General features: G+C 45.5%; 88 protein-coding genes, 7 pseudogenes and 1 other annotated feature (2 of these 96 only partly in view). Of the genes and pseudogenes, 52 read left to right on the top strand and 43 right to left on the bottom strand.

What is annotated here, in order from left to right:
* The 4 genes from KZE55_RS08780 to trpX form a co-directional block, all read right to left on the bottom strand.
* On the bottom strand, positions 1–1357 hold the 5' portion of the coding sequence (locus tag KZE55_RS08780) for a C69 family dipeptidase (RefSeq protein ID WP_222258168.1). 41 nt of this gene lie to the left of the window's left edge; the window shows 1357 of its 1398 coding nt (coding positions 1–1357); the start codon lies at positions 1355–1357; the stop codon falls past the left edge of the window.
* Between the two features lie 81 nt (positions 1358–1438).
* A complete protein-coding gene (locus KZE55_RS08775) occupies positions 1439–2203 on the bottom strand; it encodes an ABC transporter ATP-binding protein (protein ID WP_222258167.1) in 765 nt (254 codons plus the stop codon).
* Positions 2196–3095: an ABC transporter permease gene (locus KZE55_RS08770; protein ID WP_222258166.1), complete on the bottom strand. Its 900-nt coding sequence runs from the start codon at positions 3093–3095 to the stop codon at positions 2196–2198. Before KZE55_RS08770 ends, KZE55_RS08775 begins: the two co-directional genes overlap by 8 nt.
* Positions 3092–4081 carry a tryptophan ABC transporter substrate-binding protein gene (gene trpX / locus KZE55_RS08765; protein ID WP_222259993.1) on the bottom strand — a complete coding sequence of 330 codons (990 nt, stop codon included), beginning with the start codon at positions 4079–4081 and terminating at the stop codon, positions 3092–3094. Before trpX ends, KZE55_RS08770 begins: the two co-directional genes overlap by 4 nt.
* A gap of 390 nt (positions 4082–4471) precedes the next feature.
* On the opposite strand from trpX, the gene KZE55_RS08760 reads away from it, so the two are divergent.
* From KZE55_RS08760 to KZE55_RS08750, 3 genes are all read left to right on the top strand, one after another.
* On the top strand, positions 4472–6016 hold the full coding sequence (locus tag KZE55_RS08760; protein WP_222258165.1) for an ABC-F family ATP-binding cassette domain-containing protein: 1545 nt from the start codon (positions 4472–4474) through the stop codon (positions 6014–6016).
* Between the two features lie 10 nt (positions 6017–6026).
* A complete protein-coding gene (locus KZE55_RS08755; RefSeq protein ID WP_222258164.1) occupies positions 6027–6809 on the top strand; it encodes a putative ABC transporter permease in 783 nt (260 codons plus the stop codon).
* A gap of 109 nt (positions 6810–6918) precedes the next feature.
* Entirely contained in the window at positions 6919–7518 is a 600-nt protein-coding gene (locus KZE55_RS08750) for a glycoside hydrolase family 73 protein (protein WP_222258163.1), read from the top strand.
* 74 nt (positions 7519–7592) lie between these two features.
* Here the strand turns inward: KZE55_RS08750 and brnQ are convergent.
* Positions 7593–8971: pseudogene (gene brnQ / locus KZE55_RS08745) on the bottom strand (branched-chain amino acid transport system II carrier protein).
* Positions 8972–9053: 82 nt separating this feature from the next.
* Positions 9054–9290 (bottom strand) — a binding site (T-box leader).
* Positions 9291–9361: 71 nt separating this feature from the next.
* The gene (locus KZE55_RS08740) at positions 9362–10606 is read right to left on the bottom strand and encodes a DUF2325 domain-containing protein (protein WP_222258162.1); all 1245 of its coding nucleotides are present in this window, start codon (positions 10604–10606) and stop codon (positions 9362–9364) included.
* Between the two features lie 134 nt (positions 10607–10740).
* Here KZE55_RS08740 and KZE55_RS08735 point away from each other — a divergent pair, with 134 nt between their 5' ends.
* Both KZE55_RS08735 and ltrA (KZE55_RS08730) read left to right on the top strand, forming a co-directional pair.
* Positions 10741–11820 (top strand): DHHA1 domain-containing protein, encoded by a 1080-nt coding sequence (locus KZE55_RS08735; protein WP_222258161.1) that lies wholly within the window; start codon positions 10741–10743, stop codon positions 11818–11820.
* A 495-nt stretch (positions 11821–12315) separates the two neighbouring features.
* A complete protein-coding gene (gene ltrA / locus KZE55_RS08730) occupies positions 12316–13695 on the top strand; it encodes a group II intron reverse transcriptase/maturase (RefSeq protein WP_181578162.1) in 1380 nt (459 codons plus the stop codon).
* A 101-nt stretch (positions 13696–13796) separates the two neighbouring features.
* Here the strand turns inward: ltrA (KZE55_RS08730) and KZE55_RS08725 are convergent, their stop codons facing one another.
* From KZE55_RS08725 to KZE55_RS08700, 6 genes are all read right to left on the bottom strand, one after another.
* The gene (locus tag KZE55_RS08725) at positions 13797–14432 is read right to left on the bottom strand and encodes a DUF421 domain-containing protein (protein ID WP_222258160.1); all 636 of its coding nucleotides are present in this window, start codon (positions 14430–14432) and stop codon (positions 13797–13799) included.
* Positions 14433–14444: 12 nt separating this feature from the next.
* Positions 14445–14888 (bottom strand): DUF3290 family protein, encoded by a 444-nt coding sequence (locus KZE55_RS08720; protein WP_222258159.1) that lies wholly within the window; start codon positions 14886–14888, stop codon positions 14445–14447.
* Between the two features lie 74 nt (positions 14889–14962).
* Entirely contained in the window at positions 14963–15607 is a 645-nt protein-coding gene (locus KZE55_RS08715) for an HAD family hydrolase (RefSeq protein WP_222258158.1), read from the bottom strand.
* Between the two features lie 25 nt (positions 15608–15632).
* Positions 15633–18269 (bottom strand): HAD-IC family P-type ATPase, encoded by a 2637-nt coding sequence (locus KZE55_RS08710; protein ID WP_222258157.1) that lies wholly within the window; start codon positions 18267–18269, stop codon positions 15633–15635.
* Between the two features lie 272 nt (positions 18270–18541).
* Positions 18542–19453 (bottom strand): proline-specific peptidase family protein, encoded by a 912-nt coding sequence (locus tag KZE55_RS08705; RefSeq protein WP_222258156.1) that lies wholly within the window; start codon positions 19451–19453, stop codon positions 18542–18544.
* 68 nt (positions 19454–19521) lie between these two features.
* Positions 19522–21921, bottom strand: a complete 2400-nt coding sequence (locus KZE55_RS08700; RefSeq protein WP_222258155.1) for a Xaa-Pro dipeptidyl-peptidase — start codon at positions 21919–21921, stop codon at positions 19522–19524.
* A gap of 148 nt (positions 21922–22069) precedes the next feature.
* Between KZE55_RS08700 and KZE55_RS08695 the strand changes: the two are divergent.
* From KZE55_RS08695 to KZE55_RS08680, 4 genes and pseudogenes are all read left to right on the top strand, one after another.
* A pseudogene (locus KZE55_RS08695) lies at positions 22070–23157 on the top strand (ABC transporter ATP-binding protein).
* Positions 23157–23966, top strand: coding sequence for an ABC transporter permease (locus KZE55_RS08690; RefSeq protein ID WP_222258154.1), 810 nt, complete (start codon positions 23157–23159; stop codon positions 23964–23966). Before KZE55_RS08695 ends, KZE55_RS08690 begins: the two are co-directional and overlap by 1 nt.
* Positions 23963–24781: an ABC transporter permease gene (locus KZE55_RS08685; protein ID WP_222258153.1), complete on the top strand. Its 819-nt coding sequence runs from the start codon at positions 23963–23965 to the stop codon at positions 24779–24781. Before KZE55_RS08690 ends, KZE55_RS08685 begins: the two co-directional genes overlap by 4 nt.
* On the top strand, positions 24778–25851 hold the full coding sequence (locus KZE55_RS08680) for an ABC transporter substrate-binding protein (protein ID WP_222258152.1): 1074 nt from the start codon (positions 24778–24780) through the stop codon (positions 25849–25851). The genes KZE55_RS08685 and KZE55_RS08680 overlap by 4 nt, the downstream gene beginning before the upstream one ends.
* Positions 25852–26037: 186 nt before the next feature.
* Here KZE55_RS08680 and KZE55_RS08675 read toward each other — a convergent pair whose 3' ends face one another.
* The gene (locus tag KZE55_RS08675; protein WP_222258151.1) at positions 26038–27345 is read right to left on the bottom strand and encodes an MFS transporter; all 1308 of its coding nucleotides are present in this window, start codon (positions 27343–27345) and stop codon (positions 26038–26040) included.
* Positions 27346–27472: 127 nt separating this feature from the next.
* The gene (locus KZE55_RS08670; protein ID WP_222258150.1) at positions 27473–28864 is read right to left on the bottom strand and encodes an APC family permease; all 1392 of its coding nucleotides are present in this window, start codon (positions 28862–28864) and stop codon (positions 27473–27475) included.
* Between the two features lie 115 nt (positions 28865–28979).
* Here KZE55_RS08670 and KZE55_RS08665 point away from each other — a divergent pair, with 115 nt between their 5' ends.
* The 5 genes from KZE55_RS08665 (at position 28980) to KZE55_RS08645 (ending at position 31829) form a co-directional block, all read left to right on the top strand.
* The gene (locus KZE55_RS08665) at positions 28980–29402 is read left to right on the top strand and encodes a bis(5'-nucleosyl)-tetraphosphatase (protein ID WP_047770280.1); all 423 of its coding nucleotides are present in this window, start codon (positions 28980–28982) and stop codon (positions 29400–29402) included.
* Positions 29395–29961: a guanylate kinase gene (locus tag KZE55_RS08660; protein WP_222258149.1), complete on the top strand. Its 567-nt coding sequence runs from the start codon at positions 29395–29397 to the stop codon at positions 29959–29961. Before KZE55_RS08665 ends, KZE55_RS08660 begins: the two co-directional genes overlap by 8 nt.
* A gap of 48 nt (positions 29962–30009) precedes the next feature.
* Positions 30010–30447, top strand: coding sequence for a Fur family transcriptional regulator (locus KZE55_RS08655; protein WP_222258148.1), 438 nt, complete (start codon positions 30010–30012; stop codon positions 30445–30447).
* A 75-nt stretch (positions 30448–30522) separates the two neighbouring features.
* Complete coding sequence (locus KZE55_RS08650; RefSeq protein WP_222258147.1) at positions 30523–30978, top strand: hypothetical protein; 456 nt, start codon at positions 30523–30525, stop codon at positions 30976–30978.
* A 17-nt stretch (positions 30979–30995) separates the two neighbouring features.
* Entirely contained in the window at positions 30996–31829 is an 834-nt protein-coding gene (locus tag KZE55_RS08645; RefSeq protein WP_222258146.1) for a DUF6681 family protein, read from the top strand.
* On the opposite strand, the gene KZE55_RS08640 is transcribed toward KZE55_RS08645, so the two are convergent.
* From KZE55_RS08640 to KZE55_RS08630, 3 genes are all read right to left on the bottom strand, one after another.
* On the bottom strand, positions 31713–33488 hold the full coding sequence (locus KZE55_RS08640) for an IS1182 family transposase (protein ID WP_261313240.1): 1776 nt from the start codon (positions 33486–33488) through the stop codon (positions 31713–31715). The genes KZE55_RS08645 and KZE55_RS08640 overlap by 117 nt on opposite strands.
* A 181-nt stretch (positions 33489–33669) precedes the next feature.
* Complete coding sequence (locus KZE55_RS08635) at positions 33670–33906, bottom strand: PspC domain-containing protein (protein ID WP_222258145.1); 237 nt, start codon at positions 33904–33906, stop codon at positions 33670–33672.
* Between the two features lie 14 nt (positions 33907–33920).
* Positions 33921–34973, bottom strand: a complete 1053-nt coding sequence (locus KZE55_RS08630) for an aldose epimerase family protein (RefSeq protein WP_047769024.1) — start codon at positions 34971–34973, stop codon at positions 33921–33923.
* A gap of 271 nt (positions 34974–35244) precedes the next feature.
* On the opposite strand from KZE55_RS08630, the gene KZE55_RS08625 reads away from it, so the two are divergent.
* The 4 genes from KZE55_RS08625 (at position 35245) to KZE55_RS08610 (ending at position 41401) form a co-directional block, all read left to right on the top strand.
* Positions 35245–35793, top strand: a complete 549-nt coding sequence (locus KZE55_RS08625) for a TetR/AcrR family transcriptional regulator (protein ID WP_047769026.1) — start codon at positions 35245–35247, stop codon at positions 35791–35793.
* A 29-nt stretch (positions 35794–35822) separates the two neighbouring features.
* Positions 35823–38447: a YhgE/Pip domain-containing protein gene (locus KZE55_RS08620; RefSeq protein WP_222258144.1), complete on the top strand. Its 2625-nt coding sequence runs from the start codon at positions 35823–35825 to the stop codon at positions 38445–38447.
* Positions 38448–38940: 493 nt separating this feature from the next.
* Positions 38941–40320: a group II intron reverse transcriptase/maturase gene (gene ltrA, locus KZE55_RS08615; protein ID WP_181578162.1), complete on the top strand. Its 1380-nt coding sequence runs from the start codon at positions 38941–38943 to the stop codon at positions 40318–40320.
* A 175-nt stretch (positions 40321–40495) separates the two neighbouring features.
* Positions 40496–41401, top strand: a complete 906-nt coding sequence (locus tag KZE55_RS08610) for a DMT family transporter (RefSeq protein ID WP_222258143.1) — start codon at positions 40496–40498, stop codon at positions 41399–41401.
* Positions 41402–41453: 52 nt separating this feature from the next.
* Here the strand turns inward: KZE55_RS08610 and hflX are convergent, their stop codons facing one another.
* The 3 genes from hflX to KZE55_RS08595 all read right to left on the bottom strand — a co-directional run bounded on the left by hflX (position 41454) and on the right by KZE55_RS08595 (position 44147).
* The gene (gene hflX, locus KZE55_RS08605; protein WP_222258142.1) at positions 41454–42728 is read right to left on the bottom strand and encodes a GTPase HflX; all 1275 of its coding nucleotides are present in this window, start codon (positions 42726–42728) and stop codon (positions 41454–41456) included.
* A gap of 32 nt (positions 42729–42760) precedes the next feature.
* The gene (locus KZE55_RS08600; RefSeq protein WP_222258141.1) at positions 42761–43411 is read right to left on the bottom strand and encodes a histidine phosphatase family protein; all 651 of its coding nucleotides are present in this window, start codon (positions 43409–43411) and stop codon (positions 42761–42763) included.
* Positions 43412–43496: 85 nt separating this feature from the next.
* Entirely contained in the window at positions 43497–44147 is a 651-nt protein-coding gene (locus KZE55_RS08595; RefSeq protein WP_222258140.1) for a DedA family protein, read from the bottom strand.
* A 198-nt stretch (positions 44148–44345) separates the two neighbouring features.
* Between KZE55_RS08595 and helD the strand changes: the two genes are divergently transcribed.
* Positions 44346–46646 carry an RNA polymerase recycling motor HelD gene (gene helD / locus KZE55_RS08590; RefSeq protein ID WP_222258139.1) on the top strand — a complete coding sequence of 767 codons (2301 nt, stop codon included), beginning with the start codon at positions 44346–44348 and terminating at the stop codon, positions 46644–46646.
* Positions 46647–46694: 48 nt separating this feature from the next.
* Here the strand turns inward: helD and KZE55_RS08585 are convergent.
* Positions 46695–47605: pseudogene (locus KZE55_RS08585) on the bottom strand (DMT family transporter).
* Positions 47606–47838: 233 nt separating this feature from the next.
* Between KZE55_RS08585 and KZE55_RS08580 the strand changes: the two are divergent.
* The 6 genes and pseudogenes from KZE55_RS08580 (at position 47839) to ltrA (KZE55_RS08555) (ending at position 56409) form a co-directional block, all read left to right on the top strand.
* Positions 47839–49935 (top strand): LTA synthase family protein, encoded by a 2097-nt coding sequence (locus KZE55_RS08580; protein WP_222258138.1) that lies wholly within the window; start codon positions 47839–47841, stop codon positions 49933–49935.
* Positions 49936–50340: 405 nt separating this feature from the next.
* Complete coding sequence (locus KZE55_RS08575) at positions 50341–51009, top strand: KxYKxGKxW signal peptide domain-containing protein (protein ID WP_222259991.1); 669 nt, start codon at positions 50341–50343, stop codon at positions 51007–51009.
* 36 nt (positions 51010–51045) lie between these two features.
* Positions 51046–51999 (top strand): annotated as a pseudogene (locus tag KZE55_RS08570) (collagen-binding domain-containing protein); the annotation flags it as partial.
* A 168-nt stretch (positions 52000–52167) separates the two neighbouring features.
* Positions 52168–52539, top strand: a complete 372-nt coding sequence (locus KZE55_RS08565; protein WP_396442459.1) for a cupredoxin domain-containing protein — start codon at positions 52168–52170, stop codon at positions 52537–52539.
* Complete coding sequence (locus KZE55_RS08560; protein WP_222258136.1) at positions 52539–54452, top strand: copper-translocating P-type ATPase; 1914 nt, start codon at positions 52539–52541, stop codon at positions 54450–54452. The genes KZE55_RS08565 and KZE55_RS08560 overlap by 1 nt, the downstream gene beginning before the upstream one ends.
* Before the next feature lie 577 nt (positions 54453–55029).
* Positions 55030–56409: a group II intron reverse transcriptase/maturase gene (gene ltrA / locus KZE55_RS08555; protein WP_181578162.1), complete on the top strand. Its 1380-nt coding sequence runs from the start codon at positions 55030–55032 to the stop codon at positions 56407–56409.
* A 72-nt stretch (positions 56410–56481) separates the two neighbouring features.
* Here the strand turns inward: ltrA (KZE55_RS08555) and KZE55_RS10350 are convergent, their stop codons facing one another.
* Both KZE55_RS10350 and KZE55_RS08550 read right to left on the bottom strand, forming a co-directional pair.
* Entirely contained in the window at positions 56482–56694 is a 213-nt protein-coding gene (locus tag KZE55_RS10350; protein ID WP_261313238.1) for a transposase, read from the bottom strand.
* A gap of 114 nt (positions 56695–56808) precedes the next feature.
* Positions 56809–57987: a transposase gene (locus KZE55_RS08550; protein WP_261313237.1), complete on the bottom strand. Its 1179-nt coding sequence runs from the start codon at positions 57985–57987 to the stop codon at positions 56809–56811.
* Positions 57988–58100: 113 nt separating this feature from the next.
* Between KZE55_RS08550 and KZE55_RS08545 the strand changes: the two are divergent.
* The 3 genes and pseudogenes from KZE55_RS08545 to KZE55_RS08535 all read left to right on the top strand — a co-directional run.
* Positions 58101–58534: pseudogene (locus KZE55_RS08545) on the top strand (group II intron maturase-specific domain-containing protein); the annotation flags it as partial.
* Positions 58535–58728: 194 nt separating this feature from the next.
* Positions 58729–59727 carry a GTP 3',8-cyclase MoaA gene (moaA, locus tag KZE55_RS08540; RefSeq protein ID WP_222258135.1) on the top strand — a complete coding sequence of 333 codons (999 nt, stop codon included), beginning with the start codon at positions 58729–58731 and terminating at the stop codon, positions 59725–59727.
* A 4-nt stretch (positions 59728–59731) separates the two neighbouring features.
* Complete coding sequence (locus tag KZE55_RS08535) at positions 59732–60070, top strand: metal-sulfur cluster assembly factor (protein WP_047768951.1); 339 nt, start codon at positions 59732–59734, stop codon at positions 60068–60070.
* 76 nt (positions 60071–60146) lie between these two features.
* Here the strand turns inward: KZE55_RS08535 and KZE55_RS08530 are convergent, their stop codons facing one another.
* The 4 genes from KZE55_RS08530 to KZE55_RS08515 form a co-directional block, all read right to left on the bottom strand.
* Positions 60147–61043: an IS3 family transposase gene (locus KZE55_RS08530; RefSeq protein WP_261313236.1), complete on the bottom strand. Its 897-nt coding sequence runs from the start codon at positions 61041–61043 to the stop codon at positions 60147–60149.
* Entirely contained in the window at positions 61043–61579 is a 537-nt protein-coding gene (locus KZE55_RS08525; RefSeq protein ID WP_222258134.1) for a helix-turn-helix domain-containing protein, read from the bottom strand. Before KZE55_RS08525 ends, KZE55_RS08530 begins: the two co-directional genes overlap by 1 nt.
* 83 nt (positions 61580–61662) lie before the next feature.
* On the bottom strand, positions 61663–62151 hold the full coding sequence (gene moaC / locus KZE55_RS08520; protein WP_222258133.1) for a cyclic pyranopterin monophosphate synthase MoaC: 489 nt from the start codon (positions 62149–62151) through the stop codon (positions 61663–61665).
* A 17-nt stretch (positions 62152–62168) separates the two neighbouring features.
* Entirely contained in the window at positions 62169–63188 is a 1020-nt protein-coding gene (locus KZE55_RS08515; RefSeq protein ID WP_222258132.1) for a LacI family DNA-binding transcriptional regulator, read from the bottom strand.
* Positions 63189–63490: 302 nt separating this feature from the next.
* On the opposite strand from KZE55_RS08515, the gene KZE55_RS08510 reads away from it, so the two are divergent.
* Entirely contained in the window at positions 63491–64351 is an 861-nt protein-coding gene (locus KZE55_RS08510) for an IS982 family transposase (protein WP_222259876.1), read from the top strand.
* A gap of 31 nt (positions 64352–64382) precedes the next feature.
* Here the strand turns inward: KZE55_RS08510 and KZE55_RS08505 are convergent.
* A pseudogene (locus KZE55_RS08505) lies at positions 64383–65207 on the bottom strand (gluconate:H+ symporter); the annotation flags it as partial.
* A gap of 481 nt (positions 65208–65688) precedes the next feature.
* On the opposite strand from KZE55_RS08505, the gene KZE55_RS08500 reads away from it, so the two are divergent.
* The 3 genes from KZE55_RS08500 (at position 65689) to coaA (ending at position 69285) form a co-directional block, all read left to right on the top strand.
* The gene (locus tag KZE55_RS08500; protein WP_222258131.1) at positions 65689–66930 is read left to right on the top strand and encodes an FAD-dependent oxidoreductase; all 1242 of its coding nucleotides are present in this window, start codon (positions 65689–65691) and stop codon (positions 66928–66930) included.
* Positions 66923–68200, top strand: a complete 1278-nt coding sequence (gene preA / locus KZE55_RS08495; protein WP_222258130.1) for an NAD-dependent dihydropyrimidine dehydrogenase subunit PreA — start codon at positions 66923–66925, stop codon at positions 68198–68200. Before KZE55_RS08500 ends, preA begins: the two co-directional genes overlap by 8 nt.
* A gap of 161 nt (positions 68201–68361) precedes the next feature.
* Positions 68362–69285 carry a type I pantothenate kinase gene (gene coaA / locus KZE55_RS08490; RefSeq protein WP_047769516.1) on the top strand — a complete coding sequence of 308 codons (924 nt, stop codon included), beginning with the start codon at positions 68362–68364 and terminating at the stop codon, positions 69283–69285.
* Between the two features lie 92 nt (positions 69286–69377).
* On the opposite strand, the gene KZE55_RS08485 is transcribed toward coaA, so the two are convergent.
* Positions 69378–70028 (bottom strand): Crp/Fnr family transcriptional regulator, encoded by a 651-nt coding sequence (locus KZE55_RS08485; RefSeq protein ID WP_222258129.1) that lies wholly within the window; start codon positions 70026–70028, stop codon positions 69378–69380.
* A 125-nt stretch (positions 70029–70153) separates the two neighbouring features.
* On the opposite strand from KZE55_RS08485, the gene KZE55_RS08480 reads away from it, so the two are divergent.
* Positions 70154–71494 carry an FAD-dependent oxidoreductase gene (locus KZE55_RS08480; protein WP_222258128.1) on the top strand — a complete coding sequence of 447 codons (1341 nt, stop codon included), beginning with the start codon at positions 70154–70156 and terminating at the stop codon, positions 71492–71494.
* 253 nt (positions 71495–71747) lie between these two features.
* Here KZE55_RS08480 and KZE55_RS08475 read toward each other — a convergent pair whose 3' ends face one another.
* Positions 71748–73319, bottom strand: a complete 1572-nt coding sequence (locus KZE55_RS08475; RefSeq protein WP_222257734.1) for an IS1182 family transposase — start codon at positions 73317–73319, stop codon at positions 71748–71750.
* Between the two features lie 230 nt (positions 73320–73549).
* Complete coding sequence (locus KZE55_RS08470) at positions 73550–74734, bottom strand: ATP-binding protein (RefSeq protein ID WP_222258127.1); 1185 nt, start codon at positions 74732–74734, stop codon at positions 73550–73552.
* Between the two features lie 405 nt (positions 74735–75139).
* Between KZE55_RS08470 and KZE55_RS08465 the strand changes: the two genes are divergently transcribed.
* Together KZE55_RS08465 and guaA are read left to right on the top strand one after the other, a co-directional pair.
* Positions 75140–75676, top strand: coding sequence for a triose-phosphate isomerase (locus tag KZE55_RS08465; RefSeq protein WP_222258126.1), 537 nt, complete (start codon positions 75140–75142; stop codon positions 75674–75676).
* A gap of 309 nt (positions 75677–75985) precedes the next feature.
* The gene (guaA, locus tag KZE55_RS08460; protein WP_047768310.1) at positions 75986–77539 is read left to right on the top strand and encodes a glutamine-hydrolyzing GMP synthase; all 1554 of its coding nucleotides are present in this window, start codon (positions 75986–75988) and stop codon (positions 77537–77539) included.
* Between the two features lie 197 nt (positions 77540–77736).
* Here the strand turns inward: guaA and ltrA (KZE55_RS08455) are convergent, their stop codons facing one another.
* The 4 genes and pseudogenes from ltrA (KZE55_RS08455) to KZE55_RS10345 form a co-directional block, all read right to left on the bottom strand.
* On the bottom strand, positions 77737–79116 hold the full coding sequence (ltrA, locus tag KZE55_RS08455) for a group II intron reverse transcriptase/maturase (protein WP_181578162.1): 1380 nt from the start codon (positions 79114–79116) through the stop codon (positions 77737–77739).
* A 508-nt stretch (positions 79117–79624) separates the two neighbouring features.
* Positions 79625–79960, bottom strand: a complete 336-nt coding sequence (locus KZE55_RS08450) for a hypothetical protein (protein ID WP_222258125.1) — start codon at positions 79958–79960, stop codon at positions 79625–79627.
* Positions 79961–80029: 69 nt separating this feature from the next.
* Complete coding sequence (locus KZE55_RS08445; protein WP_222259876.1) at positions 80030–80890, bottom strand: IS982 family transposase; 861 nt, start codon at positions 80888–80890, stop codon at positions 80030–80032.
* Between the two features lie 221 nt (positions 80891–81111).
* A pseudogene (locus KZE55_RS10345) lies at positions 81112–81267 on the bottom strand (IS982 family transposase); the annotation flags it as partial.
* 827 nt (positions 81268–82094) lie between these two features.
* Here KZE55_RS10345 and KZE55_RS08440 point away from each other — a divergent pair.
* From KZE55_RS08440 to pglZ, 7 genes are all read left to right on the top strand, one after another.
* Positions 82095–82694, top strand: a complete 600-nt coding sequence (locus KZE55_RS08440) for a DUF1819 family protein (protein ID WP_222258124.1) — start codon at positions 82095–82097, stop codon at positions 82692–82694.
* Complete coding sequence (locus tag KZE55_RS08435) at positions 82694–83284, top strand: DUF1788 domain-containing protein (protein ID WP_222258123.1); 591 nt, start codon at positions 82694–82696, stop codon at positions 83282–83284. Before KZE55_RS08440 ends, KZE55_RS08435 begins: the two co-directional genes overlap by 1 nt.
* A 24-nt stretch (positions 83285–83308) precedes the next feature.
* On the top strand, positions 83309–86974 hold the full coding sequence (gene brxC, locus KZE55_RS08430; protein ID WP_222258122.1) for a BREX system P-loop protein BrxC: 3666 nt from the start codon (positions 83309–83311) through the stop codon (positions 86972–86974).
* Between the two features lie 8 nt (positions 86975–86982).
* Complete coding sequence (pglX, locus tag KZE55_RS08425; RefSeq protein WP_222258121.1) at positions 86983–90528, top strand: BREX-1 system adenine-specific DNA-methyltransferase PglX; 3546 nt, start codon at positions 86983–86985, stop codon at positions 90526–90528.
* Positions 90529–91132: 604 nt separating this feature from the next.
* Positions 91133–91393 carry an AbrB/MazE/SpoVT family DNA-binding domain-containing protein gene (locus tag KZE55_RS08420; RefSeq protein ID WP_229283206.1) on the top strand — a complete coding sequence of 87 codons (261 nt, stop codon included), beginning with the start codon at positions 91133–91135 and terminating at the stop codon, positions 91391–91393.
* Between the two features lie 3 nt (positions 91394–91396).
* A complete protein-coding gene (locus tag KZE55_RS08415; protein WP_222258120.1) occupies positions 91397–91801 on the top strand; it encodes a type II toxin-antitoxin system death-on-curing family toxin in 405 nt (134 codons plus the stop codon).
* Between the two features lies 1 nt (position 91802).
* Positions 91803–94310 (top strand): BREX-1 system phosphatase PglZ type A, encoded by a 2508-nt coding sequence (pglZ, locus tag KZE55_RS08410; RefSeq protein WP_222258119.1) that lies wholly within the window; start codon positions 91803–91805, stop codon positions 94308–94310.
* A 121-nt stretch (positions 94311–94431) separates the two neighbouring features.
* On the opposite strand, the gene KZE55_RS08405 is transcribed toward pglZ, so the two are convergent.
* On the bottom strand, positions 94432–95502 hold the full coding sequence (locus tag KZE55_RS08405; RefSeq protein ID WP_222258118.1) for a hypothetical protein: 1071 nt from the start codon (positions 95500–95502) through the stop codon (positions 94432–94434).
* Positions 95503–95948: 446 nt separating this feature from the next.
* On the opposite strand from KZE55_RS08405, the gene KZE55_RS08400 reads away from it, so the two are divergent.
* The 7 genes from KZE55_RS08400 to KZE55_RS08370 all read left to right on the top strand — a co-directional run bounded on the left by KZE55_RS08400 (position 95949) and on the right by KZE55_RS08370 (position 103528).
* Positions 95949–98558, top strand: a complete 2610-nt coding sequence (locus KZE55_RS08400) for a hypothetical protein (protein ID WP_222258117.1) — start codon at positions 95949–95951, stop codon at positions 98556–98558.
* A 489-nt stretch (positions 98559–99047) separates the two neighbouring features.
* A complete protein-coding gene (mobC, locus tag KZE55_RS08395; protein WP_222258116.1) occupies positions 99048–99605 on the top strand; it encodes a plasmid mobilization relaxosome protein MobC in 558 nt (185 codons plus the stop codon).
* Positions 99595–100695: a relaxase/mobilization nuclease domain-containing protein gene (locus tag KZE55_RS08390; RefSeq protein WP_222258115.1), complete on the top strand. Its 1101-nt coding sequence runs from the start codon at positions 99595–99597 to the stop codon at positions 100693–100695. Before mobC ends, KZE55_RS08390 begins: the two co-directional genes overlap by 11 nt.
* Before the next feature lie 106 nt (positions 100696–100801).
* Positions 100802–101257, top strand: coding sequence for a hypothetical protein (locus KZE55_RS08385; protein WP_222258114.1), 456 nt, complete (start codon positions 100802–100804; stop codon positions 101255–101257).
* Complete coding sequence (locus KZE55_RS08380) at positions 101241–101972, top strand: hypothetical protein (RefSeq protein ID WP_222258113.1); 732 nt, start codon at positions 101241–101243, stop codon at positions 101970–101972. The genes KZE55_RS08385 and KZE55_RS08380 overlap by 17 nt, the downstream gene beginning before the upstream one ends.
* Before the next feature lie 138 nt (positions 101973–102110).
* On the top strand, positions 102111–102311 hold the full coding sequence (locus KZE55_RS08375; RefSeq protein WP_222258112.1) for a DUF3173 family protein: 201 nt from the start codon (positions 102111–102113) through the stop codon (positions 102309–102311).
* A complete protein-coding gene (locus KZE55_RS08370) occupies positions 102308–103528 on the top strand; it encodes a tyrosine-type recombinase/integrase (RefSeq protein ID WP_222258111.1) in 1221 nt (406 codons plus the stop codon). The genes KZE55_RS08375 and KZE55_RS08370 overlap by 4 nt, the downstream gene beginning before the upstream one ends.
* A gap of 367 nt (positions 103529–103895) precedes the next feature.
* Here the strand turns inward: KZE55_RS08370 and KZE55_RS08365 are convergent, their stop codons facing one another.
* From KZE55_RS08365 to KZE55_RS08355, 3 genes are all read right to left on the bottom strand, one after another.
* The gene (locus tag KZE55_RS08365; protein WP_222258110.1) at positions 103896–104462 is read right to left on the bottom strand and encodes a DUF4767 domain-containing protein; all 567 of its coding nucleotides are present in this window, start codon (positions 104460–104462) and stop codon (positions 103896–103898) included.
* Between the two features lie 68 nt (positions 104463–104530).
* On the bottom strand, positions 104531–104941 hold the full coding sequence (locus tag KZE55_RS08360; RefSeq protein WP_222258109.1) for a hypothetical protein: 411 nt from the start codon (positions 104939–104941) through the stop codon (positions 104531–104533).
* 30 nt (positions 104942–104971) lie between these two features.
* Positions 104972–105277, bottom strand: coding sequence for a hypothetical protein (locus KZE55_RS08355; RefSeq protein WP_222258108.1), 306 nt, complete (start codon positions 105275–105277; stop codon positions 104972–104974).
* A 340-nt stretch (positions 105278–105617) separates the two neighbouring features.
* On the opposite strand from KZE55_RS08355, the gene KZE55_RS08350 reads away from it, so the two are divergent.
* Positions 105618–107156, top strand: a complete 1539-nt coding sequence (locus tag KZE55_RS08350) for a multicopper oxidase family protein (protein WP_222258107.1) — start codon at positions 105618–105620, stop codon at positions 107154–107156.
* A 222-nt stretch (positions 107157–107378) separates the two neighbouring features.
* Here KZE55_RS08350 and KZE55_RS08345 read toward each other — a convergent pair whose 3' ends face one another.
* Positions 107379–108302: an IS30 family transposase gene (locus tag KZE55_RS08345; RefSeq protein ID WP_222258106.1), complete on the bottom strand. Its 924-nt coding sequence runs from the start codon at positions 108300–108302 to the stop codon at positions 107379–107381.
* Between the two features lie 262 nt (positions 108303–108564).
* Between KZE55_RS08345 and yjeM the strand changes: the two genes are divergently transcribed.
* Positions 108565–110052, top strand: a complete 1488-nt coding sequence (gene yjeM, locus KZE55_RS08340; protein ID WP_222258105.1) for a glutamate/gamma-aminobutyrate family transporter YjeM — start codon at positions 108565–108567, stop codon at positions 110050–110052.
* A 74-nt stretch (positions 110053–110126) separates the two neighbouring features.
* On the opposite strand, the gene KZE55_RS08335 is transcribed toward yjeM, so the two are convergent.
* The 3 genes from KZE55_RS08335 to KZE55_RS08325 form a co-directional block, all read right to left on the bottom strand.
* Positions 110127–111371 (bottom strand): glutamate-5-semialdehyde dehydrogenase, encoded by a 1245-nt coding sequence (locus KZE55_RS08335; protein WP_222258104.1) that lies wholly within the window; start codon positions 111369–111371, stop codon positions 110127–110129.
* A gap of 12 nt (positions 111372–111383) precedes the next feature.
* Entirely contained in the window at positions 111384–112172 is a 789-nt protein-coding gene (proB, locus tag KZE55_RS08330; protein ID WP_047768293.1) for a glutamate 5-kinase, read from the bottom strand.
* A 261-nt stretch (positions 112173–112433) separates the two neighbouring features.
* Positions 112434–113834 carry a Na+/H+ antiporter NhaC family protein gene (locus KZE55_RS08325; RefSeq protein WP_222258103.1) on the bottom strand — a complete coding sequence of 467 codons (1401 nt, stop codon included), beginning with the start codon at positions 113832–113834 and terminating at the stop codon, positions 112434–112436.
* A 692-nt stretch (positions 113835–114526) separates the two neighbouring features.
* On the opposite strand from KZE55_RS08325, the gene KZE55_RS08320 reads away from it, so the two are divergent.
* On the top strand, positions 114527–115343 hold the 5' portion of the coding sequence (locus tag KZE55_RS08320) for a GRP family sugar transporter (RefSeq protein ID WP_222258102.1). The gene runs 44 nt beyond the window's last position; 817 of the gene's 861 nt are visible here — the first part of the coding sequence; the start codon lies at positions 114527–114529; the stop codon falls past the right edge of the window.

Here is a 115343-nt window from a genome sequence, read left to right as displayed (position 1 = left end):
TGTCGCCAAGGCACTTCATTGCGTAGTTATAGGCTCCCTGGGCAGTCTTTTCGTTTGCTGCTTGCAGGCACTCCTGGACTTTCTTGCCGGTCAGCTTAGCAGCGGCCTGGTCAGTGGTCATCAGAACGTGCCGCCCGTAGGCAATGGTGTTTTGCTTCAGGTCCTCGAGCATTGCGTTGTAACGCTTCGGGTGGTCATCGGCAATCGTGGTGATGGCGTGGGTCAGCCAGTACATGTTACTAATGTTGAACTTCGCCTGTGTGTCCCGGTACTGGGCAGGGGTATCCGCCACGTTCGTGTAGAACGGGGCAATGCCGTTGAAGGCGTTGGGACCGAATGCTAGCCAGCAGATGGCGGCAATGTCTTCGGGCACGTCATTACGGATCTGCATGATGTGGATTTCCTGGTTCCGCTGGAAACCAATTGGCCGGAAGGCGTGCTGCTCGGCAACACTCCCCCGGTCACTGTATGGATCGTATGGGGTGTGCTGGTAGCGAGAGCTCAGGGCGTATTTGAAGTCTTCAATCGTGAGTAAGTGTTCCGGCTTCTTGGCGAAGGGCAGGTCTGGGTTATCTGGCTCTTCAACGTCGCTCGGGTTGAAAAGCTTTTGGATGTACCACTGGCGCGGGATGTTGTAGTCGTAGTCGGAATCGTTGTGGCTCCCGAAGATGTGGCGGAAGTTGTAGCTTGTGCCGCCATCAATGTTGAGGTGGTGGTCCTTGATCATGTCTTCAAGGTCCGCGGAGGCCATCGTGTCCGCCGCCTGGAAGTCAAAGTCAGTGATGCTGAACCAGTTTGGGGCCACCACATATGCATCGTCGGGGACCCGTTTGGCAGCCCAGTGGTGGCCACCGATGGTTTCCATGTACCAGATATCGTCCTTGTCGGAGAAGATCACCCCGTTGGACTCGTAGGTTCCGTACTTCTCAAGGTAGCGGCCGAGCAGCTGTACCCCCTCTTTGGCCGAGTGGATGTAGGGCAGGACGATGGTGACAAAATCTTCTTCACCGATTCCGGCCTTGTTCATCGGGTCGATACCAAGAACGCGGGGGTTGGTAGTGCTGGTTTCGGTTGCTGACATGGCAACGTTAGCGGCGTTGATTCCACCTTCGCCCCAGATTCCCATTTTCTTTTCGTTTGTGGGGATTTCCGGCAGGGCGGTGTAGCGGAGGGGGTTGTCCGGCAGGTCGACCTTACACTTAGAAGTGATTGATTGGTAATTTTTTGGTTGTTGGTCGGGGGTAACCACGATGAACCGTTTGGGGTTAAAGGCGTGTCCGTAGTCTTCGTTTCGGGCGATCATCGTCGAGCCATCGGCGGTAGCTTTCTTACCAGCAAGAATTGTAGTACATGGCATATTAATGTCCTCCTTAAATGATTATTCACTCCCCATTGTAGGCCTAAGAAAGGGCTTCCTCAAATGGAAGCTGGCGGAAGACTAACTTTCGAAGTATTCGTACAGGTCCTTGGCCGTCAAACGAGCCTTGTCAGCCCCTTGGTAGTCCGCCTTGATTTGACCGTCTTTAAGGACGATCAGCCGGTTGCCGTACTTGATGGCGTCCTCCAGGTGGTGGGTGATCATCAAGGCCGTCAGATGGTCCTGGGTGATTCGTTCGTTCGTGGCGTGGATGAGGTTTTGACTGGTGTGGGGGTCAAGGGCAGCGGTGTGTTCATCTAGCAAGAGGATGTCCGGTCGTTTGAGGGTGGCCATCAGGAAACTCAGGGCCTGCCGTTGGCCACCGGAGAGGGCACCCGTTGCGGTGGTCATCCGGTTTTCCAGGCCGTTATTCATGGTGGCGGCCAGCTTGGTAAAGCGGGCCATGTTCCCCTTGAGCTTCCGCAGGGTGAGGTGACGGCGCTCCCCCCGTTTCGTTGCCAGCAGCATGTTTTCCGCTACCGTCATCCGGGGAGCCGTTCCCAACTTAGGGTCCTGGAAGACCCGTGCTAAGAACGTTGTCCGCTGCTCCTCGGTGGTCTTGGTGATGTCGTGACCGTTGTGGAGGATTTCCCCGTAGTCGGCCCGGAGGTTTCCCCCGATAACGTTGAAGAGGGTTGACTTACCGGCCCCGTTTGTCCCCACGATGGTAATGAAGTCGCCTTCGTTAATCTTGAGGTTAATCCCCTTGAGGATGGTCGTTTCGTTGCTCGTCCCCTTGTTAACGATGGTTTTGACATCCTTTAGTTCTAAGATGGGCTTATTCATGTGGCCGCACTCCCTTCAAAATTGGTTTACGAATCTGCAAGTGACTTTCCAGTTGGGGAATCATCATGCAGATTGCCAGAACGATTGATGAAATCAGGTTGAGGTCGTTGGCGGAGAAACCGAGCTGGAGAACGACCAATAAAATAATCCGGTAGATGATACTGCCGAGGGTTACGGCCAAGAGCCGTTGGTTAAGGGTTAACTCGCCGAACGCCACTTCTCCAATGATGATGGAGGCCAGGGCGATAACGATGGTCCCAATCCCCATGTTGATGTCGGCGTAACCGTTGTTTTGGGCGATTAAGGCCCCACAAAGGCCAACCATCCCGTTGGAAACCATCAAGCCAACGATCACCATCTTGTCGGTATGAATCCCCAGTGACTTGGCCATTGTTGGGTTATCACCGGTTGCAATGAAGGCTTGACCATAGTCGGTTGCTAAGAAGAGGACCATCAGGATGGTGATGATGGCAATCACGATGACGCCCATCACGACGCTGTCAAAGTATTGGGGGAGGCTCGTCATGAAGTGGCCACTGAAGAGGGTCTGCTTACCGAGTAGTGAAATGTTGGACTTCCCCATGATCCGGAGGTTAACGGAGTAGATTGCGGTCATGGTTAAGATCCCCGCCAAGAGGCTGGGAATCTTCCCCTTCGTGTAGAGGAGGCCGGTGACAAGGCCGGCGAGCATCCCGCTGACAACCGCTAGGAGGGTTGCCAAGAGGGGGTCAATCCCGTGCGCAATGGCGGTTACCGCGGTGGCGGCCCCGAGAGGGAAGGTCCCTTCAACGGTCATATCACAGAAGTCGAGGATTCTAAACGTTAGGTAAAGGCCCAGACCCAATAAAGCCCATAATAATCCTTGCCCGATTGCTGATACCATTAGATTCATTGATAGATCTCTCCTTTCGTTTTGGCTTCGTGTTCAAAGCCCTGCGGTACTTGTAAGTGGAGGCGGCGGGCCTGCTTCAGGTTGAGGACGGGCTCACCGTGGCGGACATATTCGATCGGCATGTTGGCCGGTTTCTTGCCCTTCAGAATTGCCACCGTCATCTTGGCACTGCGGACACCGAGCTCGTACTGGTTAACACTGTAGGTTGCCACGCCCCCCTGCTTGACCATTGTGTCAGAGGCGGGGAAGACCGGCTTGTTGGCGGCGTTGGCGTTCTTGACGAGGGTCTGCATGGCCCCGGCAATGGTGTTGTCGGTGGGAACGATGACGGCATCGACTTCCTGGAGCATCTGTTCGGAAACCTGGTTAAGGTCGTTACTGTTGGCAATTGAATAGGACTTCAGGGTGATACCCATCGTCTTGCATTCTTGCTTGATTTGGTGATAGCCGGCAACAGCGGATGCATCACTGGAAGTGTAGATTACCCCGAGAGTCTTCATCCTCGGCATAAAACGTTTGATTAGGCCCAGCTGTTCTTTGATTGGTGCCTGGTCAGAAACACCACTGATGTTGCCACCCGGGTGGCGGTTGTTCTTGATTAGACCGGCGCTTTTCGGGTCGGTTACCGCGCCTAGGACAATTGGTGTCTTGGTAGTCGAATTAGCGACGGCCTGGGCCGCTGGCGTAGTGATTCCGTAAATGACATTGCAATTGTCATTGACCAGCTTGGAGGCCATGGTCTTAAGGTTACTCTGGTCCCCGTTGGCGTTCTCGTATTCAATCTTGATGTTTTTTCCGTTGCGGTACCCCTCACGTGCTAGTTCGTGGACGTAGCCCTTATAAATTTGGCCCAGGGCAGGGTGGTGCATCAGGGTTAAAACCCCGACTTTTGGCACCCGCTGTTTAATAAAGCCCCCACTTTCCTTAAAGAATGCTACACCTAAGAAGGCCACTAAAAGTGCGATTAGGGTATACATTCGCTTCATCATCTTCACACCTTTCTAATATAAAAATGGGAGTCCACATTGCGGGACTCCCATTTTGAAAGCAAAATAAAAGTCCGCATGTGGATCCATGCGGACTGAATGAATGTCAAAATCAGCCGGCACAGATGCAATCTGCTTTTCAGGTTGCATCCATGTCGAATCAACCTGAAACTACCGGCTTTGCCAACGATTATTTCGAATGTTGAACTGATTTTGCTTCATAATATTTACTCCCTAATTAATAATTGCTTTTAGTATAGCTAAGGTCATTTCCGGTGTCAATAACTAATATTAAAATTTTCTCATCGTTTGTGGCCGGGTGACTGATTGCTGATTGCGTCTTGCCTGTGCTACCATGAAGTAAGTTTACTATGACATAAGGAGAAAAGAATGGCTGTATTAGATGTAGAAGGACTGACGATGAGCTATGCCGATAAAAAGCTCTACGAAGACTCCAGCTTTCAACTAGAAAAACATGAACATATGGGGATTGTCGGCCAGAACGGGGCCGGCAAATCCACCTTGATCAAGATCTTGATTGGTAAGGTCCTCCCGGTGAAGGGGTCAATCAAGTGGCAAAAGGGGGTCAAAATTGGGTACCTGGACCAGTACGTTGACATTCCTAAGGGGATGACGCTGATCCAGTTTCTCCACACGGCCTTCAGCGACCTGTACCAGTTGAACGATGAGATGAACAAGCTCTACGAAGACTACGCCACCAAAATGGATGACAAGCTCCTGACCAGGGCGGGACGCATCCAGGAAAAGCTGGATGCTAATGACTTCTACAACATTGAAACCGAAGTTGACCGGGTAATGAATGGCCTGGGACTAGTAGAAATCGGCAAGGACCACGTTGTCTCCGAGATGAGTGGGGGCCAGCGGTCCAAGATTATCCTTGCCAAGATGCTGCTGGAAAAGCCGGACGTCATCCTCTTGGACGAACCGACGAACTACCTGGATACGGCCCATATTGAGTGGTTGATTGACTACCTGAATGATTTTGACGGTGCGGCGATGATCATCTCCCACGACTACGACTTTTTGGAGCAGGTTACCAACACCATCTGTGACGTATCGTTCAATAAGATCACCAAGTACCGGGGAAGCTTCCAGCAAGCAATGCGGCAAAAGGAAGAACGCAAGGAAGCCCAGGAACGCGAGTACGAAAAGCAGCAGGTGGTTATCGAAAAGGCGGAACGGTTTATCCGCAAGAACAAAGCCGGGTCCAAGTCGACGATGGCCAAGTCCCGGGAAAAGATGCTTGCCCGAATGAAGAAGATTGACCCGCCTTCGGATAACCTCAAGGCGGTCTTCCACTTCCCGTATGAAAACACCGGGTCCGCCAATGCCTTGCGGGTTAACCAACTCTCCGTGGGTTATGGCCACCCCCTGCTGGCGCCGGTTACCTTTTCAATGACGATGGGCGAAAAGCTCCTCTTCACCGGGTTTAACGGGGTTGGAAAGTCAACTTTGATCAAGTCAATTTTGAAAAAGATCCCGGCCCTGGGAGGGAACGCCGTCTTTTCGCCGTCCGCCAAGATTAATTACTTTGACCAGGACCTGGAATGGGATGATCCCCGGTTAACGCCGCTCCAAACGATTCAGAATATGTTCCCGACAATGCAGCCGCGGACGATCCGGACGAAGTTGGCCCGGGCCGGAATTAACGCGGCCAACACCCAAAAGCCCCTCCACCTTCTTTCCGGTGGGGAGCAGACCAAGGTTAAGCTTGCCATTCTAGAGTTGACGCCATGTAACTTCCTGATCATGGATGAACCGACGAACCACCTCGATGACGAGACCAAGGATGGCTTAAAAAGGGCCCTCCAGGAATTTCCGGGGAATTTGATCCTTGTCAGCCACGAAGAAAGCTTCTACACGGGTTGGCTCGATAAAATTCTGAACGTGGAGAAACTCAGTTTGAAGAAATAGGAGGAAAAGGATGCCGTATACGATATCAGAGCTTGTTGTGCTCTTCTTTACCTACTCAGTGGTCGGCTGGTTATGGGAAACCTTTTATTGTTCCATCAAGGACCACCACTATGCTTACCGGGGCTTTCTGTTTGGCCCCTACTGCCCGGTGTATGGCTTTGCTGTGACCACGATTTTGGTAGCGACTTATAACGTCCGCGACAACCTGTTCTGGTTGTTCGTTATCGGCATGATTGTGGCCAGTATTTTTGAATACTTTGCCAGTGTTTTTCTGGAAAAGGTGTTCCACATGAAATTGTGGGATTACTCCGACCTGTGGGGGAACCTGCAGGGACGGATTGCCCCGGCCATTTCCCTATTCTGGGGAATTGGGGTAGTCCTCTTGGTCCGCTTTATCCAGCCGCTGATCCAGCAGGTGATCAACTGGGAAGAATCCTGGACCCATGGCTTCTTGGCCCTGTTCATCACGGTGGGGATGGTTACCGATACGGCAATGACAATCTTCAGTATCAGACACTTCCACATGACTACCAAGCAGTGGGACCAACGGATCAACGACTTCCAGGAACAGCTCCGTCACCGGATTCGGACTGCGGCCCAGCCTGAAGAACGGGCACTTAGGAAGCGGCAATTGGCCAACTGGCGAGAATCCTTCCTTACCCACTTGGAGAAGCGTCCTGAGCAGCTGTTGCGGTGGAACGAACGGCGGATGATTAAGAGCTTCCCTAAGATGCGGGTTCTTGATGCCAAGCGCTTCAATCAGATTAAGCAGGACCTCTTCTCAAATAAGTAATTAATTTGACGATTTTCTGAAGATTATTCAAAGGTCAGGACATTTCTTTACCAATGTCCGGGCCTTTTTTGTATAATGGCGAATAAACATTTGGAAGGAAGTTGATCGGATGGCCCACCACCAAAAGATACTCACTGTCCTGGGCACCGTCATTGGGGCCCTAATCCTGGTGCTTTGCCTGTGGGCGGCGATTGCCAACTACCACAAGCGGACCAACCAAGTTGAGCGGCATTCCCCCAACATTACTACCGCCGCTTTTATTAAGAAGATTGCCCCAGCGGCGCAGCGGGAACAGAGACGCTACCATATTCCGGCCAGCATCACGATTGCCCAGGCTGGTCTGGAATCGAACTGGGGTCGTAGCCGGTTGGCGGCAAAGTACAATAACCTGTTTGGCATCAAGGCGACGTCCAAAACGGACCGGGTGAAGATGACGACGACAGAAAACGTCAAGGGCAAGACGATTGAGGTTAAGCAGTACTTCCAAACCTACCGTTCGTGGGCGGATTCGATAAATGCCCACACCCAGCTAATTGTCAACGGGACGGCGGACAACCACGCCCGCTTCCGGGATGTTCAGAAGGCTAGCAACTATCGTCAGGCGGCCGTGGTCCTGCAGAAGGGTGGGTACGCTACTGACCCGAATTATGCTAATAAACTGATCTACGCCATTCAGAAGTTCCACCTCGATAAGTACGACCGTAAATAGCGAAGTTTAAAAAATGGCCTCCCAGGTTCGGATGCACCGAACTTGGGAGGCCTCTTTGTACTATTTTGTAGTCTTTAATTCAGCTGCGTCTCGTTGCTGGTAACGCGTTGCCGGCGGAACCAGTGGAAAAGCAGGCCGACAACTAAGCCAACCAGGGCCGGGACTAACCAGGACAATCCCATGCTGGCCAGTGGTAGGGCACTTCGCCAAGCAGCAACCATTTGGCCAAAGTGACTTGCACTGACGACTGATGGGAAGGCGACTACCATGTCACCTAGTGCCGGAACAACGGTGAAGAGGACAACGAAGAAGTAGACCACCCCGTCCCGGTGGAAGAGTGGGGAACTAACGGATAAGAGGATCAGGACCATTGCCAGTGGGTAGAGGAACATCAGCATTGGTGTTGACCAGGCGATGATTTGGTCCAAACCAAAGTTAGCGGTTAAGAAGGATGCGAGGCAACTGAGGGCCAACCAGGTATGATAGCTGACCTTTGGGAAGTGCTTGTGAAAGTCCTGGGCAAAGGCGGCAACCAGTCCAACAGCGGTGGTCAGGCAGGTAACGGTTAACAGGAAGGCTAAGACAACTTGACCAAAGGCACCGGCGTAGGCGTTAACCAGCTGGTTGAAGGCCACCCCACCATCAGCGGAGACCTTAAGCGACCGAGTGACATTGCCCCCAGCAGGATCAAGAGTAAGTAGATCAAACCGATTCCACTGACGGCCAGGACACCCGACTTGGCAACAACCTTGGAGACGTCCTTAGCCCGCCGTTGACCCATGGAGCGGACAGCAGTGACGACGGTTACCCCGAAGGCCAGACCGGCGAGGGCATCCATCGTGTTGTAACCTTCTAAGAAACCGTTAGTGACGGCGCCGTGAACGTAGGCACTGGTAACGGGGGCGTTGGCCGGGTTACCGAGCGGGTTCGCAAAGGCGACTACGAAAACCAGGAAGAGGAGTGCTAAGAAGACGGGGTTCAAGACCTTACCAACGTTGGCCAGGATGTTGTTTTCCCGGTAGGAAAAGGCAAAGGCGGCCAAAAAGAAGAGGGCGGAAAAGAGCAGAAGTGCCCAGCCCTGGGCAGCTTTTGGCAGGAACGGTGCGACCCCAACGGTAAAGGAGACAGTTGCCGTCCGTGGCGTCCCGAAGAGGGGACCGATGGTGGCGTGAATTAGGACCATGAAGACAAGGGCAAAACCGGCACCCAGCGGACGGCCGATGTCGTAAACCCCTTCTGCCCGGGTAACGGCAACCGCGAGGACCGATAAGAGGGGAAGCAGAACCCCGGTTACTAAGAAGCCCAGGGCGGCAGGACCCCAATTAGCACCAGCCAACTGGCCGAGGTGCAGGGGGAAAATAAGGTTCCCGGCACCGAAAAATAAACCGAATAATAGCGAAGCAACAACTAAGTACTGTTTGAATGACAACTTAGGTGATGTTAAGTCACGCATAAGAAATCCCTCCTAGAATAAATAGATATCAATAATTGCTCTGATCCCAATAAAAAAGTCCCTTAACCAACTTTTACATTGGTTAAGGGACGCATTAGCGTGGTACCACCCTATTTTCAGGCTGTCATCAAACAACCTCTTCACGTACGGCTAAATAGCGATACGCTGACACGATAATGGGTGTTACCACCTAGTCTTACTGGATTTTAAGATTAGGACTCGAAAGTGATTTTCCCCTTGCCGTTGGACTGCCTCCTCACACCTCACGAGACTCGCTGATGTCGCTGGTAAAGGTACTCTTCTTTCTCATTGCGATCAAATAATTAAATTATTGTTTATTATTCTAAACATAATTTAATAAAAGTCAACAGGAAATTTTAATTTTCTTACCTAGTCAATCTTTTCGCTAGCGACGGCGTAGGCGGGATCACCATTTAGTGCCCGCCCAACTGCCCGCTCGACGGCGGTGTTGGAGGTGACGTTGGCGATGGCTAGTGGCTTGTCGTAGCGCTTAGCATGGTGGTTGGCGAGCTGGCTAATCCGGTGGTGGATTGCGTCGATGCAGACAATCACGAAGTCGGCGTTCCGAATCTCCCGCTTTAAGGTGCTGGAGGAAACCTTTTCTTCTGCCGAGGCGTCAAGGCCGTGGAACACACCATGGTGCTTCGTGATTACTGGCTTAAGGCCCTGGACCTTGTCACGGACCCCCGTAATTACTAAGACGGTGCGCTGCTTGAGGTCATAGTCAAGCTTCTTCTCGTAGTCGTGACGGGTATTAGTAACCTTCTTGACCTTCTTTGGCTTAGCCGGTTGCTTCGTAGTATCGAAGTCGGTCTTTTCATGGATCCAGCGAATCGAACCATCAGCCGCATCCTTGAGGCCGTTACCCCGGTCATAGTAGGCATAGTCGATGACCATTCCGGCCTTCAAGTCGCGGCCCGGGTACTTGAAGGGGTCGACAACGACAGTGTTAGCAGGGGCAGTATCAAGAATCGAGTTTTCCTTCATGGTGCTGCTGATCTGCAGGACGTCGGAACCCGGGACGGCGGTTAGCTTGGCGTACTCCAGGACGTTGATCTTCTCCGGTTGGTAGTCGGTGAGGTGGTCGCTGGTGACCCGACGGATGGCGGGCAGCCCCCGGACCGTTTGCTGGGGGTCTAGCTCCACAATGTCCCCATCTTCAACCGGGAATGGCAGGTGGTGGAGAATCGCCTCGGAGTAGTAGCGGTGGTTAATTTCGGCCCCGCTCAGCTTTCGGTGAACGAGGTAGCGGTTATCGGCAGCCAGGCGCTCTTCCGGGGTAATTTCCTTGGGGGTCGCGGCCTCTTTTTCGGCGGGCCGGACATGAATTGCCGGTTTCGTGTCCGTAACTTCCTTGGCAGGGCCCGTTAACAGTGACTTTAACTGCTTTTTAGCGGCGGTTGGCAGGGGCTGCTGGTCCCGGTTTACCTGGTGCTGGTGAAAACTGGGCTTTTTAACGGCGGGCACTGGACGGTTGCCCTGGCCTTCGGCGTAGTGGTTGAGGATATTAAGAATGGTTGTTAGGCTACGCTGGGTTTGGAGCAAACTTGCGGGGTCGCTACTGGTGTTTTCCAACAGGGTGATCAATTCCTGCCGGTAATCATATATTTTCATTGAGCATTGTCCTTTCTAAAACTTCACTAATATTAATCATACCAATTCCTGTACCTAATGTCAGTTGATACGCTATGTGCCTGGGCGGGCTTACGGTATAATGGGGACAAAAGAATTGATAAGGTGGTCATAAGATGGTTAAACGATTAATAAAACTTTTTTCGCATAATGATTTAGATGGTTTTGGGGCCCCGCTTTTGCTAAGGGCAGTGCAGCCGACGATGTTTGCTGACGTGGAGTTTGACATGACAAACTGTGGTGCCGGGCGGATTGATGACGAATTTGCCCACTGGTTGAAGAGCCCAGAAACGGGGCGCTTTACCGATGTTTACATCATGGACATGACCCCCGACAGCGACTATACCTTCCAGCAGCTAAATACTAACTTTGCCAACCACTGGCTCGTCTTTGACCACCACGAAAGTGAAGAAGCTCTGCGGAAAAAGTATGCTGCCAATAGTGTCCTTCCCGCTGACCCCCAGGTTAACCCCAGTGCGGCAAGCCTGGTGTGGGACTGGCTCCAAAAGCAGCCCCACTTCAATGACCTGCCAGAACAGCGGCGTCAGGACTTAGCTTACCTGGTCGAACTGATCCGGGCCTATGATACCTGGGACTGGCAAAACGACCCTGACATGGGGGATGAGGAGCGGACAGCCGCGGATGACCTTGACCAGCTCTTCTGGTTCTACCCCTTGCAAGACTCGGCGTCCTTTGTCATGGATGTCTTTAACGCCGGCTGGACCAAGTACCGGGAGGACAACCAGCTCTTGATCCGGACCCTCAACGAACGGCGGGCCAAGTATCTAAAAGGACACCTAAAGGATATCTTGAAGACGAAGCTGGACGGGCACCAGTTTGGCATTGTCTACGCCAGTGACTACAAGTCCGAGATTGCCCACGAGCTTCTTGACCAGAACCCCGACGTGGACGCGGCCCTGGTTATCAGCCCCGTTAGCGTCTCCCTCCGTAGCAACGGCAAGCTCGACGTTGCTAAGTTTGCGGAGAAGTACTTTGCTGGTGGTGGCCACGCCGATGCCGCTGGTGGTCGCCTGACCGTTAACCCGATTAAGGTTGGTGAGCAGGCAGTTGCCGACGAGCTTGCCCAGACAATCAAGAACCATGAGGACGAGCAGCAGACGACGGAGAGTACCCTGGCGGATAACCTTGACCCGGCGGTCGCTGCTAAGATGGCTGCCCTGTTTAAGAAAGATTAGGATAAGCAATATAGGCCTGCAGTGCGCAAGTTCGCCACTGCAGGCCTAATGTGGTGCGCCCGGCATGGGTATTAACTAGGCGGTGAAAGTCCACTATGGGCCGTAGTAGTCGGAACCATGAGCTGACGACAAGGGTGTCCACTGTGAGGTGGAATCTGAAGGAAGTCTAAGGCAAAGTACTGCACCGATGAACAAGAAGTAGCTATAAGGCTGAGAGTAACTGGATAAGGTTGCCATACAAACTAAAGTCCAATACTACTCGAAGTTGCTTTCAGTAAAGCTAACGGTGACATGGTACGAAAGTTAATATTCTTACCCGGGGAGGTCTGGCTTACACGTTTCCGACAAGAGGAATAAATGAAATTCCACAGAAACAAGCACGACAGTGATGTGGTGTTGAGTAAGTCAGAAGTCAGCCGAGGTCATAGTAGTCTGATTAGTCAGACGAAGGACTGAACGACAATAACTCATAAATTATATCGGAGGTGTAATCAGGTGCGACAATCGCAGAAAACAGAAACACAAGCTGACCGCTTGTCGAGGATAGGTTTGGAAAACCGAAAGTACACAAGGGCGCGTAGTACCGATTATGGTGAAGGTAAAGGTATGAGTGTCACTATCCAAGACTTAGTCTTGGATCGCAATAACCTTAATCAGGCTTATTTGCGAGTTAAGAGAAATAAAGGAGCGGCGGGTATTGACGATATGACTGTCAATGACCTTCTGCCCTACCTCAGGGAAAATAAAACGGAATTAATCACCAACCTACGTGAGGGCAATTATAAGCCAGCACCGGTTAAACGAGTGGAAATTCCCAAGCCCAACGGTGGAGTGAGAAAACTAGGGATACCAACGGTAGTGGACCGCCTGGTCCAACAAGCAGTTGCCCAGGTACTCACGCCCATCTTTGAGCGAGTTTTCTCTGACAATAGTTTTGGTTTCCGCCCTCATCGTGGAGCCCAAGACGCAATCGCAAAGGTAGTTAAGCTATATAATCAAGGTTATCGACGGGTAGTTGATTTAGACCTTAAGGCCTATTTTGATAATGTCAACCATGATTTGATGATTAAATACCTCCAACAATATATTGATGACCCATGGACACTAAGACTTATCCGTAAGTTTTTGACTAGCGGAATCTTGGACCACGGGCTGTTCGTTAGGAGCGACAAAGGAACTCCGCAAGGAGGACCACTATCGCCACTGCTAGCGAATATCTATTTAAATGAGTTGGATAAAGAGCTGACCAGACGTGGTCACCACTTTGTGCGCTACGCGGACGATTGTAACATCTATGTTAAAAGTCAGCGGGCCGGAGAACGAGTAATGCGTAGTATTACTCAGTTTCTTGAAAAGCGATTGAAAGTTAAAGTTAATCCAGATAAAACCAAAATTGGTAGTCCCTTGAGGTTGAAGTTTCTTGGCTTCTCACTCGGTGTAGACCGTAATGGTGCCTATGCCCGACCAGCCAAACAATCACAACAACGAGTAAAACAAGCATTGAGGCTTCTAACTAAGCGTAATCGGGGTGTTTCTCTTACCAAGATGTTTGAAGAAATCCACCAAAAGATGCGTGGCTGGCTTCAGTATTACTCAATTGGGAAGTTAGCCAATTTTATTCACCGCCTTGATCAATGGTTAAGAGCACGAATAAGACAATATATCTGGAAGCAATGGAAGAAATTCAAAACTAAAGTTGTACACCTACAGAAGTTAGGTTTGTCTTATCATGATGCGTTCGTCTTCGCTAGTACCCGAAAGGGTTACTGGCGAACTGCACACAGTAAGACACTAAATTATTCTCTAACAAATAGAAAACTGGAGCACCTTGGACTAATAAATATGTCCAAGACGCTCCAGTTAATTCAAAAGTGATTAAATTGTCGAACCGCCGTATACGGAACCGTACGTACGGTGGTGTGAGAGGTCGGTAATTGAACTAATCAATTACCTCCTACTCGATTACTTTATAATTCCTAGTCGTTCGGGTAGGCAACGAGGTGCAGCTGACCATGGATGTATTCACCGAGGTAGATATCGTTAATGCTCCGGTACCCGGCCTTGACGACCGCGTTTTTCAGCCACTGCACGTCGTGGTGGGTTAGTTCCAGGACGTCCTGGTTGATTTGCCCGTCGTTGATGATCGGGAAGTGGACGTTTTGCTCATCGTTTTCGATGACGACGAGCTGGCCGTTTTGTTCGAGAATTCCGCTCTTTACCTGGTTGACCTCGTAAACACCGTGCCGGCGCAGGTGGAACATCAGCTCGTTGGCGGTAATCCCGGCCCGCATACAGTTATCGACCAAAAGCTGGCCGTTTTTGATCAGCAGGCGGGGCTGCCCGTCGACAATCTTATGAACAACGTTGTTATGTTCCTTAGCAAACTTGATGATGAAGACAATTACTGTCCAGATTAAGAGAACCATGAGGAACTGGAGGACGGTGACGTCGTTGTTGTAGATAATACCCCCAATGATGCCCCCGAGGACGTAGTTTTGGACCTGGTCGATCGCCGAGTTCGGCGCCAGGTTGCTCTTACCAGAAATATTAATTTGAAAGATCAGGCAGATCATTCCGAGGACAAACTTAATTGTGACTAGTCCGTAATCCATTTTGCAACCTCCTTAGTGTTGGATTTTAACCGTGTGGTCGACAACGTGCGCCCGGCTAAGGGTGTAGTTATCACCGCTGGGGCTCATGTTGACCCGGTAATCCCTGCCCCTGAAGCGGACCAAGATGCCATCGGTCAGGGTAGTGGAATTAACCACGACCTGGCTGGACTTCAGACCATGGTCCTTGGCAACCGCCTGGATGAACGGTTGCATCTGCAGGGATTGGGACCGCTGGGTAACGGTCCGTTCCAGGTTGGTGATCTGTAGTCCGGTGAAGATGAGTAGGAGCAGGAAGAAAATGATTCCCAGATCCCGGTTCCGTGTCCGCAATTGGTGGCGGAGGTAACGGATTGTGTTGAAGATCACCAGGAGCAGCAGTACCACGATGGCGATGTAGTTGACCAGGCTGGTTAACTGCTGCTGGTGTAAGAAGTAACTTTCACTATAAAAAGTCATTGATAGGTCCTCCTCAAATAATGATTTCTTATAAAAATAAGACTGGAAAACACAAATTTCCAGTCTTATTTATTTCAAATCTTAAGTAGGTCCATTGGTGAACGCAGTGGGTAGTCGGCATCCGCAATTGATTCCGGATTAGCGGACCCGTAAAGGGCGCCCGCAAACTTAATGCCAGCGGCCCGGGCTGCCTTTTGATCGTTAATTGTATCACCAACGTAAACACAATTTTCCGGGACCGCCTTTAACTTGGCAATGGCCGCCAGTAAGGGTGCGGGGTCCGGCTTGTGTTTAACCGTATCCGAAGAGGTGATTGCAACCTCAAAGAGGCGGGCAAATGGGTACTCGGGGGCAAAGTGGGTCTCGTATTCGTGACGAAGCTTGGAAGTTGCCACGGCCAGGTGGTTTCCTTTGACCTTGGCGATCGCAGCTAACGCTTCCGGGACCTGGTCAATCACCTTGACCAAGTTTTTCCGCTTATACGTGGCTTTAATCCACTCCTTTTGAATGGTCTCCCGTTCATCGGGGCGGACCCCAAAGATACGGAGGGCGTCGGCACCGGTAATTCCGAAGAGCTTTTTCATCGTTGCTAGTTCGTCTTCCGGTGCAATGTGGTAGCCGTGTTGCCGCAGGATGGTGATCATTGGCGGCATGTACATATCAAAGGTGTCAATCAGTGTTCCATCAATGTCAAAAATAAAGTTATTAATTTGCCCCATTCTCGTTTTCCTTTCTGAAACGAATCTATTTATCAGCTTCGGCGACCAACATGATCAGGCAGGAGAAGACAATCACCGCCAACCATTCTACCAAGCTAATCCCGGTAACGTGGAAGGCTTCCTGCATGAATGGCGTGTAGGTCAAAATCAGCTGGAATGCCAGCATGATTCCAATCACTGCCCATGCCCGGCCGGTAATTGTTTTAATCTGTTTGAGACCATTGCCGGTGGTCCGAATGCTGAAGAAGTAGAAGAGTTTACTGATGACAATCACGTTAATCATCATCGTTGTTGCGTTGATAACACTTGCGTCGTGACCAGTGAACCAGTCGTATGCAACGAGGGCGAAGATCGCCATCAGCGCTGAGACATAGCCCATCTGGATAAGGTCGTGCCGGTTCATTAACTTGGATGACACTGGGCGTGGTGGTCGGTTCATTAACCCCGGTGCTGCCTTCTCGAAGACAAAAGCAAACTGGATGGTGATGGCGGCCACCAGGTTGATCCAGAGCAGCTGAACTGGCTGGAGGGGAACTTGTTGGGCGGTCAGGATTGAGAAGGCCACCACAAGGCCTTCGGCAAACGAGGTCGGCAACAGGAAGAGGATGCTCTTCTTGATGTTGTCGTAAATACGGCGACCTTCTTCAATGACCGCCGCCATGGTTGCAAAGTTGTCATCCCCCAGGACCATATCGGCGGCGTCTTTGGCAACGTCCGTCCCCTTGATCCCCATGGCAATCCCGATGTCAGCCTGCTTGAGGGCCGGGGCGTCGTTGACCCCGTCCCCGACCATCGCGGTAACGAGTTGGCCCCGCTGCAGGGCGTCAATGATTTCCAGCTTGTTTTGCGGTGTTGTCCGGGCAAAAACCTGGTTATCCTGGGCCGCTTTGGCCTGTTCTTCGGCAGGTAGCCGGTCCCACTGGGCGCCAGTTATCGCGTGAATTTCACCTGGGGCCAAGCCCAGTTGCTGACCAATCGCCCGGGCGGTTTGCGGGTCGTCCCCAGTAATCATCTTAACTGCTACCCCGGCATTATTCATTGTCTTGAGGGCGGCAATGACTTCTTCACGGGGCGCGTCTTGGAGGGCGGCCAAACCGAGGAGGTGGATTCCCTGGTAAAGGTGGTCGTGTTCAATCTCCATCAGGTTTTCCCCCTCGACAACCCGAAAGCCGAGGGCAATGACCCGTTTACCCGCCACGGACCAGTCATTAACCCGCTTGGTCCACTTTTGAATGTCGAAGGCGGGATCTCCTTTGGCGGCCATTTCAAACAGTTTGTCGGGTGACCCCTTGATGAAGATGACCTGCTGGTTACTCTCCGTGTTTCGAGTCAGTTCAGCGATGTAGCGGTAGTTGGAATCAAACGGCAGGAGGTCCTGGGACTCGTAGGAAGATTGGTACTTAGCACCCAACAGCTTGTGGTAAAGAGTTAAAAAGGCACCGTCAGTCGGCTCACCATTGATCACCCAACGCCCATCCTCCTCACTGAGGACCGTATCGTTGGCCTGAAAGCCCGCCTCTAGCAAGAGCTTGAGCTGGTCGTCAACTTCAACCTGGTGACCGTCTTGCATTAGCTGTCCCTGGGGCGCGTAGCCAGTTCCCGTAACGGTGTAATGCTGGTCACCAGACCACAGTTCAATAGCAGTCATCTCGTTCTTCGTTAACGTCCCCGTCTTATCGGTGGCGATCACGTCAACGGAGCCCAGGGTTTCTACGGCCGGCATGGACTTAATAATCGTCTTGTAGCGCTTGGCCATCTTACTTACCCCAAATGCCAGGATAACGGAGGTGGTAGCGGGCAATCCTTCGGGGATGGACCCCACCAGCATTGCCACCACCGCGAGGGCCAGGGCCGGCAGTGAATAGATTTGCAGGAAGAAACCGATGATGAAGATAATAACGGAACCGATAATCGTGATGTAGGAAACGATGGTCCCCACCCGGTCGATTTCCCGAGTGAGCCGGGTCTTCTTCGGCTTGATGTGAGCCACCTCTTGGGAAATCTTCCCAATCTCGGTGTGTTCACCAGTGGCCACGACCACCCCGAGTCCGCTCCCGCTGGTTACGGAAGTGGAGGAATAAGCCATGTTGACCCGGTCAGCCAGCGGAATCTTATCATCGGTTAGGGCCTCGTCGGTTTTAATAACCGAGTTGGTTTCACCAGTCAAGGCCGACTCCTCAATCCGCAGGTTATCAGCGGACACAATTCGCAGGTCGGCGGGCACGTTATCCCCGGCTTCTAAGAAGACAACGTCACCGACAACCAGGTCACTGGCGTCGATATCTTGCCGCTTACCGTCACGGTAGACGGTAGCGTGCTGCGCCATCATTTCCTTAATCTTAGCTAGTGCATTGGCAGCACTTGTCTCCTGGAAGTAGCCAATCAGAGAATTAAGGATGACGACGGCGAGGATAACGACCGCGTCCGTATAGTGGCCAATCATGATGGTTAACAAGGTTGCAACCAGCAAAATGTAAATAACAATGTTGTTAAACTGGCGCAAAAAGATTTTCCACTTGGGGGTTGGCTTAACTTCCAGAGCATTCTGCCCATCCCTTTGCAGGCGGGTCGCGGCTTCTTGGCTGCTAATCCCCTGTGTAAATTCTTTGAGGCCAAGTTGCTGTTTAATTTCAGCAGTGGTTAGTTGGTATTTTTCTTTCATCTTTTCCCCTAGAGTTGATAAAGCGACATTGCGACAGGCCCGGCAACTGATTAGCGGGCGGTGAGTGTTGCTTTAAGTTTTTGCAGTTTTCTCCCCTTTACCTGTTTACTTACTAATAATATCCTACCATATTCCCTTCGCTGACTTGGCGGAATTTAGGGATTCTTAAAACATTCAAGGAAATGTTGCAAATTAGGCCTGGGGATCCTTGATTTGAACGACAAAAAAGCGCCCCGGGGCCTAATGCCAGCCACGGGACGCGCTCTTAGGTTTTACTTGTTAAATGTGCCGTTTTCAACCTGGCGAATGAAGTCAGCCAGGTGCTTGTAGTAAACGTCAGGGTTATCAACCATGTGGTGGTGGCCACCACCCGGCGTGGTGACAAATTTGGCGTTCGGGATCAGCTTAGCCATCTTTTCACCGGTGGCGATTGGCATCGTTTCGTGCCCACCAAAGGTAATCAGGGTTGGCACCTTGATGTTCTTGAGTTGGTCACGGAAGTGCCAGCTCTTCAGCTTACCAGTGATGACAAACTCGTTGTCCCCCTGGAAGACATTGTAAACCGCGTCGCCACCAATGTCCTTGAGGTGGTAGAGCTTGGAAGGCTGCTTTCGGTCGACGAAGTTCTCGTTCATGACCTGAACGTATTCCTGGTACTTCGGGTTACTGTAGTCGTCGCGTTCTTCGCAGTCCTTCATAAAGGCGACCGCTTCCTTAGGCAGGGTCTGGTCACGGAGGGCGTTGACGTGTTCGACATACTCGTCAATCTCATCAACCATTGAGGAGATGATTGCGCCCTTGAGGTGTTGACCGTACTTGACTGCGTACTCTTGGACGAGCAGGCCACCCCAGCTTTGCCCGATTAAGTAGAAGTTGTCTAAGCCCAGCTTTTGCCGAACTTCGTCGACTTCATCCAGGAAGTACTCGTAGGTGAGGTACTTCTTGGCAATTTCGGGGTCAGAGTAGTCTGGCTGGTCGGAGTAGAGGGAACCCAGCTGGTCATACATGGTGACCTGGACGTTTAATCCCTGCTTCTTCAACTGGTCAGCGGCGTCTTCCCAGTATTCATGGTTGCCACCGGGACCACCGTGGAGGGCGAGCAGGTGAATGTCACCTTCACCCTGGGTATTCGTCCACAAGTGGTAACCGTTATCGAGGGTAATGATTTTTGTTCCTTGCTTCAAATTGATCGCTCCTTTTTCGTGAGATAATAAATACTATTCTAACTCACTTTGTAAGAAGATGCGAAAATTTACCTTTCTTCCTGGCTGCCGGGGATGGTCAGGGTTGCCTTTTCAAGGGGCAGGGTGTAGGTGATGTCTTCGTTGCCGCGGAGGGTAAATTCGTAGTCGGTGCTGTAAATAATCAGCCCTAGCTGGTGGCCCGCTGCTAATTCATGAAAAATTGGCTGGAGGTCAAGGGAAACGTCCACGGCTTGTCCCGCCCGTAAATCCTCAGTCTGGTCCGGCCGGTGGCGGTTCTGGAGGTTAATGTGGCCGCTGCTGATCACCTTGTAGGGGCTCGCTTCCTTTTGGAGCTTGAATTCACGAAGGTCATCGCTGGCCCAATGATAGCCCAACGGGAGCCCACCCCGGTTGATCAAGACGGGAGACGTGGTCAGGCGCTTGGCAATTCCCCAGTCGATTAATTCAGCACTGATCATTCCGTGGCCTACTGATGAGGCAACCTGGAGACTGAGGTGGGGCGTTCCCCGCAAGATTAGGCTGTGGTCCAGCTTGTCACTCATGAAGTGACAGCTGAAACGGCCATCGTCTTTGACCAGCGCCGTTTGCCACTTTGCCGGCTTTTTGCACCAAGCCTGGTAGTCAGCGGGAGCCTGCTGATCATTAAATTGACAAGTGGTCGAATTGCCAGGCGCGCTTGTCAGCTTGCCCGCCTGCAGGTGGTATGTGACGGCTGTCCCGGCAGTCCACCGTTCGTAAGGGGTCCAGGTCTCCGGCAGTTTGTTGGATTGTACTAAAACGTTTGGTAAGACCTTATCGGCGTTGTTATCCACCGCCCAGAGCTTGTTAGCTAGCCAGAGGTTGACCATTTCGGAGAAGTCCAACGACTGGAAGGCATTGATGTAGATATGCTGCCCCTGGTGGAGAATGAGCTTGCTGGTCACGGGCATTTCTTGCAACTGGTCGGCGAGGGCCTTGACGTTGCTGGGCTTAACATTGGTGTCATTGAGACCGTGGACCATCATTACGGCCGCCTTGATCTTAGGAATATTAGGCCGGTAGTCACGATTGGCCCAGAAGGCATTATAATTACCAGTCTGCCGGTCCATCGCTGCCGTCAACTGCTTGATGTATTTGAGATAGGTCGGTTTGATGCGTTGAAAGTCGGCTGGTCGCTTGGTCCGGCTAAAGGTCTCGTTTGCCAGTGTGTCCGCATCTTCACCCTGGAAGCCACCGGCCGCTCGAACCAGACCGTTTTCCCGGTAGTAGTCGTACCAGCTGGAGATGGCGGCCTCACTGATGATTGCCTTGAGGCCGGCAACCCCGGTGGTGGCCACCGCGGTGGAGAGGGTTCCCAAATAAGAACGCCCGGTCATTGCCACGTTACCGTTGCACCAGCTGGCGGTGGTTAACAAGCCGCTATGCCGGTCGGTAAATGCCCGCCGGTCACCATGCAACCACTCCACGACTGCCTTCATCGCGGCGGCCTGCTCGGGTGACCCACAGGTTTGCAGACCATCAGAGTCCTTCGTTCCGATCCCGGCAGAGTAGACGATGGCGTACCCCCGGACTGCCAGGTAGTTGTTCAAGGTGTAAGCTGGGGTGCTAGTAAAGGTTGCTGTGGCGTGCGGGGCCGTTCCCTTGACTGTTTGGCGGGCAAAGTTCGTTGGGAAGGAAGCTTCCGCGGGTGCCTGGTAGTTGGGATTCTTGTGGTGGAGCCGGTGGTTCACGTTATGGGTCGATTTCTCACCCCATTCGTCATTGGTTCCCTGATTATATGGACTAGCGGTGAACACGGCTGGGAACTTTTTAACGTTTGATTCTTGGGGCCGGATAATTTCTACCTTAACTAGGTCGGCTTGCCCGTCGAAATCAGTATCCATGTCCGTTTCAACGTAAACAACCTCCCGGATAAACTCGTGGGGGTCAAAGCAGTCCAATGGCTTACCGTTGAAGAAGAGGGGCTTATCCTTGGCGGGCAACTGGTATGTCCACTTCAAGAAGCCCTGGCTAGTTAAATTGTCGATTAGCGTTTGACCGTTTTTACCCCGGGTATTAAGAAGAAGGTAAATGCCATCCACCACGTCGGCTGTGCTCCACGTGTCATGGTCGCGACGCGGTAGGGTCACCTGGTCCCAAAATTTTAGGGGATCGTTAAGGGTGAAATCTACTTCCGGTTCAAAATTAAGCAGCTGGAGGGCAACCCGGTAAAAGACTGGGGTTGTCAACGCCGCGTTACCGATAAGCCAGTCGTCAACCGCAACGGTCGGGGTGGCAAGAATATCGTGGAGCCATTCCTGACCAGTGACGGGGCTATCAATTCTGTCATGTATCCGTAAGAGGAGGGACTGCCAGAGCTTGACTGCTGACATTGCCATGTCCCCGTCTTTGAGGAGGTGGATGGTTCGCAGCTCTACCTGCTCTTGCCGTGGGTCAGCGTTGATGATACTAAATTGGTTGATTTTCATGAGAACACCCCGTTTAAAAATAATTACCTGTATTATCGCACTTATCCGGTGGCCACGGTAATTTTTAGGCCTTTGGTAACCAAATTTGTGGCGCAACCGGGTATAATTTAATTGATTTGCTAAATTTAACTAAGACGAGGATATGCTGATGACAGAAAATATTATGGAATTCCGCCATGTTGGCAAGCGGTACGATGATAACGTTGTCCTTCGCGACATTAACTTTAAAATTGAGGCAGGAAAGTTTTATACCCTCTTGGGGCCCTCAGGGTCGGGGAAAACGACCATCTTACGGCTGATTGCTGGCTTTGACCAACCGACTAGTGGTGGAATTTACTTTGCCGGTAAAGAAATTAACGATGTGCCCGCAAACCGCCGTCAGGTCAACACCGTCTTCCAAGATTACGCCCTGTTTCCCTACATGAACGTGGCCGAAAACGTCGCCTTTGGCCTTCAGATAAAGGGGGTTAAGAAAAGTGAGATTAGACGCCGGGTCGATGAGGCTCTGCAGTTGGTGCAGCTAGCTGGTTATGGGTCCCGGGAGATCACCGCGATGTCGGGGGGCCAGCGGCAGCGGGTAGCGATTGCCCGGGCAATTGTCAACGAGCCCCAGGTATATTGGACGAGGCCCTGTCAGCGCTGGACCATAAGTTACGGGTACAGATGCAGACTGAGCTTCGTCAGCTGCAGCGTAAACTGGGGATTACGTTCATCTTCGTTACTCATGATCAGGAAGAGGCCCTCGCGATGAGTGATCAGATCATGATTATTAACGATGGCAAAATCCAGCAGAGCGGCACGCCGGTCGACATCTATGATGAGCCGCTGAACCACTTTGTTGCCGACTTTATCGGGGAAAGCAACATTGTTCCCGGAATCATGAAGGAAGACTACCTGGTCGCCATTAACGGCCAGAATTTTAAGTGTGTGGATGCGGGAATGCGGCCCAACGAACGGGTTGAGGTCGTTATCCGTCCAGAAGACCTCGACATTACCACGGTTGAGAAGGGACAGCTGGTGGGAACGGTCGATACCCAGCTCTTTCGGGGAGTCGACTACCAGATTACTGTTCACGATATTCGGGGCCACGTCTGGGAAATCAATTCAATCCATAAGACCACTGTTGGCGCTAGGGTAGGGATTAGCTTTGGCCCCGAAGATATTCACGTGATGCGTTATAACGAAACGGAGGCCGACTTTGATGCTCGGCTGGACAGCTACGAGGAGGATGACTGATGCGGCAAAAAACACTCTTCATTGTTCCCTACCTCCTGTGGATCGTCCTCTTCGTCTTGGCACCATTAATCTTGATCTTTTACCAGTCCCTATACAATATCAACGGGCAATTCACCCTGGATAACTACACGACTTACCTGACGCCCGGTGTCTACTTGAAGATGACCTTTAACTCGGTCTGGTACGCCTTTTTGATTACCCTGGTCACCCTGGTAATCAGCTACCCGACGGCCTACGTCTTGAACCGCCTGCATAACAAGCAATTCTGGCTCCTGTTGGTGATTTTACCCACCTGGATCAACCTGCTGTTAAAGACCTACGCCTTCATTGGCCTCTTTAGTCGGACGGGGTCGATCAACCAGTTCTTGCGCTTCGTGGGCCTGGGGAGCCACCAGCTCCTTTTCACCGACGCCAGCTTTATGTTTGTTGCGGCCTACATTGAGATTCCGTTTATGGTCCTGCCAATTTTCAACTCGCTGGCCGAGATCAACCCGTCCCTGATCAACGCTAGTAAGGACCTGGGGGCCAGTCAGTGGCAGACCTTCACGAAGGTCATCTGGCCGCTTTCAATGCCTGGTGTTAAGGCCGGAATTCAGGCGGTTTTCATCCCCTCCCTCTCCCTCTTTATGATTACCCGCTTGATTGGTGGAAACCGGGTGATTACCCTGGGGACCGCAATTGAAGAGCACTTCTTAACCACCCAGAATTGGGGGATGGGGTCGACAATCGGCGTTGTCCTGATCATTGCCATGTTTATCGTCATGTTCGCAACTGGTGAAGCCAAGCAGAAGGGAGGGCACACCCGGTGAAAAAGCATCATTTCTCCTGGTCGGGATTGTACCTGACCATTGTATTCATTATCCTGTATGCCCCAATTGTCTACCTGGTCGTTTACTCCTTTAGTGCGGGGACCACAATGGAAAAGTACCATGGCTTTTCCCTGCGCCACTACGCCGACCTGTTTGCCGACACGCGGATGATCACGATTGTCTTCAACACACTGATCGTTGCCCTGCTAGCGGCACTGATTGCGACCATTGTCGGGACACTGGGAGCTTTGGCGATTAAGGAGACCCGGGGAAAAGTCCGCAACAGTCTTTTGTCCCTCAACAACGTCCTGATGGTTTCCCCCGACGTCATCATTGGGGCCAGCTTCTTGATCTTCTTCACGATGTTGGGAATCCGGCTGGGCTTTGTTTCGGTTCTCTTGAGCCACATTGCCTTCTGCATCCCCATCGTGGTGCTGATGGTCCTGCCCAAGCTAAATGAGTTGTCACCAACCCTGGTGGACGCCGCCTATGACCTTGGGGCTAGCCGGTGGCAGGCCCTGTCCCAGGTTATCCTGCCGGCAATCACCCCGGGGATTGGGGCCGGTTTCTTCATGGCCTTGACCTATTCCTTAGATGACTTTGCGGTGACCTTCTTTGTGACGGGGAACGGCTTTTCAACCCTCTCCGTTGAGATCTATTCCCGGGCCCGGCAAGGCATCAACCTGGAGATTAATGCCTTGTCAGCCCTGATGCTCCTGGCTTCGCTCCTGCTGGTCGGTGGTTACTATTTAATCAGTAAGCACGGTGGTCGCCGTCACCGGGTTGTTGCGGTTAAGGAGGGGGATGCACAATGAAAAAGCTGTTGACGATTATTGTTGGCATCCTCGCCCTGTGCCTGTTACTGGTTTGCGGGGAATACGCCTTGAACCACCGCGGAAACACGGGTGGGCACCGGGTCTTAACCATCTACAACTGGGGTGACTATATTGACCCGGCCCTGATCAGCAAGTTTGAAAAGCGGACCGGGTACAAGGTTGACTACGAAACCTTTGATAGCAACGAATCAATGCTGACGAAGCTCCGCCAGGGTGGGACGAATTACGACTTGGTTATCCCCAGTGAATACACCGTCCAGCGGATGAAAAAGGAGGGCCTGGTAGCCAGGCTGGACCACCAAAAGTTGCCCAACCTTCGCTACATTGACCGGCAATTTCTGAACCGCTCCTTTGACCGGGGAAACGAGTACTCGGTTCCCTACTTCTGGGGCACACTCGGCATTATTTATAATGACCAGAAGATCAATGCTGGTGCCGTCCAGCACTGGGAGCAGTTGTGGAGCCCCCGGCTGAAAAACAATGTCATGTTGATTGATAGCGCCCGTGACGTCTTTGCAATTGCCCTGATTACCCAGCACCAGTCAGTTAATACCAAAGACTTCACCAAATTAAAAAGGGCGCAGGGACATTTGAAAGCCCTGACGCCGAATGTAAAGGCAATTGTTGCCGATGAGATGAAGATGTACATGGAACAGGACGAGGCGGCCGTTGGGGTTACCTATTCGGGGGATGCCCGGGAAATGATGGACGTCAACCACCACCTCCACTACGTCGTCCCTAGCGAGGGAAGCAACATCTGGTTTGATAATATGGTCATCCCTAAACGGGCCCAAAGCAAAGCGGCCGCTTACGCCTTTATCAATTTTATGCTGGCGCCCGCCAATGCCGCCCAAAACGCGCGATACGTTGGTTACGCCACCCCTAACTGGGCGGCCAAAAAGCGCCTTTCGAAGAAGATAACTAGCAACCAGGCGTTTTACCCGCCGCAAAAGACGATGCGCCACCTGCAGACCTACCATGACCTGCCGTTGAAGACTTTGGGCGAGTACAATGAACTCTTCCTTGAATTCAAGATGTTTGCTAAGTAATAAAATAGAAGCTGGGAAAAAAGAATCAAAGTGCTCCGTATGGCTAGTATAGGACGATCGTTGGCACGGAACGGGCCGATGATCGTCCGTAACTAGACACTAGGAGCACGCTTTTTTTCCGCGATTACTGTGTAATATTCGGAAAACTAAAAGAGGCCGGTGAGAAAACAAAGGGCTATTTTTTTATTATTTACGAAAACGAGGTGACGTTTCTGGTGCCCAGAAGAGGCAGATCAGACCCCCAACGATGAGGACGGCGGTGCAGACGATCATTGCCAGGCTGGCCCCACCGATATTGGTCAGGATGGGGAGGAGGAAGGTGCCGCTGGCCGCCCCAATCCGGCTAATTGTAATGCAGATCCCGACACCCGTGGCCCGGACCTTGATATCAAATAATTCTGTCGGGTAGGGGTAGTCGAGGACCAACCCCGCTGACAAAATGACGGCAAAGAAGGCGAAGAGGGTGATCATCACGACATTAGGGAAGTGGTTCCCAACAACCATTAAAACCAGGGCGAGCGCGGACAGGAAGAATGTCCCAATCAGGAAAGCCCGCCGACTGATGTGTTTGAACAATGCGGTCCCAATTAAGACCCCGATGAGGACACAAACGTTGTAGATGACCCCGGAAAGGTTGCTGTTACCCATCTGCATGCTGGTTAAGAGGATGGGTAAAAAGATACTAATGCCGAAGAAGGAGAAAGCCTGGCAGGCGTAAAAGAGGCCACCAACAAGGGTCCGCCGGCGGTACTCCTTAGTAAATAGCACCTTCCAGGAAATGTTGTCGGGGGCGGTACTCTTAATTAGCTTCTTTGAAAGACCCCACTTCTGACCCAGGTTTTCTTGGATTACCTTTTGGGCCTGGTGGTTGTTAACGTGGGTGGCCAACCAGCTCGGGGATGCTGGCAAGCTGTAAACGGACCGGTAAATGGCCGTAATCAGGCCGGGGACCACCGAAGAAGCGAGGATAACCTGCCAGTTGTGACTGCCAAAGCCGGTAATCATGATCCCGGCGATGTAGGAAGCGATGAAGCCAATTGTCCAGTAGATGGTGAGGTTACTCTGAGCCCGGCCGGCCACCTTTTCCGGCATCCATTCGACTAGCCAGGCGTTACCGACGGTGTAGTCGATGGCAATCATTAGCCCAATCAGCACCCGGAGGATTAGGAGTCCCCAGGGATTAGCGGTAAATAGTTGGAGCAGTGAGAGAATAGAGAAAAGGTACATGTTGATCATCAGCATTCCCTTCCGGCCGGAGCGGTCGGCGATTTTTCCCATCAGGGCGCTTCCAGCCAGGCCAATTAGGCTGCCGGCACCAATGAGGCCAACCCAGAAGTTATTCAGGTTGGTCACTGTTTGGGCTTGGGCAAGGGCCGTTCCACTGATGCCGAGGGCGTACCCGCATGATATTTGTCCAAGAATTAAGGCGAGATAGTTTCCGCGGTGGGTGGGTAATACTGGTGCTTTCTTGTAGTCTTTTTTCGTATTATTCATAGCTTACTTGGCCGGTAATTTAGGCCAAATAAATTGTCCCTCCTTGTGAAGTGAATTATTACTACCCTAACACAAAATCAGGAATGACGCAAATTAGACGGATCATTCCTGATGAAAGATTGTGAAATTAACGGTCCTGATTTAGCTTACTGTGCCGGTAACCGTAACTGAAGTAGATAATCAGGCCAATTCCAAACCAAATGCCGGCACCGATCCAGGTTTCCTTGGAAAGCATGGTCATCATTGCCAGGCAAGCCAGGCCGGAGATGATTGGCAAAACCGGGTAGAGGGGAACTTGGAAGCCCCCCTTGTTACCGATGTCCTTCCGCTTCCGCAGGGGGATGATCCCGAAGGAAACGAAGAGGAAGGCCAGCAGTGTCCCGATGTTAACCAGGCTGGTCAGCTGGTCTAAGGAGACGAACCCGCCCATGATAGCAATGATCAGGGTTACGATCCAGAGTGCTTCTTGGGGAACGTGATGGTGATTGTCGATTTTAGCCAGGGAGGAAGGGAGGAGTCCATCCCGACCAATGGAATAAACCAGCCGTGAGCTGGAGTAAATCATGGTAACCATCATCGTGAACATCCCAATTAAGGCCCCGATGGAAAGCAGCTCGGCAATCCATCCCTGGTGAACGGCTTCAAGGGCAAAGGCTACCGGGTTAGCCACGTCAAGTTTCGTGTACTTAACCATCCCGGTCAAAACAACTGAAACGGCCATGTAGAGGACGGTCGCAACTACTAAAGTTCCGATGATTCCCATTGGCATGTTTCGCTTGGGGTTCTTGACTTCTGCGGCAGAGGAGGAGACGGCGTCAAAGCCTAGGAAGGCGAAGAAGACGACCGTGGCCCCGTGGAAGACACCCTTCATGTGGTAGGGAAGAAATGGGTGGTAGTTGGATGGCTTGATGAAGAAGAGTCCCACGAGGACAAAGATAATGATGATGGCCAGTTTGATTGCCACGGCAGCGTTGTTGATCCGCATTGAGGATTGCATCCCCTTAGAGAGCATCCAGCTAATCAGTAGGACAATGATAATGGCAACAATGTTGACGTAAGTGCCGTGGGCCGGGTCAAAGGGACCGGAGACGGCTTTGGGCAATTTCAGACCGAAACTGGCGATAAACGAGTTGAAGTAAGCGGCCCAACCGGTTGACACGGAGGCCACCGCCAGCATGTATTCCAGGACAAGGGCCCAGCCGAGAATCCAGCCAAAGAATTCACCGAAGACCACGTTCCCGTATGAGTATGCACTTCCGGCGACCGGTAGTGCTGAGGAGAATTCAGCATAACACATGGCCGCGAGCGCACAGACAATTGCTGAGAAGAAGAACGACAGGGTGACACCAGGGCCGGCAGAGTTAGCGGCAACGGTCCCGGGAAGGATGAAAATCCCGGTACCAATTACCGCCCCAATCCCTAGGGCCATTAAGTCAATGGCCGTCATTGACTTAACAAAGTGCTTGTCGACCCCGAGGTAACGATCAAGACTTTCTTTCCGCATAATGTTTAAGCGCATCTTTAAACCACCTTTGCTATAATGTAATGTGAATTATCATTACTGATAATGATACATACTACTAACATTAAAAGTCAATGAGAAAAATTAATTTTTTATTAAAGGAGAACCTGATATGGCAATCGAAGTAACGAGTGGTGCAGTAGTATACCGTAAAAAGGATGGGCAGCTTGAATACCTGCTCTTAGAAAGCCAAAACAAGGGTCACTTCTGGGGATTCCCCAAGGGCCACGTTGAAGGCAACGAGAGTTTGAAGCAGACTGCTGAACGGGAAATAAAGGAAGAGACCCAACTAACCCTGCCAATTGACACGAGTTTTTACGTCTACACGGAATACGACCTGCCAAATGGTAACCATAAGCAGATGACCCTCTACACGGCTGACCTGACTGCCAATGAAGATATTCACTTACAGGCGGAAGAAATCCGGAACTGCGGTTGGTTTAACTACCAGGATGCCCGTAAGCAACTGACTTATGACAACCTTAAGCAACTCCTTGACCAGGTCAACGACCACCTGACGAAGCAAGATGACTAATCAGGACCAGGTATTTGTCGTTTGTGGTGCGGCCGGTTCGGGAAAAACGACGGTTGCCAGCTACCTGCAGAAGCATTTTGGTATGCACCGGGTGATTACTCATACCACCCGGGCACCCCGTCCTGGTGAACGCGACGGGGTTGACTACCACTTCGAAGATGATACATCGATGGGCCAGCTCCACTTGCTGGAGTCAGTCACTTACGACCAAGCCCAATATGGTTCCTCAATGGAGAGCCTTGAAGAGGGCTGGCAGCAGGGACGTGCTGACGTGATCGTCCTTGATACGAAGGGGGCGCTGACCTACCACCAGGCCCTTGGTGACCGGGTGACGATTATCTTTTTGACCGTCAGCAAGCTGGACGTTCTGGTACGCCGGATGACCGGCCGGGGTGACCAAAAAGAGGCAATTCAGTCCCGGCTCAAAAGTCGTGAATACCAGCGAGACCTCCACCTGCCACACTACTTGGAACATATCGCCCACGTGATTGTCAACGATGGCTGGACCCAGACCGCCGAGCAGCTGGATGATTTGGTGGGCAAAATTGTGTCAGTATAGGTTCTTCGGTGGTAAAATGAAGTTTCCAGTAAAAGAGGTGTGGGGGATTTGGAAAAGTTAATTAGTGATGCACGGGCTAAGCTCAAGGCCAACCACATGCGCTGGACTAAGCAGCGGGAGATGATGCTGGCCCTAGTCAGCAAGGATCCAGAACACTACCAAGACATTACGACAGTTGACCAGGCCCTCCGGAAAGCCTATCCCGGCCTTAGTCATGACACCATTTACCGGAACCTCAAGGCCTTTGAACGACTAGAGCTGGTCGAACTCCGCCAGCATAATGATCAAATGCAGGTCAAGTACCGGTGCGATGTGGCTCACCACCACCACTTCATTTGTGAAGTGTGTGGTCGGGTGCAAGAAATTAAAATGCCGCCGTTAGACATGCAATTTTATGAGCAGCAGCTTCCCGGCGCCAAGATTACCGGACATACCTTCGAGTTACGGGGGATTTGTGCGGATTGCCGGGCCCGACATTTGAAATAAAAAATTTCACCTTTCCTTAACATTTATTTTGGGTAAAATCGGTTAAGATATAATTTGAGAAAAGGAGAATCAAAAATGGCAGCAAAAATACCACCACTGGTGACACCATTTGCGTTGGTATCACTAGTACTAGCCTTGGGCGCAACCAACGTTGTTGTTAACAAGGCAACCCACACAACAGAAGGGGCCAAGATTGTCTCAACTTCCCGTGTCCGCCAAAGTAGTGATATTGACCCGGATAACGACCGGGATAACAGCAGTGAAAAGGACGCTAACTCTGATTCTGCGGACGATAATTCGGTAACGAAACGGTCGGATAGCGACAACCAGACGGACGGTGATGACCAAACGACGACCCGGAATACCGGCGATAATGATAACAACACCACCCGGTCGACGAATAATAATACTGGCGGGACGACCTCAAATAATCAGACCAACAGCACCAATAACGGTGGTGGAACTGGCAGCGGTAATAGCGGTGGCTCGACCGGTGGTAATACCGGTACTGCAACCCAAAGTAACCAATAAGGAGGTGTTGAATTACCATGTTTAGTTTCCTTGATATGATAAATTCATCTCTGAGCTACTTTAACCTCGATGTGAAGCTAAAGAGTCGGATCTACATTGGGATCGCGACCCTTGGTGACATCTACTTGGTTTACGTTACCTTCCGCCTGTTCATAAACCACGTTTGGATGCGGGCCTTTCTGTACTGCTTAGCGATGGTTGCGATTACTTATTTCTTATACCTGAACTTTGTTTACTATTTTCTGGGGAGGACCTCGAAGCTCGACTACTTTTCTCCCCGTTTTGCTAAAATTACGGGACAGAAGTTTGGCAATACCGAACCAAAGGACAACGGGCAACAGCAACTGGCCCAGGTAATGGCTAACCAGTCTAACGGCTTATTTACGGGTGACAATACTATTCCCGCGGTTGTGAAGATTGATAGTTATGAACAGCATAACCTCCAAGAAGTGGTAAACCAGTTGGTCGACAATGGCATCTTTGCCAACGACTTTAATGGCCTCGATGATAACCAGGTAATTGATAAGTATAGTGAAACGGGTAAGCCGGTTCAGGCTTTAAATACCAACGCCGTGCCGCCATACTTCGAACTGGTCCACGACAAGATTCGTCACCGGTTGGAAATTTACATTGGAATTAACCAGATGGAACGGCGGGCGGTTGGTCACATCATCCGGATTGGCCTAACTGATGTCCGGGATGCCCACCAAAAGTACCGCATTTACCTTGCCGGTTTACTGGTAACTGATGGCCCCAACAAGATTCCGGGCCGGCGGGGGTCCACGATTTTGACGACCGCCGACTACCACCTTCAGGCCCAGGTTGCCTACCGTGAGCGGGATGAACGATAAATAAAATAAGAATGAACTAAAAAAAGGGGTTGTGACAAAAAGCCTCTGAATCAGAAGCTCCATTCGGAATTTAACAAAAATTCTGAATGGAGCTTTTTGATTATCTGAATATTTTGAGAAAATGAGCGGCCTTCCGGCCATTTTCTTCATGTTTAATGCCATTAAAGCAATCCCAATTTGTCTTTTGGCTTTCTTAAGACCACGTACTGTGAATCTTTTAAAACCCAAATAAGCCTTCAAGTTACCAAAAACAGTCTCTACATCGTACTTACGACGGGAGTAAGTGTTGGAATTTGAAAGCGACTCGCGAGCTTTCGACTTAAAATATTCCCACTGTGGGTTCACCATAAGGTACTTAGTGTTCCCATGTGGTGTTAATGCCTGAGAAATAATTTGATGATTCTCATCATACTTCTCTGCTTGATATACTTTGAAATCACGACGGAATTTGTATTTATCATTTCGGTATGCGTATCGTTTAAAGTTGAATCGGACGCCCTGTGGGTTTACATAAAAGTCATCAGCCTCATGATATTCCCAGTTCATTACTTTTCGATCATCAGAACGCCACTTACGGCTATTCTCTTTAATCATGGTGCTGTAAGGAATTAAAGCTGTACAATCAGATAGCTCATCTTCGATATACTTATAATTGCGTTCTGATCCGTAACCAGCATCGGCAACAATTTCTCGCCCCAAAACTTCGTTCTGGGCGAGATGAGATAAGAATGGGATTAATGTTCTAGTATCGGTTGGGTTCTGCATGAGTTCATAACCCAGCACGTACTGTGAGCTAGTCATAATTTGAAGATTATACGCTGGCTTTGTTTGACCATTACGCATCGGATCTTCCTTTAAACGCATAAAAGTAGCGTCATGATCGGTTTTGGAATAGCTATTACGTTGGCCAGCAATCTGCGATTGGGCTTGGTATTCAAGATGCTTTTGACGACAATGGTCTAAAGCATGGAGATACTTTTTGGCATGACGTCGTTCCTGCTTGGCCGGATTGGGCGAAACCTTTGCGGTTTCGGCCACCCGTTGGTTTAACTCTTCAATCCGTTGTTCAAGTAAGGCAATAATCGTATCAAGTTGATCAATGTCAAAGCTATCTTCATCAACATCAATCTTAACTTCTGCTTGCTTAATTTCACGAATTAGTTTTTGAGCCTTTTCAACGTTTAATTTGCGATACTTAATGGTGTGTTTCTTCCAAACAAAGGAATACTTATTTGCGTTAGCTAAAATCTTAGTGCCATCAATGAATGAAGCCTCATCGATCATTCCCTGAGCCTTTAAATAGTCATGAAATTCCTTGAAACTACTCTGAATCATATCTTCCAATTCTTGGGAGACAATGAAGCGAGCAATGGTGCGGTAGGTTGGGCGCTGTTCTTGAGTCAACCACATCGCAACAATGTTTTCACGAGCAAAGCGTTCAATTTTCCTAGAGGAAATGATACCATAGCTGTAAGCCAGTAAAACTAACTTTAACAGCATTCGTGGATCATACTCTCTTGGTCGACCCATAATATTGGGTCGCCGCAGCGCTAAGCTTTCAACCAGCCGATTAATATAACGTGCTGGATGATTTAACTCAGGTTCATAAGCAGTAGGTATGTTCAAACTAAGTTGATTCATGTTATAATCAGGTTCCAATGTTTTTGTATCCTTTCGAGGGTATTTTGGAGGCATCGACGGTCAAGTCGATGTCTTTTCTTTTACTAATATTTTAAAGGAAAATGGAGTTAAATGAAATCCGAAAATTTCATCTAACTCCATTAATTATTTGGGACTTATGTCACAGCCCCTAATCTTAGGTTGTTTTTTAGTTCACTAATTACTTTTCCTTAAATTCACCTTCGACAGTGTCGTCTCGGTGGGCAGGGCCATGATAATCAGGCATAATGGCGGCCGCAACGAGGTAGATAATCGTCAACGGGAAAAAGCCGGTGCAGGCAATCAGGACGATGGCGATTAAGCGAATGACCGTGGCGTCCATGCCTAGGTAATCGGCAATTCCACCGCAGACACCAAGAAAGACCTTGTTCTTGGATTTCGTTAACTTCTTATGCATGTTGTTTTCCTCCTCTAGGCAAAGTATTCATAACGAATTTGGTAGTGCTGGGGGTAACCAGGACGAAGTGAAATGTCACCGAACTGCAGGTGGTGAGGAGTGTCAGGAAGGGTTTGTCCTTCCATAGCCATTGCAAACCACGATCCTGCCGGGCGGTTGAAGCCGTCCGCATTCGTGCCGTTGGCGGTGTAAACCACCAGGCCGTTCCGGTCAGAGAACATCTTAATTTTCCGCCCAGTAGCGGCATCCATAAGGGTTGCCACTGGCTCATGGGCAAGCCGGTTACTTGGCAAGACAACGAAGACGTCATCAAAGCCGCCCTCAGGAACACCTTGCTCCTGCAATTCTTGGAGAGCGGTCCCCATTACCGTTGGGTGACTGAAGTCAAACGGGGTATTCTTATTAATCAGCTTCCGCCCCGTTGGTAGTTTTTCGTCATCAAGCTCGAGGTGGTAGGTGGAGTTCAGTGTTAAGACGTGCCCCTGGATGGTCTTAGCTTCACCAGAGAGGTTCCAATAGGCATGGGTGGTTGGGTTGAAAAGAGTCTTGGCATCCGTCTTCCCGTCAAAGTCAATAGTGACGCTGTTGTCGTTTTGTAGGGTGTAGGTGACCGTCACGGTCTCGTTGCCCGGTAGTTTATCAGTGTCTGGACCAATCGTTGTTGTAAGGATGACCTGGAGCTTATCCTGGTCCTGCTTGGTGGCAACATCGTAAAACTGCTGGCTGAGGCCGTTTGCCCCACCGTGCAGGGAGTTATTCCCCTCGTTAGCGGGAATCTTGTATTCAACCCCGTCAATATCAAACTGGCCCTTCGCAATCCGTCCACCAAAACGACCGATAATCCGGCCAACGTATAATGGTGCATTGTTAGGATTTACGTAAGCGTCGATGTTGTCAGCGCTGAGCAACAGGTTAACCCGGCCGCCACGGGTGTTGGGAACCATGTATGCCTGCCAGATACCGGCAAAGTTAAGGACGCTAATGCTGACGTTATTATCATTCGTCAGGGTATATTTGATAACATCTTGTCCTTGGTAAGTGCCAAATTTATCATTTTCAATTTTCATAGTGGCCGCCTCCTAGAATCAATTCTGTTTGTTACCTTGATTGTAGCATAGAAAGGTTAGAGAACTGGGCCAATCGTGAAATTATAATTGAAAATGAAGCGAAGTTTTCCCAAATTATCAGGCAGAATTAATGTCTCATTTTGCGAAACTGTTTGAAGCAAAAACATATTATTGTCTTATCATAGAACTATGATTTGCATTTAACTCTGTTGTCCTGTAAAAATACGGTATACACTATAATTTGTCATAATGGTACAAGGAGGCGAGTAAATTGCGGGTCACACGAACAGTACGGGATTTTCAGAACGCATTGTTGACACTTTTGGAGAAAAACTCGTTTGAGCACTTAACAGTTGACCAAATCTGTAACGAAGCACTACTGCACCGGAGTAGTTTTTACCGTTACTTCAGTGATAAGTATGATCTCCTTGAGCAGACGCTGGATGCCCAGATTAGTCAGATTGTGGATTCAGGCGAATCAGAAGAAGATATTATTAAGCAATTCGTTTTATACATTAATGATCACAAGAACCTCATTCGCCACCTGGCATCGAGCAACTCACACAGCTCACTGTATACGGAAATGCTACGTATCTTTAGTCAGGTTATCTTAGATCGTTGCAAACGCGGCCGCACTAACGATGTCGTAATCGAAGCCGTTCAGAAGTCCGATAACCCGGAGATGATGGCGTACGTATTTAGTGGTTCCATCATCGGGGCGTTTTATTGGTGGCAAAAGAACAACTACGACGTGCCAATTGATGAATTTATCAAATTCGCAAAGCAGTCAGTCCTTTCGATGTCTAACAGCACTTTGTAAATCAATAATAATGAGGTGAACATTTCAAAATGGGTGAAATGATCAAAGCGGAATTCCGCAACCTCTTTAAGAACCATATCTTACTGCTCTCGGTTTCGGTAATTTGCCTGTTACCGTTCCTGTACAGTATCTTCTTCTTAAAGTCAGTGTGGGACCCGTATGGTAGTACGCAAGACTTGCCGATTGCGGTGGTCAACAAGGATGTTCCGGTCGAATACCAGGGCCGGAAGATGAATGTTGGTCAGCAAACGATCAAACAACTGCGTCATAACCATCAAATGAAGTGGGAAATTGTTTCCCAAAAGAAGGCACAATACGGGATTAGTCACCGCCAATACTACGCGGTAATCACCATCCCGAAGAACTTTTCTGAAGATGCCACAACCGTAATGGAAAAGCATCCAAAGACGATGAAGCTCCATTACGAAACGAACGGTTCCTTGAACTACATCGGGCAGGTTATGACCCAGATTGGGACGACCAGGCTGAATAGCAAGATCCGCTCCCAGGTCACCAAGGCCTACGCCACCGCGATGTTTAAGGAACTCCACGTTGTCGGTAAGGGGATGACCAAAGCTGCCGATGGTGCCCAGCAACTGAGTACCGGCCTGGTCACCTTAAATGACGGGGTTAACCGTTACGTTGCCGGTGTCTACCAGGTCAACAACGGTGTGCAGCAGTTACGGATGTCCGTTGCACCCCTGGCCAGCGGTGCTCAGCAGTTAGCGAGCGGTAGCCAGACTCTGGCCGCCGGTATCCAGCAATACACTGGTGGGGTTGGTCAACTCGCCAGCGGCTTGGGGCTCCTTCAGGCAAACTCTGGGCAACTTAGCTCCGGGGCCAATCAGTTAGCGGGTGGCTTGAATACGCTGAGCGGTAACTCTGCTGCATTGCAGAGCGGTGCCAACCAGCTTGCCGCCGGTAACACGGAATTAAACAACCAAGTTAATAGTCTCCTTCCCCAACTGCAGAGTCAGATGGGGGCAATGTCCGGTGACATCAGTGCTAAGGGCCAGGCTTTGAACGCTGCCCTACAGCCAATCGCCCAGAGCAGTAACCAGTTGAAGGAACTCTCTGGTCAACTGGGAACGATTAGTGCCGGACTTGAACAGTTGAAGCAGGCAGCTTCGGCCGGAGCAAGTTCAACCACCACGACGACTAACAGTGGCAGCAACAATAGTTCCCAATTGCAGGCCGCTGCTGCAGACCTGAACGGTGTCGAGGCTAAGGACCCGGCCGGCCAGGCAAAGATTGAAGCGGCCAAGGCGGCAATTAGTGCGGCTGCTAGTTCTAGCAACAACAGTACAACCACCCAAAAGAGCACCGATAACGGTCAGTCCGCTAAATTAGTGGGGCAGATTAGTCAACTGCAGGCCGGGGTCAACCGACTTAAGGCGGCGGTTGACCAGTCAGCAAATAGTGCTGGTCAGAACACGGCCAACGTGCAAAAGGCGGCTGCGGACCTTCAAAACAGCCTTTTGAACATGCAAAACGGGACCAGTGCGGCCCTGACAACCGCTTCCGGTCAGTTGACCTCTGCTACCCAACAGCTGGCTAACGGTGCCAACACATTGAACAGCGGTATTGGTCAATATACGAACGGTGTAGCAACTGCGGCGGCTGGTGCCAACACCCTGAGCGGTGGTATCGGTCAATACACGGCTGGGGTTGCCCAGGCCGGGGCCGGTGCTAACCAGCTAGTTGCCAACAGTGGTGCCCTGAACGCCGGGGCCGGTCAATTGGCGAGCGCCCTGGGACAATTGAATGCCCAGGTACCGGCTTTGATCAGTGGGGTTAACCTGCTGGCTTCCGGAACTCAACAGTTGGCTGATAACTCACCAGCCCTGATTAGTGGAATTACCCAGCTGAATAACGGTGCTGGTCGTCTGGCTTCGTCATTAGCGGCGGGTGCTAAGGCAATTAACAACGTTAAGCCAACTAACAAGACAGCGAAGATGTTCGCTGAACCAACGACGGTTAAGCACAAGAACTACAGCTACGTGCCAAACTACGGTCACGCTTTGGCTCCTTATGTTCTATCTGTTGCCCTCTACGTTGGTATCCTGGTATTTAACTTTATTTACCCAATTCGGCGGGTGGCTGTCGACGGCAAGTCGGCTGTTTCCTGGTGGATCAGTAAGGTCGTTGTTGGGGCCGTAGCGGTTACCCTGATGGCCATTATCGAAGATGCCGTTATGCTGGCCGTTGGTTTGACGACGGACCACGTTGCATCGATGTTTGCCACTAGCATCTGCTTCGGGCTAGCGTCGATGGCGATCGTAATGTTCCTGTCAATGACCTTCGATAACCCCGGCCGGTTCGTTGCCATGGTTCTGCTGATGCTGCAACTTGGTGGTTCCGGTGGGACCTTCCCAATGGAAGTTACGATGAAGTTCTACAACGTCATTCACTGGTTTCTACCGATGACCTACTCCATCATGGGACTGCGGCAGTCAATCAGTAGCGGGATTGGTGCCCACTACGCAATGTTCTGCAACCTTGTCTTGCTAGGAATTGCGGTTCTCTTCAACTTGCTCCTGTTAGCGGGGATGCTCGGTATTCACCACCACCTCTTTAACATCAACCCAAAGTTGGACAAGAACCAGAAGTTCCTTGACGAAATGGAAGACGATGGCGGAATCCAATCTAAGTAATGATTTGCAAAAAAGCCCTGTTCGGTCAGCGACTGAACAGGGCTTTTTGTGGTGCGCCCGGCATGGGTATTAACTAGGCGGTGAAAGTCCACTATGGGCCGTAGTAGTCGGAACCATGAGCTGACGACAAGGGTGTCCACTGTGAGGTGGAATCTGAAGGAAGTCTAAGGCAAAGTACTGCACCGATGAACAAGAAGTAGCTATAAGGCTGAGAGTAACTGGATAAGGTTGCCATACAAACTAAAGTCCAATACTACTCGAAGTTGCTTTCAGTAAAGCTAACGGTGACATGGTACGAAAGTTAATATTCTTACCCGGGGAGGTCTGGCTTACACGTTTCCGACAAGAGGAATAAATGAAATTCCACAGAAACAAGCACGACAGTGATGTGGTGTTGAGTAAGTCAGAAGTCAGCCGAGGTCATAGTAGTCTGATTAGTCAGACGAAGGACTGAACGACAATAACTCATAAATTATATCGGAGGTGTAATCAGGTGCGACAATCGCAGAAAACAGAAACACAAGCTGACCGCTTGTCGAGGATAGGTTTGGAAAACCGAAAGTACACAAGGGCGCGTAGTACCGATTATGGTGAAGGTAAAGGTATGAGTGTCACTATCCAAGACTTAGTCTTGGATCGCAATAACCTTAATCAGGCTTATTTGCGAGTTAAGAGAAATAAAGGAGCGGCGGGTATTGACGATATGACTGTCAATGACCTTCTGCCCTACCTCAGGGAAAATAAAACGGAATTAATCACCAACCTACGTGAGGGCAATTATAAGCCAGCACCGGTTAAACGAGTGGAAATTCCCAAGCCCAACGGTGGAGTGAGAAAACTAGGGATACCAACGGTAGTGGACCGCCTGGTCCAACAAGCAGTTGCCCAGGTACTCACGCCCATCTTTGAGCGAGTTTTCTCTGACAATAGTTTTGGTTTCCGCCCTCATCGTGGAGCCCAAGACGCAATCGCAAAGGTAGTTAAGCTATATAATCAAGGTTATCGACGGGTAGTTGATTTAGACCTTAAGGCCTATTTTGATAATGTCAACCATGATTTGATGATTAAATACCTCCAACAATATATTGATGACCCATGGACACTAAGACTTATCCGTAAGTTTTTGACTAGCGGAATCTTGGACCACGGGCTGTTCGTTAGGAGCGACAAAGGAACTCCGCAAGGAGGACCACTATCGCCACTGCTAGCGAATATCTATTTAAATGAGTTGGATAAAGAGCTGACCAGACGTGGTCACCACTTTGTGCGCTACGCGGACGATTGTAACATCTATGTTAAAAGTCAGCGGGCCGGAGAACGAGTAATGCGTAGTATTACTCAGTTTCTTGAAAAGCGATTGAAAGTTAAAGTTAATCCAGATAAAACCAAAATTGGTAGTCCCTTGAGGTTGAAGTTTCTTGGCTTCTCACTCGGTGTAGACCGTAATGGTGCCTATGCCCGACCAGCCAAACAATCACAACAACGAGTAAAACAAGCATTGAGGCTTCTAACTAAGCGTAATCGGGGTGTTTCTCTTACCAAGATGTTTGAAGAAATCCACCAAAAGATGCGTGGCTGGCTTCAGTATTACTCAATTGGGAAGTTAGCCAATTTTATTCACCGCCTTGATCAATGGTTAAGAGCACGAATAAGACAATATATCTGGAAGCAATGGAAGAAATTCAAAACTAAAGTTGTACACCTACAGAAGTTAGGTTTGTCTTATCATGATGCGTTCGTCTTCGCTAGTACCCGAAAGGGTTACTGGCGAACTGCACACAGTAAGACACTAAATTATTCTCTAACAAATAGAAAACTGGAGCACCTTGGACTAATAAATATGTCCAAGACGCTCCAGTTAATTCAAAAGTGATTAAATTGTCGAACCGCCGTATACGGAACCGTACGTACGGTGGTGTGAGAGGTCGGTAATTGAACTAATCAATTACCTCCTACTCGATTGCAAAATCTTAATTTCTTTACGCTAGTTCTTGCTAAATGATATACTGTTTGCATGTTTAAAATTAGCATATGAGGGAGACGATAAGATGACGACAGATAAGAGAAAGGGAATCACCTTGGCCATCGTTGGGGCATCATTTTGGGGAATGTCTGGGGCTGCCGTGCAGTTTCTATTCCAAAACCCAACCATTAACGAATATTGGCTTGTTGGGCTTCGCTTACTGGGCGCCGGGTTTCTGCTGGTCCTATATTCGACTTTTAAGCAACCAGCTGCGGTCAAAAGGCTGTTTAGTAGCTGGTCGCGGGTCCTTTATCTGATTCTGTTCTCCTTTATTGGGATGGGGGCGTCCCAGATGTCGTATTATGTTGCCGTTAAGTATAGTAATGCTCCAACGGCAACGGTGATCCAATACTTAGCCCCCGTCTTCATTATCTTCTATATGGCCGTGCATACCAAAATGCTGCCTCGGCGACTGGACGTGATTTCAATCATTGTGGCCCTTATTGGGACCTTCCTGTTGGCCACGAATGGTCACCCAAGCCATCTCGCCCTGTCCCCATTGGCATGTATTTGGGGACTGCTGGCGGCAGTCTCGGAAGCAATTAACACGATTATGCCGCGCAAACTTTTCAAAGAGTTCGGAACAATTACCATCGTTGGCTGGTCAATGCTGATTGCTGGCCTGGCCTTTCTGCCACTGTATTGGATAATGCCCGTTCCGTCATTGAACGCAGTTGATATTACGACAATCCTGTTCATCATTATTTTCGGAACGCTTTTTGCCTACACCCTTTACCTTGCTAGTATCAACTACATTGATTCCAGTACAACCGGAATGCTCGGGGCATTTGAGCCCTTGGTTGCCACTCTGCTAGCGGTTTTCTTCCTGGCCACACCGTTCAGTTTGCCCGACTGGATTGGGGGAATACTAATTGTCCTGGCAACGATTTTGCAGTCGCTTCCGGAAAAATACTTTACCCATATCAAGTAATAACGCGAAAGCTCCCGAAACTCGTAATTACTACGACCTTCAGGAGCTTTTTTTATACCTCGTACTTCGTAAAGCGCTGGGCCTCTTGGGGTGACATTTCCACCGTCAGGAGGGTGCCATCCGTCCGGTACTCGGTATTCAAGATGTTAGTGTGTTCGTTGAGATAGGAAACCAGCTGTCCCTCTGCGAAGGGAAGAAGGAGCTTGACCTGAACGTAATCCTTGAAGAGGTGCTTACGAATAACGTTCACCAGGAGGTCCAGTGATTCCGGCTGCTTAGCCGAGATTACCACCTGGTCATCCCCTTCAAGAACCGGGAACTCAATCTCGGTTTTATCAGCCTTGTTGAAGACGTTAATCATCGGGATGTTTTCAATGCCAATCTGCTTCAGGGCCTGCTCAGTGGTGTGCATCATTTCTTCGTAGTGGGGGTCCGAGTAGTCGATTACCTGGATCAATAGGTCAGCGTTGGCAGCTTCCGCCAAGGTCGAACGGAAGGACTTGACCAGGTTAGTCGGCAGCTTGCTGACGAACCCGACGGTATCACTAAGAAGAAAGTCCTTCTTGCTTGGTAAAGTCAGGCGGCGGACACTGGTGTCCAGGGTGGCGAAGAGCATGTTCTTTTCAAACACCGTCTTGTCTTCAACTGCCCCGTAACGACGGACTAATCCGTTCATGATGGTAGACTTACCGGCGTTGGTGTAGCCGACCAGGGCGGCGGTTGGAATATTACTCTTGGCCCGCTGCTTCCGCTTAGTGGCTTCGGACTTATCAATGTCAGCTAGCTCGTGACGGAGGTGGGAAATCTGGTGTTGGATCGTCCGCCGGTCCATTTCCAGCTTCGTTTCACCGGCCCCCCGGTTAGTAAAGCCGCTCCCGCCACCAGTCTGCTGGTCAAGGCGCTGACTGGCACTGGTTTGCAGCCGGGGCAGGCGGTACTGGAGCTCCGCAATCTGGACCTGCAGTTTGGCCTCCTTGGTCTGGGCCCGGTTAGCAAAGATTTCGAGGATGAGGGCTGTCCGGTCAAGAATCCGGCAGCCAACCTCTTCCTCAAGGTTCCGCAGCTGACTTGGCGAGAGTTCATCGTTGGTAATGATGGTGGTGGCGTCGTTAGTGGCCGCCACCTCCGCAATTTCCGCTACTTTCCCCGTCCCAAAGTAGGTGGCCGGGTTAGGGCGGTCAATTACTTGGTCAACCCGTTGGACGACATCCATGTGGTTGGCCTGGGCCAATTCGGCCAGTTCGGTCATCGAATAGTCGTAGTCTTCCTGCCCCGTGTCGAGGCCGGCAATGATTACTTGTTCATCTTTTTGTATATTGTTATCCATTGAAGAATAGTGTTCCCCCTTAGGATCAATGATTATTCTGGAAGTTCTAGTTGGTCGTAAAAGTCAACGTGTGTCTTGTCCGCCGTTAACGTCAAGCGGGTCAGGCTCCCGTTTCGGACTGAGGACGGGGTCTGGTAGCCGAAGTGTTCGGCAATTGAACGAATGGTCATACCGTGGGAAATCACGATGACGGTTGACCCATCTGGGAGGGCCCGGAGTCGGTCCATCCCCTTGTTAACCCGGTTCCAAAATTGGACGTGATCTTCGGCGTCGCCATAAGGGTCCGCAGCGGCCAGCTTATCCTTTAACTTGTCAGGGCCCCAGCCGGCAAGCATGTCAGAGAAGGAGTGAAAGTCTTCTTCCCCGGAAAGAAAGTCGGTGACGGCCGAACCGTTTAATCCCTCGAAGCTACCGAAGAACTCTTCACGAAAGGCCGGCTCTGGCGTGGGCTCCTTGATATCTGTATTTGGGTCCGCCGCAAGCAGGAGGCGCGAAGTTGCCATCGTCCGGGCGAGGTCACTGCTGAAGACGTAGTCAAAGTTAACGTTGGCCAGCACCTTACCCGTTCGTTGCGCGTCTGCTTTACCCTTTGCAGTAAGCGGCGCATCGGACCATCCTTGAACGCGATTGTAACGGTTGAGGTAGGTTTGACCATGACGAACAAAATAAGCGGTAATTGCCATACGTAAAAACTCCTTTGTCTCCTAATAATGAAAAAAGCTATTCATATTTTACCATGAATAGCGTACAAAAATAACCAGAGAACCCTTAGAGCATCCGATTCTTTCGGATGATTCGCTGGCGGATCAACTTAATGCCCCACATCCCCAATCCGGTCAAGGCGGTACAGGAGGTCATTGCCAGAATCACGAGGGAGAAGTGGTCGTGGACGAGCGGAATACTACCGAAGAAGTAACCTGCACCACAGCCGAGGACCACCCAGAGAGCTACCCCGACGAAGTTACCGACCGTAAAGTGGCGGAAACGGTAGTGCATCATTCCAGAAATGGTCGGGATAAAGGAACGGATGAAAGGAATAAAGCGCCCGAAAGCGACGGCCCAGAAGCCATACTTGTCGAGATATTCCTTTGCCCGCAGCATCCGGGGGCCGTTAAGGTGCTTTTGCAGCCAGTGCCAGCGTGACAGGCTGTGGCCAATGAAGTAGTTGACTGAGTCACCAATGAAGGCCGCAAAGAAGAAGACGGGGATGACAATTTGCATCTTGAGAATTGGGTGGACGGCGATAAAGGAGCTAGTCAAAAAGACGAGTGAGCCCCCCGGCAACCAGGGGAAGACCACCAGGCCGGTTTCCATGAAGACAATCACGAACAAGATTAGGTAGCTCCACGGACCAAGCCACTCAAACATTGGGATAAGGATTTCCGCAATGTGAGTCAGAATATAAAAAATGTGGGCCATATAAGCGCCCCCTTCCAACGAATTTATTAATTCTATTTTAGAATGTTTACACCGTCGTTGACTAGCAATCCGCTTTAAAATTAAGCCAGCCTTAAACAATGGCCTTTTTGTGGCGACGGGGCCAAACACTAACAGATATAAGTTGGGAATGCTATAATGGAAAAACGATTTTGAAATCCTGAAAGGTAGGGAATCCTCGTGACTGAAAATTCGGTAATAGAATATGAGCAGAAGCACCTTGACCACGTTTTAGCTGAGATCAAGAAGGCCAAGGGAAAGGCCGCGCAGCGAATTAGCACGGCCAAAAACGATATTGAAGATATCAACAAGCAGACGAATGACATTCACTTAAACACCACGACGTATTCCGGGATGATGGACACGGCGATGTCCTTTCGGGCCCAGCAACAGATGCTGGATGAACGGAATAACAGCTGGCAGCACGCGGCGGACCACCTGGCAACTTTGGAGCGCTTGGAGAAGAAACCGTACTTTGCCCGGATTGACTTCCAGGAAAAGGGGACAGACCAGCCAGAGTCAATCTATATTGGCCTGGCATCGTTTAGTGACAAGCCCGACCACTTCTTGATCTACGACTGGCGGGCACCGATTTCTTCCGTTTATTATGAGGGAAAACTCGGTAAGGTGAAGTATGACACCCCGGTGGGCCCCCAGGAGGTCAATATGACCCTCAAACGGCAGTTCCAAATTAAGAATGGCACTATTGTAACGATCTTCGATACAGACGAACAGGTCGGGGACCAGATGCTTTTAGAAGCGCTGGGCAACCACTCCAGCACTAAGATGAAGAGCATCGTCACCACCATTCAGCGGACCCAGAACGAGATTATCCGGGATACGAAAGATAACCTCCTCTTTGTCCAGGGGGCCGCGGGTTCCGGAAAGACGGCCGCTGTCCTCCAACGGGTCGCCTGGCTTTTGTATCGGTACCGGGGGAACCTGTCATCCTCACAGGTCATCCTCTTTTCACCAAATCAGCTCTTCAACGACTACATTGACCAGGTGTTGCCGGAACTGGGCGAACACAACATGGTCCAGATGACCTACTTCCAGTTCGCTAACCGCCGTGTTCCCCGGCTACATGTCCAGACGCTGGCTCAACGCTTTGAAGCCCGTCAGGATGAAGTTAGCCAAAACGCCCAACGCCTGTGCACGAGCCTTCAATACTTCAAGGCCACGGCACGGTACGCCAAGCACCTCGGCCACGCTAACATGCGTTTCCGTAACATCATGTTTAACAAGAAGGTTTTCATCAGCAAGGAGAAGATTCGCGAAATTTACTACTCCTTTAACAATAATTATAACCTTGGTAACCGGCTGGACGGGACTAAGGAAGAACTGATTAAGTACCTTAACCGCCGGGTCAGCAGCGAAATGCGCAGTAAGTGGGTGGAACAGCGAATCCAGGACCTGAGTAAGGAAGAACTTGACACCTTGTTTGCCAACCAGCCGCGCGAGTTTGAAAGTGACGATAAGGAATTCAAGTTCCTGGCCCGGAAGATTGTTATGAAGGCTTTTGAACCAATCAAGCAGGCCATCAACCACAACCTGTGGCTAAATATTAATGCCCAGTACCTGCACCTGTTACGAGTAACCCCAAAGCTGGTTGACCTATCGGATTTTAACCTGACTGCCGACCAGTGGACCACCTTTGTGGACGGAACTAAGGCGGAGCTGAAGAAGCACAACATCAGCGCTGACGGGATTACAATCTACCTTTACCTGTATGACTTGATCACGGGTAAGCACGGCCAGCGCGATATCCGCTACGTCTTTGTCGATGAGGTTCAGGACTACGACGCCTACCAGTTAGCCTACCTGAAGTACCGCTTTCCTCGGGCAAAGTTCACCTTGTTGGGGGACCTCAACCAGGCAATCTTTACCCACGAGAATAGCCGGTCGCTACTTCGTCAACTGAGTACGATGTTTGATCCCGAAAAAACGCGGGTAGTGAAACTAACCAAGTCCTACCGGTCGACCAAGCAGATTACTAACTTTACCAAGCATATCCTGGAAAATGGTGAGGCAATCGAGGCCTTTAACCGGAATGGTGAACTGCCGCAAGTGATCACCGCCGCCGACTTTGACGGGGGCGTCGATGCCCTGGTTGCGGCCCTTAAGAAGTATCAGGGAGAACACGATGCAGTGGCCATCATTGGTAAGACCCTTGAGGATAGCGAACAGCTACACCGGGCTTTGGAACGTCGCAACGTCAAGACAACCCTGATTCGGACGGAAAATCAACGGCTCGTAAAAGGAGCCATCATTGTGCCGTCCTTTTTGGCTAAGGGCCTTGAGTTCGATGCTGTGATCGTGTGGAACGCAAATGACCACCAGTACCATGGGGATGATGAGCGTCAACTCCTCTACACGATTTGCTCCCGGGCAATGCACGCACTGACGTTGGTTACCGTCGGGCAGCCAACCAGGTTGATTGCCAAGGTGCCTACAGACGAGTATGAGTTAATCAAGAAATAGTAAAAAACGAAGCTGGGAAATCACATTTTTCTCAGCTTCGTTTATTTTTTATAGCGCCTTCCGTTTTAAGAAAGGAATATGGATATTCACCTGCATGATGGCATTGGCGACCAGAAGAATAAAACCACCGATAACTAATTGTGGGGTCAGGGGGTCATAGCCCATAATGACGGACATAACACTGGCAAAAAATGATTCTAGCATCAGGATTAAGCCGGCCGTGGTCGGATCCGTATATGCTTGTCCAGTGATTTGCATCCCCTGGTCGGATCCGTATATGCTTGTCCAGTGATTTGCATCCCCTGGGCGAGAAAGGTTACCCCAATGGCTAGGATTGCCAATGGAATCAACGCCTGGATCCAGTGAACATGCACCAGGGTAGGGCGCTCAAAGAGAAAGGTTGTAATCCAACCATAAGTACCCTGGCAGATTCCAATCATGAAGATCAGGACCCAGGGGCTGGAGGCGTGGGGTGCGTACTTAGCAAAGAAGATGATTTGAGCGGCCCAGAAGATAGTGGAGATTAGCGTTAAAACATCACCAAACTGCAGGTGAAGGTTACTTTTTAAGATGTTGGTAATAATTGCCATGCCGATGATTGAAAGGTCAATTGAAAAATATGCCTTTCGCTGGGGACGCTCATGCCAGAATAGCCACAGCAGGAGTGGGGCCACCACAATGTACAAGGTCGTCAAAAAGGCGTTTTTGGCAGGGGTCGTGTAACGTAGGGCATCCGTCTGCAGGTAGTAGCCGAGAAAGTTGATTGTCCCGATGGTAAGACCCAAGCGGACGTCAACCCAGGTCATGTGTCGAAGCTTCTTGAAAAAGATTAGGCTGCCAGCAGCAACACACATCGTCCCTCGACAGGCATTAATCAGCCCGGAGTGCATGCCAGCATCGACCGTCAATTTGGCGAAGACGTAGCTGCTTCCCCAGAGAATGGCAACAACAAATAACATCAGGTCGGCTTGCTTTTTACTGAGTGACATGGTGAATCAACTCCCCCTTGATTAAATAATGCCGATAAATGATAACATGTTTAATATAAGAAAGTAAGATATTGAAAGCGGTACCCACTAAATTTGTGGCTGGTAAATTTAAACTTTTTGAAAAAAAGCCGCTTTGGTGATTGCTATTCGTTAGCAGAATGTATTATTGTTTAAGTTGATATTTTTTTATGGAGGAACAAATTATGAAAACAGCGTTGCAAAAGTTGCGACGTGGCTTGAATACCAAGTTAGGGTTCTTTCTGCTCGCCGTACTCTTATTCTGCCTTAAGAGTTATTGGGCATACCAGAATGAATTTAACCTTGGTGTTAAGGGAAGCATGCAACACTTCCTGCTCGCCTTTAATACAATACCGGGAGCCCTGGTCTTCCTAGGGATTGCGCTGTACTTCCGGGGACGGTTGTCATACTGGTTAATGTTGATTATTAACGCCCTTTTGTCGACGTGGCTATTCTCCAACATCCTGTACTATCGTGAATTCTCTGATTTCATTACTTTTAACGTTATCAAGGGTTCTGGAGCGACTTCTAACAACCTCGGTAAGAGTTTAATGGGAATCATGCGTCCGGGAGATTTTCTGGTCTACGCTGACGTAATTATCTTGGCTCTAGTCTTGCTGTTTCACATCATCCGGGTTGACATGCGGCGTTTTAAGACCCGCTATGCCATTACCGTAACGGCTCTCGGCTTTATCCTTTTTGGTGCCAACCTGGGGATGGCCGAATCCAACCGTTCACAGCTTTTAACCCGGACATTTGATAATAACTACATTGTCAAATACCTCGGCTTGCAGGCGTACACCATTTATGATGGGGTGAAGACGACCCATAACAGTGTCATCAAAGCCCGGGCTGACCAGGATCAGTTGAAACCGGTTCTTAACTTTATTCACCATAATTATGCGGGACCAAACATCCAGTATAAGGGAGTTGCCCGTGGCAAGAACATCTTCGTGATCCACTTGGAAAGTCTCCAACAGTTCATGATTGATTACAAGCAGGATGGTCAAGAAGTAATGCCCAACCTGGATAAGCTTTACCATGCTGATGACACCTTGGCCTTTGATAACTTCTTCCACCAGGTTGGTCAAGGTAAGACGGCCGATGCGGAAATGATGCTGGAAAACTCACTCTTCGGGTTACCAGAAGGATCGGCAATGGTAACAGACGGAACGACGAACACCTTCCAATCTGCTCCGGCCCTCCTGCATCAAAAGCTGGGTTACACGACGGCATCCTTCCACGGGGACGTCCCAAGTTTCTGGAACCGGGATAATGCTTATAAGTCCTTTGGCTATCAGTACTTCTTTAGTAAGGAGTACTTCCCAAAGACTAAGGATTACGACGTTGGCTACGGGATGAAGGATAAGATCTTCTTAAAGGAAAGTGCCCACTACGTCGAACAACTGCCGCAACCGTTCTACGCTAAGTTGATTACGGTTACTAACCACTATCCTTACATTCTTGATAAGCAGAATAAGGATATTGAGGGCTGGCATACTGGTGACGACACCGTTGACCCGTATGTTCAGACAGCCCGTTACCTGGATGAATCACTGGGTGAATTCCTAGACTACCTTGATAAGTCCGGCTTACGGCAAAACAGTGTTCTGATTCTGTACGGAGACCACTACGGAATCTCCAATAACCACCAGAACGCGATTGCCCAGGTCCTGCACAAGAAGAAGATCACTAACTACGACTTGGCAATGTTCCAAAAGGTCCCATTTATGATTAACATGCAAGGGCTGAAGGGTGGCATTGATCATACCTATGGTGGTGAAATTGACGTGCTGCCAACCCTGGAAGACCTGTTAGGAATTAGCTCCAAGAATTACATCCAGTTTGGTCAGGACCTTTTGTCACCACAGCGGAACCAGATTGTACCGTTTAGAAACGGTGATTGGGTAACGCCAAAGTACACTAAGTACAATGGTGATTACTACTACACAAAGAACGGTAAGCAGATTACTAAGGCAACGCCAAAGCAAAAGAAGGCCTTTAGTAAGATTCAAAAGTACGTCACGACGGATCTTGGCCTATCTGACCGGGTCATGAATGGCGACCTCCTGCGGTTCTACAAGCTCCCTGACTTCAAGAAGGTTAATAAGAAGGACTACACTTACAACCTGAAGAAGGGCCTCCAGAACCTGAAGAATGCCCAGAAGAAGAAAAAGACAAGTGTTAAGGCAGAAAACGACAACCAGAGTACGTTTGATGAGTACACAACAAATGCTCCGGAACTAAAGGACTACCCAAAGTTAAGCTTTCCGAAGCCATAAATACTAATTGATTCACCCCCAGTGCCGAAAGTGTACGGTACTGGGGGTGAATTGCATTTCCCGAAAAGGAAACGGACTGCTGAACAAAAACTAAAATTTGTAAAAAACATACTTATCGCTTAATTTGTTAGGACCTATTTTATGATGGTTTACTTATTTATCGACCGCGGATGATTTAGAAGTAAAACGTTATACATATGATTCCTAATGGAATGATACGCCTTAAATTGCAGATATTATTCTATAAAAAATGTAATGGGGCCATTTATCAGTATTAATTGACTTGGTTAATAATCATAAGTTGTTATTAAAACATTTAAATCTGGTTCAGTCCCCATCCCTATAGTAAATTGGTTAATGCTAAATTTTATTAATTAGGAGTAAGTTATTGTGAATAAATAATCGCTGGACCATTACAAGTTGTATAAAGCTGGTAAATTATGGATAACAGCACTGATATCAGTAATCTTTTTTGGAAATACTGTTTTGAGCCAGAAGGCAAGCGCCGATGATGGCACCACCACGAGAGCTGTTAAGGCAAGCAACGACAACCAAGTACTGACGAATAATAGCGTTGTACTGAAGAGTTCAATAGCCACGAACAATGGTACGCAGGAAGCTACGACAGAAATCGCAAATAAAGTGGCCACGCCACCGACACAAACCGCAGCAGCTAAGGATGGCAATCTTGTTTATGAGGGCCAGCTACTGGGTAAGGCTGCTGGTTTCCACATCTTTGCAGGAAAGACTTCCTCCAAGGTGGATACTAACGGGAATATTGCCACGGGGGAACTGTTAAATGGGCAGGAATTTGGAACCCGCGGTCAGTCCTTTAACCACATCGCTAAGGATACTTATTACATCAGCAAGGTCAGCGGTATTGGCCCCAATGCCTTTCGGACCGGCAACAATGATGTTGTCTTGGGGGATGATACCAATGTCACGTTTAACGGGGACCAGGTTTTTATTAATGGTATCCGAATGGACCACCTCAAGAAGAGCGATGTGCGGATCATCAAGAACCACATTGATATCGATGGCGAGTTGACCAAGTTAGCCGGCCGCGCTGATTAACTAACAGGGAAGGACCAATCAGACGGTGTCGTACTTAACTTTAGTGACATGAACAACCGGACAATCGACATCAGCAACGTTAAAGAAAAAGTTGTCATTATTGAACTTTCTAGCGATTTCCTGGAACAACCGCAAGATATTACTATCAAGGGACTAGATAGTGACACAAAAGATGGGCAGGTTGTCATCATTAATGTTCAATCATCCAAGGATGCCCTTAATCTGGCAACCAAGACAAGGCTAATCTATGATGATAATACGCAATTGTCGCCTAATGAAAGCCACGCAAAGCCAAACCATATTCTATGGAACTTTGGAAATAAGGTTAAGACCGTTAATATTTCTAGTGGATACTTTATGGGAAGTGTGCTCGCTCCGAACGCAGAAGTAAACGTTGACGTAAATGTCGACGGGAACCTGGTGGCTCAAACAGTTAATATCCGCGGCGGCGAATCGCACCGCTGGGACTTATGGGAACCCGTAACGCCGATATTCCCCCGCCCAGTTATTCCACATTGGCATGGGGAAGAAGAATTCGTAGAACCGTCGAAGGATCACGGGAAGCCAGATGGTGGCAAGAATACGCCTGGTAAGCCAAGTGATGGTAAGCAACCGGTAAAGGCTGATATCGACAAAAGTCAAGATAGCCAGCCCGGTAAGTCGGACCAGCCGAGTCAACCAACAAGTCCAGTTAAGTCTCAGGACAGCAAGCCTGGCAAGTCAAGTAATGTGACCCCCGTTCAGCCGACGTCACCAAGCGAGCCAGTGGAACCTGGTAAGTCAACTAACGTAACGAAGCCAACGAGTCCGGTCCAGCCAACGAATCCTGGCAAGCCAGCTCAACCGGTAAAAGCGGTAGAGCATTCTCAATCCAGTGCCGAATCCGCGCAACTACCACAAACTGGTAATAAGGATAATAAACTCGGAATTATTGGCCTTATGGTCGCTAGCGTTGTAGTGGCAATCAACCTTCTCAAGAAAGAATTCTAAATCCCCTCTTAACTGTTGGGAAAAAACTAATTTTCCAAATAATATGTCAAAAAGGTTCGACCACGGAATTATTTCCCATGGTCGGACCTTTTTTGTTGCTTTTATGTTGACACTTGTAAACATTATTGCTATGATTACAATTGTAAATACAATAATGAGGTGATAAAAATGGTTAAGGTATTCGTATTGATAATTGGTATTATCTTGATTGCACTGATTGCTTGGTGGTTCTTTGGTAAGCATGAACAGGCAGCCCAGAGCGCCCAGGTAAAGGATAATGGTCAAAAGGCCACGGTGGTAGTTAATGGTGGTTACTCACCATCAACGGTTGTCTTAAAGAAGGGGGTTCCTGGCCAGGTTGATTTTGACATGCGCGACCACACAGCCTGCTTATCCCATGTCGTTTTTGATTCTTTAGGGGTAAATAAGGACCTTACTAAGCAAAAGATTACCACGGTAAAGATTCCAACTGATAAGGCTGGTGAATTTAACTTTGCCTGTGGGATGGATATGTTCCACGGAAAGGTGGTTGTTAAGTAATGCGTCTCTCGAGTACGCAACGTTTCTGGACATCATTGGTTCTGGCAATTCCCCTTCTTATTCAAATGGTGGGGATGCTTTTTCACTGGATGATGCCGGGGTATAACTGGGTGGCACTGGTAACGACAACCCTGATTATGCTGGTTGGGGCACTGCCGTACTGGAAGAGTGCCTGGGCAGCTTTCCTACACCATAATGCCAATATGAACACGTTGGTGGCTGTCGGAACGACAATCGCTTATTTCTATAGCCTCTTTGCGATGGTAACGGGGCGGCCAGTTTACTTTGAGAGTGCCGCCTTTATTACCGTTTTCGTCTTACTCGGCGATATGATGGAGGAACGGATGCACGATAACGCCTCCAACGCACTGAAGAAGCTTCTTGGTCTACAGGTCAAGGATGCGCTGGTTAAGCGGGATGGCCAATTTACCTGTATCCCCCTGGCGGATGTGAAGGTTGGTGACCTTATCCAGGTTAAACCCGGCGAGAAGTTCCCAGTTGATGGGGAAATCGCGAGCGGTACGACAACGGTCGACGAGTCGATGATTACTGGCGAGAGTATCCCGGTCGCCAAAAAGGTGGGTGACCACGTTGTTGGTGCCACAATCAATGGCCGGGGGACCGTCACTTTTAAAGCAACTAAGATTGGCAAGGATACGATGCTGGCACAGATCGTGGAGATGGTGAAGAAGGCCCAGACGAGTCATGCACCGATCCAACACCTGACCGATAAGATTTCCGGAATATTTGTCCCAGCTGTCCTCATCATTGCCATCGCCACCTTCATTATTTGGTACGTCCTTTTAGGGGCTAGCGGTGTACAGGCAATGCTATTTGCGGTGTCGGTCGTTGTAATTGCCTGCCCCTGTGCTCTTGGCTTGGCAACACCCACTGCACTGATGGTGGGAACCGGCCGGGCAGCCAAAATGGGTGTCCTGATTAAAAATGGTGAGGCATTAGAAACGGTAAACGATATTAAGACGATTATTTTTGATAAAACGGGGACCATCACTGAAGGGAAACCACGGGTTACTGATATTGTTGGACCTAAGCGGCAGGTACTGGAAGTTGCGGCAAGCCTGGAAGCAGCGTCTGAACACCCCTTGGCTTCGGCGGTTATGCAGCGCGCAAGTGACGAAGGCATCCAGCCTCAAGCGGTCACCAATTTTCAAGCTATTGAAGGTAAGGGGGTTGCCGCTGAGTTGGCTGGACAACCGGCCTTTGTCGGTAGTAATAAGTTATCGGTAGATTACCAAGTTAGTTCCGAACTAAAGCAGCGCTTAAGTAAATTGCAAGCTGAAGCCAAAACGGTTATTCAAGTTGGCTTGAACCAGCAAGTGATTGGCCTACTGGCAATTCAAGATGTTCCTAAAACCAATGCTAAGCAGGCAATTGCTAATTTGAAGGTCCAGGGCTTGAGGACAGTGATGCTCACTGGTGACAACGAGCGAGTTGCGCAATCAATCGCTCAAGACGTCGGAATTGATGACGTAATTGCCAACGTTTTGCCAAACGAAAAGGCTCATTACGTTGAAAAATTTCAAAAAGCGGGCAAGGTTGCCTTTGTTGGGGACGGTATTAACGATGCCCCCGCGTTAACAACTGCTGATGTTGGGATTGCAATGGGTTCGGGAACGGACATTGCAATTGATTCCGGTAGTATTGTCCTGGTCCAAAACGACTTGCGTGGGGTCGTTCGTGCCCTGGAGATGAGCAGGAAGACATTTAACCGGATTAAGTTGAATCTCTTCTGGGCCCTTATCTACAACGTAATTGGAATCCCAATTGCCGCTGGTGTCTTCGTTAGCTTAGGTTGGATCCTGAGTCCCGAGATTGCGGCCCTTGCAATGGCCTTCAGTTCGGTCTCCGTTGTTAGTTCCTCATTACTATTAAATAAGGCTAGGATTGAATAGTAAAAGTGACGGGGCTGTGACAAAAAGCCTCTAAATCAGAAGCTCCATTCGGAATTAACAAAAATTCTGAATGGAGCTTTTTGATTATCTGAATATTTTGAGAAAATGAGCGGCCTTCCGGCCATTTTCTTCATGGTGCGCCCGGCATGGGTATTAACTAGGCGGTGAAAGTCCACTATGGGCCGTAGTAGTCGGAACCATGAGCTGACGACAAGGGTGTCCACTGTGAGGTGGAATCTGAAGGAAGTCTAAGGCAAAGTACTGCACCGATGAACAAGAAGTAGCTATAAGGCTGAGAGTAACTGGATAAGGTTGCCATACAAACTAAAGTCCAATACTACTCGAAGTTGCTTTCAGTAAAGCTAACGGTGACATGGTACGAAAGTTAATATTCTTACCCGGGGAGGTCTGGCTTACACGTTTCCGACAAGAGGAATAAATGAAATTCCACAGAAACAAGCACGACAGTGATGTGGTGTTGAGTAAGTCAGAAGTCAGCCGAGGTCATAGTAGTCTGATTAGTCAGACGAAGGACTGAACGACAATAACTCATAAATTATATCGGAGGTGTAATCAGGTGCGACAATCGCAGAAAACAGAAACACAAGCTGACCGCTTGTCGAGGATAGGTTTGGAAAACCGAAAGTACACAAGGGCGCGTAGTACCGATTATGGTGAAGGTAAAGGTATGAGTGTCACTATCCAAGACTTAGTCTTGGATCGCAATAACCTTAATCAGGCTTATTTGCGAGTTAAGAGAAATAAAGGAGCGGCGGGTATTGACGATATGACTGTCAATGACCTTCTGCCCTACCTCAGGGAAAATAAAACGGAATTAATCACCAACCTACGTGAGGGCAATTATAAGCCAGCACCGGTTAAACGAGTGGAAATTCCCAAGCCCAACGGTGGAGTGAGAAAACTAGGGATACCAACGGTAGTGGACCGCCTGGTCCAACAAGCAGTTGCCCAGGTACTCACGCCCATCTTTGAGCGAGTTTTCTCTGACAATAGTTTTGGTTTCCGCCCTCATCGTGGAGCCCAAGACGCAATCGCAAAGGTAGTTAAGCTATATAATCAAGGTTATCGACGGGTAGTTGATTTAGACCTTAAGGCCTATTTTGATAATGTCAACCATGATTTGATGATTAAATACCTCCAACAATATATTGATGACCCATGGACACTAAGACTTATCCGTAAGTTTTTGACTAGCGGAATCTTGGACCACGGGCTGTTCGTTAGGAGCGACAAAGGAACTCCGCAAGGAGGACCACTATCGCCACTGCTAGCGAATATCTATTTAAATGAGTTGGATAAAGAGCTGACCAGACGTGGTCACCACTTTGTGCGCTACGCGGACGATTGTAACATCTATGTTAAAAGTCAGCGGGCCGGAGAACGAGTAATGCGTAGTATTACTCAGTTTCTTGAAAAGCGATTGAAAGTTAAAGTTAATCCAGATAAAACCAAAATTGGTAGTCCCTTGAGGTTGAAGTTTCTTGGCTTCTCACTCGGTGTAGACCGTAATGGTGCCTATGCCCGACCAGCCAAACAATCACAACAACGAGTAAAACAAGCATTGAGGCTTCTAACTAAGCGTAATCGGGGTGTTTCTCTTACCAAGATGTTTGAAGAAATCCACCAAAAGATGCGTGGCTGGCTTCAGTATTACTCAATTGGGAAGTTAGCCAATTTTATTCACCGCCTTGATCAATGGTTAAGAGCACGAATAAGACAATATATCTGGAAGCAATGGAAGAAATTCAAAACTAAAGTTGTACACCTACAGAAGTTAGGTTTGTCTTATCATGATGCGTTCGTCTTCGCTAGTACCCGAAAGGGTTACTGGCGAACTGCACACAGTAAGACACTAAATTATTCTCTAACAAATAGAAAACTGGAGCACCTTGGACTAATAAATATGTCCAAGACGCTCCAGTTAATTCAAAAGTGATTAAATTGTCGAACCGCCGTATACGGAACCGTACGTACGGTGGTGTGAGAGGTCGGTAATTGAACTAATCAATTACCTCCTACTCGATTTTAATGCCATTAAAGCAATCCCAATTTGTCTTTTGGCTTTCTTAAGACCACGTACTGTGAATCTTTTAAAACCCAAATAAGCCTTCAAGTTACCAAAAACAGTCTCTACATCGTACTTACGACGGGAGTAAGTGTTGGAATTTGAAAGCGACTCGCGAGCTTTCGACTTAAAATATTCCCACTGTGGGTTCACCATAAGGTACTTAGTGTTCCCATGTGGTGTTAATGCCTGAGAAATAATTTGATGATTCTCATCATACTTCTCTGCTTGATATACTTTGAAATCACGACGGAATTTGTATTTATCATTTCAGTATGCGTATCGTTTAAAGTTGAATCGGACGCCCTGTGGGTTTACATAAAAGTCATCAGCCTCATGATATTCCCAGTTCATTACTTTTCGATCATCAGAACGCCACTTACGGCTATTCTCTTTAATCATGGTGCTGTAAGGAATTAAAGCTGTACAATCAGATAGCTCATCTTCGATATACTTATAATTGCGTTCTGATCCGTAACCAGCATCGGCAACAATTTCTCGCCCCAAAACTTCGTTCTGGGCGAGATGAGATAAGAATGGGATTAAGGTTCTAGTATCGGTTGGGTTCTGCATGAGTTCATAACCCAGCACGTACTGTGAGCTAGTCATAATTTGAAGATTATACGCTGGCTTTGTTTGACCATTACGCATCGGATCTTCCTTTAAACGCATAAAAGTAGCGTCATGATCGGTTTTGGAATAGCTATTACGTTGGCCAGCAATCTGCGATTGGGCTTGGTATTCAAGATGCTTTTGACGACAATGGTCTAAAGCATGGAGATACTTTTTGGCATGACGTCGTTCCTGCTTGACCGGATTGGGCGAAACCTTTGCGGTTTCGGCCACCCGTTGGTTTAACTCTTCAATCCGTTGTTCAAGTAAGGCAATAATCGTATCAAGTTGATCAATGTCAAAGCTATCTTCATCAACATCAATCTTAACTTCTGCTTGCTTAATTTCACGAATTAGTTTTTGAGCCTTTTCAACGTTTAATTCGCGATACTTAATGGTGCGTTTCTTCCAAACAAAGGAAAACTTATTTGCGTTAGCTAAAATCTTAGTGCCATCAATGAATGAAGCCTCATCGATCATTCCCTGAGCCTTTAAATAGTCATGAAATTCCTTGAAACTACTCTGAATCATATCTTCCAATTCTTGGGAGACAATGAAGCGAGCAATGGTGCGGTAGGTTGGGCGCTGTTCTTGAGTCAACGACATCGCAATAATGTTTTCACGAGCAAAGCGTTCAATTTTCCTAGAGGAAATGATACCATAGCTGTAAGCCAGTAAAACTAACTTTAACAGCATTCGTGGATCATACTCTCTTGGTCGACCCATAATATTGGGTCGCCGCAGCGCTAAGCTTTCAACCAGCCGATTAATATAACGTGCTGGATGATTTAACTCAGGTTCATAAGCAGTAGGTATGTTCAAACTAAGTTGATTCATGTTATAATCAGGTTCCAATGTTTTTGTATCCTTTCGAGGGTATTTTGGAGGCATCGACGGTCAGGTCGATGTCTTTTCTTTTACTAATATTTTAAAGGAAAATGGAGTTATGTCACAGCCCCGCTTATGCCCGACCAGCCAAGCAATCACAACAACGAGTAAAACAAGCATTGAGGCTTCTAACTAAGCGCAATCGGGGTGTTTCTCTTACTAAGATGTTTGAAGAAATCCACCAAAAGATGCGTGGCTGGCTTCAGTATTACTCAATCGGGAAGTTGACCAATTTTATTCATCGCCTTGACCAATGGTTAAGAGCACGAATAAGGCAATACATCTGGAAACAATGGAAGAAATTCAAAACTAAAGTTGTACATTTACAGAAGTCAGGTTTGTCTTATCATGATGCGTTCGTCTTTGCTAGTACTCGGAGGGGCTACTGGCGAACTGCACACAGTAAGACACTAAATTATTCTCTAACAAATAGAAAACTGGAGCACCTTGGACTAATAAAAATATGTCCAAGACGCTCCAGTCAATTCAAAAGTGATTAAATTGTCGAACCACCGTATACGGAACCGTACGTACGGTGGTGTGAGAGGTCGGTAATTGAACTAATCAATCACCTCCTACTCGATTTAACGGTGCAAAATAAAATTCAGGGGAAAACCCAATTTAATCATCTCGTAGGATCATTAATAATTAATATAGGCAGATGTTATTACGATAATGAGGTGGATGTTAATGGAGCAGCTTTATGATCATTTTCAACGAAAAATTGATTATCTTCGGCTTTCGGTAACTGACCGGTGTAACTTACGGTGTGTTTATTGTATGCCCGCGGCCGGATTAGACTTTTTCTCCCAAGATAAGATTATGAGTCAGGACGAGATTGTCCAATTAGTCCAAAATTTTGCCCGATTAGGGGTTACAAAGGTGCGCTTGACTGGTGGCGAGCCATTGCTGCGGAGGGATTTAGCTACGATTATCTACCGAATTCGGCAAATTCCAGAAATAACTGATATTTCAGCTACAACTAACGGTACCGCCCTTAAGTACCAAGCAAAAGACCTTAAAGAAGCAGGATTAGATCGGCTAAATATTTCATTAGACACCTTTGACCCTGAGGTTTATAAGAAAATGACTCGTGGTGGTAATATTAAGCACGTTCTTCAAGGAATTGCGGCAGCTGAGCGGGAAAACTTTAAGATCATCAAGATCAATACAGTCGTCGTCCGGGGAGAAAACGATCAGGAGATAATGGACTTTATCAACTACACGAAGGATCATAAAATTAATGTGCGCTTTATTGAGTATATGCCTATTGGTCAAGAGATTAGTGATTGGCAACAGGAATATGTGCCATTAACGCACATCTTTGATGAATGTCACCGGGCCGGACTTAAATATTCACCGTTAACGTTACCGGGTAATGGGCCTGCAGATAACTACCAGATTGCCGGCTACCAGGGAAGCTTTGGGCTAATTCATCCCATCTCTAAACGGTTCTGCAAGTCGTGTGATCGAATTAGAATTACTGCAGATGGATACGTTAAAGCCTGTTTATATTGGAACGAAGAGCTAAATATTCGTCCAATGATAAATGATTTTACGGCGTTTAAACACGTTGTTCAAACGGCGTTAGACAACAAGCCGCTCAATCACCAGATGGCGATGAAAAATCCCCAGCAGATTATTAGTTCTGCGCCGACCTGGCGGCATATGAGTCAAATTGGTGGTTAATATTATGGCAGCAGATCAAAATACTGGCGCACCATTTTCACCGGTTGAAAACCGGGTCATGACCGCTTTGCAATCTGTAATTGATCCAGAGTTAGGCGTCGATATTGTTAACTTAGGATTGATTTATGATGTTCATGTTAATAAACAATGTTTATGTGTGATTAAGATGACGTTAACTACCATGGGATGTCCGGTTAGCAATATGTTAAGTCAGCAAATAATTGAACAAACCCTTGCGGTCAAAGGGGTCAACAAGTGTAAGATTGATCTCGTTTGGCAGCCACAGTGGAATCCAGATATGATGACCCGCTACGCAAAGATTGCCCTTGGCATTCACTCGTAGTAAATAATGAAAAGAGGACTACCAGTACCTGAAATTGCATTGAAGTGCAATACAAAAGTTGGACAAAATTAGATAATTAAGCTGCTAGGGCATGATTCCGATATTCAACGGGGGTCATGCCTTTAGTTTTTAAAGAGATTCGTTCATAGTTGAAATAGTGAACATATTGTGTAGCTGACTGCTTAAATTCTGACAAATTCTTGCACGGTGGAAAACCGTTAAGTAGTTCGGTTTTGAAAAGATGGAAAAAGCTTTCTACGGGGGCATTATCCAAACAGTTGCCCTTACGGGACATACTTTGTACAAAATGATGATTTTTAAGCCGTTGAATGTAGTATGGAAGTTGATAGTGCCATCCTTGATCAGAATGGATAATTGGGGTTGCGGTGGCTGGTAACTGATTCTCTAATTGTTCTAGGGTGTTCATAATTAATAAACGATTGGGACTATCACTGACTTGAAAGGCCAAGACTTCCTTACTGGCTTCATCAATCATGACTGAGATATAAGCCCACTGTTTATTAGCCAGCTTAATTTGACTAACGTCAGTGTGAATAACCTGATACGGATTCGTTTCGTTGAAAGTTTGCTCAAGTAAATTGTCCGCGGTGGTACCCACATGACCCTTATATGAGTGATACTGATGATTGCGATGACGATTATACATACTAACTTGAACACCTAATTGATGCATCAATGACTCAACTGTCGTGTCTGCTAAATGAATTCCTAGTTCTTCTAATTTTGCTTTAACTCGTCGATAACCGTAGGTTGATCGACCACGAACACGGCCTTCTTCCACAATCTTAAGAATGACTTGTTTTACACGAGCATACTTAGTGGATGGATGGGCAATCCGTTGGCGCTCATCATAATAAGTAGCCTTAGGTAATTGAATTGTTCGCAAAATTTCGCCAGTGGTAAAGCGTTGTTCTTTTGGACGCTGTGATTGTTCTGCCCTGATCTGATCCACTATTTGTGTTTTGGCGCGTGCTTTGAGGGTCCGAACAGGGCCAGAGATTTTTTTGTGATTTCTAGCTCCAATTTGGCCTCATGTAACTCTTGATTCTTCTTGGCAAGTTCTTCTTTGAGCCGGTCGAGTTCATTCCTCTCAGCCAAATGACGTATATGTTTTGGATTATGCTTCTTATTCACCTTTGGCGGCCTACCTTTCTGATGAGGCTTCAAAGCTTCGATGCCGTCACGTTGAAAAATATTGACCCAATAACTTACTTGTGTAGGCAACAGGTCAAACTTAGCTCCAACCTCAGCTAATGACTCCTCATGAGTTTGGTAGTAGTTTATCACGTTTAGCTTAAAATCTTGTGTAAATACTCGTTTATGACGCCGTCGTTTTAGCGCTTGAGATCCATTCATCCTAAATAATTGTACCCACTTATTGATGCGTTTCTTTGAAACATGGTAATTGTTAGACGATTCAGCTGTGGGGTTACCAGCTAAATATTCACTAACAATCTGTGATTTTAATTCTGAAGAATATTTTGACATAGAAAAAGTACCTCACAATCATTGGATCCTTTGTCCAACAATTATGGGGCACTTCACATCTTGGTGGTCCTCTTTTTTATAGACTAGTTATCTGGTTGGGCAAAAATGAAGTGGCCACTTTTGCCACCGTCTTTTTCGACTAGGTGAACATCATCAATAACCATTCCCCGGTCAATCGCTTTACACATGTCATAAATTGTTAATAAGGTGGTTTGAATAGCTAATAGTGCTTCAATTTCCACGCCGGTGACATGCTTCGTCTTAACTACTGCATCAGCAGTAATCGTATCATGACCATTGTCATGAAAATGAATGTCGACCCCGGTCAAAGGAATCAAGTGGCACATGGGGATTGATTCGGCGGTCCGTTTTGCCGCCATAATTCCGGACACTTGGGCGACGGCCAGGACGTCGCCTTTTTTAATGTGGCCAGCGGTAATTTGCTGGAGGGTAGTCGGGTGCATATGAATCTGACCGGTTGCTCGAGCAAAGCGCGCCGTCACCTTTTTAGCGGTCACGTCAACCATGCGGGCCCGGTCCTGGTCATTAAAGTGGGTAAGCTTATCTGCCATAATTATTGTTACTCCTTTTAGTAATTGATTGAGAAGTTAAATTGAGGGGCAAAAGACGGTTTCAACGGGCAAAAGCGTTGTGCCGCTGGTGGAATGGTGGCCATTGATTTGAGCAAGCGCTTAGCCGCATAGTTACCCATCAACTCCATATCCTGCTTCAAAAGGAAGATCCCATCCCCAACATACTGCGACCATTCCCAGTCATCAAAGCTGACCAGACCGAAATCCTGAGGAAAGGTTAAATGGTGTTTTTTAAAAATACTCAAGAGATCAAAGAGAACGGGGCCCATTAATGAGATGACGGCGGTCCGCCCGCTTAGTTGGGCTAATTGGTGGGTAAACGTGCGCGCAAGCCAATCACGACCATGGCCCCGCGTTTCGATATTATGGTAGGAAAGACCGAAGTCATTTGCAGCCGTCTCAAGGCCCGCAATGCGTGGAATTTGGCCAGAAGCTTCTGCAAAGTGAGCACTGATGGCAAGAATATTATGGTAGCCATGGTTAAGCAAGATGCGGCCCAGTTGGTAACAGGCATCTTGATTGGCACTGGTGACTGTGCCGACGCTGGCGGGGAGGTCCCATACTTCCTGGTCAACAATTTCCAGTGGTATCTGGGCTCTTAATAGTCCACTAAATTGGCTAAAGTGCCCTGAGTTTGGTTGAACGATGATTCCGTCAACTTGCTGCTGGTAAAGGCGTTGTAAAGCCCGCTTTTCGGTCTCAAGGGGGTTGTTCGTATTCATTAATAAAATATCGTAGCCGGCTTGCTTAAGTATGTCATCGATCCCCTTGGCGAGGAGGGATGAAAAGGGGTTAGCAATGTCACCAACTAAAACGCCGATTACGTGGCCTTGTCTTTGGCTAAGACGTTGTGCAGAGGCGGTCGGTATAAAATGGAGTTCTTTAATAACGGCTTCGACCCGCTGACGAGTAGCAAGGCGCATTTTTTCATAGTGGCCATTAATAATCCGTGAAACTGTTGTACCGGAAACGCCGGCCGCTTTAGCAACGTCGCCAATGGTTACACGCTGGTTCATTTTTCATCATCCTTAAAAGTTACTAGGATACCATTAGATGGCGGGGAAACTGCAATAGATTTTAATTTCCAATAGTATTTAATGGATATTTGCAAAGGTTTGATACTATAACGCATCATAATAACCTTCAATAAGATAATAGCTTAATCAAAAATGTGTAGCTATTATCTTATTGAAGGTTATTTACAGTGGTTTACGCGTGGTGCTAGTACTCATTAGTATGTTTGATTTTACAAAAAAAGCCCAACATGGTTAGACTATTAAGTGATACAAAACTTAAATAGAAAAGAGCCTTAATCATGTTGAACCTTCTTAAGTCTAACCACTATTGCCATCATTTACAAGTTAATTTTGCTCAATTAAACCGTACCTGCCATCGCTGGTATAAGCTTTATGCACCTAAAAAGCTCGTTCAACGACCGAACATCAACCAAGTTAAAGTTGATGATAGTACCCTAATAGCCCTTCTGATTTGCCAAACTCAGTTAGGAATCGAATCGCAACGACGCTTTTGTATGATCTTGGTGAGCTCCATTTCTCGGTCACGTTTCAACCGTCGCACTCGCCAATTACTACCGTTACTCAGTTTAATTAGGCGAAAGCTAAACCAAGATGTTGATTTACATGGACAATTCCTAATTATTGATAGCTTTCCAGTACCAGTTTGTCATCCAGTTCGCAATTATCGAGCCAAGATTTTTCGGGGAAGTACTGATATTGGCTATAACGCTACGAAAAAACAGTATTACTATGGGTTTAAAGTCCACATGATTGTTAGTAGTGATGGTTACTTGCTCAACTACATCGTTACTAAAGCTTCTGTCCATGATAGTAAGGTCGCCGAAGAATTAATCTTAAACACTATGCCACTTGAGCACTTTTTATTAGCAGATGTTGGCTATGTTAGCCGTCAGCTTCATACCGACCTAGTTAGTGATGGCTATGAGCTTTGGACTCCATTTCGTCAAAACATGGCTGGCGCTAAGAAGCATAATTCACGAATCCTAAAAGCAATTCGCCGAACGATTGAGACCGACTTTTCGTTATTAAAATACTATAATGCCGAAAATAATCGTGCGCGAAGTTTAGCAGGCTTTCAAGAACGGTTAGAAGTGGCAATTTTAGCATCTAATATGGAGTATTGTCTAGAAAAGTTTCACTAGCACCACGCGTAGTGGTTTATATGTAGCCGAATTAAACAAACAATGAGATAGCATAAACTGAACCAAGTCCCGCCAGTGCCAGGACAGAGGTTAAGGTTGACCAGGAAAGGAGGGTTTCTTTAAGAGAAAGACCAAAGTATTCCTTGATCATCCAGAAGCCGGCGTCATTGACGTGGTCACAGAAGACGGAACCAGCACTTAGTACCATCAGAGCAGCCATGGCGGAGTTAGAGCCGAATTGATGGGCCATTGGGGCCACGAGACCAGCGGCAGTCATGGCAGCCACCGTTGAGGAACCCAGCGATACCCGGAGCAGGGCAGTGATTAGCCAAGCAGCCAGAATTGGTGAGATGTTGGTTTGGGCAAACAGGGTTGAGATGTATTTGGAAATACCACCATCAACTAAGACTTGTTTGAAGGCCCCTCCACCACCAATGATTAGCAGCATCACGGAGATTTGCTTGATGGAAGCCACCATCGTATCAGAAATTTGGTTCATTGTCTTGTTCCGGTGGAGTCCCATTGTAAAGACGGCAAAGATTAACGAAAGTAGCATGGCAAGGTCTGGTGCCCCAACGAACTGGATAAATTCATTAACCGGATTTGATTTAGGAAAAATGAATGAGCAGATCGTCGCAAAGACAATCAGAATAACCGGCATCATGGCTGTTAAGACGGAAATACCAAATTTAGGGGTTTCGTCGAGATTAAATTCCTTATATTCACCAAGAACCGAGATATCGATATTTTTCCGGTATACTTGAGGGTAGACTTTGTGGAGGAACCAGTTAAAGACCGACCCAGCAATGATGATCGTTGGAATTGCCGCAATAATACCAAGTAAAAGCACGTGCCCGCCATTTTGCGTCTAGTTACCATTGTTCTTTGGTGGATGTCATTTACCCAGGAGCCTTTTCGTAGTGACAATTGATTTCGCCGTTACGTTTCCCGGCCCGTTACTTTGGACCTAGTAGTTGACAATGTCGGTCATCGCTAGCGTACTGGCTGTGAAGTCGGCACTAAGCTATCGAAGGACTCCCGATACAGCCGGTGAATATGCCACAGGGTGTACTGGAGATGGTGTGTGGTAACGCAATTAACGTTGTGGTGAGCTTTGCGTTCCTGAATACGTGAATAAAAACGAAATGATAGAGAATATTGCTAAAATACTGGTTCTTATTCCAATATTATATAGTGATTATTACGGAAATTAGAATAAAAAAGAATTAGACAAATTCCATTGCACTTATTAAATGAAACCGCTATCATATAACTATCAAGTGATAATGTTCACTAAGTTTAGATTACGAAGTTGTAACCTAGAGGAGGCAATTTCAATGACTTCAAAATATGAAACAGAGCCTAAAGGCTACACAATGACCACCGTGATGCAAGAAGCAGCGCGTTGCTTACTGTGTGAAGACGCACCTTGTTCTAAGGCATGTCCAGCTCACACCAATCCTGCTAAGTTTATTCGGAGTGTTCGTTTCCGCAACGTTAAAGGGGCGGCCGAAACTATTCGGGAAAATAACGCCCTTGGTGCTATTTGTGCCCGGGTTTGCCCGACGGAACGTTACTGTGAAAGTGCATGTACTCGTGCGAAGATTGATGGTCCAATCGATATTGGTGGAATTCAACGCTACGTTACCGACATGGAACGGAAGGAAAACATGCAGATCCTTCACGCCGGCAAGGAAAACGGCATGAACGTTGCCATCATCGGGAGTGGTCCTGCCGGGCTGCAAGCCGCCGCTACCTTACGGCAAAAGGGCTACGGCGTTGACATCTACGAAAAGAACGCCAAGGCCGGTGGTTACCTGACTTACGGAATTCCTGAATACCGCCTGCCAGAAGCCATCGTTGACTACGAAGTTCAACGGATCGTTAACCTCGGGGCCAACATCAAGTACAACGTTGCCGTGGGTAAGGACATCACCATGGACGACCTGAAGGCTAAGTACGATGCCGTTATCGTGGCCATCGGTGCTAGTGCTGCCAAGACGATTCCGATGTTTGAACATAACATCTGCACGGAATCCGCTATTTCCTTCTTGGCCCGTGCCAAGGAAAACAAGGGTAAGCTTGACGACCTGCCAGACAACGTTCTGGTTATCGGTGGTGGTGACGTTGCGATGGACGTTGTCACAACCCTGAAGAAGCTGGGTGTCACCCACGTTACCGACATGGTATACGAAGAATTCTCTGAATTTAAGGCTTCCAAGAAGGAACTTGAAGGGGCCCAAAAAGAAGGCGTTACAATCGTTGATGGCTATGTGCCAACCGATGTACGTCAAAACAAGGTTACCTTTAAGCACCGTAAGATTGATAGTGAAATGACGATTACCGCTGATAAGATCATCTTAGCCATTGGTCAAAAGGTTGATGCAGATGGCTTAGACATTGACATTCAGCACAACGAGATTCCATTCCGAAAAGCACGCTTCCACACTAAGGACCCGAAGGTATTCGCAACTGGTGATATTGTCGATGGTGACAAGACCGTTGTTTACGCCGTTCAAAAGGGTAAGGAAGTTGCCGAAGAAATCGATTGTGTGTTAGGAGGACAAGACAATGATTAAAAAAGACTTGTCAATTGACTTTTTAGGTGTTCATTTTGAGAACCCATTCTGCTTGTCATCTTCACCAGTTGGCAACTGTTATGAAATGTGTAAGAACGCCTACGATGCTGGCTGGGGTGGGATTGTCTACAAGACCTTATCACCAGACCACTTCGTTATTGATGAAGTATCACCAAGATTCTCACAACTGACCAAGGAAGACACACCATTCGTGGCCTTCAAGAACATGGAACAGCTGGCTGAGCACCCAATGGCACAAGACCTTGCTGACATGCGTCGTCTGAAGAAGGAGTACCCAGACAAGGTCTTGATTGCCTCTATTATGGGTGAAACCCCGCAAGACTGGACCGACCTGGCTAAGCTGGTTACCGAAGCCGGCGCGGACATGATTGAACTGAACTTCTCATGCCCACAGATGACTTCCCACACGATGGGGTCCGATGTTGGTACGAACCCTGAATTATGTAAGACCAACTGTGAAGCCGTTAAGAAGGGGACTAACCTGCCAGTATTGGCCAAGATGACGCCAAACATCACGACAATGATTCCGGTTGTTAAAGCCTGCCTTGAAGGTGGCGCTGACGGTGTTTCATCCATTAACACCGTTAAGTCCATTACCGATATTGATTTAGACAACAAGGTTGCTTTGCCAAGTATCAATGGTAAGTCAGCCGTTTCTGGCCTGTCTGGTAAGGCTGTTAAGCCAATCGCCCTCCGGTTCTTGCAACAGATTCGTTCTGCTGCCGGGCTGGAGCAACTGCCTGTTTCCGGTATTGGTGGGATTGAAACCTGGGAAGATGCCGCCGAGTTTATCCTGCTTGGGGCTTCGACCCTGCAAGTTACGACCGCCATTATGCAGTATGGTTACCGGATTATCGATGACCTGACAAACGGGTTAATGCACTACATGGATGAACAGGGCGTTGACCACTTGAAGGATTTGGTTGGGATTGCTAACAAGAACATCCTGCCAACTAACCAACTGGACCGTGACTACAAGGTTTACCCAAAGATTGATTGGGATAAGTGCATCGGTTGTGGTCGTTGCTTCATCTCCTGTCAAGATGGTGCCCACCAAGCAATGGACTGGGATGACGATAAGCGCCTGCCAACCTTTGATAAGAGCAAGTGTGTCGGTTGTCAACTCTGTGCCCTGGTTTGCCCAGTCGGCGCAATCAAGCTGGGCTTAGTTGAAATGAAGCCGGGCCGGAAGGGTGACCCCGCTAAGGTTGACGCTTCGACCTTCCAACTGCCAAATGCGGAAAATTAAGAATAACTCCCGCTAATATATTCCCCAGCCGGCAACTAGTGTGTTTTTATACTAGTTGCCGGCTTCTTGTCTTATAATTATTGATGAGTAGGTTACCGTTCCTCACTAAGTGTGATAGAATAGTAACCGTTTACATAACGACAATCAAAGGAATATTAATAATGGATGAATGGATGAACTACGAACAATTTGACCGGCAGACATGGCACGCCTTTTTCCCGGCTGATACGGTTCGCTTAAACCAAGAAAATTTGGATGATATTAAGTCGTTAAACGACCGCATCTCAATTGAGGACGTCAAGGATGTTTACTTGCCGCTGATTAAGCTTCTGCAACTCCACTACCAGAACTTTTTGGAATGGCAGATGCAAAAGGCCAATTTCTTGCGCCAACCGGTCCGGCGGGTACCCTATATTATTGGAATTGCCGGCTCGGTGGCAGTTGGCAAAAGTACGATTGCTCGTTTGCTTAGTATCCTTTTAAATAAGCTCCTTCCCGATAAGCGGGTGGAATTGATGACTACGGACGGTTTTCTGTATTCAAATGCAGAGCTGAAGCGACGGGGTATAATGGACCGTAAAGGTTTTCCCGAATCGTATGATATGGAAAAGCTTTTGAAGTTTTTAAACGACGTCAAGGCCGGGGAGCCGGTTGTTAAGGCGCCGACTTACTCGCACCAGGTTTATGATGTTCAGCCAGATAAACCGCTGGTAATTGACCGCCCTGATATCTTGATTGTTGAGGGGATTAACACCTTGCAATTGCCAACCAACCAGCGTCTGTACGTCAGTGACTACTTTGACTGGTCAATCTATGTTGATGCGGATCCAGACCTGATTGAATGTTGGTATCTGCAACGCTTTGACCTCCTGTTAAAGACGGCCTTTACGGACCCGTCTAATTACTACTATCCGTATTCAAAAGGAAACCGGGATGATGCCTTTAAGATGGCCAAAGAAGTTTGGCAAACTGTTGACCTGCCAAACCTCAAAGACTTTATCCTCCCAACAAAGACCCGGGCTAACCTGATCCTCCACAAGACCCACGGTCACGTGGTCGATCGTCTCTACCTGCGGCGTGATTAAATGGGTGGGGGAAACATTAACGCGCGTTTTTGGCGATTACCTTTGTAATATTCAAGTAAAGGGCTGGGGAAATTTACCTTCTCCCCAGCCCTTTACTTGTTTATAGTGATACGTTGGCCCGCAACGGTAATCTGGCCAGCCTGTTGAAGGACCTTAAGTTGCCTGCTCAGTGTTTCCGGGGTTAAACCAAGAAAGTTTGCTAGGTCTTTTTTCCTAAGGGGTAAGTTAAATGAATCCTTCCCGGTACGTTTTTCCTGGGCCCTAAGGTAGTCCATGATTCGATCTTTAGCGTTCATTGAATTACGACGGACGGTGTTTTCCTCCGCCAATATTAATCGTTCACCAAAATCATTAAGTAAGGAAAGGGCAAGGTCAGGAGTATCCCTTAATAACTTTTGAAAATCGCAACGGTTCATCGAGCAGACAAGGCAGTCCTCAGTTGCTTGAATAAAGTTTTCGCGGTTATTGTTGCTGAATAAGTTTTCCTGGCCGGTGGAGTCGCCCTTTCCAAGAACACCTAAAACGGTTTCCTTTCCCGTCTCATTTAAGGAATAGACCTTTGCGTGGCCGGAATCGATTACAATCATTCCATCTTTGCCGTCTAATGGTTGCCGAATCAGGCTGCCCTTTGGGAAGAAGTCCTGGTGGGAAGAAACCGTTACGAGCTTTTTCTTCAGTTTTGTTGGTAAATTTTTAAATATAGTTGCCTTGCTTAAACAAGCAATTTCGGAATGGTGAACCAAATTTATCCCCTCCCATTGATTTAAATCAATTTAATTATACCCGCTTATTTCTATAATCAAAGTATCAAACATCGGTGTTTGTTTAAATACTTAAGTTAATGATTGAGCAAAGTGAGGGTATTAAAATGAAAGTTATTATTGTTGGTTGTACTCATGCCGGAACCATTGCCGCAACGAGAATTCTCAAGGACCATCCCGAAACTGACGTTGTCATTTACGAACGGAATGATAATGTTTCATTCTTATCATGTGGAATTGCGGTCTACTTAAGTGGGGACGTCGATGATCCGGATGCGATGTTTTACTCTAGTCCTAAGCAGTTAGCCGAACTAGGGGCCGAGGTTAATATGCAACACAATGTTACCAGTATTGATCCGCAGACGAAGACCGTTAAAGTTACTGATTTAACAACTGGGGCTGAGAAGACAGATCATTACGACAAGCTTATTGATACAACCGGTTCTTGGCCTATCATTCCACCAATCGATGGTGTTAATGGTGACCATGTTTACCTGTGCAAGAACTATCACCATGCTAAGCAATTATTTGCTGCTGCTAAGGATGCCCAGCGGGTGGTTGTCATCGGTGCTGGTTACATTGGGGTTGAATTAGTTGAGGCCTATACCCGGCAAAACAAGGACGTTACCTTGATTGATGGAGCGCCACGGATGTTGCATAAGTACTTCGACCAGGAATATACTGACCGGATTCAACACCAGTTTGAAGAGCACGGAGCAACATTAGCTTTCAACCAGAAAGTCACTGCCTTTGATGAGCACAACGACGGTGTGACGGTGAAAACCGATAAGGGGAGCTTTGAAGCAGACATTGCAATCCTTTGTGTTGGCTTCCGTCCAAACACCGACTTGCTTAAGGGAAAAGTTGCGATGCATGATAACGGAGCAATTATCACAAATGAGTACATGCAGTCATCTGATCCTGATATTTATGCTGCAGGTGATTCAACCAGTGTTCACTACAACCCAACTGGAAAAGATGCTTATATTCCTTTAGCAACCAACGCGGTTCGCCAGGGAACAATGGTTGGCGTTAATATTTTTGGTAACAAAATGCGTGATATGGGAACCCAGTCTAGTTCTGGCTTAAATCTTTACAAAACGACAATGGTTTCTTCCGGCTTGACGCTTGAAAATGCCAAGGCGGCGGGAATTGATGCCGATGCAGTAACCATTGAAGATAACTACCGTCCAGAATTCATGCCATCAACAGAGAAGGTATTGATGACCCTCGTTTGGAATAAAAAGACGCGGCAGATTATTGGTGGTCAACTAATGAGTAAATATGATGTTGCTCAATCGGCCGGGGTCCTGTCACTGTGCATTCAGGATAAGCACACGATTGATTACTTAGCCTTTGTTGACATGCTATTCCAACCAAATTTTGATCGGCCATTTAATTATTTGAATATCCTGGCTCAAGCTGCCGTTGCGAAGGCTGGTAAATAAATATTAGGAAGTAAAAGCATAAGAGCACATGCTTTCGACGCGAATCTGGTTAATTGCTTTTTCGTAATCTTGATATAATTTGAGATTTAACTGGAAACTGGGACATAATTCCGTTGTAATATTCGGAAAATAAAAAAGGAGGCTGGGAAAAAACTAATGGTTTACTAGCTTCTAATAAGAAAATCCGAACTGTAATTTTCAATTTTATGAAAATTGCAGTTCGGATTTTTCCTTTTTCAATTATTTTGACTCCCTAATGAGCCATGAATTTTCCTAATTTAGTTAAATTCATGGTCATTAAGACCAAACCAATATCATTTTCCACACCTTGTTGTCCACGAAGATGGGTTCGACGTACGCCAAAATCCCTCTTCATTCTGCCAAAGACTGGTTCTACGTCGAATTTACGGCGACGGTAGATTGCTTTGCCTTCTTCAGAAGAGAGGGTATCTTTAATTTTAGCTTTGAAGTAATTCCAAGTAGGGTTAACGTTCATTTGACGTTGGCGACCACCCGGGGTCTTTGCCAATTGATCTAACCTGGCGGTTAGTTGATGTTTATCGGCACGGTAAATTTTAAGGTCACGGTTAAAACCATACTTATCTGTCCGTCGGCTGTAACGATAGAAGCTAAAACGTACACCTTGATGATCAATGAAATAATCATCCTCGGCGTTGTATTGCCAGTTTTGTGGCCGACTTAGATCGTGTTGATATTTACGCTTTTGTTCTTTCTGATAAGTAGTATATGGGATAATCGGCTGCTTTCCTAGTTCATCAATAATTGCAGTATAGTTATATTCACTGCCATATCCAGCATTGGCAACAATATGATCGAAGAAATCTAAATGAGGGAATTGTTTTAAGAATGGTACTAAAGTTCTGGTATCAGTTGGATTAGAGAATAAACCATAATCTAGGGTAAATTGATTATGTGTAGCAACTTGAAGATTATATCCTGGTTTTAATTCCCGGTTTTTCATTGAATCTTCCTTCATACACATAAAGGTTGCATTATGATCAGTCTTTGAGTAACTATTACGACCCTGAAAAGTATCTTCAGCTTTTTCATACTTCTTAGCTCGCGGAACTAAATCTTGTTTAAATTTACGATAGATCTTTTTTAAGAAACGACGACGTTGTTTCTTAACGGAACCACCCTTAATCACTTTAGGTTCCTGTTTAATCTCCTCATTTAATTGGTTGATCTCATTTTCAAGTTGTTCGGTAATCTCTTCCATACCAGTCGAAGACTTAATCATTTCCGGTTTCATTGACTGAATAACTTTCTTTTCAATTAACTCATCATAAAGTTCAGCCACGTTTGCTTGAAGCTTAGCGTGATATTTTTCAACTGCTCGTCGCCAGGTAAAAGAGTACTTATTAGCATCAGCTTTTACTTTAGTACCATCAACGAAAAAAGCGTCATGTTTAATTAAACCATGGTCGGCTAATGCCATGGTGAAATAAACAAAGGACCGTTTAATTAATCCCGCTGCATGGTTACTACTGCGAAAGTTATTAATGGTATGGTAACTATAAGTATGATCACGAGCCAACCACCGCATTGGTAAGTTCTCTTCTAACATAGTTTCAATTTTCCGACCAGAGTAAGTCTGACGAGAATAAGCAAAAAGCAATATCTTCAGCATAATGGCCGGATGCGAAAGTGGGCGACCAGTAGTCGCCACATCTGCTTCTAGTAAAACTTCCTGGGGAATTGAATCAACAAAAGCATCAATCAAACGTGTAATATGATTTTTTGAAACTTTGAACTCATAACTTAGTGCGAATTCAGTTTGCCCTGTGATATAATTTTGATACATGTAAATCATTCCTTTATATTTGTTTTTAGGGGTAATTACATCATATCAGGAACGATTTTCTGTGCATATAAAAATCCGGATGATAAATCAATTTTAGATTTATCATCCGGATTTTTAATTTGACTAGGAGTTTTTTCCCAGCCTCCTTTTAGCTCTTGAGTGCTATACAGCAATTATGTGGTGGAGCGCTCTGATGATTTTATCCTAATTTGTAGTTATTAGCCGCTTCACTATTCGTTAACAAGCCAGTCGAGGAGGGGAATTGTAGCAAACTCCTCGTCTTTTCCCCAGGCGTGATCGCCGGGTTTGGCAATGATTAACGTCCGTTCTGCTGTGGCGGGAAGGTGACGTAAACCATTGATCGCCCTGTCGTATGCAGCTTGGTTGAGGAAGGAAAAGTTGAATTGAAAAAAGAGCCGCTTGGTACCGCGAGTGGCAATAAAGGTAACCGGATGGCGTCCCTTTTGACCACTATAAACCTGGAAACCACGCGCCGTTAATTCATTATAGACAAGCATCGTCAGATTAGTCGCTGATAATGCCCCCTGGTGGTTAGTAAGTAAACAACGGAGACCGGGGTCAACAGGAAAGTACTGGACGTTTGTTTTCTTGACAGTTCCAGTAGTCAAGTTTAATTCCGGGCAGGCGGTGAAGAGAAAACCTTCTTGAACGAATGCAAGGTATGATGCCAAGGTCTTATTTGAGACTTGAATGTTACGCTCTTGTAGCGCAGCAACCGCCTGTGAGACGTTGATGGGAACACCAGGGTGGTGAGCTAAAAAAGTAATCAGGTGTTTTAAAAGATTGGGGTTAACTAATCCGGGGTGTTGCATCAGTCCTTTAAGAATAATCGTATTCAAGACGTCTTCACTGTAGTTACGCACAGAAGCATCATCACGAATGTTTTGCACAAAGGGGAAACCGCCCCGGTTGAGGTAATGGTAAAGGGAGGTAAAATCCGCTGGCTGGTGGTGGAAGTCAATGAACTCGTGAAACCTGAATGGGCGGACGGCAATTAATTGGGAAGGAAACTGTTGAGCTAACTTACAGATTTGGTGGTCAGAACCCGTAATATATAAGTCAACATTGGTAAGCTTAACCAGCTGTCGGACAAGCTGCTGGTAATTAGGCAAGCTTTCCAATTCATCAAGGAAAAGGTAATTTACTTGTTCTTTGATAAAGCTTTTTTTGATCTTGTTTACTATTGTGGTGATGTTAAGGGCAAAAAAGTTTAAATCTTGTTCAAAATCGATAGTCTTAATTTGTCGACAAGAAATACCATCCTGCTTGAGCCAGGCTTGGTATTGGTTGATTAAAGTTGATTTCCCACTTCGCCGAATACCAAAAATAATTTTTATGGTAGAATCACATTTGCTTTTTCTTAATTGGTCTAGTTGAAAAGAACGCGCGAACATTCACTCATCTCCGGTAAAATTCTGGTACACAGTTGATTTTACCAAAAGTTGTTAACCTATTCAAATTTGGAAATAATTCCAAATATATCAGTGGTTATAGCTATTTAAAGAGCCGCGAAATAGTAAAAATAAGTAAAAAGAATTTTTAACAGGCCAACGTTGCTAACGGTTGCACAAAATAAAATTGGTCTATCTGCGTTGACAAACAAATTAATACCAATTAAGAAGGTAGTTACAAGAATCAATTAGCAGCAATTATACAAGGAGAAGTCAGAATGAAAACTTTTACCACCACGGTTGCGATGTAGTACCACCGTTGACGAGTAGTGATATTGCAACTCGTCAAAAAACTTAGCGTTATGAACTGATAAGGTGTTGCAAAAGAGTGGAGTGGAGGCAATTTACATGCTGAAGGAGCAAAGCATTGCACCTGATTTTATAGTACCGAAGTTGGTTGACCTTGTTGTCCAAACAAGCGTTACTGGTCGGAAGATAAGGATTGCTAATTGCTGCTGGATTCCGTTACTCACTATGCCGATAGAACAGGCTCACGAGCAATTGCACAAAATGTTGAGGGACCTTGTGAAACCAGTCTTGGTAATTGACGAGGGAAACTTACGATTAAGTGCAGTGGACTTTGCGAGCTTCCTGCGGCGTCATTTGATGACTGTGTTAGCCAGGATCAGTGCTGATCAGCTGCATCGAATGGTGATTGTTTACCAGCCGCGCTGGGCTGCGGAATATCGCCTGCCTGCTGATACGCAGCGAATTCGTATCGCCCACCGACAAATTCGGGATGTACTTGCGACCGTTTATGAACCTGCCATCGCTACCCAGGTAGCAATCTTTTATGGTGGCTTCCTCTTTAAAGATGAATTATCAAATGTTATGAATGATGACAACGTTAATGGTGTCGTGGTGGGAAATGGAAAGCAAGTATAATGTCACTTCTTTAGAAAGGAGGGGTAGTATGTTAAAAATAAATGAGGAATTGGCAACCCTTGATGAACAGGCTGTTAAAGAAGAATTGGCGCTACTGACTGCCGCTTTAGACAGGTAAAAAGGTTTAATGAATACAATAATTATTCCATCCATTCACGGACGGTGACCTAAGAGTTACTTGATTTTGGGCCCCGTCCGTTTATATTTTGCCGAAAAAGGAAACAATTAATTGTTATCGTCAGTTGACCGTCCGCCTTTTAGCCTGTAAACTTAGGGAAAAGAGCAAATTTTAACGAAGGAAGTGGCAATGTGGCAAACGTCAATTTAGATGCATTCGACAAGATTATCGTCCTTGACTTTGGGAGCCAGTACAACCAACTGATTACCCGCCGTTTGCGTGATTTTGGGGTTTATTCGGAACTCCTTTCGCACAAGATTACGGCAGACGAGATTAAGAAGATTAAGCCGAAGGGGATTATTTTCTCGGGGGGACCAAACAGTGTCTATGATGATGGCGCCTTTAAGGTTGACCCCGCAATCTTTAAGCTGGGTATCCCAATCTTAGGGATTTGTTACGGGATGCAGTTGATGACCTATGAGTTTGGCGGCAAGGTCGAAAAGGCGGATAATTCTGAATACGGTCGGGCGGATATCAAGGTTCTAGATAAAAACGCCCCGCTATTCAAGGGCTTGCCAGAAAAGCAATATGTCTGGATGAGTCATGGAGACCTTGTTACCGAGGTTCCGGCTGGTTTCAAGGTTACGGCAACCAGCAAGAACTGCCCAATTTCTGCGATTGCTGATGATGAGCGGAAATTCTATGGGATTCAGTTCCACGCGGAAGTCCGCAATTCTGAATACGGTTTGGACATCCTGCGTCGCTTTGCCTTTGACGTTTGCGGTGCTAAAGATAACTGGACGATGGATGACTTCATTGACCTCCAAGTGGACCACATTCGTAAAGAAGTTGGTGACAAGAAGGTTATCTTGGGCCTATCCGGTGGGGTAGATTCCAGTGTTACCGCTGTTTTGATTCACAAGGCAATTGGTGACCAACTGACTTGTATCTTTGTTGACCACGGTTTGTTGCGGAAGAACGAAGCCGACCAAGTGATGAATGCCTTGAATCGCGACCTTGGTGTTAACATCGTTAAGGTTAATGCCGCGGACCGCTTCCTTGGTAAGCTAAAGGGTGTTACCGATCCCGAAAAGAAGCGGAAGATCATCGGTAAGGAATTCATTGAAGTCTTCAATGAAGAAGCCAAGAAGATTCCGGACGCTGACTTCCTTGCTCAAGGGACCTTGTACACCGACGTGATTGAGTCGGGGACTGATACGGCACAGACGATTAAGTCCCACCATAATGTTGGCGGCCTGCCGAAAAAGCTTGGCTTTAAGCTGATTGAGCCGTTGCGGAAGCTTTTCAAGGATGAAACCCGGGAGCTAGGTGAAAAGCTGGGTATTCCGCACGAATTAGTATGGCGGCAACCATTCCCTGGCCCGGGCCTCGGTATCCGGGTAATTGGCGAAATCACACCGGAAAAGCTGGAAATTGTCCGGGAAAGTGATGCTATTCTTCGGGAAGAAATCAAGAAGGCTGGGCTAGATGAAAAGATTTGGCAATACTTTACTGTTTTGCCAGGAATTCGTTCGGTCGGTGTAATGGGCGATGGCCGCACTTATGACTACGCGGTTGCTATCCGGGCAGTCACTTCCATCGACGGGATGACGGCAGACTTTGCCAAGATTCCGTGGGACGTCCTCCAGAAGATTTCGGTTCGGATCGTAAACGAAGTCGACCACGTCAATCGAATCCTTTACGATGTCACGAGTAAGCCGCCTTCGACAATCGAGTACGAATAGAATTGTAATGTTACTTAGTGTTGGAATGGCGATATAACGGCAATTTGGCAGTGTTAAAACTCGACCAACTCATAAAAAATAACATGTTTGTTTGCCAAAGTGTTTGCCAATCGAGTAGGAGGTAATTGATTAGTTCAATTACCGACCTCTCACACCACCGTACGTACGGTTCCGTATACGGCGGTTCGACAATTTAATCACTTTTGAATTAACTGGAGCGTCTTGGACATATTTATTAGTCCAAGGTGCTCCAGTTTTCTATTTGTTAGAGAATAATTTAGTGTCTTACTGTGTGCAGTTCGCCAGTAACCCTTTCGGGTACTAGCGAAGACGAACGCATCATGATAAGACAAACCTAACTTCTGTAGGTGTACAACTTTAGTTTTGAATTTCTTCCATTGCTTCCAGATATATTGTCTTATTCGTGCTCTTAACCATTGATCAAGGCGGTGAATAAAATTGGCTAACTTCCCAATTGAGTAATACTGAAGCCAGCCACGCATCTTTTGGTGGATTTCTTCAAACATCTTGGTAAGAGAAACACCCCGATTACGCTTAGTTAGAAGCCTCAATGCTTGTTTTACTCGTTGTTGTGATTGTTTGGCTGGTCGGGCATAGGCACCATTACGGTCTACACCGAGTGAGAAGCCAAGAAACTTCAACCTCAAGGGACTACCAATTTTGGTTTTATCTGGATTAACTTTAACTTTCAATCGCTTTTCAAGAAACTGAGTAATACTACGCATTACTCGTTCTCCGGCCCGCTGACTTTTAACATAGATGTTACAATCGTCCGCGTAGCGCACAAAGTGGTGACCACGTCTGGTCAGCTCTTTATCCAACTCATTTAAATAGATATTCGCTAGCAGTGGCGATAGTGGTCCTCCTTGCGGAGTTCCTTTGTCGCTCCTAACGAACAGCCCGTGGTCCAAGATTCCGCTAGTCAAAAACTTACGGATAAGTCTTAGTGTCCATGGGTCATCAATATATTGTTGGAGGTATTTAATCATCAAATCATGGTTGACATTATCAAAATAGGCCTTAAGGTCTAAATCAACTACCCGTCGATAACCTTGATTATATAGCTTAACTACCTTTGCGATTGCGTCTTGGGCTCCACGATGAGGGCGGAAACCAAAACTATTGTCAGAGAAAACTCGCTCAAAGATGGGCGTGAGTACCTGGGCAACTGCTTGTTGGACCAGGCGGTCCACTACCGTTGGTATCCCTAGTTTTCTCACTCCACCGTTGGGCTTGGGAATTTCCACTCGTTTAACCGGTGCTGGCTTATAATTGCCCTCACGTAGGTTGGTGATTAATTCCGTTTTATTTTCCCTGAGGTAGGGCAGAAGGTCATTGACAGTCATATCGTCAATACCCGCCGCTCCTTTATTTCTCTTAACTCGCAAATAAGCCTGATTAAGGTTATTGCGATCCAAGACTAAGTCTTGGATAGTGACACTCATACCTTTACCTTCACCATAATCGGTACTACGCGCCCTTGTGTACTTTCGGTTTTCCAAACCTATCCTCGACAAGCGGTCAGCTTGTGTTTCTGTTTTCTGCGATTGTCGCACCTGATTACACCTCCGATATAATTTATGAGTTATTGTCGTTCAGTCCTTCGTCTGACTAATCAGACTACTATGACCTCGGCTGACTTCTGACTTACTCAACACCACATCACTGTCGTGCTTGTTTCTGTGGAATTTCATTTATTCCTCTTGTCGGAAACGTGTAAGCCAGACCTCCCCGGGTAAGAATATTAACTTTCGTACCATGTCACCGTTAGCTTTACTGAAAGCAACTTCGAGTAGTATTGGACTTTAGTTTGTATGGCAACCTTATCCAGTTACTCTCAGCCTTATAGCTACTTCTTGTTCATCGGTGCAGTACTTTGCCTTAGACTTCCTTCAGATTCCACCTCACAGTGGACACCCTTGTCGTCAGCTCATGGTTCCGACTACTACGGCCCATAGTGGACTTTCACCGCCTAGTTAATACCCATGCCGGGCGCACTATGAAGAAAGCATCCAGTGTAAAAGCTGGGTGCTTTTTATAATAAGAAATTTTTAACAATAAGTCTTAATCCTTTCCATGATGGTTAAACATTTGATTAAAAGTAAAAATGTCCCATAATGTATCTGATACTTCATGGTCTTCTTGTCCTTCATGAGTATTTACTGGTGGTAAGCCTTGTTTTGCTCTGTTCTTGTTGACTTCACGTAAATTGTGGTTATCAATATCCATACCAGTTACCCACATTACGATCCACCATAAGACACAATAAAGTAGAAAAGCTTCAACAATCCATGAGATAAATTCCCATAATCCTAACCATGTAATGATAATTATTGCAATAACTGTGGTAATCAGCCAACGACGATGCATGATCTTCTTTCTTTGGTTATTATCAATCATCAGCACCACTTCCTTTATCTGCTTCTATATATGACTTTAATTAAATTGTATCATTATTAACGCGTGGTGCTAGTGAAACTTTTCTAGACAATACTCCATATTAGATGCTAAAATTGCCACTTCTAACCGTTCTTGAAAGCCTGCTAAACTTCGCGCACGATTATTTTCGGCATTATAGTATTTTAATAACGAAAAGTCGGTCTCAATCGTTCGGCGAATTGCTTTTAGGATTCGTGAATTATGCTTCTTAGCGCCAGCCATGTTTTGACGAAATGGAGTCCAAAGCTCATAGCCATCACTAACTAGGTCGGTATGAAGCTGACGGCTAACATAGCCAACATCTGCTAATAAAAAGTGCTCAAGTGGCATAGTGTTTAAGATTAATTCTTCGGCGACCTTACTATCATGGACAGAAGCTTTAGTAACGATGTAGTTGAGCAAGTAACCATCACTACTAACAATCATGTGGACTTTAAACCCATAGTAATACTGTTTTTTCGTAGCGTTATAGCCAATATCAGTACTTCCCCGAAAAATCTTGGCTCGATAATTGCGAACTGGATGACAAACTGGTACTGGAAAGCTATCAATAATTAGGAATTGTCCATGTAAATCAACATCTTGGTTTAGCTTTCGCCTAATTAAACTGAGTAACGGTAGTAATTGGCGAGTGCGACGGTTGAAACGTGACCGAGAAATGGAGCTCACCAAGATCATACAAAAGCGTCGTTGCGATTCGATTCCTAACTGAGTTTGGCAAATCAGAAGGGCTATTAGGGTACTATCATCAACTTTAACTTGGTTGATGTTCGGTCGTTGAACGAGCTTTTTAGGTGCATAAAGCTTATACCAGCGATGGCAGGTACGGTTTAATTGAGCAAAATTAACTTGTAAATGATGGCAATAGTGGTTAGACTTAAGAAGGTTCAACATGATTAAGGCTCTTTTCTATTTAAGTTTTGTATCACTTAATAGTCTAACCATGTTGGGCTTTTTTTGTAAAATCAAACATACTAATGAGTACTAGCACCACGCGTATTATTAGTATCGTAATAATGTAATTCTATTTTTAGAATTAAGTATATTTAACGCGTGGTGCTAGTGAAATTTTTCTAAGCAATATTAGATGCCAGAAACGCTACTTCCAACCGTTATTGAAAGACTGTTAAAATTTGCGCACGATTATTTTTGGCATTATAATATTTCAATAAGGAAAAGTCTGTTTCAATCGTTCGGCAAATTGCTTTTAGTATGTGTGAGTTATGTTCTTTCGTTCCAGCCATGTTTTGGTAAAATGGGGTTTCCAAAGTGTTTGAGCTTCTATCATATGCTCTTTTTCAATAAATTCCATTCAATTACAGAAATTTGACACAATAATGGTACATTAGAATTAGGTAGGTGTGTTAGGTTACTAAGAGAATGGGTGCTGTATCGTTGCCATGATGGAATTTAAGAATAATTTAAATATTGTGCCGTTGTGCTTTTATAGATAAATACTAGCTGAGAAAGTGCAGAGGGTGAATATAGTCACCATAGCTTACTGTTTAGTAGTATTGATAATACACTTGTATTGTTCAATAACATTTGATAAGGAATATAATCATCGATTTAAGATCAAGTGTAGTCATAGCTAAGACTACGTTACTAAATTTTTGGGTTTTCAACGAGTTAAAAAGATATCTTAGTTTGCATCGGCTTTATTCTTAATATTGGCACTATTGGGATCAATCAATATATGGTTTGAATTTCATTGCTATCCCTACTTCTATAAGTTTAGTTTTAAGTGGTTTATTACTATTTGATGAGTCAATTGCTTTATAAACTTGTAGACAGGAATTATTCAAACTAAAAGTGTTTTGGTGACCCTATATTTCCTTTATTCAGATTATATTAATAAATGGTATTTTAGGGTATAATAAAGTATGATTCTTGTCAGAGTAAAGCTATTTTTGTACCTACTTTATAGGTTCAATATGGTGTAAGGAGCGTATTGTATTCTGGTCATAAGTACTTTAGTGCTTTAACAAAACAATTAGTTTGATTAACGTATTAGTTCTCAGGTATAGATACGCGTGATAATCGTGTAAGGTGCCTGAGGACTTTTTAATTTAAATAATAATTGAGGAGAAATAATATGACACAAAATTACAATGCAGGAATAACCTCATATGCGTTGTGGTTCAGTGAATTTAAATTAGGTGTTTCTATGTATCAAGAAGGTAACACACTTGATGATATTAAACAGGCTAGCGATAATAACAATGTCTTTGAAATGCCATCACGTAATCGTGCTAAACGAGCATCACGAAATTTAACTAAACGCTTAAAGGCTCTACCTGAAAATATAATTAATCAGTTTGAATTTTTGGATGTCAACAATCAAAAACTAGTAGCTTTGTTATCGATGATGTTAACTAATCGATTACTAAATGAGTTTGTTTATGAGGTTTACCGCAATGAGATTATTCTTGGAGACAAGGTCCTGGAAGAACGTGAAATGATTGAGTTCATAACTAGAAAACAAATGGAAAGTGAACAAATTGCTAAGTGGACAAATGAAACATCCAAAAGGGTTCGAGGTAGCTTAAAAACTATTTTACGTGATGCAGGATTGCTAAAACGTGAAAAGAATATTGATATTGTCCTTCAACCATTTATTGATCTTCACCTAGCTAAATTAATGAAGCAAGACCACTTAAATAAGGAGTTAACCGCATTAGGAGGGCAAGGCTGATGGGTGAAGATGAGCAATTACATTTTGAAAAATTGATTCAGAAAATTCAAGAACCTGATTTTCAACGTAATCAAGGGTTGTCAAATGAAGTTGGGTACTATATTTACCCGTACAATGTTGCAGATACACCTAAAGTGCGTGCAAATTTAGATGACCTTACTAAGTCTGAAACAGCAATGAAAATTAACCTAAAAGTATTTGATTTGTATGACATTATGCTGGATAGCATTCACAAATTAAAAGGGATAGCAGATGATGACCCATTTCGGATTTTAGCTAAAATGGAAAAGCAAAGCGGAATCGATCAAGTAGCTCAGCAAATTAATAACTTGATGCGAATGGATGAAAACCATAATGATGTTGTTAGGTATGTCCAGGATCACATTGATGATCAGCATTGTGTGATTTTCATAACTGGTGTTGGGAAGGTTTACCCGCTGATTAGAGCGCACAAAGTGTTAAATACAATGCATCAAGTGTTGGATAAAAATCCAGTTGTGATGTTTTATCCCGGTAAGTATAATGAACAAAATTTACAAATTTTTGGTGAAGCTAACGACCAAAATTATTATCGTGCATTTTCAATTTAGTAATTAATAATTTAGGAGAAAACAATGATTATTAAAGATATTTTTGCAAAAGACATTAATCGAAATATTCGTGGGGTCATTAAGATTGGCCAAGAAGCTGAAACCATAAAAAAACAAGAGCTCGAAGAATACGTGGTAACTGATGAACTTCAGTCTCACTTTAAAAGATTCTTTTCAGCTTATGTTAATAGTATTAATCGGCCAACTGATGCAACTGGTGTTTGGATTAGCGGTTTCTTTGGATCCGGTAAATCTCATTTCCTTAAGATCTTGTCTTACCTACTAGACAATTCTATGGTGGCTGGGAAGCGGCCAATTGATTATTTCAGGGATGATAGCAAAATTAAGGATCCGGACACTATCCAGCTAATTGAACAATCAGAGCAAGTTCCGACCGATGTTGTCTTATTTAACATTGATGCTAAAGCGGATGCTAATGCAGCGGCAGATAAGTCGGCTATTCTCACTGTTTTTCTTCGAGTCTTTAATGAAAAACTGGGATATGATTCTAATCCGTCTGTGGCTAATCTAGAACGTTGGCTAGATGATCATGGTCAGTATCAGGCGTTTAAGGACGCTTTTTACAAAGCTTCTGGCAGTCACTGGGTTGATGTTCGTAATAGTTTTAGTTTTATCAAAAATAGTGTTAAAGAAGCCTTAGTGCAATCCGGATCGATGACTGAAGGTAATGCTGCCGATTATTTATCTAATATGGGAAACTTCACGATTAATCCTGAAGAGTTTGCGGGAATGGTTAAGAAGTACCTTGATAAGAAGGGCAATAATCATCATATTATCTTTTTGGCCGATGAAGTAGGACAGTTCATCGGCGATAATGGGGACCGGATGTTAAACCTACAAACCATTGTTGAACAACTTCAAACACAATGTGCTGGCCAAGCATGGGTTGTAGTAACTTCCCAGCAACAAATTGATGAGGTTACTGCTAACTTTACTAATCAAAAGCGTGAAGACCTTTCAAAGATTCAGGGACGTTTTAACACAATGATTAACATGTCATCCGCTAATGCCAATGAAGTTATTCAGAAACGATTATTGGCTAAGAAGCCAATGGCAAGTGATCAGTTAGCAGCTATTTTTGAAGAAAATCATTACAACATTAATAACAAGATTAATTTTAGCGATCAGGTCAGTCGTAAGAAATATGCAGACGATAATGACTTTATTACAAATTATCCGTTTATCCCCTATCAGTTTGACCTTCTTAAGGATGTATTAGGAGCAGTTAGAAAACATGGGGCAGAAGGTAAGCATATGTCAGATGGCGAGCGTTCGTTGCTTGCTACTTTTCAGGCAGCAACAGTTACCTATGAAGATGATAAAGTTGGTCGCTTAGTGCCCTTTTCTGCTTTTTTTAGGGGAATGTATGAATTCTTAAGTCATGATCATCAAGTAGTATTTACCAATGCTGAGGGTAACGATGCCGTTTGCCCAAATGGTAATCATGATACTTTAGCTATGCAAGTTCTTGAAGTTCTGTTCATGGTTAAATATCTTGATAATTTCCCCGCAACATTAGAAAATATTACCACGTTATTGATTGATGGAATTTTTACTGATCGTGAAGACCTAACGTCTAAGGTAAAAAAGGCATTAGAACTTTTGATTTCTCAAAAATACGTTCAGTTGAATGTCGAAACATATGAATTTTTAACTGATAAAGAACAGGATGTCAACGAAGCAATTAATAGTTACGAAGTTGATGATACCTACATCATTAATAAGATTGGTGGATATCTAATTGGTGACAAGTACCTGAGTGATCGTTATGTGCCAAAGCATATGGGTAACCAATATGTATTTAACTTTAATATTTATATTGATGGATCGGCATACGGGAGATCTAATAACAATCAAAGTTTACGGATCGTTACGCCGTTAAACCCAGCTGGCGAAGAGCAATATCGCATGACTGCCCAAAGTGGCAGTACTGTTGTGCTTGTCCTACCAGACAACAACAGCTACATCTCTAATTTTCGCCGTGCCGGGCAGATTGAACAATACATTCAAAAGTCTGCTGGAAACTTTGATAATCAAGAAGGTGCTATCCGTTTAGGCAAAATGGATGAGCGAAAGAAGCTGGAAAAAGCTGCCGATAGAGCCCTCTTAAATGATTTAAATAACTCTACTATCTACGTCATGAATGACATTCTGGATGATAATACCGATATTACAAGCCGGTTAAGTAATGCTTATCAAGAAGTCATTGATTCTAGTTACCGCAACTTGAGTTATCTGACCGCGATTAAGGATGAAAAAGACGTACTTCACCTGTTAAAAGGTACCGGTGAAGAGGCAAATACGATAATTGATGACAATCAACAAGCGGTTCAGGCAGTGATTGATTACCTGATGATGAAAACTAATCAGGGAATGCAAGCACTGTCGATGGAAAACATCCGTGATCACTTTAATGAAATTCCGTTTGGATATAATGACGAAGATATTGCTTGGTTGGTAGCGAAGGCATTTAAAGACGGCAAGGTTAAATTAGCATTTAATAATGCTCCGATTTCTATTAGCGATGCGGCTAATAATGCTCAATTAATTACTGGCTACTTAACGAAAAAACAGCAAGTAAGAAAGCTAACCTTGCAAATTGTCCGGGAAGTTCCAGGAAAACAGAGGAAAGCTGCACGTGATTTTGTGAAGGATATTTTACACAAGCGCAGCATTCTTGCTGATAATGATTCGACTGAGCAGTTGGCAGCTAAAATTGTTACCACTACTAAAGAAAAAATCAATGAACTAAATGGCTTTGATGCCTTCCCTCAGGGCCCAGGGAAAGCCTTGATTGATCAGGGGGTAGAATTGTTAAAACCAATCGCCAATTCAGGTAATAATAGTGAACGAATATATGGCTTGATTGATAAACACCTAGATGAGTTAGAAGATTGGCTAGAAGACATGGATGATAATGGTATCTCTGATTTCTATCATTCTGATACTCAGAAATCGGTTTGGCGGAGATCGTTGGACTACATGGATAGATATAACCTAGCAAAGGGATTTATTGATTCTGATAATGCTGTTCATAAAACTGCACAAACCATTAAGGAAAGCCTTAAGAAGCAAAATATTAGTCGGGTCATTCCTCAACTAGAAGCCTTGAATCAGGATTTTGCTACCCAATTTAATGATTTAGTTGATGAGTTGTATCGTCAATACCAGGACAAGAGTGAAAATTACTCGCAATTGCTGAAACAACGTTTAGCAGACGCTAATTTTCCAGAGCAAACTGCTAACAAACTTCAGCAGCGGATTCAGGATAGAATTACAAGAGATAACCAAATTGCTGAGCAAAAGAGTAATGATGGCAAGTACACCGAATTAAATGATCAAATCCAGTTGCTGAGACGAGATACGGACCAATTACAACGGAAAATTGACGAAACTAGTCAACAAATTGCTCGAGATTTACGCCGTAAGCAAGAATTGGCAGAACAAGCAACGGAATATGATTCTAATGAGCGGCCTCATCCGGTTAAAAGCATCCCCCATGAAGTAGTTCATACTAAACGGGTAAAGACAATTAAGATTAGTGATCTTGAAGGACAAGCATGGCGAATTACTAGTGATAGTGATTTGGATAGCTATATTAACCAGTTAAAGCAGTCCTTACAACGTGAAATAGATTTAAACGATATTGTGAATGTTGATTTTAAGTAGGGTAAAAAATGGATAAGGAAAAGATAAAGAATTTTGCCGTTAATGCACGTAAAGAATTAATAGATAGTGTTCGGCAACGATTGGCAAACTTTGGGATTGATAAAACAGGAATAGCCGATGAGCTACCAATTTCCACCGCAGCTGTTAAGTACTATACTAATGAACACTTCCCATTAAAGGGGAAGGCGATTGACTGGCGTAAGCAAATAGTTAGTCGACTTAATCAGGATACCAATCAAGAATGGAATAAAAAACTGAGTCAGTTTATCGATGAAGTTGCTTATACCTGGTTTAACCGGATTATTGCCATCCGTTTTATGGAGGTAAATGATTACCTACCTAGTAGGACACGGGTTCTTTCAAGTGAAGAGGGCCGAGTTGAACCTGATATGTTAAACCATGCTTTGGAAATTGAGGATGACCTGGGCGGATATAGCGATGAAGAACGGGTCCAAATAACGGATGCTTTGACAAGTCGTAAGCCTGCACAATTGGATAAAATATTTGGCATGTTATTCATCAAACAAACAGATGAATTATCAAATCTACTACCAGGATTGTTTGAAAAGACTTCTGATTATATGAAGCTTTTGTTTGTACCTAATTACAGTAATGGAGTTATTAAACAGCTGATTGATGAGATTCCAGAAGAAGACTTTGATGTATCAAAGTCTGGCCAGGTGTCCATTATTGGCTGGTTATACCAATACTATATTTCTGAATTGCATGATCAGGTCGTTAATATTACAGGGAAAAAAGCAGTAAAAAAAGCCGATATTCCTGCAGCTACTCAGTTATTTACAACAGACTGGGTAGTCAAATACATGGTTGATAATTCCCTTGGTAAATACTATTTAGAACGTCATCCCCAAAGTAGTATTAAAGATGATCTTAAATACTTATTGCCCGCAAAAATGGAATTGGTGCAGAATGGCAAGCAGCTTATTGAATACAAGTTTCTGGATAATGCCATGGGTTCAGGCCATGTTTTAATATATGCCTTTGACGTGTTTATGAAGATGTATCAAGAGGAGGGATACTCCTCTCGTGAGGCGGTCCTTCTTATTCTTGAGAATAATCTGTATGGCTTTGAAATTGACAAGCGAGCTTACCAGCTGGCCTATTTTGCTGTAATGATGAAAGCCCGGCAGTATGACCGACGAATATTTAAGAGAGATATTCATCTCAATCTATACCTCTTTAAGGATTTAGTATTGCCGAGTGCATTTTATGATAGGTTGCCACAACAGATTGCTGACGAATTAAAAGAAACTATGGCGGATTTTTCTAATGCAACTGAATATGGGGCAATTATGCAGATTAACAGTCATCATGATTGGGATAAATTAATGGCAACAGTAAACTCAATTGAGCCGGTTGAAGACTTGGATATTGATGGTATTAATAGGGCCAAGGATAATGCCTTACAAGCGCTTAATTTGATGAAGTTACTGACTTCTAAGTATGAAGTAGTAGTAACGAATCCACCATATCTAAACAAATTTGATAAAACACTTAAGAAGTATCTAAATAATCATTATCATGATTATTCTAAGGATCTATTTGCAGTATTCGTATACCATAATCAAGAATTATTATCTAATAATGGGTATGCTGGCTTTATGACACCGTTTGTATGGATGTTTATTAAGACATATGAGCCCCTTAGAAGGATAATTATCAATCATGTTAAGATAGATAGCTTGATCCAAATGGAGTATTCCGCGTATGAAGAAGCTACAGTTCCAATTGATAGCTTTGTTCTAAAGAAAACACATGAAGATACTATCGGCACCTACATTCGTTTGTCCAATTTTAAAGGAGGAATGGATGCACAAAGAGACAAAGTTATTAAAGCTATTGATAATCCTAACAGTGATTATCTATACCATACTGATCAGGACAACTTTAATAAAATCCCTGGTTCTCCCATAGCTTATTGGGCTCCTCAAGCATTAATTAATGACTTTGAAAAGGGTAAACCATTAGGACAACTTGTTGATGCTAAAGTAGGCCTTCAAACAGGTAATAATAAGCGATTCTTGCGCTATTGGTATGAAGTTGATTTTAATAATATCTACTTTGATGCTCATAATACTAATGAAGCGAAGCAATCTGGTAAAAAGTGGTTCCCATATAATAAGGGCGGCTCTTACCGTAAATGGTATGGAAACTATGACTATGTGGTAAATTGGGAAAATGATGGCTATGAGATCAAGCACTTTACCGATTCAAGGGGAAAGGTACGGTCCAGACCACAAAATACCGAGTACTATTTCAAAAATGCAATTACTTGGCCATTAATTACCAGTGGTAATTTTAGTATGCGTTTTAGAAAATTCGGTAGTATACATGATGTTGCTGGTATGTCTGCATTTAGCGACAACCCTAATACGTTAAAGCTTATATTAGGATTAGGAAATTCATCCATTATGAAACAATTAGTGGGTTTATTAAACCCAACTATTAATTACCAAATTGGTGACATTGAACGAATCCCGGTACTTAATATGGATAAGACTACTGAAAACGTGGTAATTCAGCAGGTAGATCATGCTATCAGCTTAAGTAAACATGACTGGGATCAACAGGAGGAATCTTGGGATTATAGAATGCCTTCTGTAATTCAGTATGAAGGTTCAAATATAGAACAATCGTTAAATACTTGGCTAAGAGATCTTCAGTCTAGGTACTCTTCCATGAAGAACATAGAACAGAATCTTAATGATATTTTTAATCGCTTGTATGGATTAGACCGAACTGAGGATAGTATAGAATCTCCAATTTCTATTAAATTACCTGAATCTCATGAGACTGCTATTTTCGCAGTTAATTCATTATTATCTTATTTTGTCGGATGTATATTCGGACGTTACTCTTTAGATAAACTAGGATTAGTGTATGCAGGTGGTGACTGGAATGGATCGGCATACACTAGCTTTAAGCCTAACCAGGATAACCTAATCTTGCTAACGGATCGTGATTACTTTGGGGATGAACGAGACATCATTAACCGCTTGAAGGAATTTCTACGTATTACCTTTGCCCCTTCGTCCTTAAACGATAATCTACATTTTATTGCCAAAACACTTGATCCTAAAAAGTCTGAACGAGGTGAAAGTGATGAGCAGATTATTCGTAACTATTTCCTCAATGATTTTTATAAGGATCATGATAAAACGTATCATAAGCGGCCTATTTACTGGCAGTTTAATAGCGGTCGTAACGATGGGTTTAAGGCCTTGATGTACTTACATCGATATAATAAAGACGAATTGGCAATGGTTCGTAACTACTTACACGACTTGCAAGCTGCATATAGTAACACCATTAAATTTAATGATGAACAGGAAACGAAATCCTCGACAGCACGCGAGAAGAATCAGTATCGTAAAGATACAGTTAAGCTAAATAAAAAGGTAACTGAGGTTATTAAATATGATGAAGCACTTCAACACCAAGCGTTAGCTCAGGTTTCCATTGACCTAGATGATGGTGTTGTTGTTAACCATGCTAAGGTTCAAGGTAACGAAGAATTGTTCTCTAAATTGTAGAACATTGTTAAATTAATTGAACAAACCGGGGATGGGGTCTAACATCTCCGGTTTTAATAGTGCACCCGGCAATATGTCTTCGCTGGTATCTGCAAGGGCTACTGGCGAACTGCACACAGTAAGACCTTGAGCTATTTTCTAACTAATAGAAAATTGGAGGAGCTGTGACATAACTCACGGTTAGGTAGCCTAGGACGATTGTTGGTATGGAACGGGCCAGCAATTGTCCGTAACTAGACTCTAAGGTCCTGGGTTATGGCACGTGATATCTTTGTAATATTCGACAATTAGGAAAAGGGCCTGTAGCAAAACATGATTTTGTCACAGGCCCTCCAGTCAATTTAAAGTGATTAAGTTGTCGAACCGCCGTATACGGAACCGTACGTACGGTGGTGTGTGAGGTCGGTAATTGAACTAATCAATTACCTCCTACTCGATTAGAGAAATTGTATATACGCTAGAGTAAAAACGGAAATGTGACGGATGGGGATTCCCTGGAAGAGTAGAGTAAATTCGTCGGCACTTGTGAATCTAAAAAAATAACTACTCAATTATTGGTATATACGTTATAATATAATTGTATATATTACTAGAACAAATAGAGGTGTTTAAATTGGCTATCAAGTCACCAACTAAAATTTTTAAGACTGGTAATTCTAGTGCTGTGCGATTAAGCAAAGATATTATGAAAGCTGCTGGATTAAAGGTTAATGACCCAATTGATGTTACGGTTAATCAACAAGATGGCAGCGTGGTTATTAAACCTATTAAAGAAACAAACGGGTTTCATGACCGTTTTGAAGAACTCTTAAATAAGAGTATGAAGGATGATCAAGAAGCTTTGGACTTTTTAAAGGATAAGTAAAAAATGAATTATTTGACTGAAGAAGAAATTATGGAAATTAACCGCCAAATAATTCAGTATGCAGGGGAAGGGATGATTCAGATTTTAGATCCGAACGGGCTAAATAGTATTGTTGAAGCTCCTCAGCAAACTTTCTTTGGCCGGGAGGCCTATCCAACAGTTTGGCTAAAGGCAGCGTATTACCTACAGAAGCTTACTAAAAAGCATGTTTTTGCTGATGGTAATAAACGAACAGCATTAGAAGCAACGAAAGTGTTTCTTCTGCTAAACAATATTAATGTAAAATTTTATGGCATTGAAGCTGGACAAATGGTCTTAGATGTTACTAATTCTCCTGACTCAGAGGAGGTCATGTTAAAAGTAGCAAGATATTTGAAAAATCATCAAATTAAAAACAAGAGTGAGTAGTATGATGCAATTAAAGTTAGACAAAATAGTTAAAGAAATTAATCATTATTTTGACCAAGGATATCAGTATGTATTTTGGTATGATCCTGATGGTGAATTTGCAGATGATGTAACTGAAGACAATCAGTATTTAGAAGATAATTTAGCTGCTGAATTACAGACCGTTGGTGCGAAGGAACAGTTTAAAATCAAGCGAAAACTACTGGATAAAAAGAATCAGGACCGTAGTTTTTTAGTTTATGTAAAAGCAAAAAGGCCTCAGCTACAATTTGATTATTTTGCTGATATGGAGCGTTATGGCCATGTATTTAGTGCTAAGGCTAGCGATATAGTGTTTGAACAATTGGCTGAGCAATTAAACTTTGATAATTCAAAAAGGAATTTTGTCAAAAAATATTTAAAATATTTTCGGGCTAAGTCCAGGCGTCAAACATATATTCAAAATTTTGAGTCAAGATTAATAAATCATCCTGAATTAATGATCTTATCTAATTTAGCTGGCTTAGATCAGTTTGATGAAAATTTACTATTGATGGCAGTCTTCAAAGGAGGAATGGACGAATCTAATAACAAGATTATTCGATCATTCAGTAAATATGATGTTTTGCCATTATTTTGGCAGATATACGATAAATATTTTGGCTGCAGTAATGTTAGGAGCTTAAAGGGACTGTTCGATGGTGCTTTCGTTACAAGCGTCTATAGTCAATTAGAAGAAAAAATTCCATCAGATTTATTAGCCCAACCTTTTGAAAATTATTCGAACGTGCAAGTTTTCATGAAGCGCTTTAGTGATTCTCGTAAATACCAAGAACTATACCAGAATTTAACGGGAACGGCATGGAATGAACTTAAGCTAGGTACTTACCTAAAAGATGAAAACGTTCAAGATTTATTAAGAGTTGACGGTATAAAACAGATTGACGAATTGCTCTTAGAAAGAGTCAGAGCCAATTTTAATGCGGATGGTACTGTCACTGATGGTGATGAGACTATCGGTGTAATCGATCAAGTAACCGGAGGAGTAAATGCGTTTAATCCGGAATTCAACTTTTTAAAAGAGACTTATCATGTGTTGAAGTATCGACCACGATTCTATGATGACTGGCATGAAATGCTTAATGATTATATAAATAAAGTTTTTGAAGTTGATACTCATTACCGCTACTTGGTGACTAATTACCGACGTATTTCCGAAGATAAGCGTCACAAATATGAAGACATTAAGCGTATGGTTGATGATTATTACAACAATCAGATATTAGATCAGTCTGTTCGTGAATGGAATACTACTTTCCAACTTCAAGATGTTGAATCTAATCAGCGGGAACAAAACTTCTATAGGAACTTTGTTCATGGTGCTAATGAGCGGATTGTGGTGATTATTTCAGATGCCTTTCGATATGAAGCAGCACGTGAGCTTCAAGCTCAGATAGCTAATGATGATAGGATTACAAGTAAAATGAACTATCTACTGACCGGATTACCATCCGTTACTTATATGGGGATGCCTTCACTCCTGCCCCACCATAAGCTGGAGTGGCAAAAGGATAATGTGCTGGTAGATGGTCATATGGCTAATAATGCTGATAATCGCCGTAAAATTTTACAATTATGGGATAAAAATAATGACCTATTAAAACTGGACGATATTCTAAAAGCTACCAGTAAGGAAATTAAGACCATGATTGCTAACAAAAATGTTATCTATGTGTATCACAATCAGGTTGATGCAATTGGCGATAATTTAAAAACGGAAGACGAGACTTTTAGGGCGACTGATCAAGCAATTGATGAGATAAGAAGAGCTATTCAAGTATTAAGAACAAATAGCGTATCGCATATTATCGTGACTGCTGATCATGGCTTTATCTACCGTGAAGCGTCAGTGGAGGAACAAAGTAAAATTGATATTCCAGCAAGTGATTATAATGGTAAAATATCACCGCGCTATTTGATGACACTAGATGACCTTTCGAATATTCCTGGGGTTATGTCAGTGAAACTGGGCATTAGTCTGACAAATAATGATCAAACGAATGTTTATTACCCTGCTACTGTGAATGTTTTTAAGTCCCAAGGTGGTAAAAATTATGTACACGGCGGATCATCATTACAGGAAATGGTAATTCCTGTATTAGATATGAGAATGAACTCGTCAAGATCAAAGGCCGAGTTTGCCGAAATAAGATTAGCAGCTACTCAACATAGTATTAATGCCCTAAGGATGACGTTGAAATTCAATCAAGTCGAACCAATTAGTGACTTGATAAGGCCTCGTAAATTTAACATCTACTTCATGAATCAATTTGGACAGGTAATTTCAAATGTTGCTACTATTAACGCTAATCGAACAGATGCAGAGATTAATCAACCATTATCAGCAGATATCGTAATACAAAATCGACAATATGATCGGAGTGAAGATTACTATCTAGTTATTGATCCGGATAAGGGATCGATTACTAATCCTAGATACCACTATCAAATGAACCTGATAAATGATTAAATCAGTTAATAACAAGAGTATGGAAATCTCCTAACGGCTAGTAGGATTTAGGGCTGTGGGGGATTTTTTGGTTTGTTTGGTAATTTGATTGGAAATAAGGTAAGCACCGAAGGGAAGCTTTTTAGAATATATTGATTATATCCTCTATTTGACGTTTTAAACTGCCTTTAAAAAAAGGCTTCTTAAAACTCGCACCAATAACATTATTATAGTAATCACTGTTTAAAAAATTTTTTAATGACTCACGCATCTGATCGTACTTATTAATATCGGCGTTACGGTGATTAATTTCTTTATCGAAGTGCTCGAAACGGTTGAAAACATATTCCTTAGTACGTTTGTACTTGCGACTGATACTTCTATCAATAGCGCGAACATCTGCGTCGTTGAGTGTGACGGAAAAGGCATCACTATTACCATTAATAACTTCGCTTAAATTACGGCGAATATATAATGATACGGGTTCTAAAGGATGTAATACGGAGTCGAGATTTTCCATCTCACGTTTTAACGAAATTCCTTTTTGATGTTTATAGTGAACAATCAGCTTGTCATGTAAATTCAAATTGGCATATGATTCAGTAGTGTTAGTATGAAGTTTACTGTTATTAAAATCTATATTACTAGACGGTAACGTTATTAGCTTGTATTGATCTGGCACCTCCTTAGCAAACTTTTTTGCCATTTTTAATACACTCTTTTGATTAATTCCTATTGATTCTGATGATTTGTGGCCCAAAGATAGGTGCCCCTGAATGTCGTATGTAATTCTATCCATACTGTAGTAAAGATCCATGTTGTTATTCTTAGGGCTAATAACGCCCCATTCTATTTCTTCGTACAGACCATTGTTGCTATTTTTAGTTGATTTTAATGTTGATATTAGGTTAAGTAGTTTAGCAATTTCCTCACTATCCAATACTGAAAGTGTAGACAAAGAAGCGGCGTGAAGGTCATCTGGGTCTCCATTATTCATGCCTTTTAATAGCATGGTCTTTTGGCGGTCGATTTGGCGCCAATTAATATTAGCATTTGCTAATAATTTATTTAGACGAGATCTAGAAATACTGTTCTTAAAATTTCCTTCTGCGGGGAAATTGATGATTCTTAGTATTTCTTCAATTGAACAATATATTTTACCATTATCCAGCTCCAAGTACGTTTGGGGCTGGATTTCTTTGTATTTGTACATAATAACACTCCAATCTTGAACGCAAAAAAGTGTCCGTATTTTTAATAGGAATTATGAGTGACAATAAAAATGTCAAAAGGAAAGCGGCCGTTTGAATTTTGATATCAACAATTAAATTTTAGCATTTACTAATAACGTAGTGCCATTTGTAAGTAATGATGGTCAATAGTTAACGAATAAAGTTAATAATAAACTTTGATATCACAGTACTTACGGCGTGCATACGCCGTTGCCGAGCTCCGTCAACGGCATCCAGCAGGATTGCCGTCAGAGTAGCCTTCATGGCTCAACACATTATTTGATGGTGTGGGGTTAAGAATGCGTGGAATCAATAAATGGTGAATTTTATAGAAGTAATTGCGATTATCTAGTAATTAATACTTGGATGTGTGTTAAAAGCCCGTTCTATTAGTTCTTGAACGTCTGACCAAAAAGGATGTGAGGCTATGTCGGATGAAAAAAAGTCTGAAAGTATCGAAGAGCGATACGAGAAAGCAAAGAATTATTTAAAGCGATACTCCCATTCCAGTCGGAAACTGTATCAAGCTATTCTGAAGGCTTTACCGCCATTAAAGGTTAATGATCAATACGATTCAGAAAGTATTGATTTAACAATTAAGGCCGGAAAGATCATGGATTTGCTTGGTGAAGCATCGCGAACTTGGAACGTAGCAATTCATTGGTTGTATACAGTTTGCAATCCTAAAATCAAGAAACGTTCCAATCCGAAGTACAGTCCAGTGTATGAGGAACATGCTACTCAGCTACCATTAAATCGCTTTGGTGAGCTAGATCACATGGTGACAGATGAACAAGGTAATCTTATCAGGGCAGGCGATAAGCTGGTTGGTGATGATCGCTTTGTTGGCAAGGGATGTGAAGACTATGGCTCTGCTTGGGATGACAACGGTAATGTTATTAAACGTGATAACAATAACCATCCGGTCTTAGATGGCTTTACTAAGTGGATAGCGCAGAAGATTAATCACTTACAAGAAATTTGTTGTCGTAATCCGAAACGTGATCGTCATTTTGCAGCTTTTTTAAGCAACCATACTCGGGATGATGAGGAAAATAAGCGGAATGGCGAGGTAGAACATAAAGAAGCGCATAGTCATTTGGTGATTGATATGCCAACTCGTCGCACCCGGTATCGGATGATGGAATTACTTGGTTATAATTTTGATGATTTGACTAAGACTTTTAAGTGGATAGACCAAATTGATGATCAACGAAAAGAGCGAATCGAAGCGTTCTTGGGAACGCTTTCGGGTGCAATGCAGAATTATGTTGTGACTAAGCACTATGTCTCTTCACTTCAATATTTGATACACCAAAGTAGTAAAGCTAAGCGTGACCAGAAGACGCCGTATGCGGTTGATGAAGTAATCAGTTGGTTACCAGATGATCCTGGTAAAAGCTATTCAAGTATTGCAGGTGTTTATGATGACGAAATGGTTGCAAATGGTATTGATACGGCTATCGTTCGGAATCTTCATAGTCCTTACAACATTGCACATCATACTGCGAGGTTGGTAGGACGCAATGATGGTGATCGGGTATTTTCTGGACACCAGTTAGCTAAGTTGCGAAGTTTAGGTACAAAGGGTGCGGGAAAAATGAATTTTAGTAAGAAATCAAAGAAAATGATTCTTGACCAATTGATGGAATGGATTTATTCGGGGCGGATGCAGGTGACTGACTGGAAAGATGCAATCCATGCTGCATTTGATGATGGTGATGCTGCTAGTTTGATTGCTGACCAGGACTTTATTAAACGTTTGACTGCAGTAATGGATGACCAGCGTGAATCTACCATTAATGATGTTAATGCGGATCGTAATATGAACACTATCTTTATTACCGCTGCCCAAGGAGGTATTGGAAAATCTTACCTGGCGAGTCGTTTATGTCAGTATTTAGAAAAGGGACGGACACCATATATGACTGCAGCTGAAGACAAGGGCAAGACTGTAGATTATTGGCAAGATTATCAAGATCAAGCGTCCGCCGTGATTGATGAGGTTTCACCATCATCAATTGAGTGGAGTGCACTTAAGGATATGCTGGATCCGCATAAGATTCCGCGTGTTTCCAGTCGCTTTCACAATACGAGTCCTTGGAACTTGAATTTATTGATTATGACAAACGTCTATTCTGATGGAATTGCAGGCTATGTACGTGACGTTCTTCATTATGCTCCTGGTGTGGTGAAGCTAGGCTATCTAGAACAAAGTGATTCATATGGTAAAACTTGGCAGTTAAAGACTAATGATCCTGAAGCCGGCCAAATCTATTTGTCACAACTAAGTCAATTATTGCGGCGCTTACCAATTAATGTTCATTTGTGCCCAACTGATGATGGTAAAGGGACTGAAATAACGGTATCAATCATTAACTTTCGTCCCGGTGGACGTGCAGTTAGACATTACGATTATGTTTATACACGCCAATCTGATCACGTTTTTAAGACTGTTATTAATGAAGATTTATCCGATCAAGATATGGAACGCATTGTAAAGACTGTTGCCAAAATGATTAAAGATCTCCAGGTAAAAGCTACAACAATCTTCCGTCAAAATCCTAATGCCATTCTTAATGGTTCAAATGGATTCTTGGAACGTCATGCGAATTTTGGTGTTTATGTTAAAAATGATCAAGCCTATCTTTCAGAAGAAAAGGGACAGGAAAATAGTTCAGACTATCGGGGACTATTTAACGGTACAGGAAAAACTTCACCAACTACTAATATGCTATCGACATTAAATAATCTGAGATATGAATTATGGCCAGAATTTGTTAATAAAGATAACAATTTCAAGCCTGATCTAAACCAATTTACGGCGTTAATGCGTGGATTTCTGGTGCCAATTCGACGTGGTTATGGTGATGAGTGGATTGTGGCTAGGCTAAGTGATAAGGCAATAAATTTGCTTAAAACTCATCGTGCAACTGACTTAGTAATGCACTTAAATTCGATCGATTCTATCGACAAGGATGATGACTACTTTGAATTGAAAACGAGTAAGAAAGTTGCACGAATTTTAACGAATTGATAATTAGTGGGTGCCACAAAACGTGGCGGGAAAGTGGTGGGGATTTGACTACTTTGAACCATAAAGTAGGACGTGTTCTGGTTCTCCTTGCGGCACAAAAGAGAAGGTGGAACCCAGCCTAAACAGGTCCCAAATTGGGTGGCTTAGGTTGCTGTGTTTTGCTTCTGTTTGTTACACACAAATGAAGGCCAAAAAGGAGATTATTAAGAACAAAAAGCGGCAGGATGGTTCTTGATTTTAGAGGTGCAGGGGGAATGAAATTCTCTTTGCCAAGTAGGCCTAGTGATATCACTAGGTAACTACTTGCCCGTTGCTTTTCTGGCCTTATTGCTAGTTGATTGGCACGTGTAGCCAATCAACATGAGCGCGGAAATTAAAGGACCTTAAGGGCCATAATGACCAAGTGAATTTTAGCAATTTAATTGATGATTTTATCATCAATTAACGGCCAGAATTGCAACGTTATCCACACTAGAAAGGAGTGATTTGATGCTGAATAATAACCAATTAATCAAACGGAAACAGCAGATTAAAATGCATCGTCGAGTGCCGGAGAAAAAGCACCCATACTTGCTACGAATTCCACAAAGTGACTTTGAAAAACTTCAAGCTGTAGTAGGCGATGAGTCGATGAGTAAAGTGCTACTTCGAGGAATGAAAACCGAATTGGACTATCATTTAGCGGTGCAGAATTTGATGAAAGAATTACCTGATTTTCAATCGGTAAAGCAATTAGATGAGTGGCGCTTTAGACATCTGAAAAGTAGCCCGGAATTGCTTGCTAAGCATGTGATGCCCGCAACAATTAAAGCTTATTTATGTCGGTTAGAACAGCACGATAAATTGAAACAGTTTGCTTTAATTCAGTGGAATTCGATTGTGTACTACTTAAATCGGATTGGCGTTAATTTAAATCAACTAGCTCATCAGGCTAATCAAGGTAATGCAGTGAACAGTGAGCAGCTACAAAAGTTAATTCAAGCGACCGTGAATTTATCAAGTCTCATAAATAACAAATTCAAAGGTGATGATAGCAATGTACGTTAAGAGTAATTACATTACCAACGCATATGGACGGTTGAAGTATCTCTTTGATGAACCAGCGCATGATGGTTCAGCTCAGCGTGTACTCGGTGTGAATAGTTCGCATGTGTATTTATGGGGACCACGTGGTCAACCATATTTATCGCAAAGTGGTTACTTCTTAAATCAACAGTTTAGGATGGTTAGACGCCGAGCTACAAACAAACGAAAGCGACAACAAGCGCAACATTTGATTTGTTCATTCTCAGAAAGTGAGATGCCGACAGACGATCCAAAACAATTTGATTTGGAAGTTGCCCAAATTAACCAGTTAGTCGGCGGATTTATGAAACAATACTTTCCTAATACACAGTGGGTGTCGGCGGTACAAGCTGATGGTCAAGAAGGTCATAAACTACATTGTCACATTCTGATTAATAGTGTGTACCCTGATGGCAAATGTGTTCGAACTAATTCTTTTAGCGTCAGTAAATTACGCCATGAATGGAATGATTATCTGAACAATCATTTTCTCGAGGTCACTGGTCATGTGTATGTTAATCCATTTGACAAGGAAAAGTCAGGTGAGGTAATCAAACCTAAGGGATGGCAGGCCGTTCTTAAGAATACGTTGAGTTGGGCGCGGAGTCAGGCAAAGTCTATTGAAGAGTATTTATTACTACTAAAAGATAAAGATATTACGGTGACAAAGCGTAATAAGAAAGGCGACTGGTCGTATCACATGACCGTAAATGGTAAAGAGAAGACCATTCGTGACTTTTACCAACGTCGCGATCGAAAGACCGGATTAGTTAAATCAACGCGTGGAGTGGGGAAGGAGTTTACACCGCTCAAATTGAATAATTATTTTAACCAAAAACAGGAAACTAAGGAGGTTTCAGTCGATGAAGAATCTAAAAAATTCCATGGACGATCTGAACAACTTGTTGAAGCCAACAGGCAACAGCGACAAAGGTTCCAAGAATACATCGCACGACAACAACTTGAAGCAGATGATGAAGAGCCTGGCAACCAAGCAGGATCTACAAAACTGGACGGGCGATATCAGCAAGACTCTAAACAATCAGAAGAACAATCTGAACCAGGGAGTTAGTGACATTGCCCACCAGGCTATTAAGGATGCTTGGAATGATGGTCGTACTAAGTCATACGCAGACCTAGAACAGAAATTTGAAGGCCAACAAGCGAGAATTGATCGTATGAATATTTCAAAAGCACAAGCCGAAGTAATTGCCAGTGCTGATCATTCGAAGATTGAACAATTGAATCAAGTTGTTAATAAGCTAGTTGTTGTGATTAATCACAATAGTAATTTGCTGCGACAGTTAATCAATGAGGTTCAACAGCCAGTTGATATTGATGGACAGGACTTGTTACGTGTAATGCGCGAAGAGGCTAACTCTACAACCAGTCAGCTTCTAAGTAGGGAAGTGGTTACCTATATTAACCAAGTTAAGAATTCGATTAAAGAAGATAAACGGGAAGTCACTGAGTCACATAAGGTGATGAAGGATGCCCTAACTAAGTTTTCAAACTCGGCATTAGTTATTTTAGCAGGGATTGTTCTAGCAGGGGTGATGCCCTGGTGGCCTGTAAAGATTATTGTTGGCGTTGGATCAATTATTGGAGGGATTATCTATGGTAAAGATTTATAAGAATCACTGTAATGGTTTTAATGGTGAAGTACAAGATGCTTCTCCGTTGAATGTAGAAAATACACAAGAATACTGTGATGCTGTCGCAATGGCAAAATTTAAATTGAGTACAAGTGTGCGGTATTTGGAAGGGCCATTTGACCAGCTTGCTGATTCAATGCAAAATTTGTGGTCAAGTGAAGGAATGCAAGTACCTGGTTTTGCAACAAAGTTCGCTGATTGTTGGTCAAATGATGACTATGTAGCATTTTGTGAGCAGGTGAAGCTCTGGGCACTAGATCATGAAAAGGATCCCTTCAGTGAACTTTATCGGCGAGTACGTGAACTTATCTTATGTGATAAGAAGTCCCTTCAACTATTAACGATTCGTAAGTTACTGGATAAGTCAAACGAGAATGAAAAAGTTCTATTTAAACAGCAAGCGAATGTTCAACAGCTATGTAATGAAATTGGTGAAAAAGATGATCAGATTTTCGTTGAGGACGATAGTTTCGAACATTCAAGTACTCAATTTGAACGTTTGAAGTCATTAGTACAATCTATGCGGCAGCATTCTAATTATCTTGTTAATCAGCGGCTTACGCGTCATCAAATGATTAGTGTCAATGCCGATAAACAAGCAAAAATTATTGCTAAGCCAGTTCCAGCAACTAAGGAACCTAATCAACCAACGGTGAATAAGGCTAAGGATAAGGATGATGGTCTTGAATTGTAAACAAAAAAGCGACTATCCCCAGCTACCAACTTTGGAAAGTCACTTTTAATAACAATAATTAGGATTGTTATCCTGCTCATTATCCATCTAATCGTTGCAGATGTAAATCGCATTGAATAATAAAGGATGATGAATAACATGAAAAAAGTAATGGATTATCAAGACTTACGGAATCTCGGTTATCCTCAAAATCAAGCTCGACGTATTATCCGTCAAGCTAAACGTAATCTTGTTAAACAAGGGTTTGCATTTTATAATGGTAAGCGAGTTGGTTTAGTACCAACGGCTGCCATTGCTGAAATTATCGCTCTTCCAGATTTGGAGGACGATAAGCAATGAAATCAACGAAAATTGATGGATATAAATATGTCCGTATCGATGAGAACGGGCATTTTTTCTACCAAGTATTTTTAGGACGAGACAGCGAAGGTAAACAACATTTTAAAAAGGGCCGTAAAGATCAAAAGGGGCTAAATTTTACTTCAGCTAAAGCCACGGAAGCAGAAGCTATGCGAGTTAAAGTCGAATATATGAATCGACACGCCGAAGATTTACGTCGTATCACGTACGGGAAATTTGTTCGCCAGGATTTTTTACCTAAATATAAAGCTGATGTGGAAGATAGTACTTATAATTCACATATGCGAATGATTATGCTATCAGTAGACCGATTTGATGATCGTATTCTGGATCAGATTAGTGTTCGTGACTGCGAAGAATACCGAACTTGGCTAATGAGTGATTCTGGGTTTTCGCGTGATTATGCTAATGTTTGCTATGTGGCTTTTCGTCAATCATTAGGCTATGCAGAACACTTAGGCTTAATTACTACTAACGTGGCAATGAAAACGAAGGCAATTCCTAAGGGAAAGGCCGTTGCTAAATACTGGACGAAAGCTGAGTTCGAAAAAGTCTTGAGTCAGATTAGTACCGATGGATTTTATGAATATTGCCTGTATGTAATGCTACTATTCTATTATCGAACCGGTGTCCGGGTTTCTGAAGGCTTTGCTTTAACATGGGATGATATTGACCTAGTTAATCAAAAGGCGCGAATCTTTCATACTATGTATTACAAGAATAAGGATGATTATCGAATTAAGCCTTATACTAAGACAAAAGCTGGGAAACGGGTTATTACCTTAGATGATGAATTAGTTCAAATCTTAAGAGATTGGCGTCAAGCGCAATTAGATCATGGAGTTAAAAAGTTTGTTCTTTCTTATGATGATCGTCCAATGATTAAATCGACTTTAAATAATGTACTGCATAAATATGCTAAGTTGGCTGGTGTACCAGGAATCAATGGACGTGGTTTAAGGCATTCTCATGCTTCTTATTTAATCGCTGAATTAGGAGCCGATGTCCTGACGGTATCAAAGCGATTAGGACATAGTAGCCCTGCCGTGACCCTTCGCTATTACGCTCACATGTTTGATCGTAATGATGAGTTAATTGCCGATAAGATGGTGGGTTCAATGGACTTAACACCGGCTAAACAGTCCCAAGTTAAATTTAATGGCAATCAAGTGGTACCCTTTACTAAAGTTGTATAGGTGGTTGTTTGCCAAACTGTTTGCCATAAAAGTAAACAAACGCGCAAACCCTTGGTATAACTAACATGCTAGTTAGATTTCTATTATTGATATCGAATAGAATCATAATTCCATTCATAACATAAAACAATATATCAAGCATTAGTGATTATCGCTTTAGGACAGTATTACAAGGTTAAATGCTTACCAAGCATTAGCTTTTAAATTTACCGAACTTATATTTAGCCCCCTAACTTGGGCCCAAATTTGATTCAAGCTAGGGGACTTTTCGTAATGGAAATAAAGGGACCGGGAAATAACGGCAATTACTTTTTGGCCCTTCCTAATTAGTCAACCAGAAGCACTAGCCGGTGAGCAGCTATTAGTTTTAAAATGAGCTGGAACCGCCCGCGGCGATCTTGGCGAAGTTACCAGAAACATCAGTGTTTTTAGTTGGTGTCCAATCGGGAGTTCCGTTCGTACTTTGGTCGACGAGAGCAACTGGCTCGCCGTCGTGAAATGCGAAGGCATAGGTAATATGCGTTGCCGCGTTGCCCGGCCGGTCGTAGTTGTAAATGGCGACGACGTTATATGCGTACGGGCCCTTCCCTGACGGTGCCCAGCCGATTGAATCATTCGTGCCATTAACGGTCGTTTGGCCAAATTCACTTGGGTACTCCATCCCTGACTTTGTCCCGATGTTTCCGTGACCACTGTATTTCTCGTATTGCTGGTTCATGGTCGGTGCCCAGTCATCCATAAACTGGGCCAGCTTTTGATCCTTACTGCTATTCCACGGTGTTGACGACTGGTTGTTGTTAACCGTGGCGGATGAACTGGTGCTAGAACTATCGGCTTCGTTGTGCTTAGCTGACGAACTATTTGTGCAACCGGATAGAATCAGGCCTGCCACCAGAACCACCGCCAGGGTATGTGTTAAACGATGTTTTTTCATTTTTCTCCCCCAAAACAAAAGTAACTTTTTCTTCTTCATTAAATTATAAATACCGTTATTTTGCAAACCTATTCCAGGATGGCTAATACCTCCGCGCTACTTGGCCGCCAGCCCTCATAAAGGTTAAACAGCACGCTATCTCTGGCAGTGCGGTATGCGAGCTGGTCCTTAAACTGGTGCTGGCAGATGGTAAGCTTCTGATCGTCAAACGGTGGCTCAGCACTTGGCCGCGTAACCGGCTGATTGATGGGGACCAGTTGTACTTGTTCCGCCATCTTTTTATAGTTAGCAGCATTCATTGCCACAATGAGTTGTTTTTGGTGGCGGGGGAAATACAGGTACTGGTGATGCTGTCTAGCCAGTAGTTGCAAGAAAGTCTTGGTTGCCCGGCCATTTTCTTCACGGAAGGGGTGCAGGGTGTTGATGTTGTCAAGCAACTCCACATATCTTTCGATTGATGGCTGTTTTTCACCAATCACTGGCTGAAGCAGGTCATGTTCAATATATTGCTATGCCAGGGGGATGGTTGCCGCTGGCTGGGCGTAGAAGTCCATACCATCCGTCCGCTTATGAAGGTCGTAGTCTGTACGTACCTGTCCCGCCCAGGTATAAATAGTGCCCAGCAGTCTTTTATGAACCGTACACAAGTCATCAAGATTAGTTATTCGTGGCGCTTGTGTCAGTATTAGTTGAATTTGTTGACAGACCGTTTGAAACTCCTTGGCGGCTAATCGTTGAGCATCATGAATTTTTAACTTGTTTTTCAGGCAGCCATTGGGGTAACAAAAGCGGCGGAAGAATTGGTCATTATTCATTGGAGTGTACCTTCCTTCACTTTAGATATGAGAAGATTCCGTGACTGATGACACTATTAAAGACCCTTATGGACTTTTCTGTCCACTTTAAAACCTTTATTGATAATATTTTACCTCTGCTTTATTGACCAGTTTACCTAATGTTTCCGCAGCTATCTAATATGGCGGGTAGGAAGGAACAACTCAGATCCGGACCGTGTGGTGCCTTCATACACTTTAAACAAGAAACCACACATCGGTAGTTGACCTGACGGCTCGTGACTCATTACAATAAACGTGACGAAGGCGGTACAGGGGACCTCTCCGGTACCGCCTTTATTCATTTGAAGGAGGAATCGTAATGGAAGAAGAAAAAGTTATCAATAACTACTTCTATGATGAAGCAGCTTACGATTATCACGACGCAGGGTACGTTCCGCTGAAAGAACCGCAGACGCCCCAGCAGCCTTTAAATATTCCTGGACTCTTGAAACCGGATAAGGAAACGGCCACGGATATGTATTACACCATCGTGGCCCAGACGGGTGAGGTACAGCTCCTTCCCGGGAAGAAAACGCAGACCTGGGGCTACAATGGTCCCCTGTTGGGCAAGACGGTGGTCTTTAAACGGGGCAAGACGATTCACGTCCACCTGGTCAACCACTTGCCCGAGGTCACAACCTTCCACTGGCACGGCCTTGCTATTCCGGGACCCATCGAGGATGGTGGCTGCCATGCCCCCGTCTATCCTGGTAAGAGTCGGGACGTCACCTTCAAAATTAACCAGCCAGCCGCCTTTGTTTGGCTTCACGCCCACCCGTGTCCATCAACGGCAGAACAGGTTTGGCATGGTCTGGCTGGCGGTGCCATCGTCCAGGACGACCATGAGGCCAGTTTGCCATTGCCACGGAACTACGGGGTTGACGACATTCCAATTATCCTGCAAGACCGTCGCTTTCATAAGGACAACCAGTGGGATTACCGGGCCGACTACGATCCAGATGGCGTCGCGGGACCAACGCCGATGATTAACGGGACAATTAATCCGTACTTTGACGTCACTACCCAAAAGGTCCGGCTTCGTTTCCTCGATGGGGCCAACCGGCGAGAATTTCGGCTGCACTTCAGCGATGATTTGGAATTCGCTCAGATTGCCGGTGACCTAAGTCTTCTGCCGCACCCAGTCAAAATGACCAAGCTGCTGATCACCTGTGCTGAACGACAGGAAATCATCGTTGACTTTGGTAAGTATAAGCCGGGCGATGTGGTCACCCTGTACTCTGACGATGTCCCGCTGGTCCACTTCCGGATTCATGAATTTAAGCCGGACCACACCACGCTTCCGCAACAGCTCTTTGAAACGCCGGACCCAGCAGTTGATCCCGATCTGCCTGTTCACCACGTTACCCTAGATGGGATGGATGAATCCGTAGCGATAAACGGTAAGAAGTTCAAGATGGACCGGATTGACTACAAGATGCCACTGCATAAGGTCCAGATTTGGGACATTGAGAACACCAATCCAGCTCCCGGCATGATTCACCCCTACCACATGCACGGGACGGCCTTTGAAGTGATTTCTCGTGATGGGCATGCTCCCTACCCGAATGAGCGCGGGTTGAAGGATACCGTTGCGGTTAACCCAGGTGAGCATGTTCGAATCAAAGTCTGGTTCAACGTGGCCGGGGTCTTCATGTACCATTGCCATATCATTGAACACGAAGATGGCGGGATGATGGCCCAATTGCAAGTTGTTGATCCAGCCGACCCGAACAAGAAATACCATTTGATGAACCACATGACGCTGATGAAGGCCTTTGCCGAGGAGCGGCACGTACCGATGGACCAGCTTTGGCTCGGTGGGATGGATTCCTATAAGAAGATGGGAATGGAGATGTAGCTTGCTGTGGCCCAAAAAATAAGAGTTAAAAATATTTGAATTGAAGCTGGCTAGTAGGAAAATAATCTTCATATTTGCCAAAGCAGATCCGCTTAGTCAGTAAATCCTAGATGAAAAAGCAATCCTTTATAGGAAGCAGGATTTTCTTCAAGGTGAACTCGGCGGCCGGCGATTTGCCATTCAGAATATAAAGGCAGATTGCAAGAAATAACTTGAACGAATTTAGTGACGTAGATTAAGCAGGAAGATCTCGATTGGTGTATGCCAATTAAGACATTTAAGTGGCCGGGAATTCAGATACCGATTGATTTGAACCAGTTGGTAATCACTTAGTTCTTCAATGGCTTGTCCCTTGGGAATAAACCGTCGCAAAACTCGGTTACAGTTCTCATTACTACCGCGTTCGTGCGGTGAATAGGCATGGGCAAAGTAAACCTGAGTACCAGTTCGCTGCTCAATTGCCTGGTAGTTAGCGAACTCTTTACCATGATCTATGGTAAGCGTCTTGAGCTTGTCTTGAAGTTGACTAGCTAGTTCAAGTACGGCTTGAGTCATGGACCGACTGTCGCGACCATGGAGCCGTTTAACAATTGTCAGGCGACTCTTACGCTCCACAAAAGTAGCCACAGCTTGACCTTTACGTTTGCCAGAAAGTACGGTATCAGCTTCAAAGTGGCCGAATTCCTGGCGAGTTTCGACTTTATGAGGCCGCTCCTCAATGGAGCGGCCGTGACTGAACGTACCACGCTTTTCTTTAGCACGATGACGACGAATCCCATGATCAGGCAAATCGGGCAACTGTATATCAAGCCATCCTTGATCAATCCAGTTATAGACCGTCTTGTAGGCAATTCCAACTACATGGGCAACTTGTTCAGGGGACCACTTCTGGACTTGAATCTTTTCTTCGATCAAGTGTTTAAGGTTTTTAGTGAGCGAAGACTTCCGCCCCCGTTGACTAACCTTGCGTTCAAAGTCAGTTTGCGCTAGCTCAGCCTGGTACTCACTATTTAGCCGGTGAAGTTCGTTAAAGACTGTGGTTTTACTAAAGCCTAAGTAGTTAGCGATGTATCGCAAGGAACGTCCTTCATTATGAAGCGTTTCAATGACAACACGGTTCTGGAATGATAAAATAGTGGTGCTCATCAAGGTCCTTCTTTCTAATGGATTGTACGGTAACACCATTAAAGACCTTGATGGGTTTTTCTGTCCACTTAAATGTTCAACTTAAATTTTACAATCTACCCTTTATTAAAAAATGCCGGCTTCCCTTATTACAAAATAGTTAATTCCGCCCCCAGCTTATCCGCCATAAAATGAATGTATTTTGTTGAATAAATTATTAACAATTTCACTAATTAGCTATATACTGAAGCTGCCTGATATTTATACAAAAAGAAGGGTAATTTTGAATAAAAATACTGTTGGAAAAATTAGCCTGATGAGTTTAGTCTTGATGATCTTCTCATCAATTTACGGCTTTAGTAATGCGCAGAACGCCTATTTTCAAATGGGTTATGCCAGTATTATTTGGTATGTCTTAACGGCGATCCTTTTCTTTGCGCCATCTTCATTCATGTTTGCGGAGTACGGTGCTTCCTTCAAGGATGCCCACGGGGGAATCTATTCCTGGCTTCGGGGGTCAATCGGTGAAAAGCCAGCCTTCATTGGTTCCTTTATCTGGTTAGCTGCCTGGGTGGTTTGGCTGGTTTCCTCGACCCAGTTTTTCCTGGTTTCCGTTTCAACAATGATTTCGGGGACCGATAAAACCCAAACTTGGCACTTGTTTGGGTTAGGCGCAAACGAAACTCTCGGGATTCTGGAAATCATCTTCCTATTTGTTGTTACCCTAATTGCTTCGCGCGGAATTAACGTTATTTCACGAATTGCCTCAATTTGTGGGGTCTTTACCATCGGGATTGCCGTTCTTTTCGTGGTCCTTAGTTTAATTATCTGGGTAATGCAGGGCGGCCAATTGGCCGAGCCCTTGACAACCACGGCAATGGTTAAGTCACCCAACAGTAGTTTTGTATCGCCAATCGCGGTTATTTCCTTCATCGTCTATGCCTTATTTGCTTATGGTGGAATGGAGACGACGGCTGGTTTAATTGACTCCGTTAAAAAGCCGGAAAAGACTTTTCCCCGGGCCGTTATTATTGCGACAATTATGATGACTGTCATTTACATCATTACCGTCTTCGTTTGCGGAGTTACCGCTAACTGGCACCATTTGCTCGGTAAGTCGAGTGTTAACCTGGCCAACGTTGAATATGTTTTGATTGAAAATATGGGGGCCGTCTTTGGCGCTAAGCTGGGGCTCAGCCATGCTGGCGCACTGCTGCTTGGGAAAATCTTTGCTCAGTTTACTGCCTTTACCGATGTCTTCGGCGGACTGGGAGCGGCCTTCGTAATGACTTATTCCCCAATTAAGTCCTTCATTGAAGGGTGTGACCCCCGGCTCTTGCCAAGGAGGTTGACAAAACTCAACAATGTCCAGATGCCGGCTAACGCAATGTGGTTTCAAGCCATCTTAGTCAGCGCCATCATCCTCTTTATTTCTTTTGGTGGTGATACGGCTGGTAAATTTTATACCGTCCTGACCGATATGATGAATGTTTCCTCGTCGGCACCGTATCTGTTCCTGATTGGGGCCTTCCCCTTCTTTAAGATGAAGAAGGACCTTGACCGGCCGTTTATCTTCTACAAGAGCATGACGACCACCTGGATTGTCAGTGTCATTGTCTGGTTAGTTGTGGCAGTCGGGATCCTCTTTACCTGCATTGAACCAATGCTGGAGCATGACTATTCCACGGCCTTCTGGACCGCCTTTGGGCCCGTCTTCTTTGGCTTATTAGCGTGGGTATTTTACAGCTTGGCAGAAAAACGGGTACTTTGAAAATTGGGTAGAAAAAATCCCCGCAGTTTGGGCGAACGCTCAACTGCGGGGATTCTTTCGTGTCTTTGATAAATTTAGTGGCGAACCTGGCCATTACCGGTGATTTCGTATTTGATAGTGGTTAACTGGTCTAACCCCATTGGTCCCCGGGCGTGCAACTTTTGGGTACTGATACCAATTTCAGCACCAAAGCCAAACATCCCCCCGTCGGTGAAGCGGGTCGAGGCGTTTACGTATACACAGGCCGAATTGATTCGCCGCTGGAAGTCCTGACCGCGTGAAAGACTATCGGTAATGATAACTTCGGAGTGGTGGGTACTGTGCTTATTGATATGGCTGACGGCATCGTCAAGTGAGTCCACAACCTTAACCGCCATGATCAAGTCATTGTATTCAGTGTCCCAATCCTTTTCAGTGGCGGCTTGCATTCCGGGAACAATTTCCTGGGCCACTTCATCCCCCCGGAGTTGGACGCCGTGGTCAGTCAACGCCTTAGCAAGCGTTGGCAAGTATTTAGCGGCAACGTCACGGTGAACCAGTATTTTTTCAGCAGCATTGCAGACGGATGGCCGCTGGACCTTGGCGTTGACGGTAATGTTGGTGGCCATTTCTAAGCTGGCATCCTTGTCGACATAAACGTGGCAATTCCCCGCTCCGGTTTCAATTACCGGCACGGTCGCGGTCTTTACGACCCGCTGAATTAGTTCCCGGCCTCCCCGAGGAATCAAGACATCAATGTAATCGGTCATATTCATCATTTCCTGGGCCTGTTCGTGGCTCGTGTCTTCAACAAGTTGAACGGCATTTTCTGGAAGGTGTTTTGCCTTTAGGGCCTCCCTTAAGACGTTCACGAGGGCGGTGTTTGTTCGAATGGCTTCCTTGCCACCCCGTAAGATGACCGCGTTGCCGCTCTTAAATGTTAGCCCAGTTGCGTCGACCGTGACGTTTGGCCGGGCCTCGAAGATGATCCCAATGACACCGAGGGGAACCCGCCGTTGTAATATTTGCAGTCCATCAGCAGTGATCCAGCCCTTATCAATCTTGGCAGTTGGGTCGGCCAGTCGGGCAACGTTACGGAGGCCGTTTGCCATGTCGGTAATTCGCTGGGCATTGATCATCAACCGATCAGTAAATTTCTTCGGCATATCGACCGCTGCAGTAAGGTCCTCCTTATTAGCAGCAATAATCTGTTTCTGCTTTTCTTCTAGGGCTGTTGCCATTGCCAGCAGCGCCTTATTTTTCGTGGTTGTATCCAGCAGGGCTACTTGATTTGCCGCTGCTTTTGCCTGTTGACCAATTGTAATTAACTTTGCATCCATTTTAATTCCTCCTTACTTACTGAACCGGGTTCCCACCGGGTCACCATTTAATACTTTAAAAATTACGCGGGGGTCCTTTCCGTTGCATAGGACCATCTTCTTGTTAGCCTTCATCATGGTAGTAGCCGCATGGAGCTTAGTGACCATTCCACCGGTCCCAAAACGGGTGCTGGAACCACTAGCAGCTTTTTCTAATTCGGGCGTGACCTCTTTAATATGCCGGATTGGTTGGGCATCAGGATACTTATGCGGGTCCTTATCGTAGAAGGCATCGATATCGGAGAGCACGATCAGGAGGTCAGCGCCCATTCGGGTAGAGACAAGGGCGGAAAGCTCATCGTTATCACTGAAGGTCGTGTGGTGGTCAAGTTCGTCAACGGCCACGGAGTCGTTTTCATTGATGATTGGAATAACGTGATCCTTTAGAAGTACACCGAGAGTATTCAATACGTGCTGGCGACTGACCGGAAAGTGTAAAACATCTCTGGTTAACAGCAATTGGGCGACCTTGGTCTGGTAATTAAGGAAGCGTTGGGAATAAATCCGCATTAATTCGGTCTGACCAACTGACGCCAGCGCCTGTTGGTCAGCAATTTCGTGGGGACGCTGGGTAAGGCCTTCACTAGCTAGGCCCACCCCCATTGCACCGGATGAAACCAGGGTGACTTCATAGCCCTGGTTATTAAGAGTAGCGAGTACAAAGGCTAAGGAGTCAATTGTCTTCAGGTTTGTCCGGCCGTTGGGAAGGATCAAACTACTCGTCCCAATCTTGACAACAACTCGTTTCACGTTTTCCAGCATCATTGGTCATCCTTTCTAAAACAAAAGCACGCCTTAATCGAGACACCAGTGACGGCGTTACCATTCTCGTTTAAAGACGTGCTTTACTCTTTTTTTATTATTATTAACGTGTTTAACTTATAGCTTGGATTCGGCTTAACGGTGCGGTCGCTTACAGCCAGTGACGACCACTCTCTGGAACCTTCCTACTATGACTATGCCCTTAGTTTATATTCTTTTTGAAAGCATTGTCAAGAGAAAGATTGGAATTCGATGAGAAAATTAAGCTGCCGCTGCTTGCTTAGGGGCCTTAATGAACATCCCCGTAATGATTGAAAGAATTGTAACCAGGAATGGGAAGAAGGCCCATGGGATAAACTGCAGGGGGTTGATTTGGAGGGTACCAACAATGAACACGCCGGAAACACTCCATGGCACAATGGCGTTGACCGCGGCCCCGGCATCGTTAAGAATCCGCGTCAAGAACTTTCGCTTCAAACCTAAATTATCAAAGGCGTGTAAGAATGACTGACCAGGGAGGATGATTGCAAGGTAGTGTTCACCAACAGTCAGGTTGACCCCGATACAAGTGATGGCGGTCGCTAACGTTACCCGACCAGGAGTCTTCACGATTCCGGACAGGTGGTTAATGATAGCGTTGATGATGTTAAATTTGATGAGCAAACCACCAAGGGCCAGGGCAAAGATAATCAATGCCAGAGAAGTCAGCATACTTGCGATGCCACCTTTGGAAAGCAAGGTATCAATGGTCTTGTCACCGGTGTGGGAAACGTAACCCATCATAATGGTCTTAGTAATTGTAGTGATACTAGTCGTTGGGGCGTGGAACCAACCCAATGCTGCGGCGAAGAGGGAACCAAGTCCTAATGAAGGAATTGCGGGAACTTGCAAAATTGCCAAAACAATCAAAAGTAGTACTGGTAACAGCGCCCAACCGGAAATCCAGAAGCCGTTGGCCAGGCCATCCATCATCTTGTGGACGGCTGACAGACTAACATTTTTAGAGTTCAACCCTAAAACGGTGTAGAGGACAACGCAGATTGCCCAGGCAGGGATATCAGTGATCATTAAAGCTTTGATGTGTTCGTAGATGCTGATTTTACCAACGCTGGCTGCGAGGTTAGTGGTTCCGGATAGTGGTGAAATATTGGATCCACAGAAGGCTCCGGAGACGATGACCCCAGAAGTCAAACCAGGGTTGATTTTTAAGGTTGCCCCAATCCCAATGAAGGCGATCCCCATTGTGGAAACGGTAGTGAAGGAACTACCACAGGCAACGCCGACCAGGGTACAAACGATGAAAACCGTTGGCAGGAAAAATTTAACTGAGATAATCTCAAAGCCGAAGTACATGATCGTGGGAATGGTCCCCGAGAAAATCCAGGTCGCAATGAGGACCCCGATGGACAGGAAAATGATCAGCGGGTCAACCCCGGCCCGGAGCCCATCGCGCATCCCGTCCATAACCGTGTTCCATTTAAAACCCCGCAGCCGACCGTAAACGGCAAGAAGGGTAAAGGCAATGAACAGGGGCGCCTGGGGTTCCTGTTGCTTAAAGATAATTAAGAAACCAAGGATACATAAGATAACAATTAAGACAGTGAGACTTTCACCAAAACCAAAGGTGGGTTCGAGATGATTCTTTTTCTTTAATGACTTCATAATTCTTCTTCCTCCGCAAATAGCTAGTAAACAAAAAACACCAACTGGAAATCAGGGCGTTAGCTCAATCCAGTTGGTGATATTAACCGAAAATAATTGCTCGAAAAAAGAGCTTCACCTTTACTAGATTGATGCACCTAGCAAGGGGCTCACAAAATACAGCTCTGCTGGTGCGAACGTCCTTGTCCGCACCGGAGTACAGACATTAGACTACATAAGCATAGCCATAATAATACTTGTTAGCAGTGTTTTGTGAGTGTTGAATCATTATTGCCCTTTCCTTTCGTAATTTGTTGTTGCTATTATTAAAGCATTCTCATTTTGCTTTGTCAATCTCTAATTTTAAATTTCTTGAATTATCTTGTAATCGTCCTTTATTGGGTAACTGGTACAGATTTCACCGATTACCGCTCACCGGGGGCAGCAAATAGTGGTATAGTAAATATAAAAACAACGGAAAGTGGGGAGAGAAAATGGCTAAGTACACTGTTGAACTGACCGAAGAAGATCTGCAAATGATTAAGGACTGCCATTCCAAGAACCCTTCAATTATGAAGGCAATGGAAAACGCTAAGAAAGAAAACTAGTTACTCTTTTTTCTTTCCGGGCCGCTGCTGGTAAGTCACTTGCCAGCAGCGGCCTTTTTCACTTGACGGTTGTGAATGTTTGAATAAGGAAAGAAGGTTGTGGATATGTCACTAGTAGATATTTTGATTGCCCTGGTGCCGGCGTTTGGCCTTGGATTCCAGGTTATCAGTATGCAATTGATTGGTGGTAAGTACACGAATAAGGTAATGGGGATGGCGATTGTCACCCTGGTTGTCGGGATTGCCGTTTACTTCATTAAGCAACCGGTATTGACACCGGCGCTGTGGATTGGCTCGGCCCTCAGTGGAATTGGTTTCTGTATCGGAATCATCTTACAGGTAAAGAGTTTCTCCCTGGTTGGGGTCACGATGACGATGCCCATCTCTGTCGGTGAGCAATTGGTCGGGACCGCCTTGGTCGGAGCAATTTGCTTCCATGAATGGACGTCGGTTAACCAGTGGCTCCTCGGAATTGGGGCCCTGATTCTGATTGTCGGTGGGATTGCTATGACGGCCTATCACGAGAAGAGTGAGCAGGGGAGCAACGTTAAGAAAGGAATGCTCTACCTCCTGATTTCTTCGCTTGGCTTTGTCGCTTACGCATCCTTCCCAACGGCATTTAAGCTCAGTGGTTGGGACGTTGTTTTCCCACAAGCGGTCGCTATCTTCGTTACCATGGTTATCCTCTGTGCCTTTGAAAAGAATAACCAGATGTTTGGTATCAAGACTTGGCAGAACATGGCAACCGGTGCCTGCTTTGCCATCGCCAACTTGGGGATTATCTTCTCTAACCAGATTAACGGGGTGGCAGTTGGCTACACCATTTCCCAGTTAAACGTTATTATTTCGACCCTTGGTGGCCTCTGGATCCTGCATGAGTCCAAGACCCCAAAGGAAACCAAGTTTACCATTGCCGGTGTTA

The sequence above is a fragment of the Limosilactobacillus panis genome (genome assembly GCF_019797825.1).
Taxonomy (GTDB): domain Bacteria; phylum Bacillota; class Bacilli; order Lactobacillales; family Lactobacillaceae; genus Limosilactobacillus; species Limosilactobacillus panis_A.
The sequence above is the reverse complement of the archived record's forward strand: the minus strand, read 5'-3'. Positions and strand labels throughout refer to the sequence as shown.

Bases quoted from the DNA above. Each gene is read 5' to 3' on its own strand.
- KZE55_RS08775 (WP_222258167.1), bottom strand. From the start codon at position 2,203: ATGAATAAGCCCATCTTAGAACTAAAGGATGTCAAAACCATCGTTAAC.
- KZE55_RS08770 (WP_222258166.1), bottom strand. From the start codon at position 3,095: ATGAATCTAATGGTATCAGCAATCGGGCAAGGATTATTATGGGCTTTA.
- trpX (WP_222259993.1), bottom strand. From the start codon at position 4,081: ATGAAGCGAATGTATACCCTAATCGCACTTTTAGTGGCCTTCTTAGGT.
- KZE55_RS08760 (WP_222258165.1), top strand. From the start codon at position 4,472: ATGGCTGTATTAGATGTAGAAGGACTGACGATGAGCTATGCCGATAAA.
- KZE55_RS08755 (WP_222258164.1), top strand. From the start codon at position 6,027: ATGCCGTATACGATATCAGAGCTTGTTGTGCTCTTCTTTACCTACTCA.
- KZE55_RS08750 (WP_222258163.1), top strand. From the start codon at position 6,919: ATGGCCCACCACCAAAAGATACTCACTGTCCTGGGCACCGTCATTGGG.
- KZE55_RS08740 (WP_222258162.1), bottom strand. From the start codon at position 10,606: ATGAAAATATATGATTACCGGCAGGAATTGATCACCCTGTTGGAAAAC.
- KZE55_RS08735 (WP_222258161.1), top strand. From the start codon at position 10,741: ATGGTTAAACGATTAATAAAACTTTTTTCGCATAATGATTTAGATGGT.
- KZE55_RS08725 (WP_222258160.1), bottom strand. From the start codon at position 14,432: ATGGATTACGGACTAGTCACAATTAAGTTTGTCCTCGGAATGATCTGC.
- KZE55_RS08720 (WP_222258159.1), bottom strand. From the start codon at position 14,888: ATGACTTTTTATAGTGAAAGTTACTTCTTACACCAGCAGCAGTTAACC.
- KZE55_RS08715 (WP_222258158.1), bottom strand. From the start codon at position 15,607: ATGGGGCAAATTAATAACTTTATTTTTGACATTGATGGAACACTGATT.
- KZE55_RS08710 (WP_222258157.1), bottom strand. From the start codon at position 18,269: ATGAAAGAAAAATACCAACTAACCACTGCTGAAATTAAACAGCAACTT.
- KZE55_RS08700 (WP_222258155.1), bottom strand. From the start codon at position 21,921: ATGAAAATCAACCAATTTAGTATCATCAACGCTGACCCACGGCAAGAG.
- KZE55_RS08690 (WP_222258154.1), top strand. From the start codon at position 23,157: ATGCGGCAAAAAACACTCTTCATTGTTCCCTACCTCCTGTGGATCGTC.
- KZE55_RS08680 (WP_222258152.1), top strand. From the start codon at position 24,778: ATGAAAAAGCTGTTGACGATTATTGTTGGCATCCTCGCCCTGTGCCTG.
- KZE55_RS08675 (WP_222258151.1), bottom strand. From the start codon at position 27,345: ATGAATAATACGAAAAAAGACTACAAGAAAGCACCAGTATTACCCACC.
- KZE55_RS08670 (WP_222258150.1), bottom strand. From the start codon at position 28,864: ATGCGCTTAAACATTATGCGGAAAGAAAGTCTTGATCGTTACCTCGGG.
- KZE55_RS08665 (WP_047770280.1), top strand. From the start codon at position 28,980: ATGGCAATCGAAGTAACGAGTGGTGCAGTAGTATACCGTAAAAAGGAT.
- KZE55_RS08660 (WP_222258149.1), top strand. From the start codon at position 29,395: ATGACTAATCAGGACCAGGTATTTGTCGTTTGTGGTGCGGCCGGTTCG.
- KZE55_RS08650 (WP_222258147.1), top strand. From the start codon at position 30,523: ATGGCAGCAAAAATACCACCACTGGTGACACCATTTGCGTTGGTATCA.
- KZE55_RS08645 (WP_222258146.1), top strand. From the start codon at position 30,996: ATGTTTAGTTTCCTTGATATGATAAATTCATCTCTGAGCTACTTTAAC.
- KZE55_RS08635 (WP_222258145.1), bottom strand. From the start codon at position 33,906: ATGCATAAGAAGTTAACGAAATCCAAGAACAAGGTCTTTCTTGGTGTC.
- KZE55_RS08630 (WP_047769024.1), bottom strand. From the start codon at position 34,973: ATGAAAATTGAAAATGATAAATTTGGCACTTACCAAGGACAAGATGTT.
- KZE55_RS08620 (WP_222258144.1), top strand. From the start codon at position 35,823: ATGGGTGAAATGATCAAAGCGGAATTCCGCAACCTCTTTAAGAACCAT.
- KZE55_RS08610 (WP_222258143.1), top strand. From the start codon at position 40,496: ATGACGACAGATAAGAGAAAGGGAATCACCTTGGCCATCGTTGGGGCA.
- hflX (WP_222258142.1), bottom strand. From the start codon at position 42,728: ATGGATAACAATATACAAAAAGATGAACAAGTAATCATTGCCGGCCTC.
- KZE55_RS08600 (WP_222258141.1), bottom strand. From the start codon at position 43,411: ATGGCAATTACCGCTTATTTTGTTCGTCATGGTCAAACCTACCTCAAC.
- KZE55_RS08595 (WP_222258140.1), bottom strand. From the start codon at position 44,147: ATGGCCCACATTTTTTATATTCTGACTCACATTGCGGAAATCCTTATC.
- KZE55_RS08580 (WP_222258138.1), top strand. From the start codon at position 47,839: ATGAAAACAGCGTTGCAAAAGTTGCGACGTGGCTTGAATACCAAGTTA.
- KZE55_RS08565 (WP_396442459.1), top strand. From the start codon at position 52,168: ATGGTTAAGGTATTCGTATTGATAATTGGTATTATCTTGATTGCACTG.
- KZE55_RS08560 (WP_222258136.1), top strand. From the start codon at position 52,539: ATGCGTCTCTCGAGTACGCAACGTTTCTGGACATCATTGGTTCTGGCA.
- KZE55_RS10350 (WP_261313238.1), bottom strand. From the start codon at position 56,694: ATGGTGAACCCACAGTGGGAATATTTTAAGTCGAAAGCTCGCGAGTCG.
- KZE55_RS08550 (WP_261313237.1), bottom strand. From the start codon at position 57,987: ATGAATCAACTTAGTTTGAACATACCTACTGCTTATGAACCTGAGTTA.
- moaA (WP_222258135.1), top strand. From the start codon at position 58,729: ATGGAGCAGCTTTATGATCATTTTCAACGAAAAATTGATTATCTTCGG.
- KZE55_RS08535 (WP_047768951.1), top strand. From the start codon at position 59,732: ATGGCAGCAGATCAAAATACTGGCGCACCATTTTCACCGGTTGAAAAC.
- KZE55_RS08525 (WP_222258134.1), bottom strand. From the start codon at position 61,579: ATGTCAAAATATTCTTCAGAATTAAAATCACAGATTGTTAGTGAATAT.
- moaC (WP_222258133.1), bottom strand. From the start codon at position 62,151: ATGGCAGATAAGCTTACCCACTTTAATGACCAGGACCGGGCCCGCATG.
- KZE55_RS08515 (WP_222258132.1), bottom strand. From the start codon at position 63,188: ATGAACCAGCGTGTAACCATTGGCGACGTTGCTAAAGCGGCCGGCGTT.
- KZE55_RS08500 (WP_222258131.1), top strand. From the start codon at position 65,689: ATGACTTCAAAATATGAAACAGAGCCTAAAGGCTACACAATGACCACC.
- preA (WP_222258130.1), top strand. From the start codon at position 66,923: ATGATTAAAAAAGACTTGTCAATTGACTTTTTAGGTGTTCATTTTGAG.
- coaA (WP_047769516.1), top strand. From the start codon at position 68,362: ATGGATGAATGGATGAACTACGAACAATTTGACCGGCAGACATGGCAC.
- KZE55_RS08480 (WP_222258128.1), top strand. From the start codon at position 70,154: ATGAAAGTTATTATTGTTGGTTGTACTCATGCCGGAACCATTGCCGCA.
- KZE55_RS08475 (WP_222257734.1), bottom strand. From the start codon at position 73,319: ATGTATCAAAATTATATCACAGGGCAAACTGAATTCGCACTAAGTTAT.
- KZE55_RS08470 (WP_222258127.1), bottom strand. From the start codon at position 74,734: ATGTTCGCGCGTTCTTTTCAACTAGACCAATTAAGAAAAAGCAAATGT.
- KZE55_RS08465 (WP_222258126.1), top strand. From the start codon at position 75,140: ATGCTGAAGGAGCAAAGCATTGCACCTGATTTTATAGTACCGAAGTTG.
- KZE55_RS08450 (WP_222258125.1), bottom strand. From the start codon at position 79,960: ATGATTGATAATAACCAAAGAAAGAAGATCATGCATCGTCGTTGGCTG.
- KZE55_RS08440 (WP_222258124.1), top strand. From the start codon at position 82,095: ATGACACAAAATTACAATGCAGGAATAACCTCATATGCGTTGTGGTTC.
- KZE55_RS08435 (WP_222258123.1), top strand. From the start codon at position 82,694: ATGGGTGAAGATGAGCAATTACATTTTGAAAAATTGATTCAGAAAATT.
- brxC (WP_222258122.1), top strand. From the start codon at position 83,309: ATGATTATTAAAGATATTTTTGCAAAAGACATTAATCGAAATATTCGT.
- pglX (WP_222258121.1), top strand. From the start codon at position 86,983: ATGGATAAGGAAAAGATAAAGAATTTTGCCGTTAATGCACGTAAAGAA.
- KZE55_RS08415 (WP_222258120.1), top strand. From the start codon at position 91,397: ATGAATTATTTGACTGAAGAAGAAATTATGGAAATTAACCGCCAAATA.
- pglZ (WP_222258119.1), top strand. From the start codon at position 91,803: ATGATGCAATTAAAGTTAGACAAAATAGTTAAAGAAATTAATCATTAT.
- KZE55_RS08405 (WP_222258118.1), bottom strand. From the start codon at position 95,502: ATGTACAAATACAAAGAAATCCAGCCCCAAACGTACTTGGAGCTGGAT.
- KZE55_RS08400 (WP_222258117.1), top strand. From the start codon at position 95,949: ATGTCGGATGAAAAAAAGTCTGAAAGTATCGAAGAGCGATACGAGAAA.
- mobC (WP_222258116.1), top strand. From the start codon at position 99,048: ATGCTGAATAATAACCAATTAATCAAACGGAAACAGCAGATTAAAATG.
- KZE55_RS08390 (WP_222258115.1), top strand. From the start codon at position 99,595: ATGTACGTTAAGAGTAATTACATTACCAACGCATATGGACGGTTGAAG.
- KZE55_RS08385 (WP_222258114.1), top strand. From the start codon at position 100,802: ATGAATATTTCAAAAGCACAAGCCGAAGTAATTGCCAGTGCTGATCAT.
- KZE55_RS08380 (WP_222258113.1), top strand. From the start codon at position 101,241: ATGGTAAAGATTTATAAGAATCACTGTAATGGTTTTAATGGTGAAGTA.
- KZE55_RS08375 (WP_222258112.1), top strand. From the start codon at position 102,111: ATGAAAAAAGTAATGGATTATCAAGACTTACGGAATCTCGGTTATCCT.
- KZE55_RS08370 (WP_222258111.1), top strand. From the start codon at position 102,308: ATGAAATCAACGAAAATTGATGGATATAAATATGTCCGTATCGATGAG.
- KZE55_RS08365 (WP_222258110.1), bottom strand. From the start codon at position 104,462: ATGAAAAAACATCGTTTAACACATACCCTGGCGGTGGTTCTGGTGGCA.
- KZE55_RS08355 (WP_222258108.1), bottom strand. From the start codon at position 105,277: ATGAATAATGACCAATTCTTCCGCCGCTTTTGTTACCCCAATGGCTGC.
- KZE55_RS08350 (WP_222258107.1), top strand. From the start codon at position 105,618: ATGGAAGAAGAAAAAGTTATCAATAACTACTTCTATGATGAAGCAGCT.
- KZE55_RS08345 (WP_222258106.1), bottom strand. From the start codon at position 108,302: ATGAGCACCACTATTTTATCATTCCAGAACCGTGTTGTCATTGAAACG.
- KZE55_RS08335 (WP_222258104.1), bottom strand. From the start codon at position 111,371: ATGGATGCAAAGTTAATTACAATTGGTCAACAGGCAAAAGCAGCGGCA.
- proB (WP_047768293.1), bottom strand. From the start codon at position 112,172: ATGCTGGAAAACGTGAAACGAGTTGTTGTCAAGATTGGGACGAGTAGT.
- KZE55_RS08325 (WP_222258103.1), bottom strand. From the start codon at position 113,834: ATGAAGTCATTAAAGAAAAAGAATCATCTCGAACCCACCTTTGGTTTT.